The sequence below is a fragment of the Streptomyces sp. NPDC005925 genome (assembly GCF_040638805.1).
Lineage (GTDB): Bacteria > Actinomycetota > Actinomycetes > Streptomycetales > Streptomycetaceae > Streptomyces.
Genome location: NZ_JBEXVL010000013.1, coordinates 1 through 115,343, shown reverse-complemented (window position 1 = coordinate 115,343; position 115,343 = coordinate 1). Strand labels below are relative to the sequence as shown.

Below are 115,343 nucleotides of genomic sequence, written 5' to 3'. Positions count from 1 at the left end.
CCCGCAGGACCGCATCCTCCTGCTGCACGGCCACGAGCCGGACGACCCGGCCGACGACTGGTGGTTCACACCCGGCGGGGGCGTGGAGGGCGACGAGACACGTGAAGAGGCCGCCCTGCGGGAACTCGCCGAGGAGACCGGCATCACCGAGGTCGAGCTCGGCCCGGTGCTCTGGCGGCGGACCTGCTCCTTCCCGTTCGCCGGCCGCCGCTGGAACCAGGACGAGTGGTACTACCTGGCCCGTACGGCCGGTACGGCGACCCAGGCTCTGGACCTGGGCCTGGGCCTGACCGAACTGGAGCGGCGCAGCGTCGCCGGAGCGCGCTGGTGGACCTGTCAGGAACTGACCCGGGCACGTGAGACGGTGTATCCGACGAAACTCGCGGGGCTGCTGCGCACTCTGCTCGACGAAGGTCCTCCGGCCGGGCCCGTGACTCTGGACACCGAAATCGTCTGAGGGCCCGCGGGACTGGCGCACAATGGTGGGACCGCACGGCTGAAGGGGAACATGCCATGAGCGCCGAGGACCTCGAGAAGTACGAGACCGAGATGGAGCTGAAGCTCTACCGGGAGTACCGCGACGTCGTCGGACTGTTCAAATACGTGATCGAGACCGAGCGGCGTTTCTACCTGACCAACGACTACGAGATGCAGGTGCACTCGGTCCAGGGCGAGGTGTTCTTCGAGGTGTCCATGGCGGACGCCTGGGTGTGGGACATGTACCGGCCGGCGCGATTCGTGAAACAGGTCCGAGTCCTCACGTTCAAAGACGTGAACATCGAGGAGCTCAACAAGAGCGATCTCGAACTGCCGGGTAGCTGAACGCCTCCGGGTCCCACCGGGGACGCACCTGACTGAACGTTTTTCCCGGCCGCCGTTTCCCGCCGCTGCGGGCTGTTACCGCCGCGGGCCCTCGTCACCGTGCGATGCCGCCACTGCCGGCCGCCGCCCCCGTGTCTGCTCCCCGTGCCTGTCGTCCCCCAGAGGAGTGACGGAGTTATCCACAACCACTGATCTGTCCACCAAGATCACACAGCTCGCCGAGCTGCCCCCAATGTTGGCGCCGGAGGTGGTGCCTACATGAACGCACGAGGTGCGATGGGCAAGTACGGCGAAAGCCTGGCCGCACGGCGGCTGACCGAGGCCGGCCTGACGGTGCTGGAGCGCAACTGGCGCTGCGGCAGGACCGGCGAGATCGACATCGTGGCCCGGGACGGGGACGTCCTCGTGGTGTGCGAGGTGAAGACCCGCAGGGCGAATGCCTTCGAGCACCCCATGGCCGCGGTGACCCCCGAAAAGGCGGCCCGGCTGCGGCAGCTCGCCGAAAACTGGATCCACAGCCACGGCGGAGCACCCCCGGGAGGCGTCCGCATCGACCTGGTCGGCGTACTGCTCCCGCACCGCGGCGCGGCCGTCGTCGAGCACGCACAGGGGGTGGCGTGATGGGTTTCGCCCGCACCTGCTCGGTGGCACTCGTCGGCGTCGAGGGCGTCGTCGTGGAAGTGCAGGCCGACCTCGAACCCGGCGTGGCGGCATTCACCCTGGTCGGGCTGCCCGACAAAAGCCTCACGGAGAGCCGCGACCGGGTACGGGCGGCGGTGGTGAACTCGGGGGCATCCTGGCCCCAGAAGAAACTCACCGTCGGCCTCAGCCCGGCCTCCGTCCCCAAGAGCGGCAGCGGCTTCGACCTCGCCGTCGCCGCGGCCGTCCTCGGCGCGGCCGAACGCATCGACCCGCGGGTCCTCGCCGACATCGTGATGATCGGGGAACTCGGGCTGGACGGCCGGGTCCGGCCCGTGCGGGGCACACTCCCCGCCGTTCTGGCCGCGGCGAACGCCGGATACGAACAGGTCGTCGTGCCGGAATGCGCCGCCGCGGAAGCGTCACTGGTACCGGGAGTGTCCGTGCTGGGGGTCCGCAGCCTGCGGCAGCTGATCGCCGTCCTCGCCGACGAACCCGTACCCGACGAAGAACCCGTCGAACCGGGCCGTCCCGACCCGCTCCTCGCCGGCCTGCGCGTGCCCGGCACCGCCGCCGCCACGGGCATCCACCACATGGGCACGGCCCAGCACGACCAGGACCACGACCTCGCCGACGTCGTCGGCCAGACCTCGGCGCGCACCGCGGTGGAAGTGGCCGCGGCCGGCGGGCACCACCTCCTCCTCGAAGGCCCACCGGGCGCCGGGAAGACGATGCTCGTCGAGCGACTGCCCGCGGTCCTGCCGCCGCTCGGCAGCCGGGAAGCCCTCGAAGTGACGGCCGTCCACTCGGTGGCAGGTCTGCTGCCGCCGGGCAAACCCATGATCGACACGGCGCCCTACTGCGCCCCGCACCACTCGGCCACGATGCAGGCCCTGGTCGGAGGCGGCCCCGGCATGGCACGCCCAGGAGCGGTCTCCCTCTCCCACAGAGGCGTGCTCTTCCTGGACGAAGCGCCCGAATTCAGCAGCCACGCACTCGACGCCCTCCGCCAGCCCCTGGAATCGGGGCACGTCGTCATCGCACGCAGCGCCGGAGTCGTGCGCTTCCCGGCGAAATTCCTGATGGTGCTCGCGGCCAACCCCTGCCCGTGCGGCCGGTTCTCCCAGCGGGACGACTTCTGCGAGTGCTCGCCCTCCGCCGTCCGCCGCTACCAGGCCAGGCTGTCCGGCCCGCTGCTCGACCGCGTCGACCTCCGCGTCCAGGTGGACCGCGTCACCCGCACCGAGCTGACCCGGTCCGGCGCCGGCGGTGAATCCACCGCCGCCGTGGCCCAACGGGTCCGGGCAGCGCGGGAGCGGACGGCGGCCCGGCTGGCCGGCACCCCGTGGCACACCAACAGCGAAGTTCCCGGCCGCGAGCTGCGCAGTCGCTGGTCGGCCGTGCCCGGTGCCATGGACGATGCCGAGCGGAGCCTGGAGCGCGGCGCGCTCACCGCACGGGGAATCGACCGCGTCCTGCGCGTCGCCTGGACGGTCGCGGACCTCGTCGGCCACGACCGGCCGGACGCCACGGACGTCGCCCTCGCGCTCCAACTGCGCACCGGCGTGCCCCGCGGGGTGCCCATGGCCATCGGCGCGCTGACGTGAGCGAGGTACACGACCCGGCCGGTGACCTGCTCGACCGCGTCTTCCTGACCCGGATCATCGAGCCCGGTGACGAGGTCGGCGGGCGGTGGGTGCGCGAGTACGGCGCGCCGGAAGTGGCGCGGCGGCTCCGAGAAGGAGCGCCGCCGCTGCCCAGGGTGAGCGGGAAGCGGTGGGCGGGGCTGCTCGCACGGGCCGGGCAGGCCGACCCGCGGCGGGACCTCGCCGTGGCGGAGCAGGCCGGAATGCGGTTCGTGCGGCCCGGCGCGACCGAGTGGCCCGGCCAGCTCGACGACCTCGGCGACGCCCGCCCCCTCGGGCTCTGGGTGCGGGGCAGGCCCAGCCTGCGGATGTGGGCGCTGAAGTCGGTCGCCGTCGTCGGCGCCCGCGCCTGCACCGAATACGGCGCGCACATGGCCGCCACCCTGGCCGCGGATCTGGCCGGACGCGGCTGGGTCGTCGTCTCCGGCGGGGCCTACGGCGTCGACGGCGCCGCCCACCGGGGTGCCCTCGGCGCCGACGGAGCCACCGTCGCCGTCCTGGCCTGCGGCGTCGACCGCCCCTATCCACGCGGCCACACCGAGCTGATCAGCAGAATCGCCGAACAAGGACTGGTCGTCGGGGAATTGGCACCGGGGGAACATCCGACACCGAGCCGGTTCATCCTGCGGAACCGGGTGATCGCCGCACTCACCCGTGGCACCGTCGTGGTCGAGGCCGCCCACCGCAGCGGCTCACTCGTCACCGCGCGCGCCGCCCAGCGGCTCGGGCGTCACACGATAGGGGTGCCGGGGCCGGCCACCAGCAGCCGCTCCGCAGGGGTGCACGGACTCCTGCGAGCCGGTGCCGTACTCGTCACCGACGCCGACGACGTCATCGAGATGGTCGGCGACATCGGCGACCTGGCCCCCGACCGGCGTGGCCCCGTCCTGCCCCGTGACCTGCTGGAACCCCACGCCCGGCAGGTCCTCGCCGCCCTGCCCGCCCAGCGGGCGGCGACGGCCGCGGAGATCGCGCGAGGCGCCCAGACAACCCAGGACGACGCGATCGCGAGGCTGTACGAACTGAAAGCACTCGGATACGTCGAACGACATGACGACGGCTGGAAGTTGACACGCCAGGCCACGACCCCGGTCCGGGACGGCCGGCACGGCTCCTGACGGAGGATGCCCGCCCGTCCGGCGGATGCCGGACCCCCTTGGGGGGTACGGCAGTTGGCCCATCGCGGGCATCTCACACCGCGATCCTCGCCGGCCCGCACGTCGCCCCGCGGAACGAATCCCCACCCCCCGGCCCTGCCGTCTTCGCACACCGCGACGCTTCAGTCACGCTACGCTCACGAAAGATTGCGACGCACTAGGCAACTCGACATCAGACCGACAGCTCACCCAGGTACCACCACTCCACAGCAGAACGGCACAAGGCGACGAATGCCCCAGCACACCTCCGGGTCCGACCGGGCGGCGATCCCCCCAGCCGCCCGCGACGGTGGCAGCGTGCGGCCGCCCGCTCCCTCGACGCTCGACGAACTGTGGCGGTCGTACAAGGCGACGGGGGACGAACGGCTGCGGGAGCAGCTGATCCTCCACTACTCGCCGCTCGTGAAGTACGTCGCGGGACGCGTCAGCGTCGGCCTGCCGTCCAATGTGGAACAGGCCGACTTCGTCTCGTCCGGCGTGTTCGGGCTGATCGACGCCATCGAGAAGTTCGACATCGGCCGGGAGATCAAGTTCGAGACGTACGCGATCACCCGGATCCGCGGCGCCATGATCGACGAACTGCGGGCCCTCGACTGGATCCCCCGCTCGGTCCGGCAGAAAGCACGCAACTTCGAACGCGCCCACGCGGCCCTGGAAGCCAAGCTGCGGCGGACCCCCTCGGAAGCCGAAGTCGCCGCCGAAATGGGCATCCCGGTGGACGAACTCCACGCCGTCTTCAGCCAGTTGTCGCTGGCCAACGTGGTCGCCCTGGAAGACCTGCTGCACGTCGGGGGCGAGGGCGGTGACCGACTCAGCCTCATCGACACGCTCGAGGACACCGCCGCCGACAACCCCGTCGAGGTGGCCGAGGACCGGGAACTGCGACGCTTCCTCGCGCGGGCGATCAACACCCTGCCCGACCGGGAGAAGACCGTCGTCACGCTGTACTACTACGAGGGCCTCACCCTCGCCGAGATCGGCAACGTGCTCGGCGTGACCGAGAGCCGCGTCAGCCAGATCCACACCAAATCGGTCCTCCAGCTACGGGCGAAACTCGCGGGCTTCGGCCGCTGACCGGCCGGATGAGGACAGCCCCGCCAGGGCGTCTCCCGCCGGCAGCGGTCCCTCCGTAAGCTGGACGGCGTGCCAAGGATTCGAGCGGCCTCCGTGGCCGAGCACCGGTCGATGCAGCGAGCCGCCCTGCTGGACGCGGCACGCTCCCTGCTGTCCGAAGGCGGGACGGAAGCACTGACCTTCCCGGCCCTCGCCGAGCGCACAGGGCTCGCGCGCTCCTCCGTGTACGAGTACTTCCGCTCGCGGGCGGCCGTCGTCGAGGAACTGTGCGAGGCCGACTTCCCCGTCTGGGCGGCCGAGGTCGAAGCGGCCATGGGCCGGGCCGACGGCGCCGAGGCGAAGATCGAGGCGTACGTCCGCAAACAACTCGAACTCGTCGCGGGCCGGCGCCACCGCGCCGTCGTGGCGATCTCCGCGAGCGAGCTCGACGCCGGTGCACGGGAGAAGATCCGGGCGGCGCACGGCGGACTGATCGCGATGATCGTCGACGCACTCGGCGAAACGGGCCACACCGAGCCCAGGCTCGCGGCGATGCTCATCCAGGGAGTCGTCGACGCGGCCGTACGGCGCATCGAGCTGGGCGCGGCCGAGGAGCCGCACGTCGTGACGGAAGCGGCGGTGTCGATGGTGCTGCGGGGGGTGCACGGCTAAACACGCTGTGCCGGGCCCTCCTCCCCCTCCCCCTCCCCCCCACCCCTCCGCCTCCCCCGCCCTCAGCGCCCACCCCCGCCCCTCCCTCCCTCTCGCCCGCCCCTCCGTGTCTCCCCGTCCGGCGTCACTCCGGCAGCGGTACTCCCAGCACCGGCAGGAGCCTCGGTGGGGCGTTGTCCGTCAGCCATGGCGGGAGGAGGCTGAGCGGGTTCAGGTAGGCCGCGCCTCTTCGGAGGCCCCAGTGCAGGCAGGTGTGGCCGCCGCAGTGGGAGGGCGTGTCCAGGGTCCCCAGGATGTCGCCGGCCGCCACTTCGGTGCCCTTTTCGACCGACGGCCGCACTGGTTCGTAGGTCGTGCGCAGCGGGGGTGTGCCTGTGCCCGTCAGTTCCACGGTCACCACGCCCCGTCCCGCCACCCGGCCCGCGAAGGACACTCGGCCCGGGGCCACCGCTCGCACGGGTGTGCCGGGTGGGGACGCCAGGTCTACGCCCCGGTGGCCCGGGCCGTACGGCGTGGCGGGTGGGTTCCAGCCGCGCAGGATCGCGGGGCGTTCGCCGACGGGCCAGGTCCGGGCCACCGCCGGCACCTCGGGGCCCGCCGGGGCCGGCTCGGGTGCTTTCGGGTCCGCCGGATCCGGGGCGGGGGCCGTCCCGGTTGTCCGGGTGGTGGTGGGCGGCGGCGCCGGCCGCACCGGGGAGTTCGCGCCTGCCGCATCGGCCGGCAGTAACCCGGTCAGCGCGTACAGCACGCCGGCGGTCAGCCACGCGTATCGCCTCTTTCGCATGTCGGGAAGCGTGGCGCATCGGCGGGGGTGGCGCGCGGGCCTGTGGACTACCGGGAGGTTGTGGGTATCGGCGTCACCCGGTGCCTTCCGGGTCCCGTACACTTCAGGTGGCGATCCGGGTCACCGGGTCGACTTCGCACGCCCCGACACCGGGGCCCGGCGTGAGCCGGTGTTCTGGTGTCAGCGCCTCTCGGTCCTTCGTGGCACGGCGCAGCGCGGGCGTCAGGCGCGGGAGCCGTCCGGTTTCCGCGGCACAACCGAGAAACATGAGGAGAGCGGCCATGGCCGTCGTCACGATGCGGGAGCTGCTGGAGAGCGGCGTCCACTTCGGTCACCAGACCCGTCGTTGGAACCCGAAGATGAAGCGCTTCATCTTCACGGAGCGCAACGGCATCTACATCATCGACCTGCTCCAGTCGCTGTCGTACATCGACCGCGCCTACGAGTTCGTCAAGGAGACCGTCGCCCACGGCGGCACGGTCATGTTCGTCGGTACGAAGAAGCAGGCGCAGGAGGCCATCGCCGAGCAGGCGACCCGCGTCGGCATGCCGTACGTGAACCAGCGCTGGCTGGGCGGCATGCTCACCAACTTCTCGACCGTCTACAAGCGTCTGCAGCGCCTCAAGGAGCTCGAGCAGATCGACTTCGAGGACGTGGCCGCCTCCGGCCTCACCAAGAAGGAACTGCTCGTCCTCTCCCGCGAGAAGGCCAAGCTGGAGAAGACCCTCGGCGGTATCCGCGAGATGCAGAAGGTGCCCAGCGCCGTCTGGATCGTGGACACCAAGAAGGAGCACATCGCGGTCGGCGAGGCCCGGAAGCTCAACATCCCGGTCGTCGCCATCCTCGACACGAACTGCGACCCCGACGAGGTCGACTACAAGATCCCGGGCAACGACGACGCGATCCGCTCCGTCACCCTGCTCACCCGTGTCATCGCGGACGCGGTCGCCGAGGGCCTCATCTCCCGTTCCGGTGTCGCCACCGAGGGCAAGGGCGACAAGGCCGCGGGCGAGCCGCTGGCCGCGTGGGAGCGCGACCTGCTCGAGGGCGAGAAGAAGGCCGAGGAGGCTCCGGCCGCCGAGGCTGCCGCCCCCGCCGCCGAGGCCGAGGCTGAGAAGCCTGCCGAGACGGAGCAGCCCGCCGAGGCCCCGGCCGCCGAGGCTCCTGCAAGCGAGGCTCCGGCCGCCGAGGCCGAGCAGGCCTGACCCGTCAGCGTCGGTGTTGACGGCGGGAGCAGAGGTATGAAGTCTGCTCCCGCCGTTCACCCGTAGGTCGGCACCGAGTCGCCGATCCGCATCTCTGCGGATCGCGGACGTGCGGATCTTCGATCTTCCAGACTTCGAGAAAGACTCACAGACTCATGGCGAACTACACCGCCGCCGACGTCAAGAAGCTCCGCGAGCTCACGGGCGCCGGCATGATGGACTGCAAGAAGGCGCTGGACGAGGCCGAGGGCAACGTCGAGAAGGCCGTCGAGGCGCTCCGTATCAAGGGCCAGAAGGGCGTCGCCAAGCGCGAGGGCCGTTCCGCCGAGAACGGCGCGGTCGTCTCGATCATCGCCGACGACAACTCCTCCGGCGTTCTGGTCGAGCTGAAGTGCGAGACGGACTTCGTCGCCAAGGGTGACAAGTTCCAGGCCGCGGCCAAGGCCATCGCCGAGCACGTCACGAAGGCCGCTTACGCCGACATCGAGGCCCTGCTCGCCTCCGAGATCGAGCCCGGCAAGACCGTGCAGGCGTTCGTGGACGAGGCCAACGCCAACCTCGGCGAGAAGATCGTCCTGGACCGCTTCGCGCAGTTCTCCGACGGCTTCGTGTCGGCGTACATGCACCGCACGATGCCCGACCTGCCGCCGCAGATCGGTGTCCTCGTCGAGCTCGACAAGCCGAACGCCGAGATCGCCAAGGGCGTCGCCCAGCACATCGCCGCGTTCGCGCCGAAGTACCTCTCCAAGGAGGACGTGCCGGCCGAGGTCGTGGAGTCCGAGCGTCGCGTCGCCGAGGAGACCACCCGCGCCGAGGGCAAGCCCGAGGCCGCCCTGCCGAAGATCGTCGAGGGTCGCCTCAACGGCTTCTTCAAGGACGCCACGCTGCTCGGCCAGCCGTACGCGCTCGACAACAAGAAGTCCGTCCAGAAGATCCTGGACGAGGCCGGTGTCACCCTGAAGCGCTTCACGCGCATCAAGGTCGGCATCTGAGTCCTACCGCGACCGGCGCCCGGCCCCCTATAGGGTCGAGCGCAGTCGGTCATGTCGTGCGGAGGTGTCATTCCGCACGCACGTGGCGCGGGCGACAGCAGATCTGACGAGGAGGCCATTGCCGAGCATGGGATGCGAACCACGCCCCACCGGCAATGGCCTTCTTCGTATGTGCGACACGTAAAGAGGCGAAATCCCATGAGTACCAAGGCCCAGAAGAGCGACGACGGCAAAGTACCCGGCCGGTTTCTGCTGAAGCTGTCCGGTGAGGCCTTCTCCGGCGGCGGGGGCCTGGGGGTCGATCCCGACGTGGTGCACGCCATCGCCCGTGAGATCGCGGCGGTCGTCCGCGACGGGGCACAGATCGCGGCCGTCATCGGCGGCGGCAACTTCTTCCGCGGCGCCGAGCTCCAGCAGCGAGGCATGGACCGGGCCCGCTCCGACTACATGGGCATGCTCGGCACCGTCATGAACTGCCTCGCTCTCCAGGACTTCCTGGAGAAGGAGGGCGTGGACTGCCGTGTGCAGACCGCCATCACCATGGGACAGGTCGCCGAGCCGTACATCCCGCTGCGCGCCGTGCGCCACCTGGAGAAGGGCCGTGTGGTCATCTTCGGCGCCGGTATGGGGATGCCGTACTTCTCCACCGACACCACCGCCGCGCAGCGTGCCCTGGAGATCGACGCCGAGGCGCTGCTCATGGGCAAGAACGGTGTCGACGGTGTCTACGACTCCGACCCGAAGAAGAACCCCGACGCGGTGAAGTTCGACCACCTCGGCTACGGCGAGGTCATCACCCGCGACCTGAAGGTCGCCGACGCCACCGCCGTCACTCTGTGCCGCGACAACAAGCTGCCGATCGTCGTGTTCGAGCTTCTGTCGGAGGGCAATATCGCGCGCGCGGTCAAGGGTGAGAAGATCGGCACGCTGGTGGGTGACCAAGGAAGCCGGGACTGACCGGCCGAGGGATGGACAATGTCCTGCCGGTCGGGAACCGTGCAGGAGACAGACGCGACGCAGCCGGCCGCCGCCCCGACAGGGAACCGCAGCCGGGCCTACTCAAGACACGCAGGAGCAAGTGGTGATCGAAGAGACCCTCCTCGAGGCCGAGGAGAAGATGGAGAAGGCCGTCGTGGTCGCCAAGGAGGACTTCGCCGCGATCCGCACCGGCCGTGCGCACCCGGCGATGTTCAACAAGATCGTGGCCGACTACTACGGCGCGCCGACGCCGATCAACCAGCTGGCCTCGTTCTCCGTGCCCGAGCCGCGCATGGCCGTGGTGACGCCGTTCGACAAGAGCGCGCTGCGCAACATCGAGCAGGCCATCCGCGACTCCGACCTGGGCGTCAATCCGAGCAACGACGGCAACATCATCCGGGTGGTGTTCCCCGAGCTGACCGAGGAGCGCCGCCGCGAGTACATCAAGGTCGCCAAGGGCAAGGGCGAGGACGCCAAGGTCTCCATCCGCTCCGTGCGCCGCAAGGCCAAGGACGCCATCGACAAGCTGATCAAGGACGGCGAGGTCGGCGAGGACGAGGGCCGCCGTGCGGAGAAGGAACTCGACGACACCACCGCGAAGTACGTCGCGCAGGTGGACGAGCTCCTCAAGCACAAGGAAGCGGAGCTGCTCGAGGTCTGATGAACGACTCTTCCTGGGGCGCGCCGCCACAAGCCGGGTACTGGGGGTCCACCGACCGGGTCCCCGCCCAACAGGGACACGCCTACGGGCATGTCCAGGGGACCGCCACGGCGGGTCCCTCGTACGATGCGCACGACGCGCAGCAGACTCGTCCCATGCCCATCGTGCCCGACGTACCCGATCACGGCGGAGACCAGGATGACGACCGGGGGGCCGCTCGGCTGAGCGGCCCCTTGTTCCGCGACGAGACGCCGCAGGCACACCCGTACGGGGAGGTGCCGCAGAATCCGGAGCCCATGCCCGACGCCCCGCAGCCGGCGCCTGAGCCGCGGAAGAAGAGCGCGGGACGGGACCTGGGCGCGGCGATAGGGGTCGGTGTCGGGCTCGGCGCGGTGATCGTCGCGTCGCTGTTCGTCGTCAAGGCCGTGTTCGTCGGCGTCGTCGCCGTCGCCGTCGTCGTCGGCCTGTGGGAGCTGACGAAGCGTCTCGACGAGCGCAAGGACATCAAGGCCCCCCTCGTGCCGCTGGCGATCGGCGGCGCGGCGATGGTGGTCGCCGGGTATGTGCGCGGCGCCGAGGGCGCCTGGATCACGATGGCGCTGACGGCGCTCGCGGTGCTGGTCTGGCGCATGACGGAACCGCCCGAGGGCTACCTGAAGGACGTCACCGCCGGCGTCTTCTCGGCCTTCTACGTGCCGTTCCTGGCCACGTTCGTCACGATGATGCTGATGGCCGACGACGGGCCGTGGCGGGTGCTGACGTTCCTGCTGCTCACCGTGGTCAGCGACACCGGCGCGTACGCCGTGGGCTGGCGCTTCGGGCGGCACAAGCTGGCGCCACGCATCAGCCCCGGAAAGACCCGCGAGGGTTTGTTCGGCGCGGTGGCGTTCGCGATGGCGGCGGGCGCGCTGTGCCTGCACTTCCTCATCGACGACGGCCGCTGGTGGCAGGGGCTGCTGCTGGGGCTCGCGGTCTCGGCCACCGCCACGCTCGGTGACCTCGGTGAGTCGATGATAAAGCGGGACCTGGGCATCAAGGACATGGGCACGCTGCTGCCCGGCCACGGCGGCATCATGGACCGTCTGGACTCCCTCCTGCCGACGGCACCCGTGGTGTGGCTGCTGCTGGTGCTGTTCGTGGGCTCCGGCTGACGCGTCCGGTACGCAACCGCAGGCGAAGGCTCGCCGTCCGTACGGGGCGGCGAGCCTTTGTCATGCGTTCACAAGCTCATACGCGCGCACGCGAACTCGCGGGCTCACGCGCGCAGACCGCACGGACTCATGGGCTCTCGAGCGGGCGCCCTGGGGCGGGTGTGGGGTGCTCCCATCCCGTACGCCCCCGTGCGCCATCGACCCAGGCAGAGTCGAGCAGACGTGGCCCAGGGCGTCCAGGCCGTTCGCACAGCGGCGCCCTTCACCTGGACGCCATGAACCACGCCCGCTCCACGGTGTGTGGGTCGACGGTGTACGGGACGGGGGCTGGGGTGAGTGGTGGGTCGAGGCCGGTTGCGGCCTTCGGATGGACGATTGCTGTCACCTTCGCGCGGAAGAGCGGTCGCCGGACGACTGACTCACCGGTCGGGCGGCTGCGGCGGCCATGAGGGCCAGCAGGAGCGCGATCACGCCGACGACGATGTTGTTGACGATGGTCCTGGTCGTGCTGACGTCACCTGCCACAACCCAAGGCGCCAAGATCGTCCACACGCTGAGCGCGCAAGCGGCCCACGCCATGCTGTGCGACCGCTCGTATGCCCGGCCGAAGCCACCGCTCATGATCACGGCGTACGCGATGCCGACGATCAGATTGTTGACCGCCAAGGTGGAGAAATTGTTGAAACCCGCGATCCACGGTGAGGCCGCCAGGTACAGGCCTGTGATCAGGGCCATGGCCTCGACGGCCTGTGCCATGGGAGTAGTCGCGACACGCTCGGCCATCTCATGCCGATTGCGCATGGCAAGGATGTCGGGATGCGTTGCCATGTCCGATTGGGGCTGCGTCGCCATTCCGATACCTCCCGCTTTATAAGTTATGTGCATTACGTGAAGTCGAGTACCCCACGGGGACCGGGTAACCGTCGCTGAGCCGCCCGAGTCCGAGATGCTGCGGAGGCCAGGCGGGGCGCCGCCTCAACCGAGGGGCGGAGCCCGCCACCCGGTCGCCGGGCCGTCCGGGCCGTCCGAGGGGGACCGGCAACGACGAGTGACGACCACCGACGACAGGTGTCCCTGGCGACCGTCGCAGGTCAGGCGAAATCGATCTGCGACACTGGTACGGCCATGCCTAAGCCCGGAGAACTCACATTCGTCGCCCCGCGCGGAGCCAAGAAGCCGCCGCGGCACCTCGCCGACCTCACGCCCGCCGAGCGCAAGGAGGCCGTTGCCGCGATCGGTGAGAAGCCGTTTCGCGCCAAGCAGCTCTCGCAGCACTACTTCGCGCGGTACGCGCACGACCCGGAGCAGTGGACCGACATTCCGGCCGCCGCCCGCCCCAGGCTGCGGGACGCGCTGCTTCCCGAGCTGATGACGGTCGTACGGCATCTGTCGACCGACCAGGGGACCACCCGCAAGACGCTGTGGCGGCTGTTCGACGGGACGCTCGTCGAGTCGGTGCTGATGCGCTACCCGGACCGGGTCACCATGTGCATCAGTTCGCAGGCGGGGTGCGGGATGAACTGCCCGTTCTGCGCGACCGGGCAGGCCGGGCTGGACCGGAATCTGTCCACCGCCGAGATCGTCCACCAGATCGTGGACGGGATGCGGGCCCTCAGGGACGGAGAGGTGCCCGGGGGGCCGGCCCGGCTGAGCAACATCGTGTTCATGGGTATGGGCGAGCCCCTCGCCAACTACAACCGCGTAGTGGGGTCCATCCGGCGGCTCACCGATCCCGAGCCCGACGGGCTGGGGCTGTCGCAGCGCGGGATCACCGTGTCGACCGTCGGTCTCGTGCCGGCCATCCACCGGTTCGCCGACGAGGGCTTCACGTGCCGTCTCGCGATCTCGCTGCACGCCCCCGACGACGAACTGCGCGACACGCTCGTCCCCGTGAACACCCGCTGGAAGGTGCGCGAGGTCCTCGACGCCGGGTTCGAGTACACCGGGAAGTCGGGGCGGCGGCTGTCCATCGAGTACGCCCTCATCCGCGACATCAACGACCAGGCATGGCGTGGCGACCGCCTCGGACGGCTGCTCAAGGGCAGGCCCGTCCACGTCAACCTGATCCCGCTGAACCCGACGCCCGGCTCCCAGTGGACCGCGTCGCGGCCCGAGGACGAGAAGGCGTTCGTCGACGCGATCGCCGCGCACGGTGTGCCGGTGACGATCCGGGACACCCGTGGACAGGAGATCGACGGGGCGTGTGGTCAGCTCGCCGCCAGCGAGAGGTAATCTGACCGGCGTACGGACATCTTCATATTCCGACAGGGGAGCGCCACAGCGCTGAGAGTGCGGCACCGGCCGCAGACCCTCCGAACCTCGCCCAGGTCATTCTGGGTAGGGAGATCGGTCATCACTCGAGCTGTTGCGCCCTGCCCGCGAACCTCCGGGGTTCGCGGGCAGGGCCGCGTCTCTTCCTGGTCAACCCAGGAGGAATTCAGTGGGTATTTCCAGCACCACCAAGAAGCGGATCACTGTCCTTCTCGTCGGGCTCGGCATGGTCGGTGGCCTCGCCGGCTGCGGGTCGTCCGACGACGGGCAGGGTGCGGGCGGCGGGTCCACGACCGTCACGCTCGTCAGCCATGATTCGTGGGCCGTGTCCAAGGGCGTTCTCGCGGCCTTCGAGAAGGAGTCCGGGTACAAGGTCCGCGTCCTCAAGGACGGGGACGCCGGCGCCGCCGTCAACAAGGCGATCCTGACCAAGGACAACCCGCAGGGGGACGTCTTCTTCGGCGTCGACAACACCCTGCTGTCCCGCGCGCTCGACAACGGCCTGTTCCAGCCGTACGAGCCGGAGGGGGCCGGGAACATCAAGCCCGAGTACCGGGCCGACGAGAGCGAGCACCGGGTCACGGCCGTCGACACCGGGGATGTCTGCGTCAACTACGACAAGGCCTGGTTCGGCAAGCACAAGCTGAACCCGCCCGAGTCCTTCGACGATCTTGTCGCGCCGCGGTACAGGGATCTTCTCGTCACCTCGAACGCCGCCACCTCCTCGCCCGGGCTCGGATTCCTGCTCGGCACCGCCGCCAAGTACGGAGACGGAGGCTGGCAGGGGTACTGGAAGAAGCTCAGGGCCAACGGCGTGAAGGTGGTCGACGGCTGGGAGCAGGCCTACAACGAGGAGTTCTCCGGCTCGGCCGGCGGCCGGAAGGCCAGGGGCGACCGGCCGCTCGTCGTGTCGTACGCGTCCTCCCCGCCCGCCGAGGTCGTCTTCGCCGACCCCAAGCCGGACACCGCGCCGACCGGGGTCGCCCGGGGGACGTGCTTCCGGCAGGTCGAGTACGCGGGGCTGCTCAGCAACGCCCGGAACGGCGAGGGCGGCAAGGCGCTGCTCGACTTCCTGATCAGCAGGCGGTTCCAGGACGACATGCCGATGAACATGTTCGTCTACCCGGTGGTCGAGGGCGCCGCGGTGCCCGAGGAGTTCGTGAAGTACGGGCCGCAGGCCGCCTCTCCGCAGACCCTGGAACCCGCGAAGATCGCCGATCACCGTGACCAGTGGGTCAAGTCGTGGACCTCGCTCGTACTGAAGTAGCCGCCAGGCGGCGCGGGAACGCGGCGCGGCTCGGGCTGATGGCCGTGCCCGTCGCGTTCTTCGCGGTGTTCTTCGCCTACCCGGTCGCCGCGATCGTCGCGCGCGGCCTGAAGGCCGGCGGGTCGTGGCACCCCGGGCGGATCCTGGACGTGCTGGCGGATCCCGGCGTGCGGCACGTCCTGTGGTTCACCACCTGGCAGGCGCTCGTCTCCACGGCCCTCACGCTGCTGATCGCGTTGCCCGGCGCGTACGTCTTCGCGCGTTTCGCGTTCCGCGGCAAACAGGTCCTGCGGGCGCTCGTGACCGTGCCGTTCGTGCTGCCGACCGTCGTCGTCGGTACGGCGTTCCTGGCACTCGTCGGCCGCGGCGGGCTGCTGGACGAGCTGTGGGGCGTACGGCTGGACACCACCGTGTGGGCGATCCTGCTCGCCCACGTCTTCTTCAACTACGCCGTCGTCGTACGGACCGTCGGCGGGCTGTGGTCCCAGCTCGACCCGCGGCAGGAGGAGGCCGCGCGGATGCTGGGCGCCTCCCCGCTGCGGGCCTGGCGGCAGGTCACCCTGCCCGCGCTGGCGCCCGCCGTGGCCGCCGCCGCGCTCATGGTCTTCCTGTTCACCTTCACGTCGTTCGGTGTGGTCCAGATCCTCGGCGGGCCCACCTTCTCGACGCTGGAGGTCGAGATCTACCGGCAGACCTCGGAGATCTTCGATCTGTCCACGGCGGCCGTCCTGACGATGATCCAGTTCGCGGCCGTCGGCGCGATCCTCGCCCTGCACGCCCGGACCGTGCGGCGCCGGGAGACCGCGCTGCGGCTGGTCGACGCCTCGGTGACCGCGCGCCGGCCGCGCGGCACGGGCCAGTGGGCGCTGCTGGCCGGCGTCGTCGCGACGGTCGCCGTACTGCTGTTTCTGCCGCTCGCCGTGCTGGTACGGCGTTCCCTGGACGCGCCGCGACTCGGCTACTACCGGGCGCTGACCGACGACGGGGGAGTGTTCCTCGTGCCGCCGATCGAGGCCCTCGCCAATTCCCTCCAGTACGCCCTCGCCGCCACCGCCATCGCCGTGGTGATCGGCACGCTCGCCGCCACCGCGCTGACCAGACGGGACACCGGGGCGTTCGTACGCGGCTTCGACGCGCTGCTGATGCTGCCGCTCGGCGTGTCCGCCGTGACGGTCGGCTTCGGGTTCCTCATCGCTCTCGACGAGCCGCCGCTCGACCTGCGGGCCTCCTGGATCCTCGTGCCGCTCGCCCAGGCACTCGTCGGCGTCCCCTTCGTCGTACGGGCCATGCTGCCCGTGCTGCGCGCGGTGGACGTACGGCTGCGGGAGGCCGCCGCCGTGCTGGGGGCCTCCCCGTGGCGGGTGTGGCGTGAGGTGGACCTGCCGATGGTGCGGCGGGCGCTGCTGGTCGCGGCCGGGTTCGCGTTCGCGGTGTCGCTCGGCGAGTTCGGGGCGACGGTGTTCATCGCGCGGCCCGACAACCCGACGCTGCCGGTGGCCGTGGCGCGGCTGCTGGGGCGCCCCGGCGACCTCAACTACGGGCAGGCCATGGCCCTTTCGACGATGCTGATGGTCGTGTGCGCCGTGGCGCTGCTGGCGCTGGAGCGGCTGCGGACAGACCGGACCGGGGAGTTCTGATGCTGCTGAGCCTCGACGCCGCGACCGTACGCCTCGGCGGGCGGCCCGTCCTCGACGCGGTCGGCCTGGACGTCGCCGAGCACGAGATCGTGTGCGTCCTCGGGCCCAGCGGCAGCGGCAAGTCCACGTTGCTGCGTGCCGTCGCCGGGCTGCAGCCGCTGCACTCCGGGCGGGTGCTGCTGGACGGGCGGGACCAGGCCGGTGTGCCCGCGCACCAACGCGGGGTGGGTCTGATGTTCCAGGACCATCAGCTGTTCCCGCAGCGGGACGTCGGCGGCAACGTCGCCTTCGGGCTGCGTATGCACGGCGCGTCCAAGGAGGAACAGCGGGCGCGTGTGGCGGAGTTGCTCCACCTCGTCGGGCTGCCGGGGGCTGGGCGCCGGGCCGTCGCGGCGCTGTCCGGGGGTGAGCAGCAGCGGGTCGCGCTCGCCCGTGCCCTGGCGCCCCGGCCGCGCCTGCTGATGCTGGACGAGCCGCTCGGCCAGCTCGACCGGTCGCTGCGCGAGCGGCTCGTGGTCGAACTGCGGGAACTGTTCGGCCGGCTGGGCACCACCGTGCTCGCCGTGACCCACGACCAGGGCGAGGCGTTCGCCCTCGCCGACCGGGTCGTTGTCATGCGGGACGGACGGATCGCCCAGACGGGGACGCCGCTCGAGGTGTGGCAGCGGCCGGCCGACGCCTTCGTCGCCCGCTTCCTCGGGTTCGACAACGTCACGGACTGCACGGTGACCGGGGAGGCCGCGGACACGCCGTGGGGCAAGGTGCCCGTGTCCGGGGGCGCGCCGCAGGGCCCGCGCACACTGCTCGTACGGCCCGCCGGTGTGCGCCTGGTGGCCGCCGCCGAGGGCCTGCGCTGCACGGTGACCGCCCGCACCTTCCGGGGCACCCATGTCGCCGTACGGCTCCGGCCGGAGGACGCGCCGCGGCTGGAGGCGGCGTGTGCGCTGCGGGCGGCGCCGGAGGTCGGGGACGAGGTCGGGGTGGTGTTCGACGCGGCCGAGATTGTGGTCCTCGACGGGCCCGGAGCGGCGGGACGGGACAGGGACGCGGCTCCGGCGGCCGAACGCGGCACGCCCGGGCCGGGTACAGCCAAGCAGTAGACGCCCAGGCAGTGGACGGCCGAGCCGAGGACGGCCGAGCGGTAGGCGGCCGAGTCGTGGACGCCCCATCTGCCGCCCTGAGCAGTGGGCCACGCGGTGGGCGGCACCGCACGCAAACGGCCCGCCTCCGGGTATCCGGGGGCGGGCCGTCCGTGTGTCGCGCGGGGTGTCAGCCGTGGCTGTTCACCCCGCGGCGACTGTGGGGCGTCAGCTGTTGCTGTTCGCTCCGCGGCGGCGCAGGCCGAAGAAGACCGCGCCACCACCGACGGCGACCAGGGCCGCGGCGATGCCGGCGATCAGACCGGTGTTGGAGTCCGCACCGGTCTCGGCGAGGTTCGAGTCACCGGCGGGGGAGGGCGCGCTGTCCGCGGGCGGGGCGCTCTCCGACTCCGACTCGGACGGGGTCGGGGTGGCCGACTCCGCGGGCTTCGTCGGAGCGGGCTCCGTGGGAGTCGGCGTGGACTCCGTCTTGCAGGCGGTGTCCGGCGCGACGACGTTCGGCTTGATGTCCTCGTCGACGTACGAACCGGCCTTGACGTGGATGCGGTACTCGGCCTTCGGCTTCCACTCCTCCGAGAAGGAGATGGTGGCGCCGTCGCGCGAGCCCTTGACGACCTGCTCGCCGACCATCTTCGCGTCGGCACCGTTGCTCTGCAGGTACACGGTGATGGTGGCCGGAACGCCGGACGGGTCGACATCGGTGACGGTGATGACGCCCTTGTCGCCGTCGCACTTGGCGGCGGCGGAGAACTCACTGATGTTGCAGGCGAGCGCGTTGCCCGAAGCGGCGATCGCGAGTGCGGCCGACGCGGAGACAACGCCGAGTGCACGCACGGAGCGTGCAACGGTACGGCGGGATATGGACAGGACTGTCACTTTGGTCCTTCGCGTGATACGCAAATGCGGGGGGGTTGAGGGCGCAGTGATGAGACATCACCTCACCCATGAACCTCACTGGTTTATAAGTGCCGCATAAGCAGTGTCAACGCAGAAGTCGGCCAACCCCGTTGGCTTTGCCGTCTTATTAACCGCCCGGGCGTTTCAGCGGCGTCATCCCGCGATCGTGGACGGGTCCATCCACACGACCTCCCAGGTGTGGCCGTCCGGGTCGTCGAAGGCCCGGCCGTACATGAACCCGTGGTCCTGCGGCTCGCGGGGCTCCGTGCCGCCCGCGGCGAGCGCCTTCTCGACGAGTTCGTCGACCTTCTCGCGGCTCTCGGCGCTCAGGCAGAGCAGCACCTCGCTGGTCTTGCCGGCGTCCGCGATCTCCTTGGTGGTGAACGTCGAGTAGAACTCCTTCTTGAGCAGCATCGCCACGATCGTGTCGCTGATCACCACCGAGGCGGCGTTCTCGTCGCTGAACTGCGCGTTGATCGAATAGCCCAGCCCGGTGAAGAACCTCTTCGACGCGTCGAGGTCGTTCACCGGAAGGTTCACGAAAATCATCTGCTGGTACATGTGCGGTCTCTCCCTGATCGTCCCGGCGTCCCGGCCGTGCGGGCGTCCGGCCTTCCTCGTCCGTTCGAGGGGTAGACCGGGCGCGCCCGCGGAACTCATCGGCGCACCGGCGGCACTCTCCCGACCACACCGCGCACGGCGCCCCGTCTCACCGGGCCAGGGGCAGCGCGGCCAGCTCCGCGACCAGCAGCGTCGGCGGCAGGCAGGCGGCCAGGAGGGCTCCGGTGCGCAACTGGGCCGCACGGCGCAACGACGTCGCGGGCGCTCCGAGGCGGAGCAGCGCCTGCGTGGTCTCGGCGCGGGCCTGCTTGGCCTCCACGGCGGTGATCAGCAGGGTCGCCACCGTGCAGCCGGTCACGAGGACCGTGCCCAGGACGGTGAGCGGGCCCGGCCCGGGGTCGCGGGTGTCGTACAGCGCCGCCGAGGTGTACAGCGCGGCCGTCACCGCGCACACGACACCGAGGGGGCGGCCGAGGCGCGGGGCCTCCGCCATCAGCACCCGGCCCGCCAGGAGCCGTACGGCGCCCGGCCGGACCGCCTGGAGCAGCAGGCCGCACAGGTGGGTGAGGCCGGGACCGGCCAGCGCCAGGCCCATGACGCTCAGCACCAGGCCGGTCAGCGCGGTGACGGAACCGGATCCGAGTCCGCCGGGCAGGGCGAACCCGCCACCGTCCGCCGTGCGGCCCCCGTACGCCTCGACGGCCAGCCCGACGGCCACCACGGCGACGCCCCAGGGCAGACCGGCGGGAGCGGTGAGGGGGTCCTGGACGAGGGAGCCGGGAAGGACCGGAGCAGGGTCGGCGGGTGCGCCGTCCGGTGCCGTAGTGCCGGGAAGTGCCTCCGGGCCGGGAGCCGGGGCCGGGGTGGGCGGGCGGTCGGCGACCGCGATGCCGCCGTTGCCGTTCAGCACGGCCGTCCCGTGCGCACCGGTGGTCCCGGCCGACGCCACGGCCCCCGCCGTAGCCGTCCCCCCGTTCGTCTTGCCGCCGTCCTTCGCGCCCGCCTTCGCCGCGACACGTCCGTACGTCATGGACCACCGGTGGGCGCGTGCCGCCCGGCGCAGTGCCTCCTCCCGGTCGTCCCGCGGGCGCAGCAGCACGGCCACCGCGACGGACGCGGCGGCCGGGGTCAGGCAGAGCAGGGTCAGGGTCGCGGGGAACGGCAGCGGCCGGCCGGCCGCGAGGAACTCGGCGGCGCCGTCGAAGGGCATGCCGGTGACGTCGCCGCGCAGCTGGACGAAGAACAGCAGCGCCACCGTCGAACCCAGCGCGCAGGACAGGGCCGTGGTGGTCGCCGAGATCGCCATCATGCGGGCGGGGCCGAGGCCGATCGCCGACAGGCCGGGCCGGGGCCGGGTGCCCGGGTCGGTGCGGGCGACGGCCGCAGCGAGGTGCACGGTGGCGGCGAGCGGGGCCGCGCACCAGGCGAGCCGCGGCACGGCGTCCCCCGGCGGGTGGCTCAACGCGTGCCCGAGGGCGCACAGGAGCAGGAAGGCGGTGCCCGCCGACGCCGTCGCGACCAGCAGGCGGCGCAGCTGGACGGCCGGGCGGGAACCGCGGGTCAGACGGAGAGCGAGCACGCCGCCCGGCCTTCCGATTCGGGCGTCGGCGGCAGGTGCACGGTCCTCACGCGCCGTCCGTCCAGCAGCGGCACCGCGCGGTCGGCGAGCGCCACGGTGGCCGGGTCCTGGCTGGCGAGGACGACGGTGATGCCGTGCGAGCGGGCCGCCGTCGTCAGTGTGCGCAGTACGTGCGCGCGGTCGGCGTGGTGCAGGGGCGCGGTCGGCTCGTCGGCGAACAGCACGGTCGGCGAGAGGGCCAGCGCGCGGGCGATGCACACGCGCTGCCGCTGCGCCTGGCGCAGTTGGTGCGGCCGTTTACGGGTCACGTCGCCCACGTCGAGGCGCTCCAGCCACTCCAGGGCGGCCTTCTTGGCGAGCCGTCTGCCGGTGCCGCGCAGCATCAGCGGCAGGGCGGTGTTCTCCCACACGTTCAGCTCGGGGACGAGGGCCGGTGCCGGGTCGATCCAGCCGAACCGGTCGCGGCGCAGCCGTTCGCGGTGCAGCGGGGTCATGGTGTGCACGGGGATGCTGTTGAACCAGACCTCGCCGCGCGGGGCGGCCACCTGGCCCGACAGGCAGCGCAGGAGGCTGGTCTTGCCGCTGCCGCGCGGGCCGGCGACGGCGAGGATCTCGCCCTCCCGGACGCCGATGGAGACTCCTTGCAGCGCGGGCGAGCCGTCGTGGTGTGTCAGGTGCAGGGCGCGTGCCCAGAGCACGTCGTTGTCCGGCGGGGCCACCATGGGCGTACACCTCGGTTCAGATCAGAAATGCCGTGCGCGATTCGCGAAATCCCCCATCCGGGGGAACGAAGGCAGGGCCGATCGGTTACCGGCACGCTAGGCAGCCGAGCGGGTGCGGCCGGACAGCACACGGCCCGGGACACACCCTTCTCACTCGTACGGGTGTGCCCCGGGCCGGGCAATCGGCGCAGTCGCCGGGGCGGAGCGGGGTCGCGGCGGGGTCAGAGCTTCGTCCACGCCTCCGTGAGCGTCGCGCGCAGGATCTGCTCGATCTCGTCGAACGTCTCCTGGTCGGAGATGAGCGGCGGGGCGAGCTGGACGACCGGGTCGCCGCGGTCGTCGGCTCGGCAGTACAGGCCGTTCTCGAAGAGCTTCTTCGACAGGAAGCCGTACAGGACGCGCTCGGTCTCCTCCGGGTCGAAGGACTCCTTGGTGTTCTTGTCCTTCACCAGCTCGATGCCGTAGAAGAAGCCGTTGCCGCGGACGTCGCCGACGATCGGCAGGTCGTGCAGCTTCTCCAGGGTCGCGCGGAACGCGCCCTCGTTGTCGAGGACGTGCTGGTTGAGGCCCTCGCGCTCGAACAGGTCGAGGTTGGCCAGGCCCACCGCGGCGGAGACGGGGTGGCCGCCGAAGGTGTAGCCGTGGAGGAAGGTGTTGTCGCCCCGGTAGAACGGCTCGGCGAGGCGGTCGGAGACGATGCAGGCGCCGATCGGGGAGTAGCCCGAGGTCATGCCCTTGGCGCAGGTGATCATGTCCGGTACGTAGCCGAACTTGTCGCAGGCGAACATCGTGCCGAGGCGGCCGAAGGCGCAGATGACCTCGTCCGAGACGAGCAGCACGTCGTACTGGTCGCAGATCTCGCGCACCCGCTGGAAGTAGCCGGGCGGGGGCGGGAAGCAGCCGCCCGCGTTCTGCACGGGCTCCAGGAAGACCGCGGCGACCGTGTCGGGGCCCTCGAAGAGGATCTGCTGCTCGATCTGGTCGGCGGCCCAGCGGCCGAAGGCCTCCGGGTCGTCGCCGTGGAGGGGGGCGCGGTAGAAGTTCGTGTTGGGGACCTTGCGGGCGCCCGGCACCAGCGGCTCGAAGGGGGCCTTCAGCGCGGGCAGGCCGGTGATGGACAGCGCGCCCTGCGGGGTGCCGTGGTAGGCGACCGCGCGGGAGATCACCTTGTACTTGGTGGGCTTGCCGGTGAGCTTGAAGTACTGCTTGGCGAGCTTCCAGGCGGTCTCCACCGCCTCGCCGCCGCCGGTCGTGAAGAAGACCTTGTTCAGGTCGCCCGGCGCGTGACCGGCGAGCCGCTCCGCGAGTTCCACGGCCTTGGGGTGGGCGTAGGACCACACCGGGAAGAAGGCCAGCTCCTGGGCCTGCTTGAAGGCGGCCTCGGCGAGCTCGACGCGGCCGTGCCCGGCCTGCACCACGAACAGGCCGGCGAGACCGTCGAGGTAGCGCTTGCCCTTGTCGTCGTAGACGTGTGTGCCCTCGCCCCGGACGATCGTGGGGACGGGGGCGTTCTCGTACGTGGACATGCGGGTGAAGTGCATCCACAGGTGGTCGTACGCGGACTTGCTGAGGTCCTTGGGGGTGTCGGTGCTCACGATTATCGGGTTCCCCACATGTAGGTCTGCTTCTTGAGCTTGAGGTAGACGAAGCTCTCGGTGGAGCGCACTCCGGGCACGGCCCGGATGCGTGTGTTGATCACCTCCAGGAGGTGGTCGTCGTCCTCGCAGACGATCTCCACCATCAGGTCGAAGGAGCCCGCGGTCATCACCACGTACTCGCATTCCGACATGGCGGTCAGCGCGTCGGCCACGGACTCCACGTCGCCCTCCACGTTGACCCCGACCATCGCCTGCCGGCGAAAGCCCACCGTCAGCGGGTCGGTGACGGCGACGATCTGCATCACGCCCTGGTCGAGCAGCTTCTGGACGCGCTGGCGCACGGCCGCCTCGGACAGGCCCACGGCCTTGCCGATCGCGGCGTAGGGCCGGCGGCCGTCCTCCTGGAGCTGCTCGACGATGGCGAGGGAGACGGCGTCCAACTGGGCTCCGCCGTTCCGGTAGCGACCGGAGTCCTTCTCGGCTCGCTGGTCCCTCTGGTCTGCGCTTCGACTGGCCACGCCGTCACTGTGCACGACGTCTCGACAGTTTCGCAAGCCCCGATCAATGAAATCCGTTGTTTATGGCTGTGTGGCGTGCGGATTTCGCAGCGACGGCTGGGCCGGGGGTGTTGAAAACGTCGGGAGACGGATTAGGGTGGGTGTCTCAGAGAATGGACACCCTGACACCCCCACCAGGAGCACCAGGAGGGCCTGCAGTGAGCACCGAGCTGCGACGTCTGCGCAACTACATCGACGGTGAGTTCCGGGACGCCGCCGACGGACGGACCACCGAAGTGGTCAACCCGGCGACCGGCGAGGCGTACGCGACCGCTCCGCTGTCCGGTGAGCCGGACGTCGACGCCGCCATGGCCGCCGCCGCGGCGGCGTTCCCGGGCTGGCGCGACACCACCCCGGCCGAGCGTCAGAAGGCCCTGCTGAAGATCGCCGACGCGTTCGAGGAGCGGGCCGAGGAGCTCATCGCGGCCGAGGTGGAGAACACGGGCAAGCCCATCGGGCTGACCCGCTCCGAGGAGATCCCGCCGATGGTGGACCAGATCCGCTTCTTCGCGGGCGCGGCACGGATGCTGGAGGGCCGCTCGGCCGGCGAGTACATGGAGGGCCTGACCTCCATCGTCCGCCGTGAGCCGATCGGGGTCTGCGCGCAGGTCGCGCCGTGGAACTACCCGATGATGATGGCCGTATGGAAGTTCGCCCCCGCGCTCGCCGCGGGCAACACGGTCGTGCTGAAGCCGTCGGACACCACCCCCGCCTCCACGGTCCTGATGGCCGAGATCATCGGCTCGATCGTGCCCAAGGGCGTCTTCAACGTCCTCTGCGGCGACCGCGAGACCGGCCGCGCGATGGTGGAGCACCCGACCCCGGCGATGGCGTCCATCACCGGTTCCGTGCGCGCCGGCATGCAGGTCGCCGAGTCCGCGTCGAAGGACGTCAAGCGCGTCCACCTGGAGCTGGGAGGCAAGGCGCCGGTCGTCGTCTTCGAGGACACCGACATCGCCAAGGCCGTCGAGGACATCTCCGTGGCGGGCTTCTTCAACGCCGGCCAGGACTGCACGGCGGCCACGCGCGTGCTGGTCCACGAGTCGATCCACGACGAGTTCGTGTCCGCGCTGGCCAAGGCCGCGTCCGAGACGAAGACCGGCATGCCGGACGACGAGGACGTGCTCTACGGCCCGCTGAACAACCCCCAGCAGCTCGCCCAGGTCGAGGGCTTCATCAACCGGCTGCCCGCGCACGCCAAGGTCGAGGCGGGCGGCGCGCGCGTCGGCGACAAGGGCTACTTCTACGCGCCGACCGTCGTCTCCGGCCTCAAGCAGGACGACGAGATCATCCAGAAGGAGGTCTTCGGCCCGGTCATCACCGTCCAGTCCTTCACCGACGAGGACCAGGCCGTGCAGCACGCGAACGGTGTCGAGTACGCCCTGGCCTCCTCCGTGTGGACCAGGGACCACGGCCGCGCCATGCGGATGTCGAAGAAGCTCGACTTCGGCTGCGTGTGGATCAACACCCACATTCCACTGGTCGCCGAGATGCCGCACGGCGGCTTCAAGAAGTCCGGCTACGGCAAGGACCTGTCGGCGTACGGCTTCGACGACTACACGCGGGTGAAGCACGTGATGACGTCGCTGGACGCGTGAGGCGGGTGCGCGGGCCGGACGCGTAGTCCGGACGTGCCGGTGCGGCCCCGTACGGGAGGTGTCCCGTACGGGGCCGTCCTCGTGCCGGAGCGCGCCGAGGCCGTCAGCGGTTGAACGCCGGGAAGGCGAAGCGGGAGGCGATGGCGAGGCCGTCCCCGCGCGCGTCGGTGGAGTTGACGGAGTAGACGACCGTGCGGGACAGGTCCCGGGTGGCCGCGACGACCGTGTGGTAGCCGGGACGGGAGCCCGTCTTGCCCCAGATCTCCTTGCCGTTCAGCTCGAACCGCTCCAGCGCCGCGGCCATGGTGGCGCCGGGCAGATCCGGCACGGTGAACATCTCCCGCAGCTGCGGCTCCGGCACCACACGGCCCCGGAACAGCGCCCTGAGCAGCCGTTCCAGGTCGGCGGTCGTGGAGATCAGGTCCCCGGCGGCCCACCGGTCCGACATGTTCCAGTCCGTCACGTCCGTGAGCCGGCCGTCGATCACCTCGTAACCGCGGTTGTGCGGGCCGTGGATGCGCGGATCGGGGCCCGCCGGGAACGACGTGTGCCGCATGCCGGCCGGCCGGAAGATCCGTACGGCGGCCTGATGCGCGTACGAGTCCCCGGTGACCTTCTCGATCAGCATGCCGAGCACGGTGTAGTGGATGTTGCCGTAGTGCTGCTCCGCGCCGGGCGCATGGCCCGGGCCCTTGGCGACGGACTCGGCGACGACCGCCTCCGGAGTCAGCGTCTCGAAGCGGTGCGGATACATCGACGCGGTGGTGTCCCCGAGCGACGCGCCCGGCCGCAGGCCACTGGTGAAGTTCAGCAACTGCCGTACGGTGATCGGCCCGAAGTCCTCCGTGAGCAGGCCCGGCAGGTACCGCTGCACGGTGCCGTCCAGGGAGATCCGTCCCTCGGCGGCGAGTTGCAGCACGAGTGCCGCGGTCACGATCTTCGTCGTCGAACCGGCGCGGAACCGGGCGTTCGCCAACGCGGGCGCGCCCGACACCAGATCCCGCACGCCGGCGACGCCGTACCAGCTGCCCCTGCCGCCCACCCGGACCAGCGCGGCGGTCGCGTCCCGGTCGGGAAGCCCGGCGACGGCGGCGCACAGCGCCTCGACGTCCGGGCCGTCCGCCGGCACGGCGGCGGGTCCGAGGGGCGTGACGCAGGACGACGGCGGCCGCGCGGCGGCGGTGCCGGCGAGGGGGAGGGCGGTCAGGCCCACCGTGAGCGCGGTCGCCAGGGCGACGACGGTCGGACGGACGTGCATGGGCGTGCTCCTCGGACGATCGGTGACGGGACGTGATCATCCTCGGCGGGTACGGGGCCGTCCCGGATCGTCGGCAGGGAGGGTGCCGTCCCCCGCCCGGCCCCCAGTCACCTGCCGTTGTGCACCGGGTCGTTGTGGGTGACTTCCCCTAAGGGGAGGGGCACGGGGACGGGGTCCGGGCCGGGGGTGTCCCGGTCGCCCGCAGGGCGTGGAGCGTGTCGACGCGGTTGGTCGTGATCGAGTCCACGCCCAGGGCCAGCAGGCGGCGCATCGCACGGCGGGTGTCCGGGGTCCAGGCGGAGAGCAGGTAGCCGTCGCGGTGGACGCGCTCGGCGAGGTCCCGGGTCAGCAGAGTGAAGCGGTAGTTGAGCCAGCGGGGCCCCACCGCCTCCAGGACCGCGGGGCGCGGCGGTGCCAGCGTCGTCCACGTCAGGGCGATCTCCGCCTTCGGGTCGGCCGCCCGCACCGCGAGCATGGCGCGGGCGCCCGCGCAGTAGTACACCCGGTCCGCCGCCCCGCACTGCCGTACGGCGTCCACGATCCGTCGGGCCGCGCGCACGTCGGGGGCGCCGGGCAGGTCCAGCATCACCCGGTGCCCCCCGGTCGCCGCCAGCGCGTCCGCCAGCGTCGGCACGTCCCCTCCGGTCAGGTCGCGCACCTCGTCCGCCGACAGCGACAGCAGCGGCCGGTCGTGCTCCCACAGACGCTTCAGCGTGTCGTCGTGCAGCAGCACGGGCACGCCGTCCCGGGTGAGCCGTACGTCGACCTCCACGGCGTCCGCGCCCCGGGCGAGGGCGGATCGCAGGGAGGCGATCGTGTTCTCCCGGACGCGGTAGGGGTCGCCGCGGTGGGCCACTGCCGTCACGTGATGCATGTAATTCCTCGGTGCGGGATCAGCGGGATCAGCGGGATCGGCACGTCGGCGCGGGGCGGCGGCCGGACGGCTCAGGAGGCGAGCCAGGTGGCCGTGTACGCGTCGATCTCGGCCGCCAGGCGTGCCTGGCCCGTCTCGTCCAGGAAGGACGCCTCGACCGCGTTCTTCGCGAGGCCGGCGAGGCCCCGCTCGTCCAGGTCGAGCAGCCGGGCGGCGACCGCGTACTCGTTGTTCAGGTCGGTGCCGAACATCGGCGGGTCGTCGGAGTTGATCGTGACGAGGACACCGGCCCGCGTGAACTCCTTGACCGGGTGCTCGTCCAGCGTGCGGACCGCGCGCGTGGCGATGTTCGAGGTGGGGCAGACCTCCAGCGCGATGCGGTGCTCGGCGAGGTGCGCGAGCAGCTTCGGGTCCTGGGCGGCGCTGGTGCCGTGCCCGATGCGCTCCGCACGCAGATGCGTCAGCGCGTCCCACACCGTCTCGGGGCCGGTGGTCTCGCCGGCGTGCGGCACCGAGTGCAGCCCGGCGTCGATGGCGCGGTCGAAGTACGGCTTGAACTGCGGGCGCGGCACGCCGATCTCGGGCCCGCCGAGCCCGAACGACACCAGGCCCTCCGGGCGCAGCCGGTCGTCCGTGGCGAGCCGCGCCGTCACCTCGGCCGACTCCAGACCCGCCTCGCCGGGAATGTCGAAGCACCAGCGCAGCACGGTCCCGAACTCCGCCTCGGCCGCCTTGCGCGCGTCCTCGATGGCCGCCATGAACGCCCGCTCGTCGATGCCGCGGCGCACCGAGGAGAACGGCGTGATCGTCAGCTCCGCGTACCGCACCTGCTGGCGGGCCAGCTCCCGCGCCACCTCGTACGTCAGCAGCCGCACGTCGTCCGGGGTGCGGATCAGGTCCACGACCGACAGGTACACCTGGATGAAGTGCGCGAAGTCCGTGAACGTGAAGTACTCGGCCAGGGCCTCCGGGTCGGTGGGAACCTTCGAGTCGGGGTGGCGGCCCGCCAGCTCCGCGACGATCCGGGGAGAGGCGGAACCGACGTGGTGCACGTGCAGTTCGGCCTTGGGCAGCCCGGCGATGAAAGCGCGCAGGTCGCGCGGGACGCAGGGCTCGACGAGATGCTCGGTCAAGGGTTCCTCCCCGGGAACGGCGCCCCGGGCCGGGGTACGGCTGCGGCGGGGCGCGGGTGATCGGCTGATCGGTGACTCGGATTATCGTAGGCCGGTCGTCGGGCGGTCATCAGCCCGGTCCTCGTGGGCCCGAGGCCGGGGCCGTGGTGTGCGGGGGTGGGCCGTAGCATGACAGGACGGTCGACAGAGGGGGGCCCGGGCATGCCCGACGACGCGCAGCAGCCGGCATCCGACGGGGAAGCGGCGGGCCGGACGGATCCTCGGGCGGCGGTGACGGGGGAGAGTGCGCCGGGCCGGGGCACGCCGGGCCAGGGGCCCGGGCCGGCCTCGGAGCAAGAGGCGGGGCCCGGGACCACGGTGGCGTCCGGGGAGGCGCCGGCCTGGCCCGCCGCGTCGGCCTGGCCCGCCGCGCCGCCCGTGACCTCCGCGCCCTCCGTGCACGACCAGCAGACGATCACCTCGTTGCCCGCCATGGGGGACGGGAGTGTTCCGCCGTCGCCCGCGCCGCTCCCGTCGCCCCCGGCCACTCCCCACGCGCCCTGGGCAACGCCCGCCGCGCCGCCGCAGGTTTCCGGGGGCGGAGCCCCGGCCGCGTACGGCGGGGCCCATGCCGCGCCGCCGTACCCCGGTGGTGGCGCCGTCCCTCCCTTCGCGCCGCCGTACCCCGGTGGTGGCGCCCCGCATGCCTTCGCGCCGCCGGCCGAGCCCGTTCCGCCGCCGCCGATCGCGCCCGACGGGCCCGGGCAGGTGCCCTACGGCTACCCGGGCGGGTACGGCTACCCCGGGGCCGCCGGGCCGGGCGCCGGCCCGGCCACCGGGTACGGCACGAGCGGGCAGCAGGGGTACTACGGGTGGGGTGCGGCGCCGCTGCCCAGCAACGGGCCGGGGACGGCCGGGCTGGTGCTGGGGATCGTCTCGGCGGTCATGTTCTGCCTGTGGCCCGCGGCGATCGTGGTGGGTGCGCTGGCCGTGATCTTCGGGGGAGTGGGGCGGGCGAAGTCTTCGCGGGGTGAGGCCACGAATGGCGGGCAGGCGCTGGCCGGGATCATCTGCGGGAGCGCGGGGATCGTGCTGGGGGCCGGGTTCGGGTTGATCGTGCTGCTGACGTAAAGCGGTCCGCAGCGGTTCCTCAGCGGCGTTCAGGGTTCGGCGTTCGCGCCCGCCGCCTGTTGCCGGTCCCGTCCCGGAGGGCTGTGCCCCGGCCCCCCTCCGCCCCGCCCCCTGCCCGAGGGCACTCGTCATGCGAGCCGGACGGGTTTGATCCACGGCCCGGGTTACGGCCGGGAAGCCAGCCGTGCCCGCGCCTCCATCAGCGCGAACCCCAGCAGGTTCGGGCCTTGCCACCGCTCCGGGTCCGTCGCCGCCTCGTCGTCCGCCGCCAGGCCGATCCCCCACACCCGGTCCACCGGGCTCGCCTCCACCAGGACCCGGTCCCCGGTGCTCAGCAGGAACTCGCGCAGGTCGGCGTGGGCCGAGAACTTGTGGAAGCTGCCCTCCACCACCAGGGCGAACCGCTCGCGCTCCCAGGTGGCCTCGTCGAAGTCGCGGACCAGGCGACCCGCCTTCTTGGCCTGTGCCGGGTGCTGCGCGGCCAGGACGCGCCGCTCCGCCTCCGCGTCGCCGAACAGGCGGGCCTTGCCGGCCATCATCCAGTGCTCGGCCGTCCCGTACGCCACCCCGTCCACCGTGAAGGCCGACGGCCACCACTGGCTGAGGCAGCTCGGGCCGACGCGGCCGTCCGGGCGTGGCCGGTGGCCCCAGAAGTGCAGATACGTGACCCGCGCCCCGGCGCGGACTTCCCTGATCAGGGTGTCCTGCGAAGTGATCGTCCCGGTGGATTCCGCCATGCAGGGGAGTGTGGCACGCACCACTGACAACACGCCCGGACTTTTCCGTTGTGACTCGACGCCAAGTCGACAGATTTCGTCGCGTAACCAAAAGGCAACAACGGAATCACTTGTTGGCATGGCATCGCTCTGTCAGGATCGGCACTCAAATCGAGCCTGAGCCACGCCGGCCCCCTCGGGGACACGGAGGAGAGCGACATGCACGAGCCGGGCAGCGCCCCCTCGCAGACCCCGGACACCGCGGGCGTCCGGGACACCCGGGAAGCCACCGCGGCGGCGGACGGTGCCACCGACGCCCCCGGCCGGTTCCCGGCGCGGGAGCGTCTCGCGGCCGGGGCGCAGTTCGTCGCGGGCCGGCTCACGCGCGGCACGTCGGGCCGTACGCACGCGGTGGTCGATCCGTCGAGCGGCGCGGAGGTGTACCGCTACGAGCTCGCCGGCACCGACGACGTGGACGCCGCCGTCGCCGCGGCCCGTGCCGCGTTTCCGGGCTGGGCCGGTGCCACGCCCGGCGAGCGCTCCGACGCGCTGCACCGGTTCGCCGCCGTGCTCGCCGGCCGTGCCGAGGACTTCGCCCGCGCCGAGTCCCTCCAGTGCGGCAAGCCGCTGAAGCTGACCCGTGAGTTCGACGTGCCGGGCACCGTCGACAACATCGCGTTCTTCGCGGGCGCCGCCCGGCACCTGCAGGGGCAGTCGGCCGGTGAGTACTCCGGCGACCACACCTCGTACGTGCGGCGCGAGCCCATCGGCGTCGTCGGTTCGATCGCGCCCTGGAACTACCCCCTGCAGATGGCCGCCTGGAAGATCCTCCCGGCGATCGCCGCGGGCAACACGATCGTGCTCAAGCCCGCCGAGCTCACCCCGCTGACCTCGCTGCTGTTCGCGCAGGCCGCCACCGACGCCGGCATCCCGGACGGGGTCGTCAACATCGTCACCGGGACGGGCGCGGAGGCCGGGGAGCGCCTCGTCTCCCATCCCGGCGTCGCCATGACCTCCTTCACCGGCTCCACCGCCGTGGGCCGGCGCGTCGCCGAGCTGGCCACCGCCACCGTCAAACGCATCCACCTGGAACTCGGCGGCAAGGCGCCGTTCGTGGTGTTCGACGACGCCGACCTCGAGGCCGCCGCCCACGGCGCCGTCGCGGGGTCGCTCATCAACTCGGGGCAGGACTGCACGGCCGCCACGCGCGCGTATGTGCAGCGCCCGCTGTACGACGCGTTCGTGGACCGTACGGCCGCGCTCATGGAGACCGTCCGGCTCGGTGATCCCTTCGCGCCCGGCACCGACCTCGGGCCGCTGATCTCGCACGCCCAGCGCGACCGGGTCGCCGCCTTCGTGGAGCGTGCGCGGGCCCACGCGCGCGTCGTGACCGGCGGTGAGGCACCGCGGGGGGCGCTGGAGAGCGGCGCGTACTACCGGCCCACGCTGATCGCCGGCGCCGCCCAGGACAGTGAGATCGTGCAGTCCGAGATCTTCGGGCCGGTCCTCGTCGTGCTGCCCTTCGACACGGACGACGAGGGGATCGCCCTCGCCAACGACACCCCGTACGGACTGGCCGCCTCCGCGTGGAGCCGGGACGTCTACCGGGCGAACCGCGCCACCCGCGAGATCACAGCGGGCTGTGTGTGGATCAACGACCACATTCCGATCATCAGCGAGATGCCGCACGGCGGTTACCGGGCGTCCGGCTTCGGCAAGGACATGTCCGCGTACTCGTTCGAGGAGTACACGCAGATCAAGCACGTCATGTTCGACAACACGGCGGTCGCCGCGAAGGACTGGCACCGCACCGTCTTCGGGGACCGCTAGCAGCCAGGCCGCCCACCACGGCCGTCCGACCTCCCGAAAGGGCACCACGCGCATGGAGAGTTACGAGCCCGACCGCCTGCCGGCGGCCCGATCGGCCGCCGTGCGGCGCAGTTTCCGGACAGGCGGGGCCGCCCTCACCCGGCGCTCGCTGTTGCGCGCCTCCGCGGGCGGCGCGCTGGCGGTCGGTGGTGCCGGCGCGCTAGCCGGCTGCGGCATCCCCGCCGCAGGCAGGACCGAGGGCGGCGTCTCCGCGCGGGATCACTCGGCGAAGGAGAAGACGGTGAGCTTCTCCAACTGGACCGAGTACATGGACGTCGACGACAGCGGCAAGCACCGTCCGACGCTGGAGGCGTTCACGCGGCGCACCGGCATCAGGGTCAAGTACACCGAGGACATCAACGACAACAACGAGTTCTTCGGCAAGATCAAGCCGCAGCTCGCCGCGGGCCAGGAAACCGGCCGCGACCTCATCTGCGTCACCGACTGGCTGGCCGCCCGCCTGATCCGCCTCGGATGGGTCCAGAAACTGGACCCGTCCAACCTGCCGCACGCCTTCGCGAACCTGTCGCCGCAGTTCCGCAGCCCCGACTGGGACCCGGGACGCGCCTACTCCTACCCCTGGCAGGGCATCTCCACGGTCATCGCCTACAACCGGAAGGCCCTCGACGGCATCGAGGTGACGTCGGTCTCCGACCTCCTCGACCACCCCGGACTGAAGGGCCGCGTCGGCTTCCTCACCGAGATGCGCGACACCGTCGGGATGACCCTGCTCGACATGGACAAGGACCCGGGGAAGTTCGGCGACGACGACTACGACGCGGCCGTCGCCCGCCTGCAGAAGGCCGTCGACAAGGGCCAGATACGCCGCTTCACCGGCAACGACTACACCTCCGACCTCACCAAGGGCGACTTCGCGGCCTGTCTCGCCTGGGCCGGAGACGTCGTACAGCTCAAGGCGGACAGCCCCGACATCGACTTCCTCATCCCGGACAGCGGCTATCTGACCTCCAGCGACAACCTGCTGATCCCCAACAAGGCCCGGCACAAGACGAACGCCGAACGGCTCGTCGACTACTACTTCGAGCCACGCGCCGCCGCCGAACTCGCCGCGTACATCAACTACGTGTGCCCCGTCGACGGCGTCAAGGACGAGCTGGCGAAGATCGACGAGGACGCGGCGAACAACCCGCTGATCCTTCCCGACCCGGCCATGCAGGCCAAGTCCCGTGCCTTCCGCTCGCTCAGCGCGGCGGAGGAGACGGCGTACGAGGCGACATTCGCGAAGCTCACTGGGGCGTGACGAGATGACGACGACCACAGGCAACGGCGGCGACGTCCGCCTCCGCGGGATCGGCAAGACCTACGGCTCGTTCACCGCCGTGCACCCGCTCGACCTGACCGTGCCGCAGGGCTCCTTCTTCGCCCTCCTCGGCGCGTCCGGCTGCGGCAAGACCACCACCCTGCGCATGATCGCCGGTCTGGAGGAGCCCACCTCGGGCACCGTCCACCTCGGCGACCAGGACGTCACCCGGCTGCCCCCGTACAAGCGCCCGGTGAACACGGTCTTCCAGTCCTACGCCCTCTTCCCCCACCTCGACATCTTCGAGAACGTCGCCTTCGGCCTGCGCCGGCGCGGCGTCAGGAGCGTGAAGAAGCCGGTCGAGGAGATGCTGGAGCTGGTCCAGCTCGGTGAGCAGGCCCGCAAGAAGCCGCACCAGCTCTCCGGCGGCCAGCAGCAGCGCGTCGCCGTGGCCCGCGCCCTCATCAACCACCCCGAGGTGCTGCTCCTGGACGAGCCGCTCGGCGCCCTCGACCTGAAGCTGCGCCGTCAGATGCAGCTGGAGCTCAAGCGCATCCAGACCGAGGTCGGCATCACCTTCGTGCACGTCACGCACGACCAGGAGGAAGCCATGACCATGGCCGACGCGGTCGCCGTGATGAACGCGGGCCGCGTCGAGCAGCTCGGCCCGCCCACCGACCTGTACGAGAACCCGCGGACCACGTTCGTCGCGAACTTCCTCGGCACCTCCAACTTCATAGCGGCCGAGGTCGACACCGCCGACGGCGACGACCTCGTCCTGACGGCGGGCGGCGGCAGGCTCGTGCTGCCGAGGGCGCGCTGCTCCGCGCCCACCTCCACCGGCGGCAGGGTGCTGGCGGGCGTCCGCCCGGAGAAGGTCTCGCTCACGCACGCCGACGACGCGGGCGACGTCCCCGCGGGCCGCAACCGCGTCACCGGCCGCATCGCCGACTCCAGCTTCATCGGGGTCTCCACGCAGTACGTGGTCGACAGCCCCGTCTGCCCCGGCTTCGAGGTGTACGCGCAGAACATCGACCGGGACCCGCGCCTGGTGCCCGGCACCGAGGTCGTCCTGCACTGGAACCCGGCGCACACCTTCGGCCTGGACGCTGCCCAGGACATCGACGCCGGGGTGGAGACGGTGGAGCCGGGCAAGGAGGACGCGTCCTGATGACGACCGTCACCGAAGCGCCGCCCCTGGCGCCCGTCCCCGAGCGGAAACCGGCGCGCAGGTGGGGCCGCTGGACCCCGTACCTCCTGCTGCTGCCCGGCATCCTGTGGCTGCTGGTGTTCTTCGCGATGCCGCTGGTCTACCAGGCCTCCACGTCCGTGCAGACGGGCTCCCTGGAGGACGGCTACCGGGTCACCTGGCACTTCGCGACGTACTGGGACGCCCTCACCGACTACTGGCCGCAGTTCGTGCGGTCGGTCGGCTACGCCGCCGTCGCGACCGCGCTGTGCCTGCTGCTGGGCTATCCGCTCGCGTACCTCATCGCGTTCCGCGCCGGCCGCTGGCGCAATCTGGTCATGATCCTGGTGATCGCGCCGTTCTTCACCAGCTTCCTGATCCGCACCCTGGCCTGGAAGACGATCCTCGCCGACGGCGGGCCCGTCGTCGGCGCCCTGGACACGCTGCACGTCCTGGACGTCACGAGCTGGCTCGGCTGGACTACCGGCGACCGCGTGCTGGCCACGCCGCTGGCGGTGGTGTGCGGCCTGACGTACAACTTCCTGCCGTTCATGATCCTGCCGCTGTACACGTCGCTGGAGCGCATCGACCCGCGGCTGCACGAGGCGGCCGGCGACCTGTACGCCAAGCCGTCCACGACCTTCCGGAAAGTCACCTTCCCGCTGTCGATGCCGGGCGTGGTGTCCGGAACGCTGCTGACCTTCATCCCGGCCTCCGGCGACTACGTCAACGCCGATCTGCTCGGGTCGACGGACACGCGCATGGTCGGCAACGTCATCCAGACGCAGTTCCTGCGGGTGCTGGACTATCCGACGGCCGCCGCGCTCTCCTTCATCCTCATGGCCGCGATCCTGGTCGTCGTCACGTTCTACATCCGTAAGTCCGGCACGGAGGATCTGGTGTAAATGCCCTTCGTCAACTGGCTCAAGCGCCATTTCGTCGTCCTGGCGGGACTGCTGACGCTGTCCTACCTCCTGCTGCCGAACATCGTCGTGACGGTGTTCTCCTTCAACAGACCGAAAGGCCGCTTCAACTACGAGTGGCAGCGGTTCTCCACGGAATCCTGGCGGGACCCGTGCGGCGTGTCCGGCCTGTGCGCCTCGCTCGGGCTCAGCCTGCGGATCGCGCTCTGGGCGACGCTCGGCGCCACCCTGCTGGGCACGCTGATCGCGTTCGCGCTGGTCCGCTACCGGTTCCGGGCGCGCGGCGCGGTGAACTCGCTGATCTTCCTGCCGATGGCGATGCCCGAGGTCGTCATGGCCGCCTCCCTGCTCACCCTGTTCCTCAACATGGGCGCGGAGCTCGGCTTCTGGACGATCCTGATCGCCCACATCATGTTCTGCCTGAGTTTCGTCGTCACGGCCGTCAAGGCGCGCGTGATGTCGATGGACCCGAGGCTGGAACAGGCCGCGCAGGACCTTTACGCCGGCCCCGTCCAGACCTTCCTGCGGGTCACCCTGCCGATCGCCGCGCCCGGTATCGCGGCGGGCGCGCTGCTGGCCTTCGCGCTGTCCTTCGACGACTTCATCATCACCAACTTCCAGGCCGGTTCGACCGTCACGTTCCCCATGTTCGTCTGGGGTTCGGCACAGCGCGGCACACCGGTGCAGATCAATGTCATCGGCACGGCCATGTTCGTCATCGCCGTCCTTCTGGTCCTTGTCTCCATGGTCGCGGGAAACCGCCGCCGGAAACAGAAAGCGTGAATTCCCCGAGGGAGTGGAAATCATGGCCCCTGGCGCCATGAGCAGCAGCACCGACCGGACGAAAAGCCTCGCCGGGGCCCGGCCCGTCCCGTACTGGCTGGACGACCCCGGCAGGCCGCGCCCCGAACCCGCCCTCACCGGCGCCGACACCTGCGACCTCCTCGTCGTCGGGGGCGGGTACAGCGGACTGTGGACCGCGCTCGAGGCCAAGGAGCGCGACCCGCAGCGGGACGTGGTCCTCGTGGAGGGCCGGGAGGTGGGCTGGGCCGCCTCCGGCCGCAACGGCGGCTTCTGCGCGGCCTCCCTCACCCACGGCCTGTCCAACGGCCTGTCCCGCTGGCCGGACGAGATCCACCGGCTGGAGGACCTCGGCGCCCGCAACCTGGACGCCATCGAGCGGGCCGTCGCCCGGCACGGCATCGCCTGCGACTTCGAGCGCACCGGCGGCATCGACGTCGCGACCGAGCCCCACCAGGTACGCGAACTGCGCGAGCATCACACCCGGATGCGGCGCGCGGGCCTGGCCGACGGCGTCGAGTACCTGGACGCCGACGCGGTGCGCGCGCAGGTCGCCTCACCCACCTTCCGGGCCGGCCTGTGGGACCGTCGCGGCGTCGCCATGCTGAACCCGGCCGCGCTCGCCTGGGGCCTGAAACGCGCCTGCCTCACCCTCGGCGTGCGCGTGTACGAGCACACCCCCGCCCTCACCCTGACACCGCACGGCGCCGGCATGGCCGTACGCACCCCGTACGGGCAGGTCCGGGCCCGCCGGGTGGCGCTCGGCACGAACGTCTTCCCCAGCCTGGTCAGACGGGCCCGCGCGTACACGGTGCCGGTCTACGACTACGCCCTGATGACCGAGCCGCTCGGCGCCGCGCAGCTCGCCGCCGTCGGCTGGCAGGGCCGCCAGGGCCTCGGCGACTCGGCGAACCGGTTCCACTACTTCCGGCTGAGCGCCGACAACCGGATCCTGTGGGGCGGCTACGACGCCGTCTACCCGTACGGCGGCCGGGTGCGCGCCGAGTACGACGACCGGCCCGAGACCTACGCGAAGCTCGCCGGGCACTTCTTCACCTGCTTCCCGCAGCTGGAGGGCATCCGCTTCACGCACGCGTGGGGCGGCGCCATCGACACCTGCTCACGTTTCTCGGCGTTCTTCGGCACGGCCCACCGGGGACGGGTTGCGTACGCCGCGGGCTACACGGGACTCGGCGTGGGCGCCACCCGGTTCGGTGCCGAGGTGATGCTCGACCTGCTGGCCGGGCAGCGCACCGAACGCACCGAACTGGAGATGGTGCGCAGGAAACCGGTGCCGTTCCCGCCGGAGCCGTTCGCGTGGACGGGGATCGCGCTCACCAAGTGGTCGCTGGCCCGCGCGGACACGCACGGCGGGCGGCGCAACCTGTGGCTGCGCACGATGGACCGGCTCGGCCTGGGCTTCGACAGCTGAACGGCCGGCCGGCTCCGGCACCCCCACCGACCCGGCGCTTTCGAAGCGGGCGATGCGCGAGGCGGCGGGCCGCGCCGCCGGGCGGGGCGAGGAGGGGCGGCTACGCGTCAGAGGTCTTGACAACGCAATTGGTCTGGACCAAGTTGGGCGCGTTCCGCCCCTCCGTTCCCCCACCCCTCCATCCCCCCAGCCTCCGGAGGCATTTGTGGACCGCGTCAGCCCGCACGGACCCGGACCCTTCCGACGGCCCAGACCGTCACTCGCGCGGCACGGACTGCTCGCCGCGCTCGTCACCGCCGCCCTGGCCGCGTCCGCGATGTCGTCGGCCGCCCGCGCGGCCGACGCGGACCTGGTGCGCAACGGCGGCTTCGAAGCCGGCCTCGACAACTGGACCTGCACCGCAGCGACGACCGTCGACAGCCCCGTGCGCAGCGGCAGTTCAGCGCTCCGGGCCACCCCCTCCGGCAGCCACAACGCCCCCTGCACCCAGACCGTGACCGTGAAACCCGACAGCCAGTACACCCTGTCCGGTCACGTCCGCGGCGCCTACGTGTACCTCGGCGCCACCGGCACCGGCACCACCGACGTCTCCACCTGGACCCAGTCCGCCCCCGACTGGCAGCAGCTCACCACCACGTTCCGCACCGGCCCCTCGACCACCCGTGTCACCCTGCACACCCACGGCTGGTACGGCACCGGCGCCTACCTCGCCGACGACATCTCCCTCACCGGACCCGGCGCGGACACCGGCGTACCGCCCGCGCCGCCGACCGGCCTCAAGGCCGGCAGCGTCACCCCCACCGGTGTCGCGCTGTCCTGGTCCCCGGTCAGCGGCGCCACCGGCTACGCCGTCTACCGCGACGGCACGAAGATCCGCACGGCCACCGGCACCTCCACCACCGTCACCGGCCTCACCCCCGACACCGCGTACGCCTTCCAGGTCACCGCCGTGAACGACGCCGGTGAGTCCGCGAAGTCGGCCACCGTGACCGCGACCACCGCCGCCGGCACCGACGGCGGATCCGCCGGCCTGCCGGCCCACGCCCTTGTCGGCTACCTCCACGCGAGCTTCGCCAACGGCGCCGGCTACACGCGCCTGGCCGACGTCTCCGACAGCTGGGACGTCATCGACCTGGCCTTCGGCGAACCCACCTCGGTCGAGTCGGGCGACATCCGCTTCACGCGCTGTCCGGTGGCCGAGTGCCCGACCGTGGAGAGCGACGCCGACTTCAAGGCCGCGATCAGGGCCAAGCAGGCCGCGGGCAAGAAGATCCTCATCTCCATCGGCGGCCAGAACGGCCAGGTCCGGCTGACCACCACGGCCGCCCGCGACACCTTCGTCGCCTCCGTCTCGAAGATCATCGACGAGTACGGACTCGACGGCCTCGACATCGACTTCGAGGGCCACTCCCTCTCCCTCGACGCCGACGACACCGACTTCAAGAACCCGAAGACCCCCGTGATCGTCAACCTGATCTCGGCGCTGAAGACCCTCAAGGCCAAGTACGGCGACGACTTCGTCCTGACGATGGCCCCGGAGACCTTCTTCGTCCAGCTCGGGCACCAGTACTACGGCACCGGCCCATGGGGCGGCCAGGACCCGCGCGCCGGAGCCTACCTGCCCGTCATCCACGCGCTGCGCGACGACCTCACCCTGCTGCACGTCCAGGACTACAACTCCGGCCCGATCATGGGCCTGGACAACCAGTACCACTCCATGGGCGGCGCCGACTTCCACATCGCCATGACCGACATGCTGCTCACCGGCTTCCCGGTCGCGGGCGACGCGGACAACGTCTTCCCGCCGCTGCGCCCCGACCAGGTCGCCATCGGCATGCCGGCCACCGTCAACGCGGGCAACGGATACGTCGCCCCCGCCGAGGTGGTGAAGACCCTGAACTGCCTCACCCGCAAGACCGACTGCGGCGCCTACGCCACCCACGGCACCTGGCCGGCGCTGCGCGGCCTGATGACCTGGTCGATCAACTGGGACCACTTCGGCGGCCGGGAGTTCCAGCGGACGTTCGACGGCTACTTCGGCTGACCGGTCGGCGGCCCGGGTACGGCCGTCTTCCGTACGACCCACACGAACAGCGTCAGCAGCACCGCGCACAGGCACCAACCGGCCACCACGTCCAGCGGCCAGTGGTAGCCGCGCCGCACCAGACCGAAGCCCACCCCGGCGTTGACGACGACGCAGGCCACGACCAGGGCGCGACGCGCGAGCACGGTGCGCACCAGCGGAAGCAGCAGCACGGCCGCGGTCCCGTAGGCGACCGCGGCCGTCGCCGTGTGCCCGGAGGGGAAGAAGCCCGAGCCAGGATGCACCGGTGTGCCCGGACGGTCCGTCAACTCCTTCACCGGCACGATCAGCAGCGGCACGACCAGCATCAACAGCGCGGCCAGCGCGGGCGACAGCCACCAGCGGACGGCACCGGCCGCCCGGCGCCGCCACCCCACGTACGCCAGCACGGCCAGCAGCACCGGCAGCGCGACCTCGACGTTGCCGAGGTCGGCGAGGAGTTCGGAGCCCCGGTCCGGGTGGACGAGGGCCCGGCTCACGCGCGCGTCGGCGTCCAGCAGCGGACCGCCGGCGGCGACCTGCCAGGTGATCAGGCCGAAGAGCACGGCGGGCAACCCGAGTGACGGAAGGAACGGCGGAAACAGACGCGACACGCCTCCAGCGTGCCAGGACCGGACAATTCTCCGAACACCGGTGTAGCGCGACACGACAAGCGGAATGATCCGGCAGAGGCATCCGTCAAGGGCCCGCCGACGCCGACCGGTGCGGGCCCGCACCGAACCGGAGGACTGCGCATGGCCGAACCGCTCACCGCGAGCAGGCTGGTCGCCGCGCTGCGCGAGGAGGGCTGCACCGTGCGGGAGGTCGGCGACTGGCGTACCCACAACCGCAATCACGTGGGCGCCTGGGGACCGGTCAACGGCGTGATGATGCACCACACCGTCACCGGCCCCAAGACCGACGTCGTCGGCCTCATCTACCGCGGTGACAGCGCACTGCCGGGACCGCTCGCCGCCGGCTGCATCACCAAGGACGGCACCGTCCACCTGGTGGGCAACGGCCGCGCCAACCACGCGGGCGGCGGCGACCCGGACGTCCTCAGGGCCGTGGTCAACGAGTCGTACGGCGACCGTCCGCCCCGCACGAACGAACACCAGGGCTCGTCCGGAGCCGTCGACGGCAACGCGCGCTTCTACGGCTTCGAGTGCGAGAACCTCGGCGACGGCAAGGACCCCTGGCCGCCCGCCCAGTACGTCGCCATGGTCCGGGCCGCGGCGGGAATCTGCCGCGCGCACGGCTGGGGACCGAAGTCGGCGATCGGCCATCTGGAGTGGTCCGACTGGAAGTCCGACCCCAGGGGCTTCGACATGCAGGACTTCCGCCGCGACCTCGCCGACTGCCTGGCGCTCCCGGCGGGCCAGTGGGAAGGAGAGGATCCCGTGCCCCAGTACGTCAACCTCGGCCTGGCCGAGCCCTACACGCTCGAACCCGGTACCTGGAACAGCATCGAGTTCACCAAGGAGTGGACCGACGAGCCGGGCCACCACGCCACGGACGGATCGGTGTGGGCGCGCGGCCCGGCCCGGTTCACCGGCTCCGTCAGCCTGCGCATAGACGGGCTGCCCACCGGTGCGGTGGTCCAGGCGCGGATGAGCGAGTACGAGGGCTCCGACCATCTCAAGGACCACTCGATCCACGAGATCGCCGGCACCACGGGCGACACGTTCGCGACCGTCCCGCTCACCAGACGGCTCGCCTCCGGCCGCGGGATGCGGATACGGCTGCTGAACCAGGCGGACCGGCCGGTGACGATCTCCAGCGCCGTGCTGACCGTGCTGCTGTGGAAGGACGGGTGAGACACCCGGCCGGGAACGACGCGCTGCCCGCACGGCGCCCCAGGGGGCCGTGCGGGCAGCGTGCGCGACGTGTGCGATGTGCGGAAACGGCCGAAGGGCCGGCACAAGGGGGGGGTGTGTGCCGGCCCTTCGGAGAACGTCCGTGTCGGCCGTTCTGATCGGAACGTCGCGCGCCCCGGGGGGTTTGGGGCGGGCGACCGTCCGATCGGTGAGGAGATCCGAAGCCGAGACTTCGGTGTGTGCGCGAGGCACGACCAGGTCGAAGCTGGGGAGGCCCCGGCCTGATGTCACCCACAGTCCCCTGTGGGTGGGGGTGTATCTCTCATCTGCGTAGAACCTACGGCAGGGGATTCGCGCGCGACAGAAGGATCGACGTCCTGCCATCCACCTCGCACACCTTCTTCACAGGCTCTGCAGCTGAGTCGTCACCCCTGCGGCGCGCGCCGCTCAGATGCGCGTGAAGGCCTGCTCGAGGATGTCGAGGCCCTCGTCGAGCAGGTCCTCGCCGATGACCAGCGGCGGCAGGAAGCGCAGCACGTTGCCGTAGGTGCCGCAGGTCAGGACCAGCAGGCCCTCCTGGTGGCAGGCCTTGGCGAGCGCGGCCGTCGCCTCGGCGTTCGGCTCCTTCGTCGTGCGGTCCTTGACCAGCTCGATCGCGATCATCGCGCCCCGGCCGCGGATGTCACCGACGATGTCGAACTTCTCCGCCATGGCGGTCAGGCGGGCCTTCATGACCTCCTCGATCCGCCGGGCCCTGGCGTTGAGGTCGAGCTCCTTCATCGTCTCGATCGCGCCGAGCGCGCCCGCGCAGGCGACCGGGTTTCCGCCGTAGGTGCCGCCGAGGCCGCCCGCGTGCGCGGCGTCCATGATCTCGGCGCGGCCCGTCACGGCGGCCAGCGGCAGACCGCCGGCGATGCCCTTCGCGGTGGTGATCAGGTCCGGGACGACGCCCTCGTCCTCGCAGGCGAACCACTGACCGGTGCGGCAGAAGCCGGACTGGATCTCGTCGGCGACGAACACGATGCCGTGGTCGGCGGCGAACTCGCTGATCGCCGGCAGGAAGCCCTTCGCCGGTTCGATGAAGCCGCCCTCGCCGAGGACCGGTTCGATGATGACCGCGGCGACGTTCTCCGGGCCGACCTGCTTGGTGATCTGGTCGATCGCCTGCGCGGCGGCCTCCGGGCCGGCGTTCTCCGGGCCGGTCGGCCAGCGGTAGCCGTAGGCCACCGGCACGCGGTACACCTCGGGTGCGAACGGGCCGAAGCCGTGCTTGTACGGCATGTTCTTCGCGGTCAGCGCCATCGTCAGGTTCGTACGCCCGTGGTAGCCGTGGTCGAACACGACCACCGCCTGCCGCCTGGTGTACGCGCGGGCGATCTTGACGGCGTTCTCGACTGCCTCGGCGCCGCTGTTGAACAGCGCGGACTTCTTGGCGTGGTCGCCCGGCGTCAGCTCGGCGAGCCGCTCGGCGACCTCGACGTACCCCTCGTACGGCGTGACCATGAAACAGGTGTGGGTGAAGTCCGCGAGCTGTGCGGCGGCGCGGCGGACGACGGCCTCGGCGGACGCGCCGACCGACGTCACGGCGATGCCGGAGCCGAAGTCGATGAGCCGGTTGCCGTCGACGTCCTCGATGATCCCGCCGCCCGCGCGCGCGGTGAAGACGGGCAGGACGGAGCCCACCCCCTGCGCGACCGCGGCCGTGCGGCGGGCCTGCAGCTCCTGCGACTTCGGTCCGGGAATGGCGGTGAGGACGCGGCGCTCCTGCGGAAGTGCGGTCATGAGGGGCTCCTGGGGGTATTACGGACAGCTTGCCTTCCTTTCTCGCAGGCTAGGGGCGGGACAGGAGGGTGGGCATGCTCCATGTGGGCGTTGTCGCGGGAGCCGGTTGTCCGTCGTGGACATAGCGACCCGGGGACGTGAACCCGGGGACGTGATCCCGGGGACGGCGCGGGCCGACCTCGGGGGAGGGGCCGCGTATCCGGTGAACCCGTGGGGCCGGGGCACTAGATTGACCGCGGACGAGGCAGGACCGGCTGGCCAGGGGGCAGGCACGATGGACACTGACGGCACGCACGACGCTCGCGGCACGCACGCCGACCGCGTACCGCGCCCCGCCTCCCCCGCGCAGCCGCCGCCCGGCGGGCCTCCCCCCGTACCGCCCGCCCCGCCCGTGCCTCTCGCGCCGCCCATGCCGCAGGGCGTGCCCGGGGCCGCGCCCGCCGTCGCCGCATGGCTCGACGAGCCGCGCCCCGAGGCCGGCGTCGGAATCTGGCGGCTGGGGTTCACCCCGGGCCGGCCCGGGGGCGCGAAGCAGCGGCTCGACCCGTCGAACCTGATGGGCGCGGTGATCCCCCTCGTCGTGGCACTGATCCTGTGGTCGATGTGGAAACACGGGGTCGTGCCCTACCAGTGGGTCCCCCTCAAGTGGTTCACGCCCGGCGACTGGTGGTACGCCGGGACGGTGTGGCCCCAGGACGGGGTCTGGCAGGGGCTGCACGCCCGGATCGTCTACGACGGTGCCGCCTTCCTGCTCCTGGTCCTCGGCGCCGGCCGGCTCGGCAGCTGGCCGAAGGTCATCCGCTTCTACCTCGACCGCCACGGCGTGCGGGTCCGCGTCGCCGCGACGGTCCTCGCCGCCCTGGCCGTACTCGGCTTCGTGTGGCCGGAAACCGTTCCCGGCGAGCCCTGGAAACCGCTGCCGGTCGTCGACCCCGTGCTCTCCCTCGTGGCCCTCGTCACGGGGGGCGTCGAGGTGTTCCAGTCCCAGCTGATCACCTACGGCCTGTACGCCTTGATCACCGCGGCGGTGCTGTGGCCCTTCGCGCGGATCGGCGACTGGTGGACGCTCACGCGGCAGTGGCTGGGCGCCCGTTCCGCGCGGCGCTCCGACGAGCCCCGGGCGGCGGCGCCGCTTCCCCCGGCCCAGTGGCCCCGGCTCAGGGAGGCCGGACAGCACCGGGCGGCCGACGTGTTGACCGCCGAGGTGCTGGGCGGGCGGATGAACGACGTCGACTGCGTACGCGTCGGGCGCGCCTGGACGCGGGCCCGCCGCGACGCCGCCCGTGTCGCCGACTTCGCCGAGACCGTGCTCCGCGCGGGAGCGACAGCCTGGACGCACCCCTCCGGGGACCGCGACCTGCCCACCCGCACGGCCCGGCACGACCTGCTCGTGGGCCAGGTGCGGATCGGCAGCTGCGTCGCGTCCGGGACCAATCCGCCGACCCATCAGGGAGCCGGTGTCGCCCTCGACCCGTCCACGCTCGGCACGTCACTGCTCGCCGTCGGTCCGTCCGGCGTCGGCAAGACCCGCGGTCTCGTCCGTCCCGTCGTCGAGACCCTGGCCCTGCAGGCCCTCACGGGCAGTTGTGCCGTCGTCGCGGTCGGCGGGGCGGGCGCCGCGCTCGGGCCCGACGGGGCGTACGACGTCGTCGTCCGGCTCGGCGACCCGGCCTCCGTCCACGACCTGGACCTGTACGCCGACTCCACCGACCCGGACGAGGCGGCCTCCTTCCTCGCCGAGGGCCTGGTCGGAGACCTGGACGGGGTCGACAGCCGCCGCGCCGCCACGGCTCTGGCGCAACTGCTGGGCCCGTACCGGGCGGTGCACGGCCGGTTCCCCGCCGTGCCCGCGCTGCGCGAACTCCTCGAAGGGGACCCGGACGCGCTCACCGCTCTCCGGGGTGCTCTGGACGAGGACGTGCATCCCGCCATGCGCCGCGAGCTGGACGCGCGCATCCGGCAGGCGGGCACCGCGGCCGACCCCGGCCCGGCGCTCGCGGACCGGCTCGCCCTGCTCGACCGTCCCGTCTTCGAGCGGTTCTTCGGCGCCGGGGACGCCCGGCACTTCTCGCTGCGGTCCCTGGCCCGCCATCCGCTGCGCGTCCGCGTCGACCTGCCCGAGCGGGGGCACGAGGAGGCCTCGCGGCTGCTCACACGGCTCGTGCTGGCCCAGTTCACGGCCGTGGCACGTGCCGACGGCGCACGCGGGCACTTCGCCTGCCTCGTCCTGGACGACGCGGCGGGCGCCCTGACCACCGAGACGATCCGCGGCATCCAGCGGCTGCGCTCCGTCGACGCCGGGGTGGTCCTCACCCTGCGGACCCTCGCGGAGGTGCCCGAGGCGCTGCACGGGCCGCTGTTCAGCGCGGTGGGCTGCCGTATGGCGTTCTCGGGCGTCACGACCTGGGACGGACGGGCCTTCGCCGAGGCGTGGGGCAAGGAGTGGATCGAGACCGAGGAGGTCGCCCAGCACACCGTCTTCGCCGACCAGCCCATGACCCGCGCCCTGCACGCGCTGCGCAAGATGGTGACGGGCAGGGCCGTGACGACGGAGGCCGTGACCGTCCGGCAGGTCGAGCGGGAGCGCTGGTCCGCCTCCGAGCTGGCGCACTCCGTGCCGCCCGGGCACGCCGTGCTGTCCCTGACCGACGTGAGGGGGGAACACGCGCCGCCGCTGCTGGTCGATCTGCGGGGATGAGGCCGGGAGCGTCCCCGGCGGTCCGGGTGGAGCGGAAGGGGGAGGCGGGGGCCCGGAACCGGGCCCCGGACCGGGGGAGGCGATGGTCGGAAAGCGGGATGTGCGGGCGCACCGGACCGTACAGTGAGGCAGAATCGGCATGGGTCGTTCATACGTAGCGGCCAAGTGATCACCTTGGTCACCCGATCTCTCCGTTTCCGTACACGACGCACTCACACGAAGAGACCCGAAGGACATGCCCCCCACGCTTGCCTCGCTCGTCCACCACTCCGCGCTGAAGCTGACCGTGCGGGCCGGCGAGGACCGCCTGGACGTGCCCGTGCGTTGGGCGCACGTCAGCGAGCTCGCCGACCCCGTGCCCTACATGGAGGGCGGGGAACTGCTGCTGATCACGGCGCTCAAACTGGACGCCGAGGACCCGGACACGATGCGCCGCTATGTGAAGCGGCTGGCCGGTGCGGGGGTCGTCGGGCTCGGCTTCGCCGTCGGCGTCAACTACGAGCAGATCCCCGAGGCGCTCATCGAGGCCGCCCGGCAGGAGCGCCTGCCGCTGCTGGAGGTGCCGCGCCGAACCCCGTTCCTCGCGATCAGCAAGGCCGTGTCCGCCGCGATCGCCGCCGAACAGTACCGGGCCGTGACCGCCGGCTTCGCCGCCCAGCGCGAGCTGACCAAACAGGCTCTCGGCGCCGGGCCCGAGGGCCTGCTCGCCGCGCTCGCCGCGCAGGTCGACGGCTGGGCGGCGCTGTACGACGCGTCGGGCGCCGTCGTCGGCACCGCCCCCGAGTGGGCCGTCCGGCGGGCCACCCGGCTCACCGAGGACGTACGGCGGCTGCGGGAGCGGCCCGCGCCCGCCTCCTCGGTGGTGGGCGGTCCCGAGCACGAGGACCGCGTCGAACTGCACTCCCTCGGCACCGGCCGCAGGCCCCGCGCCGCACTCGCCGTCGGCACGGCCGCCGCGCTCGGCACCGCCGAGCGGTACGCGGTTCACTCGGCCATCGCCCTGCTCACCCTCACCACGGAACGCTCCCGTTCGCTGGCCGCGGCCGAGCAGCGGATCGGCGCCGCCGTGCTGCGCATGATGCTGGCCGGGGAACCGGACCACGCCCGCGCGGTCGCCGGCGACCTGTACGGCGGGCTGCTGGACGCCCCGTTCCGGATGATCGTCGCCGAGTCGGTGTCGGTCTCGTCCGTGCGCGTCCACCCCGGCCCCAGGACACCCGCGCCCACCAGGCCGTCGGCCGCCACGCTCGCCGCCTCCGACACGAACGGCGACCCGCTCGGCGTGCTCGCCGAGGTCGTGGAGTCCGCCGCCGCCCGCGCGGGCGAGGCCGTGCTCGTCGTGCCCGAGGGGGAGCGGCTGGTCGTACTGGCCGGGGACGGCGCGGCGGCCGTCGCGGCCTGCTGCGAGTACGCCGCCGCGCTCGAGGCGTCCCGTCCGGAGCAGACCGCGGCCGGCGCCGGGGACGAACTCGTCCTCGGACTGTCCGCGCCGTCCGGCCCCATCGCCGCGGCAGCCGCCTACAAGCAGGCCGAGCAGGCACTGTCGGTGGCGCGGCGGCGCGGCCGGGTCCTCGTCGAGCACGAGCAGCTCGCCGCCGGATCGGTACTGCCGCTGCTCGCCGACGACGCGGTGCGGGCGTTCGCCGACGGACTGCTGCGGGCGCTGTACGAGCACGACGCGACCGGCCGCGGCGACCTCGTGAAGTCGCTGCGCGCCTGGCTGTCCCGGCACGGGCAGTGGGACGCCGCGGCGGCCGACCTCGGCGTGCACCGGCACACCCTGCGCTACCGCATGCGGCGCGTCGAGGAGATCCTCGGCCGCTCGCTGGACGACCCGGACGTCCGCATGGAGCTGTGGCTCGCCCTGAAGGCCACCTCCCACGAGACGTCCACCGACATGTCCGTCACGTAGACGGCCGCGTACGCCAATCCGTCCTACCCGTGCCGCCCACTGCTACGTCTCGGACAAACGACCCCCCGTCGTCCCGGACCTACGGTGGAGCCGACAGCACGCGTCACCACACGGGTCAGCACACCCCCACGCGGAAGGGCCGGACTCCCCTATGACTTCCACCCACGCCTTCTGGCTCGCCGGCCGCCAGGCCACCGGCGAGGACACCCTGGACGTCACCTCCCCGTGGGACGGCCGGACCGTCGGCGCGGTCGCCGTGCCCACCGACGCCCAGGTCGAGGAGGCCGTGGCCGCCGCGCACGCGGTGCGGGACGAGTTCGCCGCCACCCCCGCCCACCAGCGCGCCGCCGCCCTCGACCACGTCAGCCGGCGGCTCGCCGAGCGCGCCGAGGAGATCGCCCGGCTGATCTCCGCCGAGAACGGCAAGCCCGTCAAGTGGGCCCGTGGCGAGGTCGGGCGTGCCGTCTCCGTGTTCCGGTTCGCCGCCGAGGAGGCCCGGCGGTTCAACGGCGGCGAGGCGCAGCGCCTCGACACCGACGCCGGAGGGCAGGGCCGGCTGGCCTTCACCCGGCGCTTCCCGAAGGGCGTCGTCCTCGGTATCGCGCCGTTCAACTTCCCGCTGAACCTGTGCGCCCACAAGATCGCCCCGGCCATCGCGGCCGGCGTCCCGATCATCCTCAAGCCGGCGCCCGCCACCCCGCTGTCCGGCCTGGTCATCGGTGAGCTGCTCGCCGAGACCGAGCTGCCCGCCGGGTCCTGGAGCATCCTCCCGGTCCCGAACGACGCCATGCCCGCCCTGGTGCAGGACGAGCGCCTGCCCGTCATCTCCTTCACGGGCTCCGAGAAGGTCGGCTACGCGATCATGGACTCGGTGCCACGCAAGCACTGCACGCTCGAGCTGGGCGGCAACGGTGCGGCCGTCGTGCTGGCCGACTGGGCGAGCGACGAGGACCTGGACCAGGCCGCGCACCGCATCGCGACCTTCTCCAACTACCAGGGCGGCCAGTCCTGCATCTCCGTGCAGCGGGTCATCGCCGACGCGGCCGTGTACGACCGGCTGCTGCCGCGCGTCGTCGCCGCCGTCGAGGCCCAGGTCACCGGCGACCCCGCCGACGACAGGACGGACGTCGGCCCGCTGGTCAGCGAGGACGCCGCCCGGCGCGTGGAGACGTGGGTCGACGAGGCCGTGGCCGCCGGCGCGAAGCTGCTCACCGGCGGCAGGCGCGACGGCGCCTCCTACGCGCCGACCGTCCTCACCGACGTGCCGGGCGACGTGACGCTCTCCTGCGAGGAGGTCTTCGGCCCGGTCCTCACCGTGCAGAGGGCGGAGGGTGAGGCCGAGGCGTTCGCCGCCGTCAACGATTCCAAGTACGGCCTGCAGGCGGGCGTGTTCACCCACGACGTGCGGGCCGCCTTCCGCGCCCACCGCGCGCTGGAGGTCGGCGGCGTCGTCATCGGCGACGTGCCGTCCTACCGCGCCGACCAGATGCCGTACGGCGGCGCCAAGCAGTCCGGTGTGGGCCGCGAGGGCGTGCGGTTCGCGATGGACGACTACACGTACGAGCGGGTCATGGTCCTGACGGGCCTCACCGCCCTCTGAACCGGCTGAGCGGCCGGGAACGGCCCGGCACCGGACGCGTCCGGTGCCGGGCCTCTCCGCTGCGCCGGCCGCGTCGGCCTTCGTGGCGCCGCGTCGGTTTCCCGGCGAACCGTCGGCCTTCCCGGCGCCCCGGCCGCCGCCCACCGCGCCCTCGCACCGGCGGCGCCGGCGGGCGGGCGGGATCGTGAGCCGCGTCGGGGCCGGCGACGCGCGGCCCGCCCTCGCCCGGACGCCGTCGCCGAACGTCCTCCCCCGAACGGCCCCGTCGGACAGGAACGGGGTGGTGGGGTCGTCCACATCGGGTACATACGTCGGGTAGCACCCGTCGGTAACCCCATGGACCATGATCCCGATTCGCGGCGAGGTGACCCTCGATGTCTGCCGGCACACAACCAGCGTCCCGACCCACCGTCACCGAACGTGAGGCACGCCAGGTGGCGGAGGCCGCCCGGGAACAGCACTGGCGCAAGCCCAGCTTCGCCAAGGAGCTGTTCCTCGGCCGCTTCCGCCTCGACCTCATCCACCCGCACCCCCTCCCGGCCGACGAGGACGCCCGGCGCGGCGAGGAATTCCTCGCCCGGCTCCGCGACTTCTGCGAGACCAGGATCGACCCGGCGGTGATCGAACGCGACGCGCGGATCCCCGACGACGTGATCAACGGGCTCAAGGAGCTCGGCGCCCTCGGCATGAAGATCGACACGACGTACGGCGGGCTCGGCCTCACGCAGGTCTACTACAACAAGGCGCTCGCCCTGGTCGGGTCCGTCAGCCCGGCGATCGGCGCGCTGCTGAGCGCCCATCAGTCCATCGGCGTCCCGCAGCCGGTGAAGCAGTTCGGCACGCGCGAGCAGAAGGACACCTTCCTGCCGCGCTGCGCCCGCTCGGACATCTCGGCGTTCCTGCTGACCGAGCCCGACGTCGGCTCGGACCCGGCCCGCCTGGCCACGACCGCCGTCCCGGAGGGCGACGAGTACGTCCTCGACGGGGTCAAGCTGTGGACCACCAACGGCGTCGTGGCGGACCTGCTCGTCGTGATGGCGCGCGTACCGAAGTCCGCAGGGCACCGGGGCGGCATCACCGCGTTCGTGGTGGAGGCCGCCTCCGAGGGCGTCACGGTGGAGAACCGCAACGCCTTCATGGGGCTGCGCGGCCTCGAGAACGGCGTCACCCGCTTCCACCGGGTGCGCGTGCCCGCCGCGCACCGCATCGGCAAGGAGGGTGAAGGCCTGAAGATCGCCCTGACCACCCTCAACACCGGCCGGCTCTCCCTGCCCGCGATGTGCGTCGGCGCCGGCAAGTGGTGCCTGAAGATCGCCCGCGAGTGGTCGGCGGCGAGGGAACAGTGGGGCAGGCCGGTGGCCCTGCACGAGGCGGTCGGCTCCAAGATCTCGTTCATCGCGGCGACCACGTTCGCCCTGGAGGCCGTCCTCGACCTGTCCTCGCAGATGGCCGACGAGGACCGCAACGACATCCGCATCGAGGCCGCCCTCGCCAAGCTGTACGGCTCCGAGATGGCCTGGCTGATGGCCGACGAACTCGTCCAGATCCGCGGCGGACGCGGCTTCGAGACCGCGGCCTCCCTCGCGGCCCGCGGCGAGCGCGCGGTCCCCGCCGAGCAGATGCTCCGCGACCTGCGCATCAACCGGATCTTCGAGGGCTCCACCGAGATCATGCACCTGCTGATCGCCCGCGAGGCCGTCGACGCCCACCTGTCGGTCGCGGGTGACCTCATCGACCCCGAGAAGTCCCTCCAGGACAAGGCGAGGGCAGGCGCGCAGGCAGGCGTCTTCTACGCCAAGTGGCTCCCGAAGCTGGTCGCGGGACCGGGCCAACTGCCCACGTCCTACTCGGAGTTCAAGCACGAAGTGGACCTGTCGGGGCACCTGCGTTACGTGGAGCGCACGGCCCGCAAGCTGGCTCGTTCCACCTTCTACGCCATGTCCCGCTGGCAGGGCCGCATGGAGACGAAGCAGGGCTTCCTCAGCCGGGTCGTCGACATCGGCGCCGAACTGTTCGCGATGAGCGCCGCCTGCGTCCGCGCCGAACTCCTGCGCAGCCGGGGCGACCACGGACGTGAGGCCTACCAGCTCGCCGACGCCTTCTGCCGCCAGGCCCGCATCCGCGTGGACACGCTCTTCGACCGGCTGTGGACCAACACCGACGACCTCGACCGCACGGTCGTCAAGGGCGTCCTGTCCGGCACGTACGAGTGGCTGGAGGAGGGCGTGATCGACCCCTCGGGCGAGGGCCCGTGGATCGCGGACGCCACCCCGGGCCCGGCACGGAAGGAGAACGTCCACCGTCCGATCCGGTAGGCGGTACGCGCCGTCCCGTCAACGCGGGCGTACCCCCGCGCACCCGGAGGGGGACGCGCTGTCCGCTGCGCGTCCCGCTGCGGCCACAATGGGGGGATGAGCGACACTCCAGCCCCACTCGCCGACCCGCACCTGGTGTACGACCCCGGCGCGGGAGACGGGCCGAAGGACGTGGTGATCCTCGGCTCCACCGGGTCGATCGGCACCCAGGCCGTCGACCTCGTGCTGCGCAACCCCGGCCGGTTCCGTGTGACCGGCCTGTCCGCCAACGGCGGCCGGGTCGCCCTGCTCGCCGAGCAGGCGCACCGGCTCGGGGCGCGCACCGTCGCGGTGGCCCGCGAGGACGTCGTACCGGCGCTGCGCGAGGCGCTCGCCGGGCGGTACGGGGCGGGGGAGCCGCTCCCCGAGGTCCTGGCCGGCCCGGAGGCGGCCACGCGGCTCGCCGCCTCCGACTGCCACACCGTCCTCAACGGCATCACCGGTTCCATCGGCCTCGCCCCGACCCTCGCCGCCCTGGAGGCGGGCCGCACCCTGGCGCTCGCGAACAAGGAGTCGCTCATCGTGGGCGGTCCGCTGGTCAAGGCCCTCGCCAGGCCCGGGCAGATCATCCCGGTCGACTCCGAGCACGCCGCGCTCTTCCAGGCGCTGGCCGCCGGCACCCGCGCCGACGTACGCAAACTGGTCGTCACCGCGTCCGGGGGCCCTTTCCGGGGACGGACGAAGGCCGATCTGGCGGACGTCACCGTCGAGGACGCCCTCGCGCACCCCACCTGGGCCATGGGCCCGGTGATCACGATCAACTCCGCGACCCTGGTGAACAAGGGCCTGGAGGTCATCGAGGCGCACCTGCTCTACGACATTCCCTTCGACCGCATCGAGGTCGTCGTGCACCCGCAGTCGTACGTCCACTCGATGGTCGAGTTCGCCGACGGGTCCACGATGGCTCAGGCGACGCCCCCCGACATGCGCGGGCCGATCGCCATCGGCCTCGGCTGGCCGGAACGTGTCCCTGACGCCGCCCCCGCCTTCGACTGGAGCACGGCGTCGACCTGGGAGTTCTTCCCGCTCGACAACGACGCCTTCCCGTCGGTGAACCTCGCCCGGCACGTCGGAGAGCTCGCGGGCACCGCCCCGGCGGTGTTCAATGCCGCCAACGAGGAGTGCGTGGACGCCTTCCTGCGCGGAGAGCTGCCCTTCAACGGGATCATGGACACCGTCACCCGCGTGGTCGGCGAACACGGCACCCCCGGCACGGGAACTTCCCTGACCGTTCCGGACGTCCTCGAAGCGGAGACCTGGGCACGGGCCCGGGCCCGCGAACTGACAGCGCGGACGGCGAGCGCGGAGGCGCGTGCATGACGACCCTGATGTTCATCCTCGGCACCGTGCTCTTCGCCGTGGGCCTTCTCTTCTCCATCGCCTGGCACGAGCTGGGGCACCTGTCGACCGCCAAGCTGTTCGGCATCCGCGTGCCGCAGTACATGGTCGGCTTCGGTCCCACGATCTTCTCGCGCAGGAAGGGCGACACGGAGTACGGCGTCAAGGCCATCCCGTTCGGCGGCTACATCCGCATGATCGGCATGTTCCCGCCCGGCCCCGACGGCCGGCTGGAGGCCCGCTCCACCTCGCCCTGGCGCGGCATGATCGAGGACGCCCGCTCGGCCGCGTTCGAGGAGCTCCAGCCGGGCGACGAGTCCCGCCTGTTCTACACGCGTGCGCCTTGGAAGCGCGTCATCGTGATGTTCGCGGGCCCCTTCATGAACCTCGTCCTCGCGGTGGCGCTGTTCCTCGTCGTCCTGATGGGCTTCGGCATCACCCAGCAGACCACCACGGTCGGCTCGGTCTCCAAGTGCGTCATCTCCCAGAGCGAGAACCGCGACAGCTGCAAGAGCTCCGACCCGGCCGCCCCGGCCGCCGCCGCGGGCCTCAAGGCCGGCGACCGCTTCGTCTCCTTCGACGGCGTCCCCACCGAGTCCTGGAACCAGCTCTCGGACCTCATCCGGGCCAACCCCGGCAAGGACGTCCTGATCGTCGTCGAGCGCGCCGGCCACCACGTCACCCTGCAGGCCAGGATCGCCACCAACCAGGTCGCCCGGAAGGACGGCAGCGGCCGGATCGTCGAAGGCCAGTACGTCACGGCCGGCTTCCTCGGCTTCAGCGCCGCCACGGGCGTCGTGAAACAGGACTTCGACGAGTCCCTGACCTGGATGGGCGACCGCATCGGCGAGGCCGCCCACTCCATCACCGCGCTCCCCGGCAAGATCCCCGCCCTGTGGGACGCGGCCTTCGGCGACGGCCCGCGCGAGGCGGACTCCCCGATGGGCGTGGTCGGCGCGGCCCGCGTCGGCGGCGAGATCGCCACCCTCGACATCCCGCCCACCCAGCAGCTCGCCATGTTCGTGATGCTGGTCGCCGGCTTCAACCTCTCCCTGTTCCTCTTCAACATGCTCCCGCTGCTGCCCCTGGACGGCGGCCACATCGCGGGCGCCCTGTGGGAGTCGCTGCGCCGCAGCGTCGCCAAGGTGCTGCGCCGCCCCGACCCGGGACCGTTCGACGTGGCGAAGCTGATGCCGGTGGCGTACGTCGTCGCGGGGATCTTCGTCTGCTTCACGATCCTCGTCCTGATCGCCGACGTCGTGAACCCCGTACGCATCTCGTAGGAGGTCACACCGGGTTTCCGGTGGCCCGGCAGGCCTCCTGCCGGGCCATTCCCCCCGGGTGGGTTCGCGAGCCGTGATGTGCCCCCTGCCGGGCCCGTGCCGTAATCTCGGAGCCCGGAGCCCGCCGCGGGCGGGACCGGGATTTGATCCACGACTTGGGGTTGCACAGCAGATGACTGCGATTTCTCTCGGCATGCCGTCCGTTCCGACCAAGCTCGCCGAGCGCCGCAAGAGCCGGCAGATCCAGGTCGGTTCCGTGGCGGTGGGCGGCGACGCCCCCGTGTCCGTGCAGTCCATGACCACCACGCGCACCTCGGACGTGGGCGCCACCCTCCAGCAGATCGCCGAGCTGACCGCCTCCGGCTGCCAGATCGTGCGCGTCGCCTGCCCCACCCAGGACGACGCCGACGCCCTCGCCACCATCGCCCGCAAGTCGCAGATCCCGGTGATCGCCGACATTCACTTCCAGCCGAAGTACGTCTTCGCCGCCATCGAGGCCGGCTGCGCCGCGGTCCGCGTGAACCCGGGCAACATCAAGCAGTTCGACGACAAGGTCAAGGAGATCGCCAAGGCCGCCAAGGACCACGGCACGCCCATCCGCATCGGGGTGAACGCGGGCTCCCTGGACCGGCGGCTGCTCCAGAAGTACGGCAAGGCGACCCCCGAGGCGCTCGTCGAGTCCGCCCTGTGGGAGGCGTCCCTGTTCGAGGAGCACGGCTTCCGCGACATCAAGATCTCGGTCAAGCACAACGACCCGGTCGTGATGATCGAGGCCTACCGGCAGCTCGCCGCCGCCTGCGACTACCCCCTCCACCTGGGTGTGACCGAGGCCGGCCCGGCCTTCCAGGGCACGATCAAGTCGGCCGTCGCCTTCGGTGCCCTGCTCAGCCAGGGCATCGGCGACACCATCCGCGTCTCCCTGTCGGCCCCGCCCGTCGAGGAGGTCAAGGTCGGCAACCAGATCCTGGAGTCCCTGAACCTCAAGCAGCGAGGCCTGGAGATCGTCTCCTGCCCGTCCTGCGGCCGCGCCCAGGTAGACGTGTACAAGCTGGCGGAGGAGGTCACGGCGGGCCTGACCGGCATGGAGGTCCCGCTGCGCGTCGCCGTCATGGGCTGCGTCGTGAACGGCCCGGGGGAGGCCCGCGAGGCCGACCTCGGCGTCGCCTCGGGCAACGGCAAGGGGCAGATCTTCGTCAAGGGCGAGGTCATCAAGACCGTCCCCGAGTCCAAGATCGTGGAGACCCTGATCGAGGAGGCCATGAAGCTGGCCGAGCAGATGGAGCAGGACGGCGTGACCTCGGGCGAGCCGTCCGTCTCCGTCGCCGGCTGACCAGGAGCCCGCACGCCTCCCCGCCCCGTCACCTCCAGCGGTGACGGGGCGAACGCGTGTCCGTACGGCGATACACCGCCTCCCATCGGGCAGCGCCGCGGATTCCCGGCAGGTACAGTGCGGAAACCAGCAGACCTGAGGACGAGGCCCCGCACGTGTTGACCCAGACCACCTCCCGGGTGCTCGAACCGAGTGACCTGGACGCCGCGCTCGCCGTTCTGGAGCGGGAGCCGGTCGCCAACGCCTTCGTGACGTCCCGCGTGCAGATCGCCGGCCTCGACCCGTGGCGGCTCGGCGGCGAGATGTGGGGCTGGTACGAGGACGGCATGCTCACGTCCCTGTGCTACGCGGGCGCCAACCTCGTCCCCATCTGCGCCACCCCCCGCGCCGTCCGCGCCTTCGCCGACCGCGCCCGCCGGGCGGGCCGCCGCTGCTCCTCCGTCGTCGGCCCCGCCGGACCCACCGCCCAGCTCTGGCGCCTCCTCGAACCCGCCTGGGGCCCCGCCCGCGAGGTCCGCGCCCACCAGCCCCTCATGGTCACCGACCGCATGCCCGCCGACATCGCCCCCGACCCGCACGTCCGGCGCGTCCGCAAGGACGAGATGGAAACGATCATGCCGGCCTGCGTGGCCATGTTCACCGAAGAGGTCGGCGTCTCGCCCCTGGCCGGCGACGGCGGCCTCCTCTACCAGGCCCGCGTCGCCGAACTCGTCGGTTCCGGCCGCTCCTTCGCCCGTTTCGACGCCCGCGGCAGGGTCGTGTTCAAGGCCGAGATCGGCGCCGCCACCGACCGGGCCTGCCAGATCCAGGGCGTCTGGGTCGCCCCCGAATACCGCGGCCGGGGCCTCGCCACCCCCGGCATGGCCGCCGTCCTGCGCTACGCCCTCGCCGACTTCGCCCCCGTGGTCAGCCTCTACGTCAACGACTTCAACACCCCGGCCCGCCGGACCTACGAGAACGTCGGCTTCCGGGAGACCGGTGCCTTCATGAGTGTCCTCTTCTGACCCCGTGTCCTCATCCGGCCCCCTGTAGGCTCCCCGCATGGACCTCGTCATCGGCCCCTTGGACCTCTCGTCCCACGTGGACGAAGCCCTCGCCGTCCAGGCCGTGGCCTTCGGACTGGGCGCCGACGAGGTCGCCGTACGACGCCAGATCGTCCTGCGGCACATGGCATATCCCGGTGCCCGGGCCTTCGGCGCCCTCAGCGGCGGCAGCCTGGTCGGCTTCGTGTACGGCATGCCCAACGACCGGGCCCACTGGTGGTCCACCGTCGTCGAGCCCTACCTGCGCGCCCAGGGCCACGAGGCCTGGCTCGACGACTCCTTCGTCATCACCGAACTGCACGTCCACCCGCGCCACCAGAACCGCGGCGTCGGCCGCACCCTGATCACCCGCATCACCGACACGGCCGCCCAGCCCCGCTCGATCCTCTCCGCCATCGACACCGACAGCCCCGCCCGCGGCCTGTACCGCTCCCTCGGCTACGAGGACCTCGCCCGGCAGGTCCACTTCCCCAGCGCCCCCAAGCCGTACGCCGTGATGGGCGCCCCCCTGCCGCTGCGCCGCCGATAACCGATTTCCGCAGGCCCGCACCGCCCGGCTAACCTCCATGCCAACACCCTCCCCCCGGCTCGGCCCCGCCCGAGCGGCCCCGGCGGGGGACCCCCATCCGGCAGGAGTACGAGAACGATGGCGAACGCACCGGTCCAGCGCATGTCCCAGTTGTTGGCGAAGACGCTGCGCGACGACCCGGCCGACGCCGAGGTCCTCAGCCACAAGCTGCTGGTCCGCGCAGGCTACGTCCGCCGCACCGCGGCAGGCATCTGGACCTGGCTGCCGCTCGGCAAGAAGGTCCTGGCCAACGTCGAGCGCATCGTCCGCGAGGAGATGGACGCGATCGGCGCCCAGGAGGTGCTGCTCCCCGCCATCCTGCCGAAGGAGCCGTACGAGACCACCGGCCGCTGGGACGAGTACGGCCCCGAGCTGTTCCGCCTCAAGGACCGCAGGGGCGGCGACTACCTGCTCGGCCCCACCCACGAGGAGATCTTCACCCTCCTGGTGAAGGACCAGGCGTCCTCCTACAAGGACCTGCCGGTCATCCTCTACCAGATCCAGAACAAGTACCGCGACGAGGCCCGGCCGCGCGCGGGCATCCTGCGCGGCCGCGAGTTCCTCATGAAGGACTCCTACTCCTTCGACACCGAGGACGAGGGCCTCGCCCAGTCCTACGCCCTGCACCGCCAGGCCTACCAGCGCGTCTTCGAGCGCCTCGGCCTCGACTACCGCATCTGCGCCGCGACCGCCGGCGCGATGGGCGGCTCCAAGTCGGAGGAGTTCCTCGCCCCCGCCGAGGCCGGCGAGGACACCTTCGCGGACTGCCCGAACTGCGACTTCGCCGCCAACACCGAAGCGATCACGTACGAGCTGAAGCCGGTGGACGCCGCCGGCGTGCCCGCGGCGCAGGACATCCCGACCCCCGGCACGCCCACGATCGAGACCCTGGCGGCCTCGCTCGGCGTCCCGGCCTCCGCCACCCTGAAGAACCTCCTGGTGAAGGTCGACGGCGAGATCGTGGCCCTCGGCGTGCCCGGCGACCGCGAGGTCGACATGGGCAAGGTCGAGGCGCACTTCGCCCCGGCGACCGTCGAACTGGTCACGGAGACGGACTTCGCCGCCCGCCCCGACCTGGTACGCGGCTACGTCGGCCCGCAGGGGCTCGACAAGGTGACGTACCTGGCCGACCCCCGCGTGGCCCCCGGCACCGCGTGGATCACCGGCGCCAACAAGGCCGACACGCACACGAAGAACGTCGTCGTCGGCCGTGACTTCGAGGTCGACGCGTACGTCGACGTCGTCGTCGTCCAGGAGGGCGACCCCTGCCCGACGTGCGGGACCGGTCTGAAGCTGGACCGCGCCATCGAGATCGGTCACATCTTCCAGCTGGGCCGCAAGTACGCCGACGCCCTCAAGCTGGACGTCCTCGGCCAGAACGGCAAGCCCGTCCGCGTCACCATGGGCTCCTACGGCATCGGCGTCTCCCGCGCGGTCGCGGCACTGGCCGAGCAGCACGCCGACGACAAGGGCCTCATCTGGTCCAAGGAGGTCGCCCCGGCCGACGTGCACGTGGTCGCCGCCGGCAAGGCCCTGCAGACGGAGGTGGCCCTCGACGTCTCCGGGAAGCTCGCCGCGGCGGGTGTCCGCGTCCTCGTCGACGACCGGGCGGGCGTCTCGCCGGGCGTGAAGTTCACCGACTCCGAGCTCATCGGCATTCCGCAGATCCTGGTCGTCGGCCGCCGGGCCGGGGACGGCGTCGTCGAACTGAAGGACCGCCGCACGGGCGAACGCGAGGAAGTGACGATCGACGACGCGATCGCGCGCCTGACGGCGTAACACCCCGCGCCGTCGAGCCGGTGGATGGGGGCGCGCCGCCCTCATCCACCGCTCCCGCCCGGTGACGCCCGCGGCCCGTCGTGCCGCCCGGCAAGGGGGACGGTGCGCGCGCGGCAACCCGTCAACGCCGGCAGCGTGACCCGCCCCGCGGCGGCACCCGCCCTACAGCCAGCCCGCGAACTCCAGCAGGAGTTCCGCGTCCCGGGTCCGGCCGACCCGCCGCGCCCGTACGCCCGACTCGACCGCCCGGAACAGCGTCCAGCCCCGCAGCCGCTCCCGGTCCACCTCCAGCGACTCCGCCAGCCGCTTCACCCGGCGCCGCGTGGTCGCCGCCCCCGTCGGCTGCGCGATCAGGTCCTCCACCCGGTCCCGCACCAGCCGCGCCAGGTCGAACGCCGCCTCGCCCACCACGGGATCCGGCCCCACCGCCAGCCACGGCACCCGGTCCCCGGCCAGCACCTTGCTCTGCCGGAACGTCCCGTGCAGCAACCGGTCCTCCGGCGGCGCCACCACCAACTCCGTGCGCGCGGCCAACGCCACCTCCACCAAGGGCGCCACGTCGGGGTCTTGCTCGGCACTCGCCCGCATCGCCCCGGCCTGCCGCCCGGTCCGCTCCGCGACGGTCTCGAACGCGTGCCCCGCCGGCGGCTCCACCCACAGCCGCCGCAGCGCCCCCGCCGCCTCCAGGAGCGCCTTCGCCTCCGGCAACGAGCGCACCGACACGTCCGGATGCAGCCGTTCCAGCACCAGCGCCCCGTCGTCCGAGGACTCCTCCAGCAGCTGAACGGCGCCCCGCCCGCCCCAGTGCGCCAGCGCGGCCCGCTCGCCGCCCGGCCGGGCCCGCCGCGGCGCCAGCTTCAGTACGGCGGGAGACCCGTCCGCCCGCCTCACCAGCACCACCAGACTGCTACGGCCGCCGGGCACCTGCACCCGCTCCACGGTCAACTGGCGCAGCGCGACAGCCCGCTGCGCCAGTCCGGGCAGCTCCCGCAGCCAGTCGTCACCGTCCGGTGCCGTCTCACCCAGCGCCCTGACCAGACGCGGCGGCGCTTCGAAAGCCATGCGCGAGCCGTCCCTTCGTCGTTACGCCGACGGCGTGGATGGCGCCGCCGACGCGGTGGCCGACCGTTCGGCGAGCCCAGGGAAGGCTACGCTCCCGCCGCGCCAGCGCACCGCGCGCACGGCGGCCTCCCGCAGCGCCTCGGCCGCCGCGGCCCGCCGCTCGCCGCCGGCCGACCGCACCAGGTCGGAGTACACCCCGGCCAGCCGGTCCTCCAGTTCGGCCGCCAGCCGCGCCGCCGCGTCCGCGTCCGGCACCGCGAACGGCAGCGCGTACCCGGCGGCCGCCGCGACCGGCTCGCCTCCCAGGTCCCGCACCTGCCGGGCCAGCGCGTCCCGTCGCGCCCGATGCGCGTCGTACGCCGCCTTCGCCTCCTTGCGCCGCCCCTCGGCGATCCGGCCGCCGACGACGCCGTAGCCGTACACGGCGGCGTGTTCGGCGGCGAGCGCCGCCTGCAGGGCCCGGAGGGCCGCGGCCTTTCCGCCGCCCCCGTCTCGCGTCGCGCTCACCGGTCACCCTCCGTCAGCAGGTACACGTGCGCCGCCCCGGAGGCCGCGACCGAGGCCAGCAGCCGCGCGAGTTCGCCCGGCGCGTCCAGCAGGGCCCGCGAGCGCCGCTCGACCAGTACCCGCTCGGCGGCGGCGAGCTGGGCCAGCGCGTCCTTCTCGTTCCCAGGCACGACCACACCCGGCGCATCCGGCCCCGACGGCGCCGGGGACGGCGAGCCCGACGAGCCACCGGCGGCCCTGCTGCCGGCCTCGCCGGCCGATTCGCTCGTATTCACGGACGATTCCCCCACCGGGTCGCGGACGCCTCGACCTTCACCCGCCTCGAACGCCGCCGCGTGCCGGGCGACTTCGCCCCGCAACGGCGTCAGCCGCTCGGCCAGTCCCGGGTGCGCCGCGAGGACGGCGTCGTAGTGCTCGACCAGGCCCCGGCTGTCCCGCGCCGCACGCGCCCGTGCCCGCCCGGCCGCGGACGTCCTGTGCCCGCCGGCACCGGGGGAGTCGGAGCCGTCGGAACAGCCGGCCAGCAGCACGGCACCCGCGGCCGAGGCGAGCAGGCTCCTTCTGCGCGGCCCGGGGGGCATGCGCGACGGTGGGGGCAGCGGCACGGGGGACATCCTCGGGGCTCGTACGGAATTCGGGGGCGGGACGGCACGCCCGTGATCACGGTACCCGCGCACCCCCGCGTCCTCGCTCAACGGCACCGGTGGGGCGGCGGGGTGGACGGCAACACCCCCCGGGACCGGATACCCTTTGTCAGACACGCGACCATCCCACAACAGCACACGCGGCCGAGGAGTCACCCGGATGAGCACCACCCAGAGCGAGAGGCTGCGAGAACTTCTGGAACCGCTTGTCAGCTCGCAAGGCCTCGACCTCGAAGAGGTCGCCGTGGACTCGGTGGGCCGCAAGCGTGTGCTGCGTGTCGTCGTCGACTCCGACACCGGAGCGGACCTCGACCGGATCGCCGATGTGAGCCGCGCGCTCTCGGCGAAGCTCGACGAGACGGACGCGATGGGCGAGGGGGAGTACACCCTCGAGGTCGGCACCCCGGGCGCGGAGCGCGCCCTCACCGAGCACCGCCACTACGTCCGCGCCGCGGACCGCCTGGTGAAGTTCCAGTTCCACGACGGCGGCGAACTCGTCGCCCGCATCCTCGACGTGGACGACGACGGCCTGGACGTCGAAGTGCCCGGTGTGAAGGGCCGCAGGGCCACCACGCGCCGGCTCGCCTTCGCCGACGTCGACAGGGCCCGGGTCCAGGTCGAGTTCAACCGCAAGGACAAGAAGGACATGACGGAAGAGGAGGAGGCGTAGCCGTGGACATCGACATGAGTGCCCTGCGGGGCTTGGTACGGGAGAAAGAGATCTCCTTCGACCTGCTGGTCGAAGCGATCGAGTCCGCCCTCCTCATCGCCTACCACCGCACCGAGGGAAGCCGCCGACACGCGCGCGTGGAGCTCAACCGGGAGACCGGGCATGTGACCGTGTGGGCGAAGGAGGACCCCGAGGATCTCGAGGAGGGCCAGGCCCCCCGCGAGTTCGACGACACCCCGTCCGGCTTCGGCCGCATCGCCGCCACCACGGCCAAGCAGGTCATCCTGCAGCGCCTGCGCGACGCCGAGGACGACGCGACACTCGGCGAGTACGCCGGCCGTGAGGGCGACATCGTCACCGGCGTGGTCCAGCAGGGCCGCGACCCGAGGAACGTGCTGGTGGACATCGGCAAGCTGGAGGCCATCCTGCCGGTGCAGGAGCAGGTGCCGGGCGAGACCTACCAGCACGGCCTGCGGCTGCGTTCGTACGTCGTCCGGGTCGCCAAGGGCGTCCGGGGCCCGTCCGTGACCCTGTCGCGCACCCACCCGAACCTGGTGAAGAAGCTGTTCGCGCTGGAGGTGCCGGAGATCGCCGACGGTTCCGTCGAGATCTCCGCCATCGCCCGCGAGGCCGGCCACCGCACCAAGATCGCCGTCCGCTCCACCCGCTCGGGCCTCAACGCCAAGGGCGCCTGCATCGGCCCCATGGGCGGCCGGGTGCGCAACGTGATGGGTGAGCTGAACGGCGAGAAGATCGACATCGTCGACTGGTCGGACGACCCGGCCGAGATGGTGGCGAACGCGCTGTCGCCCGCCCGGGTGTCCAAGGTCGAGGTCGTCGACATGGCGGCCCGGTCGGCCCGGGTGACCGTGCCGGACTACCAGCTGTCCCTGGCGATCGGCAAGGAGGGGCAGAACGCCCGCCTCGCTGCCCGTCTGACCGGCTGGCGCATCGACATCCGGCCGGACACCGAGCAGCCCGCACAGCAGGCCGGAGTGCAGCCCGCGGAATAACCGGGGGAATGGATTCAAGTCGCGTGCGGCTTGAATTACGACAACAACCGTTCGATTTTTGCCCCAAACGGGTGAGGTCAGTGCGGGGAGGTAGACTTAGCGGTGTCTGGCCGGACGCGTGCCCGTGCATGCCCTGAGCGCACCTGTGTGGGGTGCCGGGAGCGAGCGGCCAAAACCGAACTGCTGCGGACCGTGGCGGACGGGGGCGCATGCGCCCCCGATCCTCGCGGTACGCTGCCCGGCCGGGGTGCGTACGTACACCCCGCCCCGCTCTGTATCGACCAGGCGGTGCGCCGCCGGGCGTTTCCGCGGGCGCTGCGCGTCCCGGGGCCGCTCGACGTAATGGCGTTGCGCCAGTACGTCGAGCAGACACAAGGTTGCCGTCAGCAGGTGTGAGCTTGCTGAACAGGCAACACGCACGCAAGACGTGCCGCACGGAACCCCGTGCGGTCTGGTACCTCGCGAGTCGAAAGCAGGTCGAGATTGCGATGAGCACTCGATGAGTACGCGATGAGTACGCCCATGAACTAGCGACGGTCCGGACGCAACCCGGACCTCAAAGGAGCGAAGTGGCTAAGGTCCGGGTCTACGAACTCGCCAAGGAGTTCGGTGTCGAGAGCAAGGTCGTCATGGCCAAGCTCCAGGAACTCGGTGAATTCGTCCGTTCGGCGTCTTCGACCATCGAAGCACCGGTTGTACGCAAATTGACTGACGCCTTCCAGGGCGGTGGCAACGGCAAGTCCGCCGCCAAGCCCGCCCCGAGGAAGGCTGCCCCCAGGCCCGCCGCGCCGTCCCCGGCGCAGGCGGCCCGTCCGGCTGCCCCCGCGGCTCCGGCCGCCCCGAGGCCGCCGGCCGCCCCCAAGGCGCCCGCGGCGCAGCAGCCCGCTGCCCCGTCCTCTCCCGCGCCGGCTCCCGGTCCGCGTCCGACGCCGGGCCCCAAGCCCGCGCCGCGCCCGGCCCCGGCTGCTCCGGCCGCGCCCGAGTTCACCGCTCCGCCGTCGGCCCCGGCCGCCCCGAAGCAGAACACGCGCCCCGGTGCCCCCAAGCCCGGTGGCCGTCCGGCTCCCGGTCAGGGTCAGCAGGGCGGTCAGGGTGGCCGTCCCGGTGGCCAGGGTGGCCGTCCCGGCGCTTCCGCGCCGCGTCCGGGTGCCCGTCCGGCGGGTCCCCGTCCGGGCAACAACCCCTTCACGTCCGGTGGTTCCACCGGCATGGCGCGCCCGCAGGCGCCCCGTCCGCAGGGCGGCCCGCGTCCCGGTGGCGCCGGCGGTCCCGGCGGCGGTCCCCGTCCGCAGGCTCCGGGCGGTCAGGGCGGCGGTCCTCGTCCCCAGGGTCCGGGCGGTCAGCGTCCGTCTCCGGGTTCGATGCCGCGTCCGCAGGGCGGCGGCGCTCGTCCCGGTCCCGGTGGGCCCCGTCCCAACCCCGGCATGATGCCGCAGCGTCCCGCTGCCGGCCCGCGTCCCGGCCCCGGTGGCGGCGGTCGCGGTCCGGGTGGCGGTGCGGGTCGTCCCGGCGGCGGCGGTCGTCCGGGCGGCGGCGGCTTCGCCGGTCGTCCCGCCGGTCCCGGTGGCGGCGGTGGCGGTCGTCCCGGTGGCGGCGGCGGTTTCGCCGGTCGTCCCGGTGGCGGCGGCGGCTTCGGCGGCGGCGGTGGCCGTCCCGGCTTCGGCGGCCGTCCCGGCGGTCCCGGTGGCCGTGGTGGCACGCAGGGCGCCTTCGGCCGTCCCGGCGGTCCCGCGCGTCGCGGTCGCAAGTCGAAGCGGCAGAGGCGCCAGGAGTACGAGGCCATGCAGGCCCCGTCGGTCGGCGGCGTGATGCTGCCTCGCGGCAACGGCGAGACCATTCGCCTGTCGCGCGGTGCGTCGCTCACCGACTTCGCGGAGAAGATCAACGCCAACCCGGCGTCGCTCGTCGCGGTCATGATGAACCTCGGCGAGATGGTCACGGCCACGCAGTCCGTCTCCGACGAGACGCTGCAGCTCCTGGCCGACGAGATGAACTACACGGTTCAGGTCGTCAGCCCGGAGGAGGAGGACCGCGAGCTCCTCGAGTCGTTCGACATCGAGTTCGGTGAGGACGAGGGCTCCGACGAGGACCTGGTCGTCCGTCCGCCGGTGGTCACCGTCATGGGTCACGTCGACCACGGCAAGACCCGCCTGCTGGACGCGATCCGCAAGACGAACGTCATCGCGGGCGAGGCCGGCGGCATCACCCAGCACATCGGTGCCTACCAGGTCGCGACCGAGGTCAACGCCGAAGAGCGCAAGATCACCTTCATCGACACCCCGGGTCACGAGGCGTTCACCGCCATGCGTGCCCGTGGTGCGAAGTCGACCGACATCGCGATCCTGGTCGTCGCGGCCAACGACGGCGTCATGCCGCAGACGGTCGAGGCGCTCAACCACGCCAAGGCGGCCGACGTCCCGATCGTCGTCGCGGTCAACAAGATCGACGTCGAGGGTGCCGACCCGACCAAGGTGCGCGGTCAGCTGACCGAGTACGGTCTGGTGGCCGAGGAGTACGGCGGCGACACCATGTTCGTCGACATCTCCGCCAAGCAGGGTCTGCACATCGACTCCCTGCTGGAGGCCGTGGTCCTCACGGCCGACGCCTCGCTCGACCTGCGGGCCAACCCGAACCAGGACGCGCAGGGCATCTCGATCGAGTCCCGTCTCGACCGCGGCCGCGGTGCCGTGTCGACGGTCCTCGTCCAGCGCGGCACGCTGCGGGTCGGCGACACGATGGTCGTGGGCGACGCCTACGGCCGGGTGCGCGCCATGCTCGACGACAACGGCAACAACGTCGCCGAGGCGGGCCCGTCGACGCCGGTCCAGGTCCTGGGCCTGACCAACGTCCCGGGTGCGGGCGACAACTTCCTCGTCGTGGACGAGGACCGTACGGCCCGTCAGATCGCGGAGAAGCGTGCGGCGCGCGAGCGCAACGCGGCCTTCGCCAAGCGCACGCGCCGTGTGTCGCTGGAGGACCTGGACAAGGTCCTGAAGGCCGGCGAGGTCCAGCAGCTGAACCTGATCATCAAGGGTGACGCTTCCGGTTCCGTCGAGGCCCTCGAGTCCTCCCTGCTCCAGCTGGACGTCGGCGAAGAGGTCGACATCCGCGTCCTGCACCGCGGCGTCGGTGCGGTCACGGAGTCCGACATCGACCTGGCGATGGGCTCGGACGCCATCGTGATCGGCTTCAACGTGCGCGCCGCGGGGCGTGCCGCGCAGATGGCCGAGCGCGAGGGCGTGGACGTCCGGTACTACTCGGTCATCTACCAGGCGATCGAGGAGATCGAGGCGGCCCTCAAGGGCATGCTCAAGCCGGAGTACGAAGAGGTCGAGCTCGGTACGGCGGAGATCCGCGAGGTCTTCCGCTCGTCCAAGCTGGGCAACATCGCGGGTGTCCTCATCCGCTCCGGCGAGGTCAAGCGCAACACCAAGGCGCGCCTCATCCGCGACGGCAAGGTCATCGCGGAGAACCTCAACATCGAGGGTCTGCGTCGCTTCAAGGACGACGTCACCGAGATCCGCGAAGGCTTCGAGGGCGGTATCAACCTCGGAAACTTCAACGACATCAAGATCGACGACGTCATCGCGACGTACGAGATGCGCGAGAAGCCGCGCGCGTAAGCGCCCGGTTTTCGGAGACGGTCCGGTCCGGGGCCGGTCGACGGAGAGTAATTTCCGTCGATCGGCCCCGGCCGTTCGTTGTACGGTTCTGATGTCCCTGCCGCACGGACGGCGGGGCCATCGATCCCGTACCGGCGGGTGAACCGGATGCATACATGTATGTGGGGACGCTGTCCTTCGACCTCCTCCTCGGCGACGTACGGTCGCTGAAGGAGAAGCGCTCCGTCGTCCGCCCGATCGTCGCCGAGCTTCAGCGGAAGTACTCCGTGAGCGTGGCCGAGGTCGGTCATCTGGACCTCCACCGAAGGGCCGGGATCGGCCTGGCGATGGTGTCCGCCGACGCGGGGCATCTCACCGACGTACTGGACCGGTGCGAACGGCTGGTCGCCGGCCGCCCCGAGGTGGAACTGCTGTCCGTACGACGGCGCTTCCACGGCGAAGACGACTGACAGCAAGAATGCGGAAGAAAGAGAACGGGAGACGGACCAGTGGCCGACAACGCGCGGGCTAAGAGGCTGGCGGACCTGATCCGAGAGGTGGTGGCCCAGAAGCTGCAGCGCGGGATCAAGGACCCGCGGCTCGGTTCGCACGTCACCATCACGGACACCCGGGTCACGGGTGACCTGCGGGAGGCGACCGTCTTCTACACGGTGTACGGGGACGACGAGCAGCGGAAGGCCGCGGCGGCGGGCCTGGAGAGCGCCAAGGGCATCCTGCGCTCCGAGGTCGGCCGGGCCGCCGGTGTGAAGTTCACGCCGACCCTGGCCTTCGTGATGGACGCCCTCCCCGACAACGCCCGGGCCCTGGAGGACCTCCTCGCCAAGGCGCGCCAGTCCGACGAGAAGGTGCGCGAGGCGGCCACGGGCGCCACGTACGCCGGTGACGCGGACCCGTACCGCAAGCCGGGCGAAGAGGACGACGAGACGGACGACGCCGCCGAATGACCGCCAAGCACACCACGCCCGACGGCCTTGTCATCGTCGACAAGCCGTCGGGCTTCACTTCGCACGACGTCGTCGCCAAGATGCGGGGCATCGCCAAGACCCGGCGCGTCGGGCACGCGGGCACGCTCGACCCGATGGCGACGGGTGTCCTCGTCCTCGGCGTCGAGCGGGCGACGAAGCTCCTCGGCCACCTCGCGCTGACCGAGAAGGAGTACCTGGGCACCATCCGCCTCGGCCAGACGACCGTCACGGACGACGCCGAAGGCGACATCACCGCGTCCGCCGACGCCTCCGGGGTCACCCGGGACGCCGTCGACGCCGGGGTCGCCAAGCTGACCGGCGCCATCATGCAGGTGCCGTCCAAGGTCAGCGCCATCAAGATCAACGGCGTGCGGTCCTACAAGCGGGCGCGGGACGGCGAGGAATTCGACATCCCGGCCCGGCCGGTCACCGTGTCGTCCTTCGCCGTGTACGACGTCCGCGAGGCCGTCGCCGGAGACGGCACCCCGGTGCTCGACCTGGTCGTGTCCGTCGTCTGCTCGTCCGGCACGTACATCCGGGCTCTCGCCCGCGACCTGGGCGCCGGCCTCGGCGTCGGCGGCCACCTCACCGCGCTGCGCCGCACCCGCGTCGGGCCGTACAAGCTGGACACCGCGCGCACGCTGGACCAGCTCCAGCAGGAGCTCACCGTGATGCCGGTCGCCGAGGCCGCCACCGCGGCGTTCACCCGCTGGGACGTCGACGCGCGGCGGGCGAAGCTGCTGCTCAACGGGGTGCGGCTCGACATGCCCGAGGAATACGCGGAGGCTGGCCCCGTCGCCGTCTTCGACCCGGAGGGCGCCTTCCTGGCGCTGGTCGAGGCGCAGCGCGGGAAGGCCAAGAGCCTGGCCGTCTTCGGCTGACGCGGTACGGGACACGGGATTCGGTCCCCGGGACACGGGATTCGGTCCCCGGTCCCCGGTCCCCGGACCCCGGCCCATGGGACACGGGAGGGGTGCGTGCCCCTCCCGTGGAGCGGCGGCCCGTGAGGACCACCGCTGCCGCCGCTCCACCGCCCCCCTCGGTTCCCCCACTCCTAGGGTGCGTCGGCCCGCCCTCCGCCATTCACCCGTCCGGCCGGGCGCCAGGAGCACAACGGGGGAGCGGAAGGGGGCGCGTTCGTGAACCCGTCCGTGCCGGTGATCACCACGCACCTACCGTCGGGCCTGGGCTCGGCGGGGAGGTACGGCGATGACGGCGCAACGAGGTCCGCGCGACGGCGACGCGGCACGCGATCCGAGGTGCGGCGCGTCCGGCGGCGCGGCTCGCGGAACGTGGGGTGACCCGGGCCGTCGGGCGTGCGACTCCGGGCTCGTGCGGCTGGCCGACGGGGAGGGGCGGCTGCGGGGCACCGGGTTCGTCGCCGACCACCACGGCACCGTCGTCACCAGCCACGAGGCCGTCGACGGAGCCGACCGCCTGGTGGTGACCGCCGCCGGGGGCCGCAGCTGCGCCGTGAGCCCGGAGGCGGTGACGGCGCTGCCCGGCCTCGACCTCGCCCTCGTCCGCACCGAGGGCCTCCGCGTCGGGCCGCTGCCCATGACCGTGCGGGAGCGGATCGAGCCCGGCACCTACGTGTGGATCGTCGCCGGCGGCCGGCGCGAGGCGCGGGTGCTCGGCACGGCCCCGGCCGTGTACGCCGGGGCCGAAAGCCGCCACATCCTGGACGACGCCCTGGAGCTGGCGCTCGGCACGGCCGGGTGCGACGCGCTGCGCACCGGTCGCGGCGCGTGCGGGGGACCGGTGTTCGACGCGACGACCGGCGCCGTGCTCGGGGTGCTCGGCACCGCGCTCAGCTCCGCCCACCGGGACGTCGGCTTCGCGGCGCCGCTGCGGCCTCGGGAGGGCGCCCCCGCCGCCGTGCGCCCGCTCACCGCGCTGCTCGCCGAGAACGCCGCGACCGTGCCCGCGTACGGCGCCGACCTGAACCTCGCCGGGGTACTGGAGCTCACGGCCACCTCGGTCGGCCAGGACGGGCCGTGGGCCGCGCCCTCCCGGCCCGGCGCCGTCGAGCCGGTCGAACGGGCCGCGCCCGCCGCCGCGTTCACCGGGTTCGAGACCGGACACGCCGCCGTCCTCGCTCTCGTCGGGGCGCCCGGCAGCGGACGTACGACCGAACTCGCGGCACTCGCCGCCCGCCGGAGCCGGGGAGCCGCGCCCGCACCCACGCTGTGGCTGCGCGGCGCGGACCTCCGCGCCGACGACACCTCGGTCGCCGACGCCGCCCGCCGCGCCCTGGAGCGTGCCGCGCGTATCGTCGCCGCGGCCCGTGCCGTGTCCCACGCAGCCGCGCGCACCGGTCTGGGCGACGTCACCCCCGAGCGCCTCGCCCGGCTGGCCCAGGGCGCCGGGCGCCCGCTGCTGCTCCTGCTGGACAGCCCCGAGGAGATGCCGCCGGGGGCGGCCCACCGGCTCTCCGCCTGGACGACGGGCACGGCCGACTGGCTCCGCCGGACCGGTGCCCGGCTGGTGGTGGCGTGCCGGGCGGAGTACTGGGAGGCGGCCGGGGCGGCGGTCCCGGCGGACCTGCTGCACGGGGAGAGGACGGCGGGCGCCCCTCTTCCCGCCTGTGTGCCGCTGGGTGACCTCGACGCGGGGGAGGCACGGCGGGCGCGGGCGCGGTACGGAATTCCCGACGGGGTGCTCGGCGACCGGGACGCCCGCCATCCGCTCACGCTGCGCCTGCTGTCCGAGGTGCGGGCGGCGCTGCCGGACGGGGGCGTGCTGCCGGGTGGGGTCGTGCCCCGGGGTGCGGCCGTGATGTCCGGCGGGGGCGTGGCGCCGAACGGGGGCGCGATGTCGGGTGGGGCTGTGGGGTGCGGAGGGGGCGTGGTGCCTGGTGGGGCTGTGCCGGGTGCGGGGGTGCTGTCGGGTGGGGCCCGGGTGCTTGGCGGGAACGTGGTGCCGGACGACGTCGGGCTGCCCGGTGGGGGTGGGGGGTGTCTGGATCGGCACGACGTGTTCGGTGCTCACCTCGATCTGATGTGTCTGCGTGTCGCTGTCCGGCTCGCCGCCGGGAACGGGCTGCGGGGCGGCGCCGTCCGCAGGCTGGCAGCGAAGGTCGCCGGGCAGGTGCACGAGGCCGCCCGGCGCAGCCTCGGGCCCGGGCAGGGCGAGCTGGAGCGGGCGGCGTTCGAGGACGTGTTCCCCTGGGGGCCCGCGCCGGACCGGCTCGGCGGGGGCACCGGCTGGGCGTCCGCCGTGCTCGCCGAGGGCCTCCTCGTGCCCGCGGGCACCGGGTACCGCTTCGCGCACGAGCAGTTCGCCGACTGGATCCAGGGAACCCATCTCGACCTGGACGAGGCCCTGCGCACCCTGGTCCACCGCCGCGGCACCGGGGACACCGCCCGCCCGCTGCCCGTGCCGCACCACCGCATCGGGCCCGTCGTGCAGGCCCTCCTCCTGCTGCCCCGCCCGTACGGACCGCAGCGGCTGGCGGCGCGGCTGGAGGAACTGGTGGGCGCGCTGGACGCCGACCCGGAGAACTGGTGGGCCGCCCGGCTGCTCGCCGGGACGCTGCCCCGCCTGTCCGACGCGACGCCGTACGTGAGACCGCTGCGCCTGCTCGCCCGGTGGCTCTTGGCCGGCCGGGAGCGGGAGCGGGAACGAGGACGGCAGCGGGGACGCGTACGGGATCAGGGGCAAGCCGTGCTCGCGGAGTTCGGACCCGGCTTCTGGGACGCACTGGCCATGCCCGACGGCCTTCGCTGCGAGCTGCTGCGCGAGCTCGTGCGCGCCGACGGGCCGCCGGAGGAGCCGGGCGGGCCGCGTTTCCTCGACGCCACCGCACGGCTGCTCGGCGCACGGCCCGACGCCGTACAGCCGCACCTCGTACGCTGGCTCGGCGACGAGCGTCGGCTGCCCGCCACGCCGCGGGCCACCGTCGGCGCGGCGGCGCAGGCGCTGCTGCACACCCACCGGCACCGCGCCCCGGACGGCCTGACCGAGGCGCTCGCCGGCAGCGCGGAACCGCGCGCCGCCGAGCTGCTCGCCGTACTCGCCCAGGACGAACCGTCCGCCGTGTGCCGGGCCGTCGACCGCTGGGCGCACGACGAACGCCCCGGGCGCCGGGCCGCGGCCCTGAGGTACGCGCTGCGGGCCGCGCCGCACGTGACGACCGAATCCGACCGCATGCTGCTGCGCTACGCCGCCCTCGCCCTGCTCGCCCGACCTGCCGACCACGCCCTGCGGGGCGGCGCGCTCGCTCTCCTGGTCCGGGACCCGCACACCCGGGCCCGGCACCTGCCGCAGGCGCTGCGGCACTTCACGGCCGGCGACCCGCTGTTCCCGCCGGGCGCCCTCGCCGACGCGCTCGTCACCCACCCCGACCCCGTTCTCGACGCCTTCCGGGAGCGGCTGCGGCTGCCCGGTGCCCGGCCCGCGCTGCGCACCCTCGCCGACGCCGCCACGCCCGGCCTGGCACGCCGGGTCGCCGCCCTCGTACAGGAGGCCGCCGAGCTGCGCCCCGAGACCGCCGGGGCCCTCGCCGCGTACGTCGACCGCCGCCTCGACCAGGGGGCCGCCGCGCGTGCCGTGCTGCTGCCGCTGGTCGGCTCGCTGCTGGACACCGGCCCCGAGCCGGTGCGGGCCGCGCTCGCCGGGATCATCGGCGCCCCCGGCGCGCCCGCCTCCCGGCCCGTGCGTCGCGAGCTGTGCGAGGCGCTGCTGGCCCGAGAGGACGAGCCGGCCGTCCTCGACGCCCTGCTGCGCGGCGCCGCCCGGCACGACGGCGCCGACCTGCGCGACCTCGTGCATCGCACCGGCCTGCGCCTCGTACGCACCCCCGAGGGCGCCGCCCGCTTCGGCCTCGCCCTGACCGACCTGAGCAGGCACGTGCCCGGCTTCGCCGCCCGCGTGACCGGCTGGCTGACCGGCACCCCCGGTGACTGGGCGGCCCTCGTGAGCCCCGCTGCCCGCCGCACGATCGAGAGCCTGGCGGGCGGACGCGTCCCCGCCTGAGCCCCCGCGCGCGTACCCTCCGTCACAGCCCCATGCCGGTGCGGGCCGGACCGCCCCGGCATGGCACCCTTAGACCTGCGTACGAGGCACCACGGACACGGGTTCGACGAGTTTGCGACAAGGAGCATTCACAGTGCAGCGCTGGCGTGGCTTGGAGGACATCCCCCAGGACTGGGGGCGCAGCGTCGTCACCATCGGCTCCTACGACGGAGTCCACCGCGGACACCAGCTGATCATCCGGCACGCCGTGGACCGCGCCCGCGAGCTGGGCGTGCCCGCCGTCGTCGTCACCTTCGACCCGCACCCCAGCGAGGTCGTCCGGCCCGGCAGCCACCCGCCGCTGCTCGCCCCGCACCACCGCCGGGCCGGGCTGATGGGCGAACTGGGCGTGGACGCGGTGCTCGTCCTGCCGTTCACCACGGAGTTCTCCAAGCTGTCCCCGGCCGACTTCGTCGTGAAGGTCCTGGTCGACAAGCTGCACGCCAAAGCCGTCGTAGAAGGCCCCAACTTCCGCTTCGGGCACAGGGCCGCGGGCAACGTCGACTTCCTGGCCGAGCAGGGCAAGGTCTACGACTTCGAGGTCGACATCGTCGAGCTGTACGAGTCCGGCGCGGCGGGCGGCGGGGCGCCGTTCTCCTCCACCCTGACCCGGCGTCTGGTCGCCGAGGGCGACGTCGAGGGCGCCCGGGAGATCCTGGGCCGGCCGCACCGCGTGGAGGGCGTCGTCGTCCGGGGCGCGCAGCGGGGCCGCGAGCTCGGCTTCCCCACCGCCAACGTCGAGACCCTCCCGCACACCGCGATCCCCGCCGACGGCGTCTACGCGGGCTGGCTGCACGCCCAGGGCGAGGCCATGCCCGCCGCGATCTCCGTCGGCACGAACCCGCAGTTCGACGGCACCGAGCGCACGGTGGAGGCGTACGCCATCGACCGCGTCGGCCTCGACCTGTACGGGCTGCACGTCGCCGTGGACTTCCTGGCGTACGTGCGCGGTCAGGCGAAGTTCGACACCCTCGAGGCGCTGCTGGAGCAGATGGCCGAGGACGTCAAGCGGTGCCGGGAACTGGTGGGGACGGCGGAGGCGTAAACGCCGCAGGTCCGGGGGACGGCCGGGTGCCCGGCTGATCGGCCGGCCCGCGGCCGGCCCGACGCCCGGCCGGCCCCCCGGACCGGAGACCCGCCGGGACGACTGCCCGGCGGACCACCCGGCCGGTCTCAGGCCTGCGTCGCCCGGGCCCAGTGGCAGGCCGCCTGGGCCGGGCCGCTCCCCGCGAGTGCCTCCGGGTCGACGCCCCGGCAGGCGTCCGCGACCCCCGCGCGTTCCGCCTCTCCGCCGGCCAGGACCTGGCAGCGCACGTGGAAGCGGCAGCCCCCCGGGATACGGGACGGGTCCGGGGGCTCACCGGTGAGGACCACCGGATCGCCCGGCGCCTCCGGCAGCACCGACAACAGGGCCTGCGTGTACGGGTGCCGGGGCGCCGTGAGGACCTGCTCCACGGGACCCGTCTCCACGATCCGGCCCAGGTACATCACGGCCACCCGGTCGGCGATGTTCCACGCCAGCCCCAGGTCGTGCGTGACGACCAGCGCGGACAGGCCCAGCTCGGTGCGCAGCCGCAGCAGCAGCGCCAGGATCTCGCCGCGCACCGAGGCGTCCAGGGACGCCACCGGCTCGTCGGCGACGAGGAGTTCGGGTTCCAGGACGAGCGCGCCCGCGATGACGACGCGCTGCCGCTGCCCGCCGGACAACTCGTGCGGATAGCGCAGGAAGAACCGCTCCGGCGGCCGCAGCCCGGCCCGCGACAGGGCCTGCGCGACCGCCTCCTGCTCGTCACCGCCGTACCCGTGGATGCGCAGCCCCTCGGCGACCGCGTCGTACACCGTGTGCCGCGGGTTGAGCGAGCCGCTCGGGTCCTGCAGCACCAGCTGCACGCGCTTGCGGTACGCCTTCAGGGCCCGGCCCGCGTAGTTCAGCGGGCCGCCGTCGAAGGTGACCTCGCCCGACGTCGGCCGGACCAGGCCCAGCAGGCTGCGCGCGAGGGTCGTCTTTCCGCAGCCGGACTCGCCGACCAGGGCGACGATCTCACCGGGCCGGATGTCCAGGTCGACGCCGTCGACCGCGCGGGCGCGGGCCGCGCCGTGCCGCCCGGGGAACGTGACCCGCAGGTCCCGCGCGCTCAACAGGGGAGCGGCGGTGACCTCGGGCGTCTCGGGAATGGCGGGGGACGTGGTCATGGCGTGCTGCGCCTCGCTTCCTCGAAGGACCCCGGTGATTCCTCAGGGGTTCCCGGCGCCGGTGCTTCCGCGAGGGACCCCGGTGCCGGCGCCGTGGGCCCGTGCCCGTCCGGCGTCACGTGCACGCAGGCCGCCAGCCGGTCCGCCCCCGCCGCCCGCAACGCCTGGTCCTGCGTCGCGCACGAGTCGAGAGCCACCGGGCAGCGCGGGTGGAACGTGCAGCCGGACGGCAGCGCCGACGGGTCGGGCGGATCGCCGGCCAGGCCCTGCGGCGCGAACCGCGAGGACGGGTCGCCGATCCGGGGGAACGCGGCCGACAGCGCCTTCGCGTACGGGTGCCGGGCGTCGTCGTAGACCTGCCGGGCAGGGCCCTCCTCGACGACGCGGCCCGCGTACATCACGGCGAGCCGGTCGCAGGTGTCCGCGAGGACCGCCAGGTCGTGACTGATCATGACGAGGCCGACGTCCTGTTCGGCGACGAGCTGTTCGATCAGCCGGAGGATCTGCGCCTGGATCATCACGTCGAGCGCGGTGGTCGGCTCGTCGGCGATCACCAGCCGCGGGTCGCAGGCCAGCGCCATCGCGATCATGACGCGCTGGCGCTGCCCGCCGGACAGTTCGTGCGGGTAGGCGTTGGCGCGGGCCGCGGGCAGGCCGACCTGCTCCAGCAGCTCACCGGTCTTCTTCTTCGCGCCGGCCGGGGTGGCCTTGCGGTGCAGCAGGATCGGCTCGGCGATCTGGTCGCCGATGCGGTGCACGGCGTTCAGCGAGTGCATCGCGCCCTGGAAGACGATGGACGCGCCGGCCCAGCGGACCGCGCGCACCCGGCCCCACTTCATGGCCAGGACGTCCTCGCCGTCGAGCAGGATCTCCCCGGTGGTGCGCGCCCCGGGCGGCAGCAGCCGCAGCAGGGCCAGCGCCAGTGTGGACTTGCCGCAGCCGGACTCGCCGGCCAGACCCAGCTTCTGGCCCGCGTCCAGGCGCAGGTTCACCCCGCGCACGGCCGCGGCCCCGCCGGCGTACGTCACCGTCAGGTCCCTGACGTCGAGCAGACTCAACGGGACACCCCCAGCCTCGGATTGAGGACCGCTTCCACGGCCCGGCCGCACAGCGTGAACGCCAGCGCCACGACGGCGATGGCGATGCCCGGGGGCACCAGGTACCACCAGTCGCCGGCACTGACCGCGCCCGCCTCCCGCGCGTCCTGGAGCAGCCCGCCCCAGGAGACGACCGTCGGGTCGCCGAGGCCGAGGAAGGCCAGCGTGGCCTCGGCGAGGATGGCCGAGGAGATGATCAGGGTCGTCTGGGCCAGTACCAGCGGCATCACGTTCGGAAGGACGTGCCGGGACATGATGTGCCAGTGGCCGCCGCCCAGCGCCTTCGCCCGCTCGATGTAGGGCCGGGTCTCCACCGCCAGCGTCTGCGCGCGCACCAGCCGGGCCGTCGTCGGCCAGGTGGTCACGCCGATCGCGACGATGATGGTGGTCAGCGAACGGGACATCACGGTGGCCAGCGCGATCGCCAGGACCAGCGTCGGCATGACGAGGAACCAGTCGGTGATCCGCATGATCACGGTCGAGTACCAGCCGCCGAAGTGGCCGGCCGTCACCCCGATCAGCGTGCCGATCGCCACCGACAGCACGGCGGCCAGCAGCCCCACCAGCAGGGACACCCGCGAGCCCCACACCACCAGGCCCAGCAGGTCGCGGCCGAACTGGTCGGTGCCGAGCGGGAACTCACCGCTGGGACTCTCCAGCGGATTGCCCGGCGCCTGGGTCACATTGCTCACGTCGGAGCCGACGACGAGCGGAGCGGCCAGCGCCAGCAGCGCGAACAGCGCGAGCGCCACCAGGCCGGCCAGCCCGGCCCGGTGCGCGCGGTACTGCCGCCAGAAGCGGGCCACGGAGGCGCGGCGACGCTGCCGGGCGAGGGCGCGCGGACTCGCGGGCGTGGCCTTCCGGCCGGGAATCTCCTGGTCGGGGGTCTTCCGGTCGGGGCTCTCGCCGTCGGCTGTGGTCTCGGTCGTCATCGGCCCACCCGGGGGTCGAGCAGCGGATAGATCAGGTCGGCGAGCGTGTTCATCACGATCACCGCGGCGGCGAACACGAAGAACAGGCCCTGCACCAGCGGCAGGTCGGGCACGCTCAGGGCCTGGTAGAACAGGCCGCCGAGCCCCGGCCAGGAGAACACCGTCTCCACCAGGATGACGCCCGCCACGGTCCGCCCCAGGTTGATGAAGATCAGGGTCACGGTCGGCAGCAGCGCGTTGGGCACGGCGTGCCGGCGCCGCACCAGGTCGTCGCGCAGGCCCTTGGCCCGCGCGGTCGTCAGATAGTCGCTGCCCATCTCGTCCAGCAGCGCCGACCGCGTCACCAGCAGCGTCTGGCCGTACTCGACGGCCACCAGCGTCAGCACGGGCAGGACCAGATGGTGCGCGACGTCGAGGACGTACGCGAAGCCGTCCTCGCCGCCCGACTCCATGCCGCCGGTCGGGAACATCCCCGGGATCGGGCCGATGCCCACCGACAGCACGATGATCAGCAGCAGCCCCAGCCAGAACGACGGGATGGAGTACAGCGTCAGCGCGAGACCGGTGTTGATCCGGTCGCCCGCCTTGCCGTTCCGCCACGCCGACCGCGTGCCCAGGAAGATGCCGAGCACCGTGTACAGGACGAAGGCGGTGCCGGTCAGCAGCAGCGTGTTCGGCAGCGCCTCGGTGATCTTGTCGATGACCGGCGCCCGGAACTGGTACGACGTGCCCAGATCGCCGGTGAGCGCCTTGCCGCAGTAGTCGGTGAACTGCTGCCACATCGGCAGGTCGAGACCGAATTCCTCGCGGTACGCGTTCAGCTGCGCCTGCGAGACCTGACGGCCGCCGGTCATGGCCTTGATCGGGTCGCCCGGGATCAGCCGGAACAGGAAGAAGCTGGTGACGAGGACGGCGAGCAGGGAAACGGCCGCACCGGCCACCTTGCCCGCCACGTACCGCAGATACGCGGTGGTGGTGCGCGCCCGTGGTCCGCGGGCCGCCGGCCCGGCCGAGGCCGGGCCGGCGGTCTCCTCGACCAGCGCGGGTGTCGCGTCAGCGGTCATGTGTACTCAATCGCCAATCGCCTGGTCGGTACGGAAGTGCCCGGCGGGCGCCGCGGGGGCGCCCGCCGTCTCTGCTCGCGATCCCTCCGCGGGTCTGCTCACGGTCAGCTCGCGGTCTGCGGGCCGCCTACTCGCGGTCCTCGGAGGTGGACCGGCGGCGCATCGCCACGAACGCGCCCAGGCCGGCGAGGACGACGACGCCCGCCACGATCCCGATCACGACCCCGGTCGAGGACGAGTCGTCCGCCGAGTCGCCGGAGTCCGCCGGAACGGCCGACCACCAGCTCCAGTAGCCGTCCTGGCCGTAGAGGTTGCCCGCCTTGGACGGCATGGTGGTGATCGACTTGATCTGGTCCGTGCGGTAGGCCTCGACCGCGTTCGGGTACGCCATGACGTTCATGTATCCGAGGTCGTACAGCCGCGACTCCATCTGCTTGACGAGGTCCGCCCGCTTGGCCGGGTCGTATTCGGCGACCTGCTTCGCGTACAGCTCGTCGTACTTCTTGTCGCAGATGAAGTTGTCCGTGGCGCCGGTGTCCTTGGGGGTGGCCGGGAGCGCCCCGCAGGTGTGGATGGACATGACGAAGTCCGGGTCGGGGTTGACCGACCAGCCGTCGAAGGCAAGGTCGTACTTGCCGGCCAGCCACGGGTCCGTCACGTTGTCCAGGCAGTTGAGCGTGACGCCGACACCGAGGTCGCCCCACCACTCCTGGAGGTACTTGCCGATCGCCTTGTCGTTCGGGTCGGTGGCGTGACACAGGACGCGGTAGTTCAGCGGCTTGCCGTCCTTGCCGACGCGCTTGCCGTCACCGTTCTTCCTGTACCCGGCCTCGTCCAGCAGCTTCGCCGCCTTCGCGGGGTCGTACGCCAGCTCCTGGCCGGCCGACGGCTCCCAGAAGTACTGCGAGAAACGCGGCGGGATGTACCCGGCGCCCTCGACGGCGTGCCCCTGGAACACCTTGTCGATGATGGCCTTGCGGTCGACCGCCATGAACAGCGCGTTCCTGACCCTCTGGTCCAGCAGCGAGGGGTGCCCGTCGCCGAACTTCTCGCCGTTCTTGGCCTTCGCGCCCGGGTTGGTGGCCAGCGCGTAGAAGCGGCGCCCGGGGGCGTCGTTGACCTTGATGTTCTTCTCGCTGCCCAGCGAGGCGGCCTGGGCGGGCGTCAGCGACGGCGAACCGGAGACGAAGGACACCTCGCCCTTGCGCAGCGCGGACACCGCGGCGTCCTGGTCCTTGTAGTAGCGGAAGACCAGCTCGTCGAACTTCGGCGCGCCGCGCCAGAAGGTCTTGTTGGCCTTGAGCCGTACGTAGCTGTCGGGCTTGTAGGCGGTCAGCACGAACGGCCCGTTGCCGACGACCGGGAACGACTTGTCGTTGTTGAACTTCGAGAAGTCGTCGACCTTCTCCCACACGTGCTTGGGCACGATCGGCACGTCCAGCGCCGTCATGGTGGCCTGCGGCTTCTTCAGCTCGATGACGAGCTTGGTGGGGCTGGGCGCGGTGACCTTCTTGAAGTTCCCGACGAAGTTGCCGTTCGCGGTCGCGGCGCCGTCGTCGGTCATCATCGTGTTGAACGTCCAGGCCGCGTCCTCGGCGGTGGCCTGCTCACCGTCGGACCACTTGGAGTCCTTGCGGATCGTGTACGTCCAGGTCAGCTTGTCCGCCGACGGCTCCCACTTGGTGGCCAGACCCGGGATGACGTGGTTGTCCTTGGGGTCGTAGTTCGTCAGGTACTCGTACGTCAGCCGGAAGATGCTCGTACTGAGCAGGCGCACCGCCAGGAACGGGCTGAGCGAGTCGACGCTCTGCGCCACGGCGACCGTGAGCACGCTCTTGCCGTCATCGGCGGCGCTGGCCCGCTGCGGCGCCGGGTTGAGCGGTGTCGCGAGCCCGGCGGTCAGGGCGAGCCCGGCCGCACCGGCCGCCGCCACGAGCCGGAAGCGGCGCGGGAGGTGGCGAGACTGCGGGCGTGGACGCCCTCTGCCGTACTGATCGTTCTTGTCCATAGCGTCGGTGACCTCGCGTCATGGCTCGCACGGGAAGGACAGGTTGAGCGGCCGGTCTGATCAGGTAGATGAGGTTGTCTATCAGCGAGTATCTGCACGCGTCAACGGCAGGTGAACCCCATGTGGCCTGCGGAAATAACGGTTTGACGAGCATCCGCCACCCATTGGTCGAGACCACTGAAGGAGCCCTGGCCAGGGGCTGACGACGGATTTGGGTGATATGTGATCGGTGCGCGATCGGGATGTGTGCGAGCTGAGTGCAGAGCGGGTGCGGACCTGTTCAGTATGTGGGCAGGGGCGCTGTCGCGGGCGGGTCCGCACAGGGGTGGGAGGGGTCGGGAAGGCGCACAGGCCCGCGCCAAGGGCGTCGGCGCGGGCCTGGTCGGCGGGCGGCGCTCCGCTGAGCGGGTGAGCGCAGCCGGTGGGGCTGGGTGAGCTACTGGGGTGGCGGGTTCTGCCCGGGATAGGACTGACCGGGCTGGGGATAGGGCCCCGGCTGTCCGGGCGGCGCGTAGGGCCCGCCCGGGTGGGGCGGCCGGCCCTGCTGCGGGTACGGCCCCGGCTGTCCGGGCCCCGGCTGCCCGGGGTAGGGCTGCTGACCGCCGTACGGCTGACCCGGGGCGGGCTGACCCGGGTACTGGCCACCGGGCATGGGCGGGGCGGCGACCGGCGGCGGGTTGCCGTCGGAGGTCCACAGACCGTGGGCCTGCTGATGGCGGACGAAGTCCTCGGCGACCAACGCCGCGAGGTTGAAGTACGCCTCCCGCACCTTCGGCCGCATCATGTCGAGATCGACCTCGGCGCCCGCGGCCAGGTGCTCGTCGAAGGGAACGACCACCACCCCCCGGCACCGCGTCTCGAAGTGGCTGACGATGTCCTCGACCTTGATCATCTTGCCGGTCTCGCGGACCCCGGAGATGACGGTGAGGGAGCGCGAGACGAGATCGGCGTACCCGTGCGCGGACAGCCAGTCCAGCGTCGTACTGGCGCTGGAGGCACCGTCCACGGACGGCGTGGAGATGATGATGAGCTGGTCGGCGAGGTCGAGCACGCCGCGCATGGCGCTGTAGAGGAGACCCGTACCGGAGTCGGTGAGGATGACCGGGTACTGCTTGCCGAGCACGTCGATCGCGCGCCGGTAGTCCTCGTCGTTGAAGGTCGTGGAGACGGCCGGGTCGACGTCGTTGGCGATGATCTCCAGACCGGAGGCCGCCTGCGAGGTGAACCGCCGGATGTCCATGTACGAGTTGAGGTACGGGATCGCCTGGACGAGGTCACGGATGGTGGCCCCGGTCTCGCGGCGCACGCGGCGGCCGAGCGTACCGGCGTCCGGGTTGGCGTCGATCGCGAGGATCTTGTCCTGCCGCTCACTGGCCAGGGTGGAGCCGAGGGCGGTGGTCGTGGTCGTCTTGCCGACGCCGCCCTTGAGGCTGATGACGGCGATGCGGTAGCAGGACAGCACGGGCGTGCGGATCAGCTCCAGCTTCCGCAGCCGCTCCGCCTCCTCCTTCTTGCCGCCGATCTTGAACCGACCGCCACCGGCCACCGGACGGCTGCTCTTCGCCTTCTGCCGCTTGTTGTTGAGCAGCCGGTCGGAGGACAGCTCCACGGCAGCGGTGTAACCGAGGGGCGCGGCACCGGGATTGGTCTGCTGCCGCTGATCATGCTGCACGGCCTGCGGCCAGGCGGTTCCGGTGCGCGGGTCGACGGGCGGCTGCGAGGGCTGGGCCGGGTGACCGGGCTGGGGGCCGGGCCCGCCGGGGCCCTGCGGAGGCACTCCGGGCTGAGCGGCGGGCGGCCGGCCCGGCTGCTGCGCACCCGGCTGCGGGAAGCCATGGGCGCCGGGCTGTGGAGCCTGCGGGGCTTGGGGGTGGGGGAAGCCGTAACCGCTCTGCGGGTCGGGGGCACCCGGGGTGCCGGGCTGGGGAGCCTGCGGGGCTTGAGGGTGGGGGAAGCCGTAGCCGGCCGGCGGGACAGGGCCGCCGGGCGTGCCGGGCTGGGGGAAGCCGTACCCGGCCGGGGGGTTGGGGCCGCCGGAAGCGCCGGGGTGCGGGTCCTGGGCCGGGGGCTGCGGGAAGCCGTACCCGGCCTGCGGGACGGGGCCGCCGGGCTGCGGGGCCTGCGGGAAGCCGTAGCCGCCCTGTGCGTCCGGGGCCGCGGCGGGCGGCTGGGCCGAGGGCTGCTGTGCGGCGGGGCCGCCGGGGGTGCCGGGCTGGGGGAAGCCGTACCCGGCCTGCGGCGCTGCGGGCGGACTCTGCCACGCGGCGGGCGCGGGCTGCGGTGCCTGCGGCTGGAACGCGGGCTGCGCGGGAGCGGCGGGCAGGGGGTGCGCCTGACCCTGCTGGGCGGGCGGCTGCGGGAAACCGTACCCCCCTGCCTGCGGGGGCTGCTGCGTCGGCCACTGGTGGGCGGGCCCGGGCGCGGCGGGCTCGTACGACGGCGGCAGCGGGGGCACGCCGCCGGACGCGGGCGGAACGGGCACCGAGGGGACGGCGTCCTGCGGCTCCGCGCCGGCGGGCGCGGAAGGGGGTGCGGACGTGGGTGTGCCCTCGGCGTCGTCGTCCGTGGCGGCGTGCGGAGTGCCGGAGGGCGCGTGGTCGTCGGCGTCGTCGGCGCTCTCGGGGTCCTCGCCCTGCGACGAGGACGCGTCGAGCCCGAAAACGGCACCGAGCGGGGCGTCGTCGTCCGGCCGGCCGAATCCGGCGTCGCCCTCGCCGTCAGCACCGTCAGCACCGTCAGCACCGTCAGCACCGTCAGCACCGTCAGCACCGTCGACGCCGTCGGCGGCAGCGCCGTCGCCGGAGGGGGCGCTGTCGCCGGAGGCGGTGGGCACCTCGCCCTCGCCGCCGTCCTCCCCCTCGCCCCGGCGGTCTGCGGCCCGCAACCGTGCCTCGACCTCGGCGGCGCGCTCGTCGATCTCCCGCTTCAGGGCGCCGGCGGAGAACCGGATGGTCGCCCCGCTCTCCAGGTCACCGCCGTGAGGATCGTCGGCGTCGGGGGCCGGTGCCGAGGCCTCCGGGACGCCGGGACCGGTAGGTGCCTGCGGCTCGAACCCGCTGTCGGCCGGAAGTCCGGGCACCGCGACCGGCCCGCCGACGGGCGGCGGCGGAACCGCGTAGGGGGCGGTGTACGCAGGAGGAGCGAAGGGCGCCTGCGCCGCGGGAGGAGCGAAGGGCGCCTGCGCCGCGGGAGGCACCGGCGGCACGCTCGGGGTGTCCGTGGACGAAGGGAACTGCGGAGAGGGGGGCGGAGGCGTGGAGTAAGGACTGGCCGGAGCGACGGGAGGGACCGGAGCGACGGGCGCCGCATTCACCGGCTCGTCCGGCGCGGGTGGCGTGACCGGCCCGGGAGACGGGGGCGTCGCGGGAGGCGGCGCCGCAGGCGTGGCGGGCGCCGCGGATCCACCGGAGGCGTTCTGCGTGTACCAGGCCGGCGGGGCGTAGTCGATGGTGAACTCGCCGGTCGCCTCCACGGCCGTCTCCACGTCGGGCTGGTCGTCGCCGGGTGTTTCCCAGCCCCCGCGGTTCCCGTCCCGATCGCTGCTCACAGTTCCTCCTGGTGTGGTCGAGCGCCCTCATGCCGTGCGGGGGCGCCCCTTGCTCGTCGTCCGTGTCGGCCGAGTCGCGCGAAGCCGTACGCATGCGCCCGAGGTGGTCCGAACTCGTCCGGTGTACTGGTTCCCCCTGGGACACCGACGCCGGGTCCACGGAGTCGGCGACGCGCCCACTCCCAGCCTAATCATCCGGGCCCCGCCCCCGTCAGACCCGCCCGCCCCCACTCTCCACCACCTAACCCCACAACTCGGGCGAAAGGGGTGCACCTTCGCGATGCGGGGGCGCACATACCCGACGCTCACTCCACCGGACGCGTCAATCCATCCGCCGGGGGTGACCGAGGAGGCCGATCTCGGCGTCCGTGGGATGCGTCAGGACGTACTGCCGGTCACGACCCGCGCACCACAACGTCATCCCGTCGGCCAGCGTCGGCAGTGATTCCACCACCGTGCGGGAGAGACCCGTGATCCGCCCGAGTTCCGCTGCCTCGTCCGGTGACACCCGCTGGATGCCCGTGAGCCGTGCCTGCCGCACCAGCCGGGGAGCAGCCGGACTCAGATAGGGGAGCAGCGTCAGCACGGACTGCCAGGGGCCGGCCACGACCCGCCCGCGCGGCGGCCGCATACCGCAGTCACGCACCACAAGGACGGGTGTGCCCGCCGAGGCGCCCTGCGGCGGCACGTGCCCCACGTCGTACACCGCCAGCCCGTTCTGGCCGCCGCCCATGGCGTGCACCATCTGCACCCAGGCCTGCGGGCGTCCGGTCTCGACAGCGACCCGGGCGCCGGTCGCGGCGGTTCGCAGGGCGATCACCTGGGCGGTCCACAGACCGCCGATGAGGACCATGTCGTACGGCGTGGGCCGGTTGACGCCGAGCACGGCGGGCTGCCCCTCGGCGTCCACGCCGACGACCACACCGTCGTCCCCGATGGGCACGGCCAGCATGTCGACCTCGTCCGCGGGAAGACCATGCCGGCCGTGCCGGGGGCCGAGCAGCCCCAAGCCGCTCAGGAACCGGCCGCGCCGGGTGTCACTGGCCGCGGCAGGGGCACCGGGCGCCTGGCCGGAGCCCTGGACGATCGGGGACGTCACCGAGTACCTCCGAGGGGCAAGGTGGCGAGCACACCGGGCAACTGTTCACGGTCGAGCCGGACAAGCGCGCCACCGGACTGCCGGGCCGCACCTTCCAGGGCCCGCCGGGCGGCGGTCAGCTCATCGTCGCTGCGACCGGTCACCCGCAGATGCCCGCACAGCGCAACCTCCTGCCCCTCCCCGCGGGACATGCTGAGACTGAAGGTGGTGGCCAGCGCGGGCACCGACGTCACGTTCGCCACGAACTGCGGCAGCGAGGTGCCCCGGCCGTCGCCGAACGGGGGCCACCTGCGAATCCAGTAGGTGGTGTGCCGACGGTTGTCACAGCGCCAACCGCGCGCCGACTCCTGCGTACGACGCTGACGCTGCTCGGTGCGACCGGCCTCCGCGGTCACCAGAGGGTTGGCACACGCAGAGGTGGCGAGCGCGGAGACCAGTTCCTCCTCGCTCAGCACGGTCGTACGGAAACCGGCGCCCGTCAGCCTGCTCGCGAGGTGGTTGGCGGTGCGCGCGACACACCTTTGCGCTCCCACGAGTCCGCCCCCGCGCGCGGCCACCGCCTCCGGGCACAGCTCGGGGTCCAGCTTCAGGGCGACCCAGGTGATCCGCACCGCGGGCGCGCCCGTCTGCTCCTGCAGCGGCGCGTAGTTGGCGACCGCCACCGACTGCCGGGGCAGATGCAGTGCGGGAGCCGGCTGGGTGTGCAGCACGATCTGGGCCGACTCCAGACGGATGCCGTCCACATCGAGGGCGTCCCGCACGATGCCGAGCGGCAGCGGCTGCCGGTTCCGCTCGGCTCGCAGCGCCGTCGCGTCGGCCTCGACCTGGACGACGGCCGTGACGAACGTGCCGTCGCCGACGATTCCGACGGGGCGCCCGTCGCGCACGCCGTAGGAGTACGTGCGCAGCGCGGGCTCGCATTCGAGTGCCGGTACCAGGCCGGGCTCCGTGCCCGGCGGAATCTCCATGGCCGCGGCGCGCCGCTGCCTGCTGCGCAACCGCCGTGCGGTGAAGAGCCATTCCGGGACCGACCGGCCCCGGCGACGCGCAAAGGCCAGCAGCACCAGCGCGATGGCGAGGACACCCGCCGGGAGCAGGGCCACCGGGTCGATCACCCAGCCGACGAGCAGGACGGCGGCGGCGAGCTCCAGAAGGACGACACGTTGCAGCCGGAACGACCTGGCCTGCCCGGGGCGTGTTCGCCACTGCCGGGCGCCGGAGGCCGAGTTCCTGCTTCCGGGTGACGTCGCCGGTCGCTCCGGACCCGCTCCGGGCGCCGAGGAGCCCTGCGCCCGCAGTCGGCCGCGTGCCTGCGCACGTGCCCCGGAAGCCATCACTGAATTCCCCCGAATCGCTCGCGATCAGCCGGAATACCGGTCCCGCACAAGGCTTTTGAAAGCCTCATCACCCTACCCGCTCCACGTGTCCGTGCGATCACCAGGCATAGTAGGGGGCCGGTCTGACAGCACTGGGCGGGGGACGCGAGGCTCCCGGACCGACACGGGGAGAGACAGTCACTCATGGCATCACGGCGGGACGAGCTCAATGCCTACACGTTCGCGAAGCGGCGCCTGTTGGCAGCGTTCCTGCAACCCTCCCCCTCGGGAACAGAGGAAGGCGCGCCCAAGCCCCTGCGGGCGGTCGTCCCCAGCATGGTCGCCGGAGCCCTGACCCTGGCGGTCTTCGGGGCCTGGGGCATGTTCCAGCCGACGGCACCCGAGGGCTGGGACAGACCCGGCACCCGGGTGATCGTCGGCAAGGACTCGACGACCCGCTACGTCGTACTGAGGACGGACGGTGCCACGCGGCTGCACCCCGTGCTGAACCTTGCCTCCGCCCGGCTGCTCATGAAGGACGCCGACTACGACGTCACCCAGGTCGGCGACGACATCCTGGACTCCGGGAAGCTGCCCCGCGGGCCGATCCTCGGCATCCCCTATGCCCCCGACCGGCTTCCCTCGGCCGAGGAGGCGGGCAGGGCCAAGCGCTGGGCCGTCTGCGAACAGCCCGGCGGCAAGGGCGACACCGTCCAGGAAGCGACGTTCGTCCTGGCCTCCGGGGAGGTCGCGAAGACGGAGGGAAGCCGTCGGCTGACGGACGACGAAGCCCTGTACGTGAAGACACGCACGGGCAAGCGCTACCTGGTCGACGCCGAGGGCACCTCGTACGCCGTCAACGGCAATGAGTCCGACACGCTGACGAAGGCGCTCGTCGGCGCTCGCACGCCGCAACTCGTCACGAAGGAATGGCTCGCCACACTCCACCCCGGTGACCCGATCCGCTTCCCCGACCTGCCGTCGGGCATCGGCGCTCCCGCCGAAGTGCCCGGCAGCGCCCTCTCGGCGGACGAGAACAGGGTCGGCATGGTCCTGAAGGCCGAGACGGGCGAGGGGACGCAGCACTTCGTCGTCCTCCCGAGCAAGGTGCAGCCGATCAGCGACTTCACCGCCTGGCTCCTGATCAGCTCACCGCAAACAGCCACGCTGAACATGAACGGTAAGGCGCGCACCGTGGGCCTGCAGGACTTCACCGCCGACCCCGAGCCCTTCGCCGGGCAGTCCGAGAAATGGCCGCAGAGGCGCATCAGCCAGGTCAAGGCCGGACGCGACACGGTGTGCAGTGTCCTGCGCGAGGTGGACGGCAAGGGCCGGACGAAGCTCAGCACCTGGGCAGGCGCCGACTACCCCGCCGAGATCACGGCCGACGGAACCAGCACCTACACCACCCCCGGGTCCGGCCTCCTCTACACCCAGATCCAGGGCTCCGCCACGGCATCGGGCGCACTCTTCCTCGTGACCGACACCGGACTGAGGTACGCCGTCCAGGCGAACGGCGACAGTGACGCCCACACGTCCGACATCGGCGCCGACGGGCAGGGAGAGACGTCGGACGGCACCCCGGAACCCAGCGAGGCCCAGGTCAAGCTGGGCTATGCGAACGTCCGTCCGGCCAAGGTGCCCCTGGCCTGGTCCGGGTTCCTGGCCAAGGGGCCGCGCCTCGACACCAACAGCGCCCGCCAGCCGCAGGGTTCGTGACCCCCGCAAACGCTGGACTCACCCGGCCCGAACCCCTCGTTCAGGGGACCGAAGGATCTCTGGACACAGACAGGAACGACGTGCATCTGTCGCCGACGAAGACCTCCCTGCTCACCGCGGCCGTCGCACTGACGGCGCTGAGCGCCTGTCCGTCCGCACCGGTCCGGGCCACCCACGCCCCGGCACCACCGCCGCAGGCCCAGGCACCCACCCGGCCGAACGGCAGCGGCCAGTGCGCTTTCCCCAGCAAACAGCACTTCAAGGCCCGCCCCTGGGCACTTCAGCGTGTCCTGTTGGATGAGCTGTGGCAGGGCACCAAGAAGGGCAAGGGCATACGAGTCGCCGTCATCGACACCGGCGTCGACGACAAGAACCCGCAGCTGTCCGGCGCCGTGGACAAGGCCGCCGGCCGGGACCTGCTCAGCAAGGGCAAAGGCGGGGATCCCACGAACGACGAGGTGGGACACGGCACGAAGGTCGCCGGCATCATCGCGGCCCGCCACGTCGAGGAGACAGGCTTCGTGGGCCTCGCCCCCCACTCCGTCATCATCCCGATCCGCCAGAACGACGCGGACAGCAGCGGTGACTCGGACTCCATGGCGGTGGCCATCAAGCACGCCGTCGATCAGCGCGCCGATGTCATCAACATCTCCCAGGACACCACCAAGCCCCTCTCGCCGACCTCCGCCCTGGCCAAGGCGGTGCACGAGGCCGTCACACAGAACGTCGTCGTCGTGGCCTCCGCCGGCAACGACGGCCTGGACGGCAAGAACAAGAAGACCTATCCGGCCGCCTTCGACGGCGTCCTGGCCGTGGCCTCCTCCGACCGGAACAACGAACGCGCCGCGTTCTCGCAGGCCGGCACGCACATCGGAGTGGCCGCGCCGGGCGTCGACATCGTCTCCACGGTCCCCGGCGGCGGCCAGTGCACGGACAGCGGCACCAGCTTCTCCGCCCCGTTCGTCGCGGGCGTCGCCGCGCTCCTCAAGGAGAAACACCCCCACTGGACAACCGCCCAGATCGTCACCCGGATCGAGCAGACCGCCGAGCGCTCCGTCAACGGCCGCGACGACTACGTAGGCTGGGGAGTCATCGACCCCGTCCGCGCCGTACAGGACTCCGACGTCGCCGACCCTCCCTCGTCGCCGACGCCCGACCCGGGACCCGAGCGGGCCAAGGCGCCCGACGTACCCCCCTTCTCGCTCGCGGAGACTCCCGCGGAACGCGACGAGCGCTACGCCACCTACGCCCTGGGCATCGTCACGGTCCTGGTCACGGCCACCGCGGGCACCGCCATCGTCATGCGCGACCTCCGTCGCCGCAAGGGAAAGCATTTCCGAGCATGAGTCTTGGCCCGCCTCCGTCGATCTGCACGCAGTCCGCGCTGTCGGCGGAGCACGCGAGGAAGAAGCGCCGCAGGAACGTGCCGACAGGCCTTCTGGCCGCCGTCACGGCCCTGGTGGTGTCCTTGGGGGGCTGGCTCCTGTGGCCAACCGGTGGAGAGGGAGGTGAGAAGAAGCCGACCGCCGCGCGGCAGACCGCGGACGAGGTGCGGGAAACGGCGGAGAGGGCGCCCGCCTCCCGGCCAGCCGAAGAACTGGATCGTGGGTTCGACGTTGACCGGCAGGACGACCGAGAAGTTCGACGGCCGGCCCTGGCATCAGGTCTTTCCGCCCCAGATGAGCGGTGACAACCTGGTCTTCCGCGAGGACGGAACACCGAACCTGACCGCGTCGGTGAGCTGGAATCCTCGCACGGACAAGGAAACCCCGTACTGCAACTGCACGCTCCCCGACGACTACGAACTCAAGGACCCCGAGCACACGAACGTCTTCGTCGCCCACGGCAACCTCATTTTCCCGCGGCACGAGGCGAGGAGGGACGACGGGTACCCCGAGGATCCGGTCACCGTGGCTCTCCCTTACCACAGCATCGGTCTGAGGAAGCATAGGAATAACGAGCGGGCGGGGTGGCGAACCGAGACACGGGGCGCTATCCCTGATCTCCGGACTCAGCCGTCCGCGTCGGTGTCGGCCTTCGCGCCGCCGTTGTGAACCGTCGGCTCCAGGTCGAATTCCCCGTCCCGCGCACCCAGCACAAAGGCCCGCCACTCGGCCTCCGTGTACCGCAGCACAGTGTCGGGGTCGAGGGACGAGCGCATGGCCACGGCACCCTCCGGCAGGTACGCGATCTCGACCCGCTCCTCGTGCTCCTCGGTCCCCGGCGCGCAGTGCCACTCGACACCGGAGATGTCGAGGGCGTAGAGCTCGTCCCGCTCACGCTCCTTGCGGGCCTTGATCTCCTGATCCGATTCCTTGGCCTGGTCAGGTGCGTCAACCATGGCGGAGCGGTCCTTTCACTACAGCGGAACAATTCGAGCCAGCCTAACTGTCGAAGTACCTTCCCTGTGACGCTTTGCAGTTGGAAGCTTCAGATCACGTGACTAAAGTGGTCGGCGGTACCACGCAAGTGGTACGGCGCGGGGGCGGCACGACGCTGCGAAACCGCGCGTCGCGCGGCAGCCGCAGCGTTCCTTGCCCGCCAGGACGGCTGCGGACAGCTGTCCGCGGTGACCCATCGCGGCGACGGCCATCGTCGCCTCAAGAGGAGGGCAGGAAGACGTGAGTGTCGATTACAGCAACGCTCAACTCATCCAGCTTGCGAACGACATCGGGAAGTTCCACCACAACGTCAGTGACCGAGTGGGGTCGCTCAACCGCGTGGTGGACATGGTCCAGGGAGGTTGGCAGGGCGCAGCCGGCAAGGAATTCGACGCCGTCCAGCAGGGTGTGAACCAGCACCTGCGCAAGCTTCAGGACAATCTCGTCGAGCTCGAAAAGGTCATGCGCATGAGCGTGGACGGTTTCGACGGCGAGGAGCAGGCGCGCATCTCGGAAATCCGCAAGGTGGATCACTCGTACGACGTCAAGAGCCGCATCACCGATCTCGCCTGACGCGACAAGACCCGCCACCCAGGAGGACCTGAGAATGAGCAGCAGCGCCGACCGCACAGCCGTCAACTACGACACAGTCACCCAGGCCGCCATCGACGTACGCAAGACGGCCGGAGACCTCGCCGAAGGCCTTGAATCCCTGATGCGCCGAGTCCGCGCCGTCGCCCAGGAGTGGGACGGTGAGGCGAAGGTCGCCTACGGCGAGATCCAGCGCACCAGCGGTGAGCAGATGGACATGATGTGCCAGAAGCTCCACCGCATCGCCAAGCTTCTGGACGAATCCGTCGTGGGTTACCAGGACACGGACAAGGGCAACGCGGCACGCTTCCGCATGCTCATGTGATGAGCCTTCAGCCGTAGGGCCCGCCGGAGAGAGAAATTCGGTTTCTCTCTCCGGCGTTCTCCGTTCTTCGACGAGTTCTGCGCGCCTGTATGTACTGCGAACGCCCGGAGCGACCGGGTATCTGACTCTGTGCCGACGCCGACGGCCGACTGTGTGGACGCCGACCGGCACCGGTTACGCATCGTGGACCTCTTGACGGCGACGTCGGCCAACGCTGTAGAGCGTGTGTCGGTGTTCTCCTCGATTGCGGCACAAGAAGCAGACGGTCGCGCTCTTGTAATGGCCTGACAACCGACGATGACCTGGCTGGTGTGTCTACAGGGTTCAGGCTTCGTGCCGACACTGGCTGGGCAGCGTTCACCGTCGATGAGCGGAACTCGCGGAGTGTTGATGAACAGGTCCCGGGCCCATGCAAATTTCTCGAGACATGCCGGGAGCTCCTCGAAGATACGAAGAAGTCCAAAATTTCTGCGGCAGTAGATATTTCATGGATGGTCGAGAACGCATCGAAAATCCATGCGCCTGCCAAGATTCTCACCCGCTTGGTCAGCCTTCAGGTACCGCCAGATTCACCACGGTTCCTGAATCTGATGAGGGTATGAGGGGGACCCACTTGCTTAGCTGGACGACTGAGGACGAATCAATAGTTTTTGGGCAGGGGCTTCATGGCTTCCGGTGGCGGGAACTTTATCGTGTTTGTACACTTGAGGAAATGAGCCATCTTGGCTGCCGAATTGAACAGTGTTCTGAATCTGACCTCAGTTGAAATATTCAGATCATTGAAGAGAGTCCCTGTAACTGAAAGGGGAGCACTCTGCTCGTTTCGAACGCACGGAAAGAATATGTCGGTGCTTCTTGATTTGTTGGTTGCCTGCATTCCTGAGCCAAGCTTATAGGCGTCGAAGAATCCGTAGCTACGATCTTGTTCTCCGGGGAAAAGGGGATCCAGGCCTGGAGTGAATCTAATCCATAGTGCGTCATTGCCGGACTTCGATCCGTCGTCGACAACCAAACGGCAGACGTAAACGACGTGATCTTCGGTGAGCATCGTCTTTGAGGCCGCCGCATGTGATTCCTCCGACGCGCTGCTGTTGTAGATGCGACTGAAGTCGTTGCTCCTCTTGGCCTGCTTGACTACCTCTCCGTCCAGAACGCCGTCACATGCGCCGTTCATGGCTGCTGCTCCGCGAGGTGGCTCATCCTCCCCACAGCCAGTGCAAGACATGGCAATCACAGTCGCTATCGACGCTAGAATTCGATATCGCATCATCACCTGCGACCTCCATCTGTGCGATCTGATGTATTCGCGCCCCGGTCGTATGCGTTCAGCACACTTTCCGTGTAATCTCGACCAGAATGTTCCGTCATATAGAGTAGAGCTGGTGTGATCGCTCGCAATTGTCCAAGGTCGCTGAACCGAGTTGCAGTCATACGGTTCTTATCAGACAGGTCTGCTTCCTTTTCCTTGGTTTCCCTGTCGACCTCAATGCCCCACTGCGTTTCGATTGTGCTGCCTACTCCCTCGACCAGCGTTGGGACGACTACGGCCGCGGCGCCGCCCGCAGCAGGTCCTGCGAAAGGCGTGAGAATAAGCCCCGTAGCCAGCCCAATTCCTTGACTGACCCCGAACTTCTTCCACTCTGCCGACTCGGCGAGCTTCTGATTGATCTTGTCCTCCTCGTCTCCGTACTGCTTGTCGAGATGGGAAATGCGAGCCTCGTCCAAAATGCCGTGAACGTATCCACTGTTATTAAGGATCTTGCTTACGGATTCAGGTGATTCCTTGTGTGCCTCAAGGGCTCCCAGCGTGAAAGCCTGTTCCGCAGCGGACAAAATCTTATAGCCGCCCTCATGCTGACCGGCATTGTAAAGGAAGTGGCTAGCTGTCGACTGGTCCAGATTGGTGTGTCCTGGGCCGTTGTGGTTGTAAAGGGAGTCTCTTCCTTCGAGTGAACCACGGCCACCCTCGTCGATCGTGGACCAGTTCAAGTCGTCCATGTACGCTGCCCCCATTCGGGCAATGCTGTCCCCAACTCCCGGTTTGTCGGTTACGAATTCACTGTCCTCGGCGATGGTAGTGGCTACTTGTTCCATGATGTTGGCGGTGTGCTTATCGCGTAGAACGACGCCGTCGGAAGAGTCGTACGGAACACCCAGAGTCGCGGCCTCCAATGCGTGTCCTAGCTCGTCGTAGCCGAATCCCCTCTTGTCTGCGACAAGGGGATTGCCATCAGGCCACTCTCGTTCATCGAGTAGGTACTTCAGTTCCGGGTCAAGTTTCTTGTCAGCATCCCAGCTCTTTCCGAAAAACAGGTCTTTGGCGGCCTCGGAGTTGTGTCCAAGGGCTTCCATATACCCTGCCATGGGATCGAACCCGTGATCATTCTTTTTCCCAAAGCTGAGGTACGGATTGGGGTCCCCGTCCGCACGCCAAAGATCCGTGGGCTTTTCGTCCTTGTGGGCCTTTTCGAAACCGATGAGCTTCTCACCGTAGCTGTTCAGGAAGTCAGTGTCGTAGCTTCCGTGGCGCATCAGGCTGCTCATCACTTGGAATCCATACGGACCGTCTTCGAGAACGCCACTCCCAACGTTCATATACTCGACCTGTTTATCGCCGAGGGTGATGACGTCGTGCTTCCATTTTTCCATCGCCTTGCTGTCCGAGTGTGACGCCGTTGCAAGGGTGTGACTCAGCGATTTCTGAATGTCTGCAGATGCTTTGGTCTGCTCGTCGCCTGTCTGAACTCGGTCAGCGATCTGGGTCCAAAGTTCGAGGGTCCCTTTGGCACCCAGGCTGGTCGCGAACTTTTCAGCGAAGTACGGGTCACCTTCGTGACGGGCGATGAGCTCGTTGATGCGGCCAAGAGCGGCAGGGTCCACCGGTCCGGAGCCGGCCTGAGCCAGTCGGCCCTTTTCGCCGGTGAGTCTCCCAAGTTCTTTGAGGTCCTTGTCTACCCTCTCATGCCCCTTCTTGGCGTCTGCAATGCTGGTGTAGCCGTTGGGGTTGAAACCCTTTCCTCGTCCGTTCTGGTCCTGACTCAGGGCCCACGCCAACGCGTCATCGGCTTCTTGCGCGGTGCTTACCGCAGACCGGATGCTGCTTCGGTAGGCCTGCAGAGTTTCTTGGTAACCCTTGTTAAGCGCGCCGATATGCTCGTTCGGAGTGTCTGCCGGTGGGTCGAAATACACCTCCCCGTCAGGCTTGACTGACAGATACTTGTCTCTCTCGATGTCTCGCTTCAGGCCCTGCAACTTCCGCTGTGAACTGGTGAAGATTTCGCAGGCGTCGTCCAGAAGCTTGTAGACGTCGTTGGCCTCGCCCGCAGCCGCAAGGATCTGTATGCCCACCAAATGGACCTTATCCAGAGCGGCCGTCGCAGCTTCGCCCTTCCAGTCGGAACCCTCTAGATCCTTCTGCACGGTGTTCTCGTACGTCTTGTGAACGTCCCGGAAGTCTTGAGGGAGGCGGCCCCACTTGGTTGCTGCTTCCGACAGTTCACTGAAGTCAGCCGCAAGTAGCGTCTGGTAGTCCAACATCTCGTCCTCAGCACAGCCGTTACTTGGGATTCTGGTTGCTGTGGCGCGCTTTTTCTTTCTGCTCGCGCAATGCATACTCATCGGCACTTGTGCGCAACGTGCCGGCGATGTCGTTCTTCAGTAGATTTTCCACGTACTTCATCTGGCCGCGCCACCGGGTCATGAAAGTAGAAAACTTGGGGCCAGACTTGAAACCCTTCAAGCTGGCGCCGACCTGCTCCGTCTCCTTGGTAGCGGAATTGTCTGCCTTCATGAAGTCATCGCGAACCGAATCGGAATTCGTAGCGCGACGCCGGAGGAAGCCGGAGTCGGTAACGAGCTTCTTTCCTGATGCCGATCCACCATCCGCCGGCAGCTGATTCAACTGCATACTGCTGTACTGTCGTGCAGCCGCATCACTGCGGGCCTTTCCCCACATCTCATCGAACGACATGCTGTTTCCTCTCGGTGTCACGGGCTGACGGATGGACGATGCATGGCGAGCACATGCGCGTCGGTTCGTGTCGGTCAGTTCCGTGGACCTGGGCCCGGCGGGATGTTGTAGGGATCGGGCCTGTTCGGGTTTTCCTGGTGTGGGGGATGGGCGGTGCCGTTTCCCGACAGCGGCGGATACGTGGGAGGAGGTGGAGTAGTCGTTGCGTTGCGTCGCTTCCGCACGATCAGAATGGTTACCGCAACTGCGAGGAGAACTGCCGCGGCGATACCCAAGCCGGTCCACAGGCCTTTCCTGCGGTCCTCCCCTGGCTTCGAGGCAGCGGGCGTCGGCGTGTCGCTGCCCGGATGAGTGTCTCCTGCGGAGCCTTCGCGCCTCGAGGCTTCTGGAGAGGGCGACTGCGATGCTGCTGCGGCCAGGTCCGGGAGAGGGTACTCATCGGCTGGACCCGGGTCCCCCGGGTTCTTGAGGGCCACGCGTGGACGCACCGTTCCGTAGCCCACGAAGTCGGTGCGCTTTTCACCGCCTGTCGGCTTGCCAGCGGTGTTCAGGATGACGCGGAGGACTTGATTGCGGGTCCAGTCAAGATGTGCTGACCAGACCAAAGCTGCAGCTGCGGACGCGATGGCTGTTGCGTCACTCGTGCCACTTGTTCGGCATACGCCCGTCTTTCCCAGGCATGCATGAATCATGTCGATACCGGGTGCGACGAGATCAATTTGAGGGCCAGACTGGGACAGCGCAAGGGCCTTGGCGTTCTTGTCTGTTGCCCCGATTCCTACGACGCCGGGCGTGGCGGCCGGGTAGCCCAACCTGTTGGCCGCAGCACCATCGTTGCCAGCAGCAGCGAAGATCAGCTTTCCCTTGTCCAGCGCGTACTTCACGGCCGCTGTGAGAGCAGCGGTACTGACGTTCTTTCTTCCAGGTGCATCATAGGCACCCATGGAGATGTTGATGATCTGCGCCTCAGTGCCGGCGGCGTAGCGAATCGCCTCGGCCATGTTGCGAGAAAACTGCGCCCCCGCATCGAATTTTCCGAAATCTTCTTCAGAATAGCGCATGCGGATGGGAAGAATTCTTGCCCCGGGCGCAAGACCGTACGATCCGTTCACCGCCCCCCGGCCCCCGGTCGCTGCGATGAGGGACGCTACGTTGGTGCCGTGGCCGGCCAGGTCTGTGTGTTCGTCTCCCCGCTGGTCGGAGTAGTCCTTCCCGTCTAGGACTCGACCTTTGAGATCGGGCAGCGAGGAATCGACTCCCGAGTCGATGACCGCGATCGTGATTCCGCGACCTTTGCTCGTCTGCCACATTTCTTCGGCTTGCATGGCGTCGAGGTGCCACTGGCGAGCGCGCACAGATTCCGCGTGTGCGGTGGCCGTGGCAACGCCTACCAGCAGTAGGCCAAGTGCCCCCGATGCCGCCGCGAGGCGGCGCATCGATCGCTTTTTGCTGATGCTGGTACGCATATGTCTTCCCGGAAATGACATTGTCTGGTTCAGTCGGCTACTGGTGGCACAGCATGGCGATTGGCAGATTGCCGCGTTGCTTCGTCCTCGATCAGATGGTCCGGACGGTCACCGCTGCGTTGTTCTCGACGTGAGGCCGGTGCAGCCGACGGATGAGAACCTCCCACGGCTCGTACCTGTCCCGAAGCAGATGACGAAGGCCCGTTGGTTGCCTGGCGTACAAGACCTGAACCGCCGGGAGTGAACGGGCGGCCTGAGCGGCGCCCGGGCTGAACTTGGCGGTTTCCTATGGGCCCTCCGGCTTCTGATGACAAGCGGCGCCCACCGACGAGCTCAGGTGACGAAGCGCTTCCTGTGGCGCCCGGCATGCCAGGAACGAGAGGGCGATTCATCGGGGCCCGTCCTTGTACGCCGCCTTGGCCAATCACCGTGCCGCGAGGGAGGCTGCCTGTCGGACGACTCGAGCCGGGTGTCACCGGTCGGCCTCCGACAATCCCGGTCTCGCGGGGCATCCGTGCTGCGCCATTGCCGGGCTTTGCCTGCCCGGGGAGCAGCGGCGGAACAGTCGAGGGAACTCGTGAAAGGGGGCTTGGATTGCTCGGACGTCCGTTGCTGAAGGTGGGTGGGAGGGCTCCCGGCTGTACGGACGGCTGGACCTCTGGGCGGATGCCGCCAGCCTGAGGTCCGGGGTTCACGGTGGTGGCAGGCGCAGTCGACTCAGGAAGTGTGGCTACCCCGTCGATGTCCATAGCAGCGGGCAAAGAGCTGTGCCTTGACTGTTCCCGGAAAGAGTGTGCCGGCGTGTTCGGCGAAGCGTCAGCAACGGCGTTGGACGCTGGTGACAACGCCCTGTACGTATTGCCCCCACCGTGGGAGACGCTGCCGACAGATACGTCTTCCTGGCTTGCACTCCACCAGGTCCGATCCCCGGAGTGGTCTGACGGAGGCGAGAACGTCGGCGGCTGCACGCTGTTCACCTGCTGAGCTGAGTACTCGTACGTCTGCGCCAGCTTCTGCAGTTGCTGGATGGCCTCCGCACGGGCTGCCTCCATCCGCTGTTCCGCCTGTGCCGCTTCGGACTGGGCTGTCTGGGCCAATTTCCGGGCGTCCGGGTCGTTGCGGGCCCCAGGCTCCTGCAGGGTCTCCATTGTTTTGTGGGCTTTAGTCAGGTCTGCCTTGGCCCGCGTCGTCTCAGAGACGGACGGAATGGCCGACTTTGCCTCTGCGACAGCCTGCGCCACTGTGGCCATCCAGCGAGATGTGACTTCCGCGTACTGACCGAGACGCAGCGTCGCGCTGGCCGTATGGCCTCCCCAGTCGCGGAACGCGTCGCCGCCCTCGCCCTGCCACTCCAGACCTTTGACGTATGTCATGAGGTCGTCACCGATCTTGGTGATCGTCGAAGCGGCCCTCGTCAGCTTTCGCGCGAGTCCAGCGGCGCCCTCCGAACTGGCCGAGTCCAGCAAGGCCACCAGTTGCTCGTGGGTCATGGACTGAAAGTCCGTGCGCGCGAGCGTCGGCTCCTTGCGCTTTGGCTGCTCGCCCATCAGTAACCCTTCGCGTCGTCCGAGCCGGTCTCTGCGTCCGTGCCGTTGGCAGGTTGCTCGCGATACGGATCCCGGTTGGCCACGTAGTACTTCTCCACCTCCGCGTTCACCGCCTTCATCCGTGCCCGGATGTCGTCGTCGAGGTTCTCGTGACCCACGCGGGACGCGTGTACGGCGAGCCCCATGCCCTCGATCTGTGCGGTCAGCGCCTTGGAGAGGTTTTCCAACTCGTCATGGACGATGGCGTACGACTCGTAGAGGAACTGTGCTTCCTTGAAGTCGGCGGAGCCCAGTTGGGTACGGGTCAGGCGGTCCTGGCCGACCTTGTCCGGCGCCGCCTCGGACTTCTCCAGTTCGATCAGCAGATCGTCGACGCGCTTCTTGAAACCCGCCATGGCCTTGTGCTGAATGTCCAGAGCCATGGCCGGGTTCACGCCGTACAGGCCGTCGAAGGACTTGCCCGTGTCCGGTGCACCGCCTCCGCCGCCGTTGCCCCCGTTCGCACTCACCTGAGCGCCCCCCCCCGTTCTCCAGGTCAGTCAAAATGAGTCTTGTAGCGCCCGCAGCACGATCGATCAGTTTATCCGCGCTGAGGGAGCAAGCCCACTTGAATCAGCGGCGTACCGCGCTTTCGCGACACGAACACGCCGCGGCCCGGCGGCATGGGACGAGCCCGGACGCTGCCCAGGATGTCGCCCTCGCTCGGGTCGCCCGAGAGAATGACGCCCTGTGCGCCGAGTTCCCTGATCCGCTGCATGAAGGACTCGTACATCGCCCGCGAAGCCCCCGCCGAACTGCGCGCGATGACGAATTTGACGCCCACGTCACGGGCGAACGGCAGGTGCTCCACGAGCTGGGCCAGCGGGTTCCCGGTGCTGGTCGCGACCAGCTCGTAGTCGTCGATGACGACGAACAACTGAGGCCCGGTCCACCAACTGCGGTCGCGCAGTTGCTGCGGCGTGATGTCGGGCTTGGGCGCGCGCATCTCCATGAACTGGCGGATGGCGTCCATGTGGACCTGCATCGCCGAGGCCATGGGCGCGTACTCCAGCAGATGCTCCTCGGAGACCGCCTCCAGCATGGTGCGCCGGTAGTCGCCCACGACGATGCGGGCCTCGGAGGGTGTGTAGCGCTCCGCGATCCGCTTGGCGATCAGACGCAGCAGGTTCGTCTTGCCGGACTCGCTGTCGCCGAAGACCAGCAGGAACGGGTCCGCATCGAAGTCGATGAAGACGGGCTCCAGATCCGCCTCGTCGAGGCCGATCGCGATGCCCTGCTGCGGGGCCTCCAAACCCTTGGGCAACTGGTCGGCGGGCAGCTTGCGCGGCAGGAGCCGCACCGTGGGGGCAGGCGGACCCTGCCAGTTGTCCTTGACGCCCTGCACGAGCCGGGCCGTGGCGTCCGCGAGACTGCCGGCGTCCGACACGGAGTCGATGCGCGGAAGCGCCGTCATGAAGTGCAGCTTCTGGGGTACCTGCCCGCGGCCCGGCACACCCGTCGGTACGTTCATCGCGACCTTGCGGTCGAACTCGGAGTCCATGGCGTCACCCAGCCGCAGCTCCAGACGGCCGAGGATCTGGTCCTTGAGCGCCGCGCGCACCTCCATGTAGCGCGAGGCGGAGATGACCACGTGGATGCCGTACCCGAGGCCCCGGCCGGCGATGTCGTGAACGACTGCTTCCAGGCCCTCGTAGTCGTTGCGGAAGTTCCCCCAGCCGTCGATGACGAGGAAGACGTCGCCCCACTGCTCACCGGGCAGATCGCCCGCGGCCCGGCGCCTGCGGTAGGTGGTGACGGAGTCGATGCCGTGGGAGCGGAAGAACTGCTCGCGCCGGTTGAGGATGACCGCGACCTCCGCGACCGTACGCCTGACGCGTTCGGGGTCGAGCCGGGAGGCGACACCGCCCACGTGGGGCAGGTCACTCACCGAGGAGAGGCCGCCGCCGCCGAAGTCGAGGCAGTAGAACTGCACTTCGTGCGGCGTGTGTGTCAGAGCGAAGGACGTGACCAGCGTGCGCAGTAGCGTCGACTTGCCCGACTGTGGGCCGCCGACGACCATCATGTGGCCCGCGGCGGCCGAGAAGTCCTGGTAGAGGGCCTCCCGCTTCTGTTCGAAGGGCTTGTCGATCAGTCCGAGGGGCACCGTCAGGTCGCCGAGGCGGGTGTACTCCGGCGGGTGGACGCCACGCTCCGCGGTGACCGACAGGGCGGGCAGCAGCTGGTCCACGGTGGGCGCCTGGTCCAGGGGCGGAAGCCACACCTGGTGGGCGGGCACGCCCTGCCCCTCCAGACGCTGTACGACGACGTCCAGCACAGTGTCGGCGAGCGCGTCGTCCTGCCCCCGCGCGGGTGCCTGGCTCTGTTCCGGGTCGGGCTCGCTGTACGTCACCGGCACCGGCGCGGCGGTGAACAGCGCGGGCCGACGCTCGATGGGCATGCGGTTCGCGGAGACATCCGGCCCGCCCGCCCTGTAGGTGCCCGACACATAGGCAGCCTTGAAACGGACCATCTCGTCCGTGCCGAACTTCAGATACCCCGAGCCGGGCACGGACGGCAGGTGGTACGCGTCCGGCACCCCCAGGGCCGCGCGCGACTCGGCGGCCGAGAAGGTGCGCAGACCGATCCGGTACGACAGATACGTCTCCAGACCGCGCAGCCGGCCCTCCTCCAGACGCTGCGAGGCGAGCAGCAGATGGACACCGAGGGACCGGCCGATACGGCCGATCTGGATGAACATGTCGATGAAGTCCGGTTTTGCCGTCAGGAGTTCACTGAACTCGTCGATCACCAGGACGAGTGATGCCAGTGGCTCCAGCGGGGCCCCCGCCGCGCGCGCCTTCTCGTAGTCGTGAAGGTTGGCGTAATTGCCCGCGGAGCGCAGAAGCTCCTGCCGTCGCTGCAACTCGCCCCTGATCGCGTCTCCCATGCGGTCGACCAGGGTCAGCTCGTCGGCGAGGTTCGTGATCACGGCGGCGACGTGCGGCATCTGTGACATGCCGGCGAAGGTCGCGCCGCCCTTGAAGTCCGCCAGGACGAAGTTGAGGGCCTCGGACGAGTGCGTGACGGCCAGACCGAGCACGAGCGTGCGGAGCAGCTCGGACTTGCCGGAGCCGGTGGCGCCCACGCACAGGCCATGCGGTCCCATGCCGTCCTGCGCGGCCTCCTTCAGGTCCAGCATCACGGGCTGGCCGGCCTCGCCGACGCCGATCGGCACCCGGAGCCGTTCCGGAGTGGACCGCGGCCGCCAGGTGCGCCTCACATCCACGGACGCGGCGTCGCCCAGCCCCAGCAGGTCGGTGAAGTCGAGGTTGGCGAGCAGGGGCTCGTCGTCGTCCCCACCGCCCATGCGCAGTGGGGCCAACTGCCGGGCCAGGGCCTCCGCGGCAGGCAGCGACAGTCCGTCGGGCACCCCTTCGTAGGCGATGGAGCCGCCGGAGTCCAGCCACAGGCGGTCCGGGCGTACGACGACCGAGAGATCACCGCGCGGATGGTCGAGTTCGCCGGAGAGGACCTCGACGATGGTGACGCCCTGCAGGCCCTCCGCGGCGGCGAAGGCCGAGGTCGGCGGCACCATGCCGCCGTCCAGCACCACGAGGATGTGCGGCTGGTCGAGCAGCGGCTGGCCTTCACGGTTGAAGCGCGGCCGTCCGTCCAGACGGGCCGCCAGCAGATGCTCCAGCTCGCCGAGGTCGTCCCCGAAGAGACGTCGGCTGCCCGCTCCGTCGACCTGTCCCGGCAACTGGCAGTGCGGCAGCCATTTCGTCCAGTCCCAGCGACTCACGGCACCCGGGGCCGTCACCACGGCAAGGACCAGGTCGTCGGCGGAATGGAGGGTGACCGCCTGCGCCACCAGCGCACGGGCCGTGGCCTGCGCGTGCTCCGGGTCTCCGGACACCGTCAGGTGGTAGAAGGCGCGCAGCGACACGGCGACCGGAAGCCCGTCCAACTGCGCGTGCACCGACAGAAACCTCTGCATGGCGCCCGCGCACAGCGGCTCCAGTTCGTCGACCGGAGCGGTGTCCGGGGCGACGAGCGGCGTGGACAACTGCTGCGGGCCGAGACCGAGCCGTACCTGGCCGAAATCGCTGTCGCCGATGCGCCGTTCCCACACCCGGCTGCCCTCGGCGACCACCGCCCACAACTGCTCCGGAGCGGGGTGCAGGTACCACTGCGCGTCACGCTGACGCTGAGCCGTCCTGCGGATCCTGCGACGCGTCTGGGTGAGGTAGCGGAGGTAGTCGCGGCGTACATCGGCCATTTGCCCCTGCGTACCGCGACGGTGGCGGACGATCTGGGCGACGACCATCGCGGCCGTCGACACCAGCATCACCACACCCATGATCCGCATGAACGGATGGGCGTTGGGGGACGCGAAGTAGAACACCACCGACGAGGCCATGCCGAGCGTCGGAAGGACCTGCATCAGCACGCCTTCCTGCTGCCCACGGGGCAGTTCGGGCGGAGCCTCCAGAGGAAGCTCGTCCGTGGGCACTTCGGGCGGCAGGGCACGCGGTGGGCGCTTGATGACGATCTGGCTCACCGGAGCTTCAATCCCCCTATACGGAGGAGCACTTGCGTACCGGCACCCCCGTGGCGCCGGTGGTCCTCCGCTGCCCGGCGATCTTACGTGTCGTAACTGACAGTTCTTGTCGGTAGGGTGGCCAACCGCAGCGTGCGCATCCGCGAAGCAGGGGGTCAGTGAAGGTGAGTACGACCACGTCGACGGGCTTCTGCCGAGTCACTGTCGTGGCGCCCGACAGCCGTATCGACGTGGCGCTTCCGGTGGACATGCCTGTCGCCGGTGTTTACCCGGAAATCCTCCGCCTGACGGGTCAGACCCAGGCCGCAGGCGCGCCCACGGGCTATCACCTGGTGCGCCGGGACGGCAATGTCCTCGACGGGGCGCGCACACTCACCGAGGAGCGGGTGCTCGACGGCGAAGTGCTGAGCTTGCGCCCGTTCGCCCACTCACTCCCGCCGGCCGTGTACGACGACGTGTCGGACGCCGTGGCGGCCGCTGTCGTCCGCGACCGTCACCTCTGGAGTGACGACCTGCTGCGCATCGCGGGGCTGACCGGCGGCGCGCTGCTGGTGTTACTGATCGGGTTCCTCCTCTGGTTCGCGGACCCGGTGCGCCACGACATGCACGGCCCGCCCTGCATCGTCGCGGGCAGTGTCGGTGTGCTGCTGACCGCGTTCGCCGGGGTACGCGTGCGGGTGTACGCGGACCGGGCCCCGGCGGCCGCCCTCGGGCTCGCGGCCCTGCCGCTCCTGCTGATCGCGGGGTCCGGCATCGTCGCACCCGTCGCCGGACACGGACCGGGAAAGCTGCAGTTCATGCTGGGGTGCGCGGCCGTTCTCGTGGCCTCCGTCGCTCTGGTGGCCCTGGCCCCCGGCTCGGACGCACCGTTCGTCGCCGCCACGTTCCTCTCCGCGGTCGGGACGCTCGCGACGTTCCTCGCCATCGTCACGGAGGCGTCCGCCACCGCCACCGCCGCGGTCTGTGCCCCCGCCGCGATCGGGCTGGTCGCCTTCCTGCCCGGCCTCTCGGCCCGGTTCACCCGCCTGCCCATCGGCTACGCCTCGCCCCGCTCCACCCTGCAGGACGACTTCGACCCCGATCCCTCGCACGCGCCGGAGCCCGAGGCCCTCGACGCCGAGGACATCGCCGCTCGGGCCCGGCGCGGCCACGAGATGCTGCTCGGTCTCGTCGGCGGCACGGCGGCCGTCGTCATCGGTTCCGCGGCGGTGCTCGGCTTCTCGGACAACGTGTGGGGTCAGCTCCTCGCCCTGGCCGCCGGCCTGTCCATGCTGATCCGGGCGCGCCTTTTCCGCTACACCTCGCAGGTGGTGTGCACGCTGGTGGCGGGCCTCGCGGCGATCGCGCTGCTGCTGCTCGGTCTGGCGCTCAACCCGCCCACGGAGGAGCTGACCGAGTTCGTCCTGCACGACGACAGGGGCGCTCTCGACCTCCGTACGATCTGGCTGACCGCCGCGGTCGCTGCGGGCGCCGCTCTCGTCACCGCCGTCGGGCTGATCGTCCCGGGCAAGGGCCTGTCGCCGTTCTGGGGCCGGTTCCTCGATCTGGCGGAGGGTGCCGTGCTGCTGACACTGGTCCCGCTCTGCCTCGCCACGCTGGGAGTGCTGACCGCCGTCCGCTCGATGACGGGCTGATTGCCACGCGTGGCCCGGCGGCCGGAGGCCCACCCGCACCCTGCTACCCTGAACGACGGCCGTATGCGTACGCACCCCCGGAGCTCTCGCCCTGGAGGCCGCGCCCAGCGGACCCCGCCTTCCGAGTCGTGGAAGATCCCCCGAGATGTGGACCGGGGGCACTCGGTGGCCATTCACAGACTATGAGGAGTACGCGTGTCGCTCGACGCCGCTACGAAGAAGCAGATCATGTCCGAGTTCGGTACCAAGGAGGGTGACACCGGCTCCCCCGAGGTCCAGGTGGCTCTGCTGTCGCGCCGGATCTCGGACCTCACCGAGCACCTCAAGACGCACAAGCACGACCACCACTCCCGTCGTGGTCTGCTGATCCTGGTCGGTCAGCGTCGCCGCCTGCTGCAGTACCTGGCCAAGAAGGACATCCAGCGCTTCCGTGCGCTGGTCGACCGTCTCGGCATCCGCCGCGGTGCTGCGGGCGCCAAGTAAGACGCCGTGAGGGGAGCGGTTCCCGAAGCGATCGGGGACCGCTCCCCTTTGCCGTACGTACGGCTGCGCCGTGCGCACGGAGGGACGCGGTGAGAAACCGCGCATACGGAAACCGGGTGCGGGGGAAATCCTCCCCTGCGCACGGGAACGTGCGGAGTGTCACTCACGCTTTGTAGTGTGGTAGCACAACGCAAACCGCGTCACGCAACGCATGACACACGCACGACGCGGAACGCATGACAGAACGAGGAGAAGCGCGCCTCGCCGCCGCCGGTCCTCGGTAGTGGCCCCCGGGACAGCGAACCCCGGGTGCTTCGATCGAAGACCGGCCCGCACCAGACGGAGCGCTTCTCCGACACCGTCCCCCTGCCACACGGGCAGACCAGGGACGAAGGACGAGAAGTATCGGAGATTTTGCTGGTGGAGAACGAGACCCACTACGCCGAGGCCGTTATCGACAACGGTTCCTTCGGCACCCGCACCATCCGCTTTGAGACGGGCCGTCTGGCCCGGCAGGCCGCCGGCTCGGCCGTGGCGTACCTGGACGACGACACCATGGTGCTGTCGGCCACCACCGCCTCCAAGAACCCCAAGGACCAGCTCGACTTCTTCCCCCTCACGGTGGACGTCGAGGAGCGCATGTACGCGGCCGGGAAGATCCCCGGTTCCTTCTTCCGTCGTGAGGGCCGGCCGTCCGAGGACGCGATCCTCACCTGCCGCCTGATCGACCGCCCGCTGCGCCCGTCCTTCAAGAAGGGCCTGCGCAACGAGATCCAGGTCGTCGCCACGATCATGGCGCTCAACCCCGACCACCTGTACGACGTCGTGGCGATCAACGCCGCCTCCGCGTCCACGCAGCTGGCCGGTCTGCCCTTCTCCGGCCCGATCGGCGGCGTCCGCGTCGCGCTGATCCGCGGCCAGTGGGTGGCGTTCCCGACGCACACCGAGCTCGAGGACGCCGTCTTCGACATGGTCGTCGCGGGCCGCACCCTGGAGGACGGCGACGTCGCGATCATGATGGTCGAGGCCGAGGCCACCGAGAAGACCGTCACGCTGGTCGAGGGCGGCGCAGAGGCACCGACCGAGGAGGTCGTCGCCGCCGGTCTGGACGCCGCGAAGCCCTTCATCAAGGTGCTCTGCAGGGCCCAGGCCGACCTCGCCGCGAAGGCTGCCAAGCCCACCGGCGAGTTCCCCGTCTTCCTGGATTACCAGGACGACGTCTTCGAGGCGCTGACCGCCGCCGTCAGGCCCGAGCTCGCGCAGGCGCTCACCATCGCCGGCAAGCAGGAGCGCGAGGCCGAGCTGGACCGCGTCAAGCAGCTCGCCGCCGAGAAGCTCCTGCCGGAGTTCGAGGGCCGCGAGAAGGAGATCTCCGCCGCGTACCGTTCGCTCACCAAGTCCCTGGTCCGTGAGCGCGTCATCAAGGAGAAGAAGCGCATCGACGGCCGCGGTGTCACCGACATCCGCACCCTGGCCGCCGAGGTCGAGGCCATTCCGCGCGTGCACGGTTCCGCGCTATTCGAGCGGGGCGAGACCCAGATCCTGGGCGTCACCACGCTGAACATGCTCCGCATGGAGCAGCAGCTCGACACGCTGTCGCCGGTGACGCGCAAGCGTTACATGCACAACTACAACTTCCCGCCGTACTCCGTGGGCGAGACCGGCCGCGTCGGCTCCCCGAAGCGCCGCGAGATCGGCCACGGCGCCCTCGCCGAGCGCGCCATCGTGCCGGTACTGCCGGCACGCGAGGAGTTCCCGTACGCGATCCGTCAGGTGTCCGAGGCCCTCGGCTCCAACGGCTCGACGTCCATGGGCTCGGTCTGCGCCTCCACCATGTCGCTGCTGAACGCCGGTGTGCCGCTGAAGGCCCCCGTCGCCGGTATCGCCATGGGCCTCATCTCGCAGGAGATCGAGGGCGAGACGCACTACGTCACCCTCACCGACATCCTCGGTGCGGAGGACGCCTTCGGCGACATGGACTTCAAGGTCGCCGGCACCAAGGAGTTCGTGACCGCCCTCCAGCTCGACACCAAGCTGGACGGCATCCCCGCCTCCGTCCTGGCCGCCGCGCTGAAGCAGGCCCGTGACGCCCGCCTCCACATCCTCGACGTGATGATGGAAGCGATCGACACCCCGGACGAGATGTCCCCGAACGCGCCGCGGATCATCACCGTGAAGATCCCGGTCGACAAGATCGGCGAGGTCATCGGCCCCAAGGGCAAGATGATCAACCAGATCCAGGAGGACACCGGCGCCGAGATCACGATCGAGGACGACGGCACCATCTACATCGGTGCCGCCGACGGACCGGCCGCCGAGGCCGCCCGCGCCACGATCAACGGCATCGCCAACCCGACGATGCCCGAGGTCGGCGAGCGCTACCTGGGTACGGTCGTGAAGACGACCACCTTCGGCGCGTTCGTCTCCCTGCTGCCCGGCAAGGACGGGCTGCTGCACATCTCGCAGATCCGCAAGCTCGCCGGCGGCAAACGCGTGGAGAACGTCGAGGACGTCCTCGGTGTGGGCCAGAAGGTCCAGGTCGAGATCGCCGAGATCGACTCCCGCGGAAAGCTCTCCCTCATCCCCGTGATCGAGGGCGAAGGCGACGACGAGAAGAAGGACGACGCCGACCAGTGACGTCCCACAGCCCGAAGGCGACGGCCCGCACCTCTCCGGAGGCGCGGGCCGTCGCCCGTACCCAAACCCTCATCAAGGGCACAGGCGGCATCGGCACGGTCCGCAGGACCACTCTCCCCGGTGGCCTGCGCGTCGTCACCGAGACGCTGCCCTCGGTCCGCTCCGCAACCTTCGGCATCTGGGCGCACGTCGGCTCCCGCGACGAGACCCCGGCTCTGAACGGTGCCACGCACTACCTGGAGCACCTGCTCTTCAAGGGCACCAGCCGCAGGTCGGCCCTGGACATCTCCTCGGCGATCGACGCGGTGGGCGGCGAGATGAACGCGTTCACGGCGAAGGAGTACACGTGCTACTACGCGCGCGTGCTCGACGCCGACCTGCCGCTCGCCATCGACGTCGTCTGCGACATGCTGACCGGCTCGCTGATCCTGGAGGAGGACGTCGACGTCGAACGCGGCGCGATCCTCGAGGAGATCGCGATGACGGAGGACGACCCGGGCGACTGTGTGCACGACCTGTTCGCGCACACGATGTTCGGCGACAACCCCCTCGGCCGCCCCGTGCTCGGCACCGTCGACACGGTCAACGCCCTCACCGCCGACCGCATCCGCCGCTTCTACAAGAAGCACTACGACCCGACCCACCTGGTGGTCGCCTGCGCGGGCAACGTCGACCACAACAAGGTCGTACGCCAGGTCCGCGCCGCCTTCGAACAGGCCGGCGCGCTCAAGGACCCGGCGGCGCAGCCCATCGCACCGCGCGGCGGCCTGCGCGGTCTGCGCACCGCCGGCCGCGTCGAGATGATCGCCCGCAAGACCGAGCAGGCGCACGTCGTGCTGGGTATGCCCGGTCTGGCGCGCACCGACGAGCGGCGCTGGGCGCTCGGCGTCCTCAACACCGCTCTCGGCGGCGGCATGTCCTCCCGGCTGTTCCAGGAGGTCCGCGAGAAGCGCGGCCTGGCCTACAGCGTGTACTCGTACACCTCGGGCTTCGCCGACTGCGGCCTGTTCGGCGTGTACGCCGGCTGCCGGCCCTCCCAGGTGGACGACGTACTGAAGATCTGCCGCGACGAGCTCGACCACGTCGCCGAGCACGGACTGTCCGACGAGGAGATCGACCGCGCCGTCGGCCAGCTCCGCGGCTCCACGGTCCTCGGTCTGGAGGACACCGGAGCGCTGATGAACCGTATCGGCAAGAGCGAGCTGTGCTGGGGCGACCAGATGTCCGTCGACGACATGCTGACCCGGATAGCCTCGGTCACCCCGGACGACGTCCGCTCCGTGGCCCGGGACGTCCTCGGCCGGCGGCCCTCGCTGGCGGTCATCGGCCCGCTGAAGGACAAGCAGGCCTCCCGGCTGCAGGACACCGTCGCCTAGAGCCCTTCCGCAAGGAAGGACAAGCCCTCCCGTAAGGAAGCACAAGATGAGCAAGCTGCGCGTGGCGGTCCTCGGAGCCAGGGGCCGCATCGGATCCGAGGCGGTACGGGCAGTCGAGGCCGCCGAGGACTTGGAGCTGGTCGCCGCCCTGGGCCGGGGCGACAAGCTGGAGACGCTGGCAGACGCGGGGGCCCAGGTCGCCGTCGAGCTGACCACACCCGCGTCGGTCATGGGCAACCTCGACTTCTGCGTGCGGCACCAGATCCACGCCGTCGTCGGCACCACCGGCTGGACCGACGACCGTCTCGCGCAGCTGAGGGGCTTGCTGGAGCAGTCCCCCGGGACGGGCGTGCTCATCGCGCCGAACTTCTCCGTCGGCGCCGTCCTCACCATGAGGTTCGCGCAGCTCGCCGCCCCCTACTTCGAGTCCGTCGAGGTCGTCGAGCTGCACCACCCGAACAAGGCCGACGCCCCCAGCGGCACCGCCACGCGCACCGCCCAGCTCATCGCCGAGGCCCGCCGCCGGGCGGGCAGCGCCCCGGCGCCGGACGCGACGGTCACCGCGCTGGACGGTGCCCGTGGCGCGGACGTCGACGGCGTCCCGGTGCACGCCGTCCGGCTGCGTGGTCTGCTCGCCCACCAGGAAGTCCTGCTCGGGGGCGAGGGCGAGACGCTGACCCTGCGGCACGACTCCCTGCACCACAGCAGCTTCATGCCGGGCATCCTGCTCGGCGTACGGCGGGTGGTGAGCACCCCGGGCCTGACCTTCGGCCTGGAACACTTCCTGGACCTGAACTGAAGCCCGGACCCGAAGCCCCGACACTCATGCGCGCACAGATCACCTACGCCGTCACGGCCGCCGCTCTCGTCTGCTACTTCGCCCTGGCCGGCAGCCGCGGCGTCATGCTCATCGAAACGGGCACACCCGTCACCGTCGTCTTCGGGCTGGCGGTGCTGGTCCTGCCGGTGATCGGGCTGTGGTTCCTGTGGAAGAACACCCAGTTCGTCCGCCGGGCCAACCGGCTCGCCGCCCAGCTCGACGCCGAGGGCGGACTGCCCGTCGACGAGCTGCGGCGCACGCCCTCCGGGCGCATCGACCGCGACTCGGCGGACGAGGTGTTCGCCCGGCGCAAGGCCGAGACGGAAGCCGCCCCCGAGGACTGGCGCAGCTGGTTCCGGCTCGCCGTCGCCTACCACGACGCGCGCGACACACCCCGCGCCCGCAGGGCGATGCAGCGGGCGATCATCCTGCACCGCACCTCGCAGTGACGCCCGACGGGGGATGACGCCCCGACGACCCACGACGCGACGGCGAGCACGGACGCGACGCGGGCAGGGACGCGACGGCGGGCAGCGGCGTACGCCTGAGCCACCGCGTACGGCGAGGGGCCCGGTCCATCACCAGGTGCGGACCGGGCCCCTCGCCGTGCCGCCGCCGTCGCGGGCACCGAGGTCGTGCTCAGCCCCGCCGGTACTCCTCGGCCCAGGCCTCCACCGCGTCGGCGGCCCGGTCGAAAGCCTCGGGCCGGCCCAGGAAATCCGCGCCGTGCGAGGTCAGCAGCGGGGGAACCGCTTCGGCCGGACGCCCGTGCCGGGTGAGCAGCAGAGCCTGTCCCTGCACGGTGCGCGGCAGCCCGAGCCAGCGCACCGGCTGCTGCACCGTCCGCACCGCGACCACCTGTTCCCAGGGCGTCGTCCGCGTGGTGAAGAAGCTCACCAGCCGCAGCCCGTACGCGCTCACCCACACGCCCATGCACAGCAGCCGCAGCGCGCACGCGATGACGACCGTCGCGACGGCGAAGACCAGTCCGGCCGACGCGACGCTGTCCGTCAGCGCGATGACGACGGCCGCGAACAGCACGAACGACGCGAGCAGCAGCAGCACCGCCGAGACACCCACGCGCCACGGGCCGGGCCGGTAGGGGCGCCGCCGGCGGTCGCGGTCGTCGTACGGGAGGGCGGCGTCGTCCGTGGAGTCGAAGGCGCGGTCGGCCGTCAGGAAGGGCAGTGGCACGGCGGTTCCTCACTCGATCCATGCGGGGCTGGCCCGGTGAGGTTATCGACCTGTGTCCCCGGTCACCACTCCCGGGGGTCCGGACGGCGTGTACGCCCCGGGCCGGGGCCGCCCGTAGAGTTGGCGTCCTCAAGAGACGAGACGGGAAGGCCTTTCGTACCGTGACCGGCACAGACGACGACTTCAAGATCGAACTTCGCGGCGACGTCACCGTGGAACTGGTGAAGCACAGTGCGGCCGACTCCGACGTACTGTTCGCGGCCCGGGTCTCGACCCTGGGGGAGCAGTCCCTGGGCGAACTGAAGAAGGATCCGGAGCGCTCCAAGGGGCTGATCAACTACCTCATGCGGGACCGGCACGGCAGCCCGTTCGAGCACAACTCGATGACCTTCCTCGTCAGCGCACCGATCTTCGTCTTCCGCGAATTCATGCGGCACCGGGTCGGCTGGTCCTACAACGAGGAGTCCGGCCGATACCGGGAGCTCCAGCCGGTCTTCTACGTCCCCGACGCCTCCCGCAAGCTGGTCCAGCAGGGCCGCCCGGGCAAGTACGAGTTCGTCGAGGGCACCGAGGAGCAGCACGGGCTCGTCGCCGGGTCCATGGAGAACTCCTACCGGCAGGCCTACCGCACCTACCGGGCGATGATCGAGGCCGGCGTCGCCCGCGAGATCGCCCGTTCGGTGCTCCCCGTCGGCCTGTACTCCTCGATGTACGCCACCTGCAACGCCCGCTCGCTGATGCATTTCCTCGGCCTGCGCACCCAGCACGAGCTGGCCAAGGTGCCGTCCTTCCCCCAGCGGGAGATCGAGATGGTCGGCGAGAAGATGGAGGCCGCGTGGGCCGAGCTCATGCCGCTGACGTACGCCGCCTTCAACACCAACGGCCGGGTGGCTCCGTAACACGCCCCGGGGCATCCGCGTCCGTGCGCACCTGTGTGCCCGGACGCGGATGCCCCGGGGCACACAGGTGCGATCAGCCCCGCGAGGTGTCCGTATTGCAGTATTTAGTGAAGTTCATCTAGCCTGATCGAACGGACCCGGCACTGCTTGAACCCCCGAGCAGGCAGTGCCGGGATCCGCATTTGTCCCACCTTGCCGCCTCCCCCTAGGGCAGACCCCGACCAGAGCAACGAGTAGCGTGTAACCCATGGCTCCGACCTCCACTCCGCAGACCCCCTTCGGGAGGGTCCTCACCGCCATGGTCACGCCCTTCGCGGCGGACGGCGCACTCGACCTCGACGGCGCGCAGCGGCTCGCCGCCCACCTGGTGGACGCAGGCAACGACGGCCTGATCATCAACGGCACCACGGGCGAGTCCCCCACCACCAGCGACGCGGAGAAAACGGATCTCGTACGGGCGGTCCTGGAAGCGGTCGGCGACCGGGCCCACGTCATCGCCGGAGTCGGAACCAACGACACCCACCACAGCATCGAGCTCGCCCGCGCCGCGGAGCGCACGGGCGCCCACGGACTGCTGGTCGTCACCCCGTACTACAACAAGCCCCCGCAAGAGGGCCTCTACCGGCACTTCCGGGCCGTCGCCGACGCCACGGAACTCCCCGTCATGCTCTACGACATCCCCGGCCGCAGCGGCGTACCGATCAACACGGAGACGCTGGTACGCCTCGCCGAGCACCCGCGGATCGTCGCCAACAAGGACGCCAAGGGCGACCTCGGCCGCGCCGGCTGGGCCATCGCCCGGTCCCGGCTCGCCTGGTACTCCGGCGACGACATGCTGAACCTCCCGCTGCTCTCCGTGGGTGCGGTCGGCTTCGTCTCCGTCGTCGGCCACCTCGTGACCCCCGAGCTGCGCGCCCTGATCGACGCGTACACCTCGGGCGACGTCCAGAAGGCGACCGAGATCCACCAGAAGCTGCTCCCCGTCTACACGGGCATGTTCCGCACCCAGGGCGTCATGACGACGAAGGCCGCGCTCACCCTCAAGGGCCTGCCCGCCGGCCCGCTGCGCGCGCCCATGGTCGAGTGCATGCCCGAGGAGATCGAGCAGCTCAAGATCGATCTTGCCGCGGGCGGGGTACAGCTCTGACAACGGACTTCACAACTGAATAGCGGGCCACCGGTGCCCGCAGCCACACGACAACTGCTTCTGCACGAACGTTACGCGCGCCACGTGCCCCACCGGTACGTGGCGCGTGTGGTTGAGGAGAGTCTTTTGAGCCATCCGCACCCTGAACTGGCCCCGCCCCCGCCGCTCCCCGAGGGCGGCCTGCGGGTCACCCCACTCGGCGGCCTCGGCGAGATCGGCCGCAACATGACGGTCTTCGAGTACGGCGGCCGTCTGCTGATCGTCGACTGCGGAGTGCTCTTCCCCGAGGAGGAGCAGCCCGGAATCGACCTGATCCTGCCGGACTTCAGCTCCGTACGGGACCGCCTCGACGACATCGAGGGCATCGTCCTCACCCACGGCCACGAGGACCACATCGGCGGCGTCCCCTTCCTCCTGCGCGAGAAGCCGGACATCCCGCTGATCGGCTCCAAGCTGACCCTCGCCCTGATCGAGGCCAAGCTCCAGGAACACCGCATCCGCCCCTACACCCTCGAGGTGACGGAGGGGCAGCGCGAGCGGATCGGCCCGTTCGACTGCGAGTTCATCGCGGTGAACCACTCCATCCCGGACGCCCTCGCGGTCGCCATCCGCACCCCGGCCGGCATGGCCGTCCACACCGGCGACTTCAAGATGGACCAGCTCCCGCTGGACAGCCGCCTCACCGACCTGCACGCCTTCGCGCGGCTGAGCGAGGAGGGCATCGACCTCCTCCTCTCCGACTCCACGAACGCCGAGGTCCCCGGGTTCGTCCCGCCCGAGCGGGAGATCTCGGGCGTGCTCCGCCAGGTCTTCGCCGGCGCCCGCAAGCGCATCATCGTGGCGAGCTTCGCCAGCCACGTCCACCGCATCCAGCAGATCCTCGACGCGGCGCACGAGTACGGCCGCCGGGTCGCCTTCGTCGGCCGCTCCATGGTCCGGAACATGGGCATCGCCCGTGACCTCGGCTATCTGAAGGTCCCCCCGGGCCTGGTCGTGGACGTGAAGACCCTGGACGACCTGCCGGACAGCGAGGTGGTCCTGGTCTGCACGGGTTCCCAGGGCGAACCGATGGCGGCCCTGTCCCGCATGGCCAACCGCGACCACCAGATCCGCATCGTCCAGGGCGACACGGTGATCCTCGCGTCGTCGCTCATCCCCGGCAACGAGAACGCGGTCTACCGCGTCATCAACGGCCTGACCCGCTGGGGCGCCAACGTCGTCCACAAGGGCAACGCCAAGGTGCACGTCTCGGGCCACGCCTCGGCCGGCGAGCTGCTGTACTTCTACAACATCTGCCGCCCGAAGAACCTGATGCCGGTCCACGGCGAATGGCGCCACCTGCGCGCCAACGCCGAACTGGGCGCCCTGACCGGCGTCCCGCACGACCGCATCGTCATCGCCGAGGACGGCGTGGTCGTGGACCTCGTCGGGGGCAAGGCGAAGATCTCCGGCAAGGTCCAGGCGGGCTACGTCTACGTCGACGGCCTCTCCGTCGGTGACGTGGGCGAGCCGGCCCTGAAGGACCGCAGGATCCTCGGCGACGAGGGCATCATCTCGGTCTTCGTCGTCCTCGACTCGTCCACCGGCAAGATCACGGGCGGCCCGCACGTACAGGCCCGCGGCTCCGGCATCGAGGACTCCGCCTTCGGGGAGGTCATCCCGAAGATCACGGAGGTGCTGGAGAAGTCGGCCCAGGACGGCGTCGTGGAGCCCCACCAGATGCAGCAGCTCGTCCGCCGCACGCTGGGCAAGTGGGTCTCGGACACCTACCGGCGCCGGCCGATGATCCTGCCTGTCGTGGTGGAGGTCTGACGGCGCGTCGGGCTGCCGACAGCGCGAACACAGGGGCGGGGCCCTCGATTTGCATCGGGGCGCCCCGCTCCAGTACGTTTACGACCCCGCCCAGACGGGAACCCGGCCGCTTCGTGCACCGGGGGATCCCTCTCAGTGAGACTCGACGAGCCTCACGAGAGTGAGCCGGAAGGGGTGGGAATTCCGACTCAGAACCTCTGATAAAGTCGGAACCGCCGGAAAGGGAAACGCGAAAGCGGGGACCTGGAAAGCACCGAGGAAATCGGATCGGGAAGATCTGATAGAGTCGGAAACGCAAGACCGGAGGGAAGCGCCCGGAGGAAAGCCCGAGAGGGTGAGTACAAAGGAAGCGTCCGTTCCTTGAGAA

At 70.9% G+C, this 115,343-nt stretch carries 91 protein-coding genes, 1 pseudogene and 1 riboswitch (1 of these 93 running past the window's edge); of the genes and pseudogenes, 59 read left to right on the top strand and 33 right to left on the bottom strand.

Annotation, left to right across the window (positions count from 1 at the left end; genetic code table 11):
• The 7 genes from ABZ354_RS17730 to ABZ354_RS17700 all read left to right on the top strand — a co-directional run.
• Window positions 1–457, top strand: the 3' portion of a protein-coding gene (locus tag ABZ354_RS17730; RefSeq protein WP_358657658.1) for an NUDIX hydrolase. The gene continues 83 nt to the left of window position 1, outside the view; 457 of the gene's 540 nt are visible here — the last part of the coding sequence; the start codon falls outside the window, past its left edge; it ends in the stop codon at window positions 455–457.
• Window positions 458–513: 56 nt separating this feature from the next.
• Window positions 514–822 (top strand): DUF2469 domain-containing protein, encoded by a 309-nt coding sequence (locus ABZ354_RS17725; protein ID WP_005311352.1) that lies wholly within the window; start codon window positions 514–516, stop codon window positions 820–822.
• A 258-nt stretch (window positions 823–1,080) separates the two neighbouring features.
• Window positions 1,081–1,443 carry a YraN family protein gene (locus tag ABZ354_RS17720; RefSeq protein WP_358657653.1) on the top strand — a complete coding sequence of 121 codons (363 nt, stop codon included), beginning with the start codon at window positions 1,081–1,083 and terminating at the stop codon, window positions 1,441–1,443.
• A complete protein-coding gene (locus ABZ354_RS17715; protein ID WP_358657651.1) occupies window positions 1,443–3,068 on the top strand; it encodes a YifB family Mg chelatase-like AAA ATPase in 1,626 nt (541 codons plus the stop codon). The genes ABZ354_RS17720 and ABZ354_RS17715 overlap by 1 nt, the downstream gene beginning before the upstream one ends.
• Complete coding sequence (dprA, locus tag ABZ354_RS17710) at window positions 3,065–4,225, top strand: DNA-processing protein DprA (protein WP_358657649.1); 1,161 nt, start codon at window positions 3,065–3,067, stop codon at window positions 4,223–4,225. Before ABZ354_RS17715 ends, dprA begins: the two co-directional genes overlap by 4 nt.
• 270 nt (window positions 4,226–4,495) lie before the next feature.
• Window positions 4,496–5,338 carry an RNA polymerase sigma factor WhiG gene (whiG, locus tag ABZ354_RS17705; protein WP_358657647.1) on the top strand — a complete coding sequence of 281 codons (843 nt, stop codon included), beginning with the start codon at window positions 4,496–4,498 and terminating at the stop codon, window positions 5,336–5,338.
• Between the two features lie 93 nt (window positions 5,339–5,431).
• Complete coding sequence (locus ABZ354_RS17700) at window positions 5,432–5,989, top strand: helix-turn-helix domain-containing protein (protein WP_358657766.1); 558 nt, start codon at window positions 5,432–5,434, stop codon at window positions 5,987–5,989.
• Between the two features lie 124 nt (window positions 5,990–6,113).
• Here ABZ354_RS17700 and ABZ354_RS17695 read toward each other — a convergent pair whose 3' ends face one another.
• Complete coding sequence (locus ABZ354_RS17695; protein ID WP_358657645.1) at window positions 6,114–6,773, bottom strand: M23 family metallopeptidase; 660 nt, start codon at window positions 6,771–6,773, stop codon at window positions 6,114–6,116.
• 281 nt (window positions 6,774–7,054) lie between these two features.
• Between ABZ354_RS17695 and rpsB the strand changes: the two genes are divergently transcribed.
• From rpsB to ABZ354_RS17670, 5 genes are all read left to right on the top strand, one after another.
• Complete coding sequence (rpsB, locus tag ABZ354_RS17690; protein ID WP_358657644.1) at window positions 7,055–7,978, top strand: 30S ribosomal protein S2; 924 nt, start codon at window positions 7,055–7,057, stop codon at window positions 7,976–7,978.
• 155 nt (window positions 7,979–8,133) lie between these two features.
• A complete protein-coding gene (tsf, locus tag ABZ354_RS17685) occupies window positions 8,134–8,970 on the top strand; it encodes a translation elongation factor Ts (protein ID WP_358657642.1) in 837 nt (278 codons plus the stop codon).
• 198 nt (window positions 8,971–9,168) lie between these two features.
• Entirely contained in the window at window positions 9,169–9,927 is a 759-nt protein-coding gene (gene pyrH, locus ABZ354_RS17680; protein WP_279551326.1) for a UMP kinase, read from the top strand.
• 124 nt (window positions 9,928–10,051) lie between these two features.
• Complete coding sequence (gene frr, locus ABZ354_RS17675) at window positions 10,052–10,609, top strand: ribosome recycling factor (protein ID WP_014675285.1); 558 nt, start codon at window positions 10,052–10,054, stop codon at window positions 10,607–10,609.
• Complete coding sequence (locus tag ABZ354_RS17670; protein WP_358657640.1) at window positions 10,609–11,760, top strand: phosphatidate cytidylyltransferase; 1,152 nt, start codon at window positions 10,609–10,611, stop codon at window positions 11,758–11,760. Before frr ends, ABZ354_RS17670 begins: the two co-directional genes overlap by 1 nt.
• 381 nt (window positions 11,761–12,141) lie before the next feature.
• On the opposite strand, the gene ABZ354_RS17665 is transcribed toward ABZ354_RS17670, so the two are convergent.
• On the bottom strand, window positions 12,142–12,612 hold the full coding sequence (locus tag ABZ354_RS17665; RefSeq protein ID WP_358657638.1) for an SPW repeat protein: 471 nt from the start codon (window positions 12,610–12,612) through the stop codon (window positions 12,142–12,144).
• A gap of 273 nt (window positions 12,613–12,885) precedes the next feature.
• Here ABZ354_RS17665 and rlmN point away from each other — a divergent pair, with 273 nt between their 5' ends.
• The 4 genes and pseudogenes from rlmN to ABZ354_RS17645 all read left to right on the top strand — a co-directional run.
• On the top strand, window positions 12,886–13,992 hold the full coding sequence (gene rlmN / locus ABZ354_RS17660; RefSeq protein WP_358657636.1) for a 23S rRNA (adenine(2503)-C(2))-methyltransferase RlmN: 1,107 nt from the start codon (window positions 12,886–12,888) through the stop codon (window positions 13,990–13,992).
• A gap of 24 nt (window positions 13,993–14,016) precedes the next feature.
• Window positions 14,017–14,122: riboswitch (TPP riboswitch) on the top strand.
• Window positions 14,123–14,257: 135 nt separating this feature from the next.
• A complete protein-coding gene (locus ABZ354_RS17655; RefSeq protein WP_358657764.1) occupies window positions 14,258–15,298 on the top strand; it encodes a thiamine ABC transporter substrate-binding protein in 1,041 nt (346 codons plus the stop codon).
• Window positions 15,274–16,935, top strand: a complete 1,662-nt coding sequence (locus ABZ354_RS17650) for an iron ABC transporter permease (RefSeq protein ID WP_358657634.1) — start codon at window positions 15,274–15,276, stop codon at window positions 16,933–16,935. The genes ABZ354_RS17655 and ABZ354_RS17650 overlap by 25 nt, the downstream gene beginning before the upstream one ends.
• Window positions 16,935–17,948 (top strand): annotated as a pseudogene (locus ABZ354_RS17645) (ABC transporter ATP-binding protein); the annotation flags it as partial. The gene ABZ354_RS17650 and the pseudogene ABZ354_RS17645, both read left to right, overlap by 1 nt.
• Window positions 17,949–18,242: 294 nt before the next feature.
• Here the strand turns inward: ABZ354_RS17645 and ABZ354_RS17640 are convergent.
• The 6 genes from ABZ354_RS17640 to ABZ354_RS17615 form a co-directional block, all read right to left on the bottom strand.
• Window positions 18,243–18,911 (bottom strand): LAETG motif-containing sortase-dependent surface protein, encoded by a 669-nt coding sequence (locus ABZ354_RS17640; protein WP_358657632.1) that lies wholly within the window; start codon window positions 18,909–18,911, stop codon window positions 18,243–18,245.
• Between the two features lie 174 nt (window positions 18,912–19,085).
• Window positions 19,086–19,493, bottom strand: a complete 408-nt coding sequence (locus ABZ354_RS17635; RefSeq protein WP_358657631.1) for a VOC family protein — start codon at window positions 19,491–19,493, stop codon at window positions 19,086–19,088.
• Window positions 19,494–19,641: 148 nt separating this feature from the next.
• A complete protein-coding gene (locus tag ABZ354_RS17630) occupies window positions 19,642–21,072 on the bottom strand; it encodes a hypothetical protein (protein WP_358657629.1) in 1,431 nt (476 codons plus the stop codon).
• Entirely contained in the window at window positions 21,054–21,794 is a 741-nt protein-coding gene (locus ABZ354_RS17625) for an ATP-binding cassette domain-containing protein (protein WP_358657627.1), read from the bottom strand. Before ABZ354_RS17625 ends, ABZ354_RS17630 begins: the two co-directional genes overlap by 19 nt.
• Window positions 21,795–22,015: 221 nt before the next feature.
• On the bottom strand, window positions 22,016–23,389 hold the full coding sequence (locus ABZ354_RS17620) for an aspartate aminotransferase family protein (RefSeq protein WP_358657626.1): 1,374 nt from the start codon (window positions 23,387–23,389) through the stop codon (window positions 22,016–22,018).
• 2 nt (window positions 23,390–23,391) lie between these two features.
• Window positions 23,392–23,925, bottom strand: coding sequence for an Lrp/AsnC family transcriptional regulator (locus ABZ354_RS17615; protein WP_358657624.1), 534 nt, complete (start codon window positions 23,923–23,925; stop codon window positions 23,392–23,394).
• Window positions 23,926–24,107: 182 nt separating this feature from the next.
• Here ABZ354_RS17615 and ABZ354_RS17610 point away from each other — a divergent pair, with 182 nt between their 5' ends.
• Window positions 24,108–25,547, top strand: a complete 1,440-nt coding sequence (locus ABZ354_RS17610; protein WP_358657622.1) for a gamma-aminobutyraldehyde dehydrogenase — start codon at window positions 24,108–24,110, stop codon at window positions 25,545–25,547.
• A gap of 103 nt (window positions 25,548–25,650) precedes the next feature.
• On the opposite strand, the gene ABZ354_RS17605 is transcribed toward ABZ354_RS17610, so the two are convergent.
• The 3 genes from ABZ354_RS17605 to ABZ354_RS17595 all read right to left on the bottom strand — a co-directional run bounded on the left by ABZ354_RS17605 (window position 25,651) and on the right by ABZ354_RS17595 (window position 28,812).
• Window positions 25,651–26,805 (bottom strand): serine hydrolase domain-containing protein, encoded by a 1,155-nt coding sequence (locus ABZ354_RS17605; RefSeq protein WP_358657620.1) that lies wholly within the window; start codon window positions 26,803–26,805, stop codon window positions 25,651–25,653.
• A 148-nt stretch (window positions 26,806–26,953) separates the two neighbouring features.
• Window positions 26,954–27,679, bottom strand: a complete 726-nt coding sequence (locus ABZ354_RS17600) for a glycerophosphodiester phosphodiesterase (protein WP_358657618.1) — start codon at window positions 27,677–27,679, stop codon at window positions 26,954–26,956.
• A gap of 71 nt (window positions 27,680–27,750) precedes the next feature.
• Entirely contained in the window at window positions 27,751–28,812 is a 1,062-nt protein-coding gene (locus ABZ354_RS17595; protein ID WP_358657616.1) for an adenosine deaminase, read from the bottom strand.
• Between the two features lie 357 nt (window positions 28,813–29,169).
• Between ABZ354_RS17595 and ABZ354_RS17590 the strand changes: the two genes are divergently transcribed.
• Entirely contained in the window at window positions 29,170–29,922 is a 753-nt protein-coding gene (locus ABZ354_RS17590; protein WP_358657614.1) for a DUF4190 domain-containing protein, read from the top strand.
• A gap of 164 nt (window positions 29,923–30,086) precedes the next feature.
• On the opposite strand, the gene ABZ354_RS17585 is transcribed toward ABZ354_RS17590, so the two are convergent.
• Window positions 30,087–30,659, bottom strand: coding sequence for an NADAR family protein (locus tag ABZ354_RS17585; protein ID WP_358657612.1), 573 nt, complete (start codon window positions 30,657–30,659; stop codon window positions 30,087–30,089).
• A 198-nt stretch (window positions 30,660–30,857) separates the two neighbouring features.
• Here ABZ354_RS17585 and ABZ354_RS17580 point away from each other — a divergent pair, with 198 nt between their 5' ends.
• The 7 genes from ABZ354_RS17580 to ABZ354_RS17550 all read left to right on the top strand — a co-directional run bounded on the left by ABZ354_RS17580 (window position 30,858) and on the right by ABZ354_RS17550 (window position 40,157).
• Window positions 30,858–32,468 (top strand): gamma-aminobutyraldehyde dehydrogenase, encoded by a 1,611-nt coding sequence (locus ABZ354_RS17580; protein ID WP_358657610.1) that lies wholly within the window; start codon window positions 30,858–30,860, stop codon window positions 32,466–32,468.
• A 52-nt stretch (window positions 32,469–32,520) separates the two neighbouring features.
• Window positions 32,521–33,768 (top strand): spermidine/putrescine ABC transporter substrate-binding protein, encoded by a 1,248-nt coding sequence (locus tag ABZ354_RS17575; RefSeq protein WP_358657608.1) that lies wholly within the window; start codon window positions 32,521–32,523, stop codon window positions 33,766–33,768.
• A 4-nt stretch (window positions 33,769–33,772) separates the two neighbouring features.
• Window positions 33,773–34,939 carry an ABC transporter ATP-binding protein gene (locus ABZ354_RS17570; RefSeq protein WP_358657606.1) on the top strand — a complete coding sequence of 389 codons (1,167 nt, stop codon included), beginning with the start codon at window positions 33,773–33,775 and terminating at the stop codon, window positions 34,937–34,939.
• Window positions 34,939–35,862: an ABC transporter permease gene (locus ABZ354_RS17565; RefSeq protein WP_358657604.1), complete on the top strand. Its 924-nt coding sequence runs from the start codon at window positions 34,939–34,941 to the stop codon at window positions 35,860–35,862. The genes ABZ354_RS17570 and ABZ354_RS17565 overlap by 1 nt, the downstream gene beginning before the upstream one ends.
• The gene (locus tag ABZ354_RS17560) at window positions 35,863–36,663 is read left to right on the top strand and encodes an ABC transporter permease (RefSeq protein ID WP_358657602.1); all 801 of its coding nucleotides are present in this window, start codon (window positions 35,863–35,865) and stop codon (window positions 36,661–36,663) included.
• 22 nt (window positions 36,664–36,685) lie between these two features.
• Window positions 36,686–38,113, top strand: a complete 1,428-nt coding sequence (locus ABZ354_RS17555; protein ID WP_358657600.1) for an FAD-dependent oxidoreductase — start codon at window positions 36,686–36,688, stop codon at window positions 38,111–38,113.
• A gap of 316 nt (window positions 38,114–38,429) precedes the next feature.
• Window positions 38,430–40,157 carry a glycosyl hydrolase family 18 protein gene (locus ABZ354_RS17550; RefSeq protein WP_358657762.1) on the top strand — a complete coding sequence of 576 codons (1,728 nt, stop codon included), beginning with the start codon at window positions 38,430–38,432 and terminating at the stop codon, window positions 40,155–40,157.
• Here the strand turns inward: ABZ354_RS17550 and ABZ354_RS17545 are convergent.
• On the bottom strand, window positions 40,145–40,789 hold the full coding sequence (locus ABZ354_RS17545) for a phosphatase PAP2 family protein (RefSeq protein ID WP_358657598.1): 645 nt from the start codon (window positions 40,787–40,789) through the stop codon (window positions 40,145–40,147). The two genes, ABZ354_RS17550 and ABZ354_RS17545, sit on opposite strands and share 13 nt — an antisense overlap.
• A gap of 141 nt (window positions 40,790–40,930) precedes the next feature.
• Here ABZ354_RS17545 and ABZ354_RS17540 point away from each other — a divergent pair, with 141 nt between their 5' ends.
• Window positions 40,931–41,992 (top strand): N-acetylmuramoyl-L-alanine amidase, encoded by a 1,062-nt coding sequence (locus ABZ354_RS17540; protein ID WP_358657596.1) that lies wholly within the window; start codon window positions 40,931–40,933, stop codon window positions 41,990–41,992.
• 447 nt (window positions 41,993–42,439) lie between these two features.
• On the opposite strand, the gene gabT is transcribed toward ABZ354_RS17540, so the two are convergent.
• Complete coding sequence (gene gabT / locus ABZ354_RS17535) at window positions 42,440–43,774, bottom strand: 4-aminobutyrate--2-oxoglutarate transaminase (protein ID WP_358657595.1); 1,335 nt, start codon at window positions 43,772–43,774, stop codon at window positions 42,440–42,442.
• 274 nt (window positions 43,775–44,048) lie between these two features.
• Between gabT and ABZ354_RS17530 the strand changes: the two genes are divergently transcribed.
• The 10 genes from ABZ354_RS17530 to ABZ354_RS17485 all read left to right on the top strand — a co-directional run bounded on the left by ABZ354_RS17530 (window position 44,049) and on the right by ABZ354_RS17485 (window position 59,679).
• Entirely contained in the window at window positions 44,049–46,472 is a 2,424-nt protein-coding gene (locus ABZ354_RS17530; RefSeq protein ID WP_358657593.1) for an ATP/GTP-binding protein, read from the top strand.
• Between the two features lie 235 nt (window positions 46,473–46,707).
• A complete protein-coding gene (locus ABZ354_RS17525; RefSeq protein WP_358657591.1) occupies window positions 46,708–48,384 on the top strand; it encodes a PucR family transcriptional regulator in 1,677 nt (558 codons plus the stop codon).
• A gap of 151 nt (window positions 48,385–48,535) precedes the next feature.
• Window positions 48,536–49,984, top strand: a complete 1,449-nt coding sequence (locus ABZ354_RS17520; protein WP_358657589.1) for an aldehyde dehydrogenase family protein — start codon at window positions 48,536–48,538, stop codon at window positions 49,982–49,984.
• A gap of 374 nt (window positions 49,985–50,358) precedes the next feature.
• A complete protein-coding gene (locus ABZ354_RS17515; protein WP_358657587.1) occupies window positions 50,359–52,299 on the top strand; it encodes an acyl-CoA dehydrogenase family protein in 1,941 nt (646 codons plus the stop codon).
• A gap of 96 nt (window positions 52,300–52,395) precedes the next feature.
• Entirely contained in the window at window positions 52,396–53,658 is a 1,263-nt protein-coding gene (dxr, locus tag ABZ354_RS17510) for a 1-deoxy-D-xylulose-5-phosphate reductoisomerase (RefSeq protein WP_358657585.1), read from the top strand.
• A gap of 8 nt (window positions 53,659–53,666) precedes the next feature.
• Complete coding sequence (locus ABZ354_RS17505) at window positions 53,667–54,959, top strand: site-2 protease family protein (RefSeq protein WP_358657760.1); 1,293 nt, start codon at window positions 53,667–53,669, stop codon at window positions 54,957–54,959.
• A gap of 172 nt (window positions 54,960–55,131) precedes the next feature.
• A complete protein-coding gene (ispG, locus tag ABZ354_RS17500; RefSeq protein WP_358657583.1) occupies window positions 55,132–56,289 on the top strand; it encodes a flavodoxin-dependent (E)-4-hydroxy-3-methylbut-2-enyl-diphosphate synthase in 1,158 nt (385 codons plus the stop codon).
• A 155-nt stretch (window positions 56,290–56,444) separates the two neighbouring features.
• Window positions 56,445–57,293: a GNAT family N-acetyltransferase gene (locus ABZ354_RS17495; RefSeq protein ID WP_358657581.1), complete on the top strand. Its 849-nt coding sequence runs from the start codon at window positions 56,445–56,447 to the stop codon at window positions 57,291–57,293.
• 37 nt (window positions 57,294–57,330) lie between these two features.
• Window positions 57,331–57,861: a GNAT family N-acetyltransferase gene (locus ABZ354_RS17490; protein ID WP_358657579.1), complete on the top strand. Its 531-nt coding sequence runs from the start codon at window positions 57,331–57,333 to the stop codon at window positions 57,859–57,861.
• Window positions 57,862–57,978: 117 nt separating this feature from the next.
• The gene (locus tag ABZ354_RS17485) at window positions 57,979–59,679 is read left to right on the top strand and encodes a proline--tRNA ligase (RefSeq protein WP_358657577.1); all 1,701 of its coding nucleotides are present in this window, start codon (window positions 57,979–57,981) and stop codon (window positions 59,677–59,679) included.
• A 162-nt stretch (window positions 59,680–59,841) separates the two neighbouring features.
• Here the strand turns inward: ABZ354_RS17485 and ABZ354_RS17480 are convergent, their stop codons facing one another.
• From ABZ354_RS17480 to ABZ354_RS17470, 3 genes are read right to left on the bottom strand one after another with little or no spacing between them, the layout of a single operon-like run.
• Window positions 59,842–60,741, bottom strand: a complete 900-nt coding sequence (locus ABZ354_RS17480) for an aminoglycoside phosphotransferase family protein (RefSeq protein ID WP_358657575.1) — start codon at window positions 60,739–60,741, stop codon at window positions 59,842–59,844.
• A gap of 21 nt (window positions 60,742–60,762) precedes the next feature.
• Window positions 60,763–61,248 carry a ferritin-like domain-containing protein gene (locus ABZ354_RS17475; RefSeq protein ID WP_358657573.1) on the bottom strand — a complete coding sequence of 162 codons (486 nt, stop codon included), beginning with the start codon at window positions 61,246–61,248 and terminating at the stop codon, window positions 60,763–60,765.
• Window positions 61,245–61,853, bottom strand: coding sequence for a hypothetical protein (locus ABZ354_RS17470; protein ID WP_358657571.1), 609 nt, complete (start codon window positions 61,851–61,853; stop codon window positions 61,245–61,247). The genes ABZ354_RS17475 and ABZ354_RS17470 overlap by 4 nt, the downstream gene beginning before the upstream one ends.
• Before the next feature lie 199 nt (window positions 61,854–62,052).
• On the opposite strand from ABZ354_RS17470, the gene rimP reads away from it, so the two are divergent.
• From rimP to ABZ354_RS17425, 9 genes are all read left to right on the top strand, one after another.
• Window positions 62,053–62,562 (top strand): ribosome maturation factor RimP, encoded by a 510-nt coding sequence (gene rimP / locus ABZ354_RS17465; protein WP_358657569.1) that lies wholly within the window; start codon window positions 62,053–62,055, stop codon window positions 62,560–62,562.
• Between the two features lie 2 nt (window positions 62,563–62,564).
• Window positions 62,565–63,575, top strand: a complete 1,011-nt coding sequence (nusA, locus tag ABZ354_RS17460; protein ID WP_358657567.1) for a transcription termination factor NusA — start codon at window positions 62,565–62,567, stop codon at window positions 63,573–63,575.
• Window positions 63,576–63,677: 102 nt separating this feature from the next.
• Window positions 63,678–63,971 carry a YlxR family RNase P modulator gene (locus ABZ354_RS17455; protein WP_358657566.1) on the top strand — a complete coding sequence of 98 codons (294 nt, stop codon included), beginning with the start codon at window positions 63,678–63,680 and terminating at the stop codon, window positions 63,969–63,971.
• A 173-nt stretch (window positions 63,972–64,144) separates the two neighbouring features.
• Complete coding sequence (gene infB / locus ABZ354_RS17450) at window positions 64,145–67,198, top strand: translation initiation factor IF-2 (protein ID WP_358657564.1); 3,054 nt, start codon at window positions 64,145–64,147, stop codon at window positions 67,196–67,198.
• A 155-nt stretch (window positions 67,199–67,353) separates the two neighbouring features.
• Entirely contained in the window at window positions 67,354–67,647 is a 294-nt protein-coding gene (locus tag ABZ354_RS17445; protein WP_358657562.1) for a DUF503 domain-containing protein, read from the top strand.
• A 39-nt stretch (window positions 67,648–67,686) separates the two neighbouring features.
• Complete coding sequence (rbfA, locus tag ABZ354_RS17440; RefSeq protein WP_358657560.1) at window positions 67,687–68,142, top strand: 30S ribosome-binding factor RbfA; 456 nt, start codon at window positions 67,687–67,689, stop codon at window positions 68,140–68,142.
• Complete coding sequence (gene truB, locus ABZ354_RS17435; protein WP_358657558.1) at window positions 68,139–69,044, top strand: tRNA pseudouridine(55) synthase TruB; 906 nt, start codon at window positions 68,139–68,141, stop codon at window positions 69,042–69,044. The genes rbfA and truB overlap by 4 nt, the downstream gene beginning before the upstream one ends.
• Window positions 69,045–69,495: 451 nt before the next feature.
• Window positions 69,496–73,140, top strand: a complete 3,645-nt coding sequence (locus ABZ354_RS17430) for a serine protease (protein ID WP_358657556.1) — start codon at window positions 69,496–69,498, stop codon at window positions 73,138–73,140.
• 133 nt (window positions 73,141–73,273) lie between these two features.
• Entirely contained in the window at window positions 73,274–74,224 is a 951-nt protein-coding gene (locus tag ABZ354_RS17425) for a bifunctional riboflavin kinase/FAD synthetase (protein ID WP_358657554.1), read from the top strand.
• A gap of 128 nt (window positions 74,225–74,352) precedes the next feature.
• Here the strand turns inward: ABZ354_RS17425 and ABZ354_RS17420 are convergent, their stop codons facing one another.
• From ABZ354_RS17420 to eccE, 8 genes are all read right to left on the bottom strand, one after another.
• A complete protein-coding gene (locus tag ABZ354_RS17420; RefSeq protein WP_358657552.1) occupies window positions 74,353–75,372 on the bottom strand; it encodes an ABC transporter ATP-binding protein in 1,020 nt (339 codons plus the stop codon).
• Window positions 75,369–76,430 (bottom strand): ABC transporter ATP-binding protein, encoded by a 1,062-nt coding sequence (locus ABZ354_RS17415; RefSeq protein ID WP_358657550.1) that lies wholly within the window; start codon window positions 76,428–76,430, stop codon window positions 75,369–75,371. The genes ABZ354_RS17420 and ABZ354_RS17415 overlap by 4 nt, the downstream gene beginning before the upstream one ends.
• The gene (locus ABZ354_RS17410) at window positions 76,427–77,401 is read right to left on the bottom strand and encodes an ABC transporter permease (protein WP_358657548.1); all 975 of its coding nucleotides are present in this window, start codon (window positions 77,399–77,401) and stop codon (window positions 76,427–76,429) included. The genes ABZ354_RS17415 and ABZ354_RS17410 overlap by 4 nt, the downstream gene beginning before the upstream one ends.
• Window positions 77,398–78,465, bottom strand: a complete 1,068-nt coding sequence (locus ABZ354_RS17405; protein WP_358657546.1) for an ABC transporter permease — start codon at window positions 78,463–78,465, stop codon at window positions 77,398–77,400. The genes ABZ354_RS17410 and ABZ354_RS17405 overlap by 4 nt, the downstream gene beginning before the upstream one ends.
• Window positions 78,466–78,592: 127 nt before the next feature.
• Window positions 78,593–80,473 carry an ABC transporter substrate-binding protein gene (locus ABZ354_RS17400; protein ID WP_358657544.1) on the bottom strand — a complete coding sequence of 627 codons (1,881 nt, stop codon included), beginning with the start codon at window positions 80,471–80,473 and terminating at the stop codon, window positions 78,593–78,595.
• Window positions 80,474–80,909: 436 nt separating this feature from the next.
• On the bottom strand, window positions 80,910–84,020 hold the full coding sequence (locus tag ABZ354_RS17395; protein WP_358657542.1) for an SCO5717 family growth-regulating ATPase: 3,111 nt from the start codon (window positions 84,018–84,020) through the stop codon (window positions 80,910–80,912).
• A 322-nt stretch (window positions 84,021–84,342) separates the two neighbouring features.
• Window positions 84,343–85,119, bottom strand: a complete 777-nt coding sequence (locus ABZ354_RS17390) for a hypothetical protein (RefSeq protein ID WP_358657540.1) — start codon at window positions 85,117–85,119, stop codon at window positions 84,343–84,345.
• Window positions 85,116–86,453, bottom strand: a complete 1,338-nt coding sequence (eccE, locus tag ABZ354_RS17385; protein ID WP_358657538.1) for a type VII secretion protein EccE — start codon at window positions 86,451–86,453, stop codon at window positions 85,116–85,118. Before eccE ends, ABZ354_RS17390 begins: the two co-directional genes overlap by 4 nt.
• Window positions 86,454–86,639: 186 nt before the next feature.
• On the opposite strand from eccE, the gene eccB reads away from it, so the two are divergent.
• The 3 genes from eccB (at window position 86,640) to ABZ354_RS17370 (ending at window position 90,208) form a co-directional block, all read left to right on the top strand.
• Complete coding sequence (eccB, locus tag ABZ354_RS17380) at window positions 86,640–88,154, top strand: type VII secretion protein EccB (RefSeq protein WP_358657536.1); 1,515 nt, start codon at window positions 86,640–86,642, stop codon at window positions 88,152–88,154.
• An 86-nt stretch (window positions 88,155–88,240) separates the two neighbouring features.
• A complete protein-coding gene (gene mycP, locus ABZ354_RS17375; protein WP_358657758.1) occupies window positions 88,241–89,500 on the top strand; it encodes a type VII secretion-associated serine protease mycosin in 1,260 nt (419 codons plus the stop codon).
• A 258-nt stretch (window positions 89,501–89,758) separates the two neighbouring features.
• Window positions 89,759–90,208, top strand: coding sequence for a hypothetical protein (locus tag ABZ354_RS17370; RefSeq protein WP_358657534.1), 450 nt, complete (start codon window positions 89,759–89,761; stop codon window positions 90,206–90,208).
• Here the strand turns inward: ABZ354_RS17370 and ABZ354_RS17365 are convergent.
• Window positions 90,166–90,495, bottom strand: coding sequence for a DUF397 domain-containing protein (locus ABZ354_RS17365; protein WP_358657532.1), 330 nt, complete (start codon window positions 90,493–90,495; stop codon window positions 90,166–90,168). The genes ABZ354_RS17370 and ABZ354_RS17365 overlap by 43 nt on opposite strands.
• 280 nt (window positions 90,496–90,775) lie before the next feature.
• On the opposite strand from ABZ354_RS17365, the gene ABZ354_RS17360 reads away from it, so the two are divergent.
• Entirely contained in the window at window positions 90,776–91,108 is a 333-nt protein-coding gene (locus ABZ354_RS17360; protein WP_358657531.1) for a WXG100 family type VII secretion target, read from the top strand.
• Window positions 91,109–91,142: 34 nt separating this feature from the next.
• Window positions 91,143–91,451: a WXG100 family type VII secretion target gene (locus tag ABZ354_RS17355; RefSeq protein ID WP_358657529.1), complete on the top strand. Its 309-nt coding sequence runs from the start codon at window positions 91,143–91,145 to the stop codon at window positions 91,449–91,451.
• A 640-nt stretch (window positions 91,452–92,091) separates the two neighbouring features.
• On the opposite strand, the gene ABZ354_RS17350 is transcribed toward ABZ354_RS17355, so the two are convergent.
• From ABZ354_RS17350 to eccCa, 6 genes are all read right to left on the bottom strand, one after another.
• Window positions 92,092–92,724: a hypothetical protein gene (locus ABZ354_RS17350; protein ID WP_358657527.1), complete on the bottom strand. Its 633-nt coding sequence runs from the start codon at window positions 92,722–92,724 to the stop codon at window positions 92,092–92,094.
• Window positions 92,721–94,988, bottom strand: coding sequence for a DUF6571 family protein (locus tag ABZ354_RS17345; RefSeq protein WP_358657525.1), 2,268 nt, complete (start codon window positions 94,986–94,988; stop codon window positions 92,721–92,723). The genes ABZ354_RS17350 and ABZ354_RS17345 overlap by 4 nt, the downstream gene beginning before the upstream one ends.
• A 19-nt stretch (window positions 94,989–95,007) precedes the next feature.
• A complete protein-coding gene (locus ABZ354_RS17340; protein ID WP_358657523.1) occupies window positions 95,008–95,421 on the bottom strand; it encodes a hypothetical protein in 414 nt (137 codons plus the stop codon).
• Window positions 95,422–95,495: 74 nt separating this feature from the next.
• Window positions 95,496–96,887: a type VII secretion-associated serine protease mycosin gene (gene mycP, locus ABZ354_RS17335; protein ID WP_358657521.1), complete on the bottom strand. Its 1,392-nt coding sequence runs from the start codon at window positions 96,885–96,887 to the stop codon at window positions 95,496–95,498.
• 1,546 nt (window positions 96,888–98,433) lie between these two features.
• On the bottom strand, window positions 98,434–98,943 hold the full coding sequence (locus ABZ354_RS17330) for a hypothetical protein (protein WP_358657519.1): 510 nt from the start codon (window positions 98,941–98,943) through the stop codon (window positions 98,434–98,436).
• Window positions 98,944–99,014: 71 nt separating this feature from the next.
• The gene (eccCa, locus tag ABZ354_RS17325; protein WP_358657517.1) at window positions 99,015–102,974 is read right to left on the bottom strand and encodes a type VII secretion protein EccCa; all 3,960 of its coding nucleotides are present in this window, start codon (window positions 102,972–102,974) and stop codon (window positions 99,015–99,017) included.
• 164 nt (window positions 102,975–103,138) lie between these two features.
• Here eccCa and eccD point away from each other — a divergent pair, with 164 nt between their 5' ends.
• The 6 genes from eccD (at window position 103,139) to ABZ354_RS17295 (ending at window position 110,373) form a co-directional block, all read left to right on the top strand.
• Entirely contained in the window at window positions 103,139–104,608 is a 1,470-nt protein-coding gene (gene eccD / locus ABZ354_RS17320; RefSeq protein WP_358657515.1) for a type VII secretion integral membrane protein EccD, read from the top strand.
• A gap of 195 nt (window positions 104,609–104,803) precedes the next feature.
• On the top strand, window positions 104,804–105,091 hold the full coding sequence (gene rpsO, locus ABZ354_RS17315) for a 30S ribosomal protein S15 (RefSeq protein WP_010042739.1): 288 nt from the start codon (window positions 104,804–104,806) through the stop codon (window positions 105,089–105,091).
• 420 nt (window positions 105,092–105,511) lie between these two features.
• A complete protein-coding gene (locus tag ABZ354_RS17310; RefSeq protein ID WP_358657513.1) occupies window positions 105,512–107,728 on the top strand; it encodes a polyribonucleotide nucleotidyltransferase in 2,217 nt (738 codons plus the stop codon).
• Window positions 107,725–109,104: a pitrilysin family protein gene (locus ABZ354_RS17305; RefSeq protein WP_358657511.1), complete on the top strand. Its 1,380-nt coding sequence runs from the start codon at window positions 107,725–107,727 to the stop codon at window positions 109,102–109,104. Before ABZ354_RS17310 ends, ABZ354_RS17305 begins: the two co-directional genes overlap by 4 nt.
• Before the next feature lie 46 nt (window positions 109,105–109,150).
• Window positions 109,151–109,903: a 4-hydroxy-tetrahydrodipicolinate reductase gene (gene dapB, locus ABZ354_RS17300; protein WP_358657509.1), complete on the top strand. Its 753-nt coding sequence runs from the start codon at window positions 109,151–109,153 to the stop codon at window positions 109,901–109,903.
• 26 nt (window positions 109,904–109,929) lie between these two features.
• Entirely contained in the window at window positions 109,930–110,373 is a 444-nt protein-coding gene (locus ABZ354_RS17295) for a hypothetical protein (protein ID WP_358657507.1), read from the top strand.
• A gap of 190 nt (window positions 110,374–110,563) precedes the next feature.
• Here ABZ354_RS17295 and ABZ354_RS17290 read toward each other — a convergent pair whose 3' ends face one another.
• The gene (locus ABZ354_RS17290) at window positions 110,564–111,118 is read right to left on the bottom strand and encodes a PH domain-containing protein (protein ID WP_358657505.1); all 555 of its coding nucleotides are present in this window, start codon (window positions 111,116–111,118) and stop codon (window positions 110,564–110,566) included.
• Window positions 111,119–111,279: 161 nt separating this feature from the next.
• On the opposite strand from ABZ354_RS17290, the gene thyX reads away from it, so the two are divergent.
• The 3 genes from thyX (at window position 111,280) to ABZ354_RS17275 (ending at window position 114,976) form a co-directional block, all read left to right on the top strand.
• A complete protein-coding gene (thyX, locus tag ABZ354_RS17285) occupies window positions 111,280–112,017 on the top strand; it encodes an FAD-dependent thymidylate synthase (protein WP_358657503.1) in 738 nt (245 codons plus the stop codon).
• Between the two features lie 247 nt (window positions 112,018–112,264).
• Window positions 112,265–113,164 (top strand): 4-hydroxy-tetrahydrodipicolinate synthase, encoded by a 900-nt coding sequence (gene dapA, locus ABZ354_RS17280; protein WP_358657501.1) that lies wholly within the window; start codon window positions 112,265–112,267, stop codon window positions 113,162–113,164.
• Between the two features lie 126 nt (window positions 113,165–113,290).
• Complete coding sequence (locus tag ABZ354_RS17275; RefSeq protein WP_358657499.1) at window positions 113,291–114,976, top strand: ribonuclease J; 1,686 nt, start codon at window positions 113,291–113,293, stop codon at window positions 114,974–114,976.
• Window positions 114,977–115,343 lie beyond the last annotated feature (367 nt).

Bases quoted from the DNA above. Each gene is read 5' to 3' on its own strand.
- ABZ354_RS17725 (WP_005311352.1), top strand. From the start codon at position 514: ATGAGCGCCGAGGACCTCGAGAAGTACGAGACCGAGATGGAGCTGAAG.
- ABZ354_RS17720 (WP_358657653.1), top strand. From the start codon at position 1,081: ATGAACGCACGAGGTGCGATGGGCAAGTACGGCGAAAGCCTGGCCGCA.
- ABZ354_RS17715 (WP_358657651.1), top strand. From the start codon at position 1,443: ATGGGTTTCGCCCGCACCTGCTCGGTGGCACTCGTCGGCGTCGAGGGC.
- whiG (WP_358657647.1), top strand. From the start codon at position 4,496: ATGCCCCAGCACACCTCCGGGTCCGACCGGGCGGCGATCCCCCCAGCC.
- ABZ354_RS17695 (WP_358657645.1), bottom strand. From the start codon at position 6,773: ATGCGAAAGAGGCGATACGCGTGGCTGACCGCCGGCGTGCTGTACGCG.
- rpsB (WP_358657644.1), top strand. From the start codon at position 7,055: ATGGCCGTCGTCACGATGCGGGAGCTGCTGGAGAGCGGCGTCCACTTC.
- tsf (WP_358657642.1), top strand. From the start codon at position 8,134: ATGGCGAACTACACCGCCGCCGACGTCAAGAAGCTCCGCGAGCTCACG.
- pyrH (WP_279551326.1), top strand. From the start codon at position 9,169: ATGAGTACCAAGGCCCAGAAGAGCGACGACGGCAAAGTACCCGGCCGG.
- ABZ354_RS17670 (WP_358657640.1), top strand. From the start codon at position 10,609: ATGAACGACTCTTCCTGGGGCGCGCCGCCACAAGCCGGGTACTGGGGG.
- ABZ354_RS17665 (WP_358657638.1), bottom strand. From the start codon at position 12,612: ATGGCGACGCAGCCCCAATCGGACATGGCAACGCATCCCGACATCCTT.
- rlmN (WP_358657636.1), top strand. From the start codon at position 12,886: ATGCCTAAGCCCGGAGAACTCACATTCGTCGCCCCGCGCGGAGCCAAG.
- ABZ354_RS17655 (WP_358657764.1), top strand. From the start codon at position 14,258: ATGGTCGGTGGCCTCGCCGGCTGCGGGTCGTCCGACGACGGGCAGGGT.
- ABZ354_RS17635 (WP_358657631.1), bottom strand. From the start codon at position 19,493: ATGTACCAGCAGATGATTTTCGTGAACCTTCCGGTGAACGACCTCGAC.
- ABZ354_RS17625 (WP_358657627.1), bottom strand. From the start codon at position 21,794: ATGGTGGCCCCGCCGGACAACGACGTGCTCTGGGCACGCGCCCTGCAC.
- ABZ354_RS17605 (WP_358657620.1), bottom strand. From the start codon at position 26,805: ATGCACGTCCGTCCGACCGTCGTCGCCCTGGCGACCGCGCTCACGGTG.
- ABZ354_RS17600 (WP_358657618.1), bottom strand. From the start codon at position 27,679: ATGCATCACGTGACGGCAGTGGCCCACCGCGGCGACCCCTACCGCGTC.
- ABZ354_RS17585 (WP_358657612.1), bottom strand. From the start codon at position 30,659: ATGGCGGAATCCACCGGGACGATCACTTCGCAGGACACCCTGATCAGG.
- ABZ354_RS17580 (WP_358657610.1), top strand. From the start codon at position 30,858: ATGCACGAGCCGGGCAGCGCCCCCTCGCAGACCCCGGACACCGCGGGC.
- ABZ354_RS17575 (WP_358657608.1), top strand. From the start codon at position 32,521: ATGGAGAGTTACGAGCCCGACCGCCTGCCGGCGGCCCGATCGGCCGCC.
- ABZ354_RS17570 (WP_358657606.1), top strand. From the start codon at position 33,773: ATGACGACGACCACAGGCAACGGCGGCGACGTCCGCCTCCGCGGGATC.
- ABZ354_RS17565 (WP_358657604.1), top strand. From the start codon at position 34,939: ATGACGACCGTCACCGAAGCGCCGCCCCTGGCGCCCGTCCCCGAGCGG.
- ABZ354_RS17560 (WP_358657602.1), top strand. From the start codon at position 35,863: ATGCCCTTCGTCAACTGGCTCAAGCGCCATTTCGTCGTCCTGGCGGGA.
- ABZ354_RS17555 (WP_358657600.1), top strand. From the start codon at position 36,686: ATGGCCCCTGGCGCCATGAGCAGCAGCACCGACCGGACGAAAAGCCTC.
- ABZ354_RS17550 (WP_358657762.1), top strand. From the start codon at position 38,430: ATGTCGTCGGCCGCCCGCGCGGCCGACGCGGACCTGGTGCGCAACGGC.
- ABZ354_RS17540 (WP_358657596.1), top strand. From the start codon at position 40,931: ATGGCCGAACCGCTCACCGCGAGCAGGCTGGTCGCCGCGCTGCGCGAG.
- gabT (WP_358657595.1), bottom strand. From the start codon at position 43,774: ATGACCGCACTTCCGCAGGAGCGCCGCGTCCTCACCGCCATTCCCGGA.
- ABZ354_RS17530 (WP_358657593.1), top strand. From the start codon at position 44,049: ATGGACACTGACGGCACGCACGACGCTCGCGGCACGCACGCCGACCGC.
- ABZ354_RS17525 (WP_358657591.1), top strand. From the start codon at position 46,708: ATGCCCCCCACGCTTGCCTCGCTCGTCCACCACTCCGCGCTGAAGCTG.
- ABZ354_RS17520 (WP_358657589.1), top strand. From the start codon at position 48,536: ATGACTTCCACCCACGCCTTCTGGCTCGCCGGCCGCCAGGCCACCGGC.
- ABZ354_RS17515 (WP_358657587.1), top strand. From the start codon at position 50,359: ATGTCTGCCGGCACACAACCAGCGTCCCGACCCACCGTCACCGAACGT.
- dxr (WP_358657585.1), top strand. From the start codon at position 52,396: ATGAGCGACACTCCAGCCCCACTCGCCGACCCGCACCTGGTGTACGAC.
- ABZ354_RS17505 (WP_358657760.1), top strand. From the start codon at position 53,667: ATGTTCATCCTCGGCACCGTGCTCTTCGCCGTGGGCCTTCTCTTCTCC.
- ispG (WP_358657583.1), top strand. From the start codon at position 55,132: ATGACTGCGATTTCTCTCGGCATGCCGTCCGTTCCGACCAAGCTCGCC.
- ABZ354_RS17490 (WP_358657579.1), top strand. From the start codon at position 57,331: ATGGACCTCGTCATCGGCCCCTTGGACCTCTCGTCCCACGTGGACGAA.
- ABZ354_RS17485 (WP_358657577.1), top strand. From the start codon at position 57,979: ATGGCGAACGCACCGGTCCAGCGCATGTCCCAGTTGTTGGCGAAGACG.
- ABZ354_RS17480 (WP_358657575.1), bottom strand. From the start codon at position 60,741: ATGGCTTTCGAAGCGCCGCCGCGTCTGGTCAGGGCGCTGGGTGAGACG.
- rimP (WP_358657569.1), top strand. From the start codon at position 62,053: ATGAGCACCACCCAGAGCGAGAGGCTGCGAGAACTTCTGGAACCGCTT.
- ABZ354_RS17445 (WP_358657562.1), top strand. From the start codon at position 67,354: ATGTATGTGGGGACGCTGTCCTTCGACCTCCTCCTCGGCGACGTACGG.
- truB (WP_358657558.1), top strand. From the start codon at position 68,139: ATGACCGCCAAGCACACCACGCCCGACGGCCTTGTCATCGTCGACAAG.
- ABZ354_RS17420 (WP_358657552.1), bottom strand. From the start codon at position 75,372: ATGACCACGTCCCCCGCCATTCCCGAGACGCCCGAGGTCACCGCCGCT.
- ABZ354_RS17410 (WP_358657548.1), bottom strand. From the start codon at position 77,401: ATGACGACCGAGACCACAGCCGACGGCGAGAGCCCCGACCGGAAGACC.
- ABZ354_RS17405 (WP_358657546.1), bottom strand. From the start codon at position 78,465: ATGACCGCTGACGCGACACCCGCGCTGGTCGAGGAGACCGCCGGCCCG.
- ABZ354_RS17400 (WP_358657544.1), bottom strand. From the start codon at position 80,473: ATGGACAAGAACGATCAGTACGGCAGAGGGCGTCCACGCCCGCAGTCT.
- eccE (WP_358657538.1), bottom strand. From the start codon at position 86,453: ATGGCTTCCGGGGCACGTGCGCAGGCACGCGGCCGACTGCGGGCGCAG.
- eccB (WP_358657536.1), top strand. From the start codon at position 86,640: ATGGCATCACGGCGGGACGAGCTCAATGCCTACACGTTCGCGAAGCGG.
- ABZ354_RS17365 (WP_358657532.1), bottom strand. From the start codon at position 90,495: ATGGTTGACGCACCTGACCAGGCCAAGGAATCGGATCAGGAGATCAAG.
- ABZ354_RS17355 (WP_358657529.1), top strand. From the start codon at position 91,143: ATGAGCAGCAGCGCCGACCGCACAGCCGTCAACTACGACACAGTCACC.
- ABZ354_RS17345 (WP_358657525.1), bottom strand. From the start codon at position 94,988: ATGTTGGACTACCAGACGCTACTTGCGGCTGACTTCAGTGAACTGTCG.
- ABZ354_RS17340 (WP_358657523.1), bottom strand. From the start codon at position 95,421: ATGTCGTTCGATGAGATGTGGGGAAAGGCCCGCAGTGATGCGGCTGCA.
- mycP (WP_358657521.1), bottom strand. From the start codon at position 96,887: ATGCGTACCAGCATCAGCAAAAAGCGATCGATGCGCCGCCTCGCGGCG.
- dapB (WP_358657509.1), top strand. From the start codon at position 109,151: ATGAGCAAGCTGCGCGTGGCGGTCCTCGGAGCCAGGGGCCGCATCGGA.
- ABZ354_RS17295 (WP_358657507.1), top strand. From the start codon at position 109,930: ATGCGCGCACAGATCACCTACGCCGTCACGGCCGCCGCTCTCGTCTGC.
- dapA (WP_358657501.1), top strand. From the start codon at position 112,265: ATGGCTCCGACCTCCACTCCGCAGACCCCCTTCGGGAGGGTCCTCACC.